At 35.3% G+C, this 115,343-nt stretch carries 109 protein-coding genes and 1 riboswitch (2 of these 110 cut by a window edge); of the genes, 54 read left to right on the top strand and 55 right to left on the bottom strand.

Annotation, left to right across the window (positions count from 1 at the left end; genetic code table 11):
• From J2Y60_RS00975 to J2Y60_RS00955, 5 genes are all read left to right on the top strand, one after another.
• A protein-coding gene (locus J2Y60_RS00975; RefSeq protein WP_309912638.1) for a Gfo/Idh/MocA family oxidoreductase crosses the window boundary here: on the top strand, nt 1–657 show its 3' portion. 489 nt of this gene lie to the left of the window's left edge; 657 of the gene's 1,146 nt are visible here — the last part of the coding sequence; its start codon lies beyond the left edge, outside the window; its stop codon occupies nt 655–657.
• Nucleotides 658–808: 151 nt separating this feature from the next.
• The gene (locus tag J2Y60_RS00970; protein WP_309912640.1) at nt 809–1,171 is read left to right on the top strand and encodes a four helix bundle protein; all 363 of its coding nucleotides are present in this window, start codon (nt 809–811) and stop codon (nt 1,169–1,171) included.
• A 30-nt stretch (nt 1,172–1,201) separates the two neighbouring features.
• Complete coding sequence (locus J2Y60_RS00965) at nt 1,202–2,254, top strand: sugar phosphate isomerase/epimerase (protein ID WP_309912641.1); 1,053 nt, start codon at nt 1,202–1,204, stop codon at nt 2,252–2,254.
• A gap of 91 nt (nt 2,255–2,345) precedes the next feature.
• Complete coding sequence (gene tnpA, locus J2Y60_RS00960) at nt 2,346–2,771, top strand: IS200/IS605 family transposase (RefSeq protein WP_309912643.1); 426 nt, start codon at nt 2,346–2,348, stop codon at nt 2,769–2,771.
• Between the two features lie 57 nt (nt 2,772–2,828).
• A complete protein-coding gene (locus J2Y60_RS00955) occupies nt 2,829–3,263 on the top strand; it encodes a hypothetical protein (RefSeq protein WP_309912645.1) in 435 nt (144 codons plus the stop codon).
• Here J2Y60_RS00955 and J2Y60_RS00950 read toward each other — a convergent pair.
• The 7 genes from J2Y60_RS00950 to J2Y60_RS00920 all read right to left on the bottom strand — a co-directional run bounded on the left by J2Y60_RS00950 (nt 3,238) and on the right by J2Y60_RS00920 (nt 10,974).
• Nucleotides 3,238–3,996, bottom strand: coding sequence for a glycosyltransferase family 2 protein (locus J2Y60_RS00950; protein ID WP_309912647.1), 759 nt, complete (start codon nt 3,994–3,996; stop codon nt 3,238–3,240). The genes J2Y60_RS00955 and J2Y60_RS00950 overlap by 26 nt on opposite strands.
• Nucleotides 3,993–5,255, bottom strand: coding sequence for a glycosyltransferase family 4 protein (locus J2Y60_RS00945; protein WP_309912649.1), 1,263 nt, complete (start codon nt 5,253–5,255; stop codon nt 3,993–3,995). The genes J2Y60_RS00950 and J2Y60_RS00945 overlap by 4 nt, the downstream gene beginning before the upstream one ends.
• Before the next feature lies 1 nt (nt 5,256).
• Nucleotides 5,257–6,063, bottom strand: a complete 807-nt coding sequence (locus J2Y60_RS00940) for an FkbM family methyltransferase (protein WP_309912652.1) — start codon at nt 6,061–6,063, stop codon at nt 5,257–5,259.
• Between the two features lie 175 nt (nt 6,064–6,238).
• A complete protein-coding gene (locus J2Y60_RS00935; protein WP_309912654.1) occupies nt 6,239–7,450 on the bottom strand; it encodes a glycosyltransferase in 1,212 nt (403 codons plus the stop codon).
• A gap of 124 nt (nt 7,451–7,574) precedes the next feature.
• Nucleotides 7,575–9,077, bottom strand: a complete 1,503-nt coding sequence (locus tag J2Y60_RS00930; RefSeq protein ID WP_309912656.1) for an oligosaccharide flippase family protein — start codon at nt 9,075–9,077, stop codon at nt 7,575–7,577.
• 22 nt (nt 9,078–9,099) lie between these two features.
• A complete protein-coding gene (locus J2Y60_RS00925) occupies nt 9,100–10,044 on the bottom strand; it encodes a glycosyltransferase family 2 protein (protein WP_309912658.1) in 945 nt (314 codons plus the stop codon).
• A gap of 9 nt (nt 10,045–10,053) precedes the next feature.
• The gene (locus J2Y60_RS00920) at nt 10,054–10,974 is read right to left on the bottom strand and encodes an FkbM family methyltransferase (protein ID WP_309912660.1); all 921 of its coding nucleotides are present in this window, start codon (nt 10,972–10,974) and stop codon (nt 10,054–10,056) included.
• Between the two features lie 304 nt (nt 10,975–11,278).
• Between J2Y60_RS00920 and J2Y60_RS00915 the strand changes: the two genes are divergently transcribed.
• Genes J2Y60_RS00915 through J2Y60_RS00905 form a run of 3 tightly spaced genes read left to right on the top strand, consistent with a single transcriptional unit; the run spans nt 11,279 to nt 15,642 of the window.
• The gene (locus J2Y60_RS00915) at nt 11,279–12,529 is read left to right on the top strand and encodes a gliding motility-associated C-terminal domain-containing protein (RefSeq protein ID WP_309912662.1); all 1,251 of its coding nucleotides are present in this window, start codon (nt 11,279–11,281) and stop codon (nt 12,527–12,529) included.
• Between the two features lie 45 nt (nt 12,530–12,574).
• Nucleotides 12,575–13,891, top strand: a complete 1,317-nt coding sequence (locus J2Y60_RS00910) for a hypothetical protein (protein WP_309912664.1) — start codon at nt 12,575–12,577, stop codon at nt 13,889–13,891.
• On the top strand, nt 13,888–15,642 hold the full coding sequence (locus J2Y60_RS00905) for an OmpA family protein (RefSeq protein WP_309912666.1): 1,755 nt from the start codon (nt 13,888–13,890) through the stop codon (nt 15,640–15,642). Before J2Y60_RS00910 ends, J2Y60_RS00905 begins: the two co-directional genes overlap by 4 nt.
• A gap of 84 nt (nt 15,643–15,726) precedes the next feature.
• On the opposite strand, the gene J2Y60_RS00900 is transcribed toward J2Y60_RS00905, so the two are convergent.
• The 5 genes from J2Y60_RS00900 to J2Y60_RS00880 all read right to left on the bottom strand — a co-directional run bounded on the left by J2Y60_RS00900 (nt 15,727) and on the right by J2Y60_RS00880 (nt 20,885).
• On the bottom strand, nt 15,727–16,185 hold the full coding sequence (locus J2Y60_RS00900; protein ID WP_309912667.1) for a hypothetical protein: 459 nt from the start codon (nt 16,183–16,185) through the stop codon (nt 15,727–15,729).
• A gap of 205 nt (nt 16,186–16,390) precedes the next feature.
• The gene (locus J2Y60_RS00895; protein ID WP_309912669.1) at nt 16,391–17,938 is read right to left on the bottom strand and encodes a hypothetical protein; all 1,548 of its coding nucleotides are present in this window, start codon (nt 17,936–17,938) and stop codon (nt 16,391–16,393) included.
• Between the two features lie 150 nt (nt 17,939–18,088).
• Entirely contained in the window at nt 18,089–18,847 is a 759-nt protein-coding gene (locus J2Y60_RS00890; protein WP_309912671.1) for a C4-type zinc ribbon domain-containing protein, read from the bottom strand.
• Nucleotides 18,848–18,979: 132 nt separating this feature from the next.
• Nucleotides 18,980–20,077, bottom strand: coding sequence for a Nif3-like dinuclear metal center hexameric protein (locus J2Y60_RS00885; protein ID WP_309912672.1), 1,098 nt, complete (start codon nt 20,075–20,077; stop codon nt 18,980–18,982).
• Nucleotides 20,078–20,165: 88 nt separating this feature from the next.
• On the bottom strand, nt 20,166–20,885 hold the full coding sequence (locus tag J2Y60_RS00880) for a head GIN domain-containing protein (RefSeq protein WP_309912674.1): 720 nt from the start codon (nt 20,883–20,885) through the stop codon (nt 20,166–20,168).
• Between the two features lie 492 nt (nt 20,886–21,377).
• On the opposite strand from J2Y60_RS00880, the gene J2Y60_RS00875 reads away from it, so the two are divergent.
• Together J2Y60_RS00875 and J2Y60_RS00870 are read left to right on the top strand one after the other, a co-directional pair.
• Complete coding sequence (locus J2Y60_RS00875; protein ID WP_309912676.1) at nt 21,378–21,545, top strand: hypothetical protein; 168 nt, start codon at nt 21,378–21,380, stop codon at nt 21,543–21,545.
• A 56-nt stretch (nt 21,546–21,601) separates the two neighbouring features.
• The gene (locus tag J2Y60_RS00870) at nt 21,602–22,039 is read left to right on the top strand and encodes an NUDIX hydrolase (protein WP_309912677.1); all 438 of its coding nucleotides are present in this window, start codon (nt 21,602–21,604) and stop codon (nt 22,037–22,039) included.
• A gap of 30 nt (nt 22,040–22,069) precedes the next feature.
• Here J2Y60_RS00870 and J2Y60_RS00865 read toward each other — a convergent pair whose 3' ends face one another.
• The 10 genes from J2Y60_RS00865 to J2Y60_RS00820 all read right to left on the bottom strand — a co-directional run bounded on the left by J2Y60_RS00865 (nt 22,070) and on the right by J2Y60_RS00820 (nt 33,864).
• The gene (locus tag J2Y60_RS00865; protein ID WP_309912679.1) at nt 22,070–22,579 is read right to left on the bottom strand and encodes a YdeI/OmpD-associated family protein; all 510 of its coding nucleotides are present in this window, start codon (nt 22,577–22,579) and stop codon (nt 22,070–22,072) included.
• A 152-nt stretch (nt 22,580–22,731) separates the two neighbouring features.
• A complete protein-coding gene (locus J2Y60_RS00860; protein WP_309912681.1) occupies nt 22,732–25,749 on the bottom strand; it encodes an AsmA-like C-terminal region-containing protein in 3,018 nt (1,005 codons plus the stop codon).
• A 215-nt stretch (nt 25,750–25,964) separates the two neighbouring features.
• Complete coding sequence (gene lpcA / locus J2Y60_RS00855; protein WP_309912684.1) at nt 25,965–26,540, bottom strand: D-sedoheptulose 7-phosphate isomerase; 576 nt, start codon at nt 26,538–26,540, stop codon at nt 25,965–25,967.
• A 128-nt stretch (nt 26,541–26,668) separates the two neighbouring features.
• Nucleotides 26,669–27,448, bottom strand: coding sequence for a TPM domain-containing protein (locus J2Y60_RS00850; RefSeq protein WP_309912687.1), 780 nt, complete (start codon nt 27,446–27,448; stop codon nt 26,669–26,671).
• Nucleotides 27,449–27,494: 46 nt separating this feature from the next.
• Entirely contained in the window at nt 27,495–27,929 is a 435-nt protein-coding gene (locus tag J2Y60_RS00845; protein WP_309912689.1) for a TPM domain-containing protein, read from the bottom strand.
• A gap of 274 nt (nt 27,930–28,203) precedes the next feature.
• Nucleotides 28,204–28,791, bottom strand: a complete 588-nt coding sequence (locus J2Y60_RS00840) for a LemA family protein (RefSeq protein ID WP_309912691.1) — start codon at nt 28,789–28,791, stop codon at nt 28,204–28,206.
• Nucleotides 28,792–28,951: 160 nt separating this feature from the next.
• Nucleotides 28,952–30,355 carry a DASH family cryptochrome gene (locus tag J2Y60_RS00835; RefSeq protein WP_309912693.1) on the bottom strand — a complete coding sequence of 468 codons (1,404 nt, stop codon included), beginning with the start codon at nt 30,353–30,355 and terminating at the stop codon, nt 28,952–28,954.
• 382 nt (nt 30,356–30,737) lie between these two features.
• A complete protein-coding gene (locus J2Y60_RS00830) occupies nt 30,738–31,436 on the bottom strand; it encodes a hypothetical protein (RefSeq protein ID WP_309912695.1) in 699 nt (232 codons plus the stop codon).
• A 477-nt stretch (nt 31,437–31,913) separates the two neighbouring features.
• A complete protein-coding gene (locus J2Y60_RS00825; RefSeq protein ID WP_309912696.1) occupies nt 31,914–33,035 on the bottom strand; it encodes a TlpA disulfide reductase family protein in 1,122 nt (373 codons plus the stop codon).
• Between the two features lie 115 nt (nt 33,036–33,150).
• On the bottom strand, nt 33,151–33,864 hold the full coding sequence (locus J2Y60_RS00820) for a methyltransferase domain-containing protein (protein ID WP_309912698.1): 714 nt from the start codon (nt 33,862–33,864) through the stop codon (nt 33,151–33,153).
• Nucleotides 33,865–33,983: 119 nt separating this feature from the next.
• Between J2Y60_RS00820 and J2Y60_RS00815 the strand changes: the two genes are divergently transcribed.
• Nucleotides 33,984–34,772 (top strand): SDR family oxidoreductase, encoded by a 789-nt coding sequence (locus J2Y60_RS00815; RefSeq protein WP_309912701.1) that lies wholly within the window; start codon nt 33,984–33,986, stop codon nt 34,770–34,772.
• Between the two features lie 99 nt (nt 34,773–34,871).
• Here J2Y60_RS00815 and J2Y60_RS00810 read toward each other — a convergent pair whose 3' ends face one another.
• On the bottom strand, nt 34,872–36,500 hold the full coding sequence (locus tag J2Y60_RS00810) for an amidohydrolase family protein (RefSeq protein WP_309912703.1): 1,629 nt from the start codon (nt 36,498–36,500) through the stop codon (nt 34,872–34,874).
• A 123-nt stretch (nt 36,501–36,623) separates the two neighbouring features.
• Here J2Y60_RS00810 and J2Y60_RS00805 point away from each other — a divergent pair, with 123 nt between their 5' ends.
• The gene (locus J2Y60_RS00805; RefSeq protein ID WP_309912705.1) at nt 36,624–37,586 is read left to right on the top strand and encodes a hypothetical protein; all 963 of its coding nucleotides are present in this window, start codon (nt 36,624–36,626) and stop codon (nt 37,584–37,586) included.
• Between the two features lie 125 nt (nt 37,587–37,711).
• Here J2Y60_RS00805 and J2Y60_RS00800 read toward each other — a convergent pair whose 3' ends face one another.
• Nucleotides 37,712–38,215, bottom strand: a complete 504-nt coding sequence (locus J2Y60_RS00800; RefSeq protein ID WP_309912707.1) for a histidine phosphatase family protein — start codon at nt 38,213–38,215, stop codon at nt 37,712–37,714.
• A 16-nt stretch (nt 38,216–38,231) separates the two neighbouring features.
• Entirely contained in the window at nt 38,232–40,364 is a 2,133-nt protein-coding gene (dnaG, locus tag J2Y60_RS00795; RefSeq protein WP_309912709.1) for a DNA primase, read from the bottom strand.
• A gap of 62 nt (nt 40,365–40,426) precedes the next feature.
• Between dnaG and J2Y60_RS00790 the strand changes: the two genes are divergently transcribed.
• The 3 genes from J2Y60_RS00790 (at nt 40,427) to metX (ending at nt 43,453) form a co-directional block, all read left to right on the top strand.
• Nucleotides 40,427–41,599, top strand: a complete 1,173-nt coding sequence (locus tag J2Y60_RS00790) for an aminotransferase class V-fold PLP-dependent enzyme (protein ID WP_309912711.1) — start codon at nt 40,427–40,429, stop codon at nt 41,597–41,599.
• Between the two features lie 225 nt (nt 41,600–41,824).
• A riboswitch (SAM riboswitch) is annotated at nt 41,825–41,953 on the top strand.
• A 112-nt stretch (nt 41,954–42,065) separates the two neighbouring features.
• Complete coding sequence (locus J2Y60_RS00785; protein WP_309912714.1) at nt 42,066–42,323, top strand: hypothetical protein; 258 nt, start codon at nt 42,066–42,068, stop codon at nt 42,321–42,323.
• A gap of 17 nt (nt 42,324–42,340) precedes the next feature.
• A complete protein-coding gene (gene metX, locus J2Y60_RS00780; protein ID WP_309912717.1) occupies nt 42,341–43,453 on the top strand; it encodes a homoserine O-acetyltransferase in 1,113 nt (370 codons plus the stop codon).
• A 107-nt stretch (nt 43,454–43,560) separates the two neighbouring features.
• On the opposite strand, the gene J2Y60_RS00775 is transcribed toward metX, so the two are convergent.
• Nucleotides 43,561–44,217, bottom strand: a complete 657-nt coding sequence (locus tag J2Y60_RS00775; protein WP_309912720.1) for a phosphatase PAP2 family protein — start codon at nt 44,215–44,217, stop codon at nt 43,561–43,563.
• A gap of 115 nt (nt 44,218–44,332) precedes the next feature.
• On the opposite strand from J2Y60_RS00775, the gene J2Y60_RS00770 reads away from it, so the two are divergent.
• From J2Y60_RS00770 to J2Y60_RS00705, 14 genes are all read left to right on the top strand, one after another.
• Nucleotides 44,333–44,962, top strand: a complete 630-nt coding sequence (locus J2Y60_RS00770) for a DUF177 domain-containing protein (RefSeq protein WP_309912722.1) — start codon at nt 44,333–44,335, stop codon at nt 44,960–44,962.
• 72 nt (nt 44,963–45,034) lie between these two features.
• On the top strand, nt 45,035–45,229 hold the full coding sequence (gene rpmF / locus J2Y60_RS00765; RefSeq protein ID WP_309912724.1) for a 50S ribosomal protein L32: 195 nt from the start codon (nt 45,035–45,037) through the stop codon (nt 45,227–45,229).
• A 173-nt stretch (nt 45,230–45,402) separates the two neighbouring features.
• Nucleotides 45,403–46,341 carry a phosphate acyltransferase PlsX gene (gene plsX, locus J2Y60_RS00760; RefSeq protein WP_309912726.1) on the top strand — a complete coding sequence of 313 codons (939 nt, stop codon included), beginning with the start codon at nt 45,403–45,405 and terminating at the stop codon, nt 46,339–46,341.
• A gap of 80 nt (nt 46,342–46,421) precedes the next feature.
• The gene (locus J2Y60_RS00755) at nt 46,422–47,411 is read left to right on the top strand and encodes a beta-ketoacyl-ACP synthase III (RefSeq protein ID WP_309912728.1); all 990 of its coding nucleotides are present in this window, start codon (nt 46,422–46,424) and stop codon (nt 47,409–47,411) included.
• Between the two features lie 185 nt (nt 47,412–47,596).
• Nucleotides 47,597–48,160: an elongation factor P gene (gene efp / locus J2Y60_RS00750; protein WP_309912730.1), complete on the top strand. Its 564-nt coding sequence runs from the start codon at nt 47,597–47,599 to the stop codon at nt 48,158–48,160.
• Between the two features lie 19 nt (nt 48,161–48,179).
• The gene (accB, locus tag J2Y60_RS00745) at nt 48,180–48,659 is read left to right on the top strand and encodes an acetyl-CoA carboxylase biotin carboxyl carrier protein (protein WP_309912733.1); all 480 of its coding nucleotides are present in this window, start codon (nt 48,180–48,182) and stop codon (nt 48,657–48,659) included.
• A 78-nt stretch (nt 48,660–48,737) separates the two neighbouring features.
• Entirely contained in the window at nt 48,738–50,081 is a 1,344-nt protein-coding gene (gene accC / locus J2Y60_RS00740) for an acetyl-CoA carboxylase biotin carboxylase subunit (RefSeq protein WP_309912735.1), read from the top strand.
• A gap of 167 nt (nt 50,082–50,248) precedes the next feature.
• Nucleotides 50,249–52,759 carry a TonB-dependent receptor plug domain-containing protein gene (locus J2Y60_RS00735; RefSeq protein ID WP_309912738.1) on the top strand — a complete coding sequence of 837 codons (2,511 nt, stop codon included), beginning with the start codon at nt 50,249–50,251 and terminating at the stop codon, nt 52,757–52,759.
• A gap of 113 nt (nt 52,760–52,872) precedes the next feature.
• On the top strand, nt 52,873–53,232 hold the full coding sequence (locus J2Y60_RS00730) for a hypothetical protein (protein ID WP_309912740.1): 360 nt from the start codon (nt 52,873–52,875) through the stop codon (nt 53,230–53,232).
• Between the two features lie 108 nt (nt 53,233–53,340).
• Nucleotides 53,341–54,420 carry a F0F1 ATP synthase subunit A gene (gene atpB, locus J2Y60_RS00725; RefSeq protein WP_309958939.1) on the top strand — a complete coding sequence of 360 codons (1,080 nt, stop codon included), beginning with the start codon at nt 53,341–53,343 and terminating at the stop codon, nt 54,418–54,420.
• A gap of 52 nt (nt 54,421–54,472) precedes the next feature.
• Complete coding sequence (atpE, locus tag J2Y60_RS00720; RefSeq protein ID WP_184129022.1) at nt 54,473–54,718, top strand: ATP synthase F0 subunit C; 246 nt, start codon at nt 54,473–54,475, stop codon at nt 54,716–54,718.
• A gap of 227 nt (nt 54,719–54,945) precedes the next feature.
• Entirely contained in the window at nt 54,946–55,440 is a 495-nt protein-coding gene (atpF, locus tag J2Y60_RS00715) for a F0F1 ATP synthase subunit B (RefSeq protein ID WP_309912744.1), read from the top strand.
• Between the two features lie 82 nt (nt 55,441–55,522).
• The gene (gene atpH / locus J2Y60_RS00710; RefSeq protein WP_309912746.1) at nt 55,523–56,062 is read left to right on the top strand and encodes an ATP synthase F1 subunit delta; all 540 of its coding nucleotides are present in this window, start codon (nt 55,523–55,525) and stop codon (nt 56,060–56,062) included.
• An 88-nt stretch (nt 56,063–56,150) separates the two neighbouring features.
• The gene (locus J2Y60_RS00705; RefSeq protein WP_309912747.1) at nt 56,151–57,224 is read left to right on the top strand and encodes a CHC2 zinc finger domain-containing protein; all 1,074 of its coding nucleotides are present in this window, start codon (nt 56,151–56,153) and stop codon (nt 57,222–57,224) included.
• An 80-nt stretch (nt 57,225–57,304) separates the two neighbouring features.
• Here J2Y60_RS00705 and gyrB read toward each other — a convergent pair whose 3' ends face one another.
• Nucleotides 57,305–59,272, bottom strand: coding sequence for a DNA topoisomerase (ATP-hydrolyzing) subunit B (gene gyrB / locus J2Y60_RS00700; protein WP_309912749.1), 1,968 nt, complete (start codon nt 59,270–59,272; stop codon nt 57,305–57,307).
• A gap of 346 nt (nt 59,273–59,618) precedes the next feature.
• Nucleotides 59,619–61,139: a bifunctional phosphoribosylaminoimidazolecarboxamide formyltransferase/IMP cyclohydrolase gene (gene purH / locus J2Y60_RS00695; protein WP_309912751.1), complete on the bottom strand. Its 1,521-nt coding sequence runs from the start codon at nt 61,137–61,139 to the stop codon at nt 59,619–59,621.
• 226 nt (nt 61,140–61,365) lie between these two features.
• On the opposite strand from purH, the gene J2Y60_RS00690 reads away from it, so the two are divergent.
• The gene (locus tag J2Y60_RS00690; RefSeq protein ID WP_309912753.1) at nt 61,366–61,671 is read left to right on the top strand and encodes a hypothetical protein; all 306 of its coding nucleotides are present in this window, start codon (nt 61,366–61,368) and stop codon (nt 61,669–61,671) included.
• Between the two features lie 24 nt (nt 61,672–61,695).
• The gene (locus tag J2Y60_RS00685) at nt 61,696–61,947 is read left to right on the top strand and encodes a hypothetical protein (protein ID WP_309912755.1); all 252 of its coding nucleotides are present in this window, start codon (nt 61,696–61,698) and stop codon (nt 61,945–61,947) included.
• A 57-nt stretch (nt 61,948–62,004) separates the two neighbouring features.
• On the opposite strand, the gene J2Y60_RS00680 is transcribed toward J2Y60_RS00685, so the two are convergent.
• The 3 genes from J2Y60_RS00680 to J2Y60_RS00670 form a co-directional block, all read right to left on the bottom strand.
• Nucleotides 62,005–63,801, bottom strand: coding sequence for a D-alanine--D-alanine ligase (locus tag J2Y60_RS00680; RefSeq protein WP_309912757.1), 1,797 nt, complete (start codon nt 63,799–63,801; stop codon nt 62,005–62,007).
• A gap of 187 nt (nt 63,802–63,988) precedes the next feature.
• A complete protein-coding gene (locus J2Y60_RS00675) occupies nt 63,989–64,240 on the bottom strand; it encodes a NifU family protein (protein ID WP_309912759.1) in 252 nt (83 codons plus the stop codon).
• Between the two features lie 75 nt (nt 64,241–64,315).
• Nucleotides 64,316–65,419 carry an Mrp/NBP35 family ATP-binding protein gene (locus J2Y60_RS00670; RefSeq protein ID WP_309912761.1) on the bottom strand — a complete coding sequence of 368 codons (1,104 nt, stop codon included), beginning with the start codon at nt 65,417–65,419 and terminating at the stop codon, nt 64,316–64,318.
• Nucleotides 65,420–65,921: 502 nt separating this feature from the next.
• On the opposite strand from J2Y60_RS00670, the gene J2Y60_RS00665 reads away from it, so the two are divergent.
• The 4 genes from J2Y60_RS00665 to J2Y60_RS00650 all read left to right on the top strand — a co-directional run bounded on the left by J2Y60_RS00665 (nt 65,922) and on the right by J2Y60_RS00650 (nt 69,869).
• Complete coding sequence (locus tag J2Y60_RS00665; RefSeq protein WP_309994514.1) at nt 65,922–66,842, top strand: histidine kinase; 921 nt, start codon at nt 65,922–65,924, stop codon at nt 66,840–66,842.
• A 137-nt stretch (nt 66,843–66,979) separates the two neighbouring features.
• Nucleotides 66,980–67,876, top strand: coding sequence for a histidine kinase (locus J2Y60_RS00660; protein ID WP_309912765.1), 897 nt, complete (start codon nt 66,980–66,982; stop codon nt 67,874–67,876).
• Nucleotides 67,877–68,408: 532 nt separating this feature from the next.
• Entirely contained in the window at nt 68,409–69,152 is a 744-nt protein-coding gene (locus J2Y60_RS00655) for a LytTR family DNA-binding domain-containing protein (RefSeq protein WP_309912767.1), read from the top strand.
• Between the two features lie 90 nt (nt 69,153–69,242).
• A complete protein-coding gene (locus J2Y60_RS00650) occupies nt 69,243–69,869 on the top strand; it encodes a uridine kinase (RefSeq protein WP_309912769.1) in 627 nt (208 codons plus the stop codon).
• Between the two features lie 223 nt (nt 69,870–70,092).
• Here the strand turns inward: J2Y60_RS00650 and J2Y60_RS00645 are convergent, their stop codons facing one another.
• The gene (locus tag J2Y60_RS00645) at nt 70,093–70,584 is read right to left on the bottom strand and encodes a gamma carbonic anhydrase family protein (RefSeq protein ID WP_309912771.1); all 492 of its coding nucleotides are present in this window, start codon (nt 70,582–70,584) and stop codon (nt 70,093–70,095) included.
• A gap of 147 nt (nt 70,585–70,731) precedes the next feature.
• Between J2Y60_RS00645 and J2Y60_RS00640 the strand changes: the two genes are divergently transcribed.
• Together J2Y60_RS00640 and J2Y60_RS00635 are read left to right on the top strand one after the other, a co-directional pair.
• Nucleotides 70,732–72,552: a family 16 glycoside hydrolase gene (locus tag J2Y60_RS00640; RefSeq protein WP_309912773.1), complete on the top strand. Its 1,821-nt coding sequence runs from the start codon at nt 70,732–70,734 to the stop codon at nt 72,550–72,552.
• 40 nt (nt 72,553–72,592) lie between these two features.
• The gene (locus J2Y60_RS00635) at nt 72,593–74,575 is read left to right on the top strand and encodes a c-type cytochrome (RefSeq protein WP_309912775.1); all 1,983 of its coding nucleotides are present in this window, start codon (nt 72,593–72,595) and stop codon (nt 74,573–74,575) included.
• Nucleotides 74,576–74,709: 134 nt separating this feature from the next.
• Here the strand turns inward: J2Y60_RS00635 and J2Y60_RS00630 are convergent, their stop codons facing one another.
• From J2Y60_RS00630 to J2Y60_RS00615, 4 genes are all read right to left on the bottom strand, one after another.
• Entirely contained in the window at nt 74,710–75,888 is a 1,179-nt protein-coding gene (locus J2Y60_RS00630) for a hypothetical protein (protein WP_309912777.1), read from the bottom strand.
• A gap of 75 nt (nt 75,889–75,963) precedes the next feature.
• Complete coding sequence (locus J2Y60_RS00625; RefSeq protein WP_309912780.1) at nt 75,964–76,752, bottom strand: DUF3298 domain-containing protein; 789 nt, start codon at nt 76,750–76,752, stop codon at nt 75,964–75,966.
• Between the two features lie 126 nt (nt 76,753–76,878).
• A complete protein-coding gene (locus tag J2Y60_RS00620; RefSeq protein WP_309912782.1) occupies nt 76,879–77,490 on the bottom strand; it encodes a methyltransferase domain-containing protein in 612 nt (203 codons plus the stop codon).
• A 59-nt stretch (nt 77,491–77,549) separates the two neighbouring features.
• Entirely contained in the window at nt 77,550–78,503 is a 954-nt protein-coding gene (locus J2Y60_RS00615) for a hypothetical protein (RefSeq protein ID WP_309912784.1), read from the bottom strand.
• Between the two features lie 490 nt (nt 78,504–78,993).
• Here J2Y60_RS00615 and nadB point away from each other — a divergent pair, with 490 nt between their 5' ends.
• The gene (gene nadB / locus J2Y60_RS00610) at nt 78,994–80,577 is read left to right on the top strand and encodes an L-aspartate oxidase (protein WP_309912786.1); all 1,584 of its coding nucleotides are present in this window, start codon (nt 78,994–78,996) and stop codon (nt 80,575–80,577) included.
• Nucleotides 80,578–80,705: 128 nt separating this feature from the next.
• Here the strand turns inward: nadB and J2Y60_RS00605 are convergent, their stop codons facing one another.
• The 3 genes from J2Y60_RS00605 to J2Y60_RS00595 form a co-directional block, all read right to left on the bottom strand.
• The gene (locus J2Y60_RS00605) at nt 80,706–81,947 is read right to left on the bottom strand and encodes a nucleoside transporter C-terminal domain-containing protein (protein WP_309912788.1); all 1,242 of its coding nucleotides are present in this window, start codon (nt 81,945–81,947) and stop codon (nt 80,706–80,708) included.
• A 158-nt stretch (nt 81,948–82,105) separates the two neighbouring features.
• Nucleotides 82,106–82,648, bottom strand: a complete 543-nt coding sequence (locus tag J2Y60_RS00600) for a YfiT family bacillithiol transferase (protein WP_309912790.1) — start codon at nt 82,646–82,648, stop codon at nt 82,106–82,108.
• A gap of 510 nt (nt 82,649–83,158) precedes the next feature.
• Nucleotides 83,159–83,284 (bottom strand): hypothetical protein, encoded by a 126-nt coding sequence (locus J2Y60_RS00595; protein WP_309912792.1) that lies wholly within the window; start codon nt 83,282–83,284, stop codon nt 83,159–83,161.
• 53 nt (nt 83,285–83,337) lie between these two features.
• Between J2Y60_RS00595 and J2Y60_RS00590 the strand changes: the two genes are divergently transcribed.
• The 7 genes from J2Y60_RS00590 (at nt 83,338) to J2Y60_RS00560 (ending at nt 93,609) form a co-directional block, all read left to right on the top strand.
• Nucleotides 83,338–86,517, top strand: coding sequence for a SusC/RagA family TonB-linked outer membrane protein (locus J2Y60_RS00590; protein ID WP_309912794.1), 3,180 nt, complete (start codon nt 83,338–83,340; stop codon nt 86,515–86,517).
• Between the two features lie 90 nt (nt 86,518–86,607).
• Nucleotides 86,608–88,077, top strand: a complete 1,470-nt coding sequence (locus J2Y60_RS00585) for a SusD/RagB family nutrient-binding outer membrane lipoprotein (protein ID WP_309912796.1) — start codon at nt 86,608–86,610, stop codon at nt 88,075–88,077.
• Nucleotides 88,078–88,119: 42 nt separating this feature from the next.
• A complete protein-coding gene (locus J2Y60_RS00580) occupies nt 88,120–88,602 on the top strand; it encodes a hypothetical protein (protein ID WP_309912799.1) in 483 nt (160 codons plus the stop codon).
• Nucleotides 88,603–89,037: 435 nt separating this feature from the next.
• Complete coding sequence (locus J2Y60_RS00575) at nt 89,038–90,210, top strand: aminotransferase class I/II-fold pyridoxal phosphate-dependent enzyme (RefSeq protein ID WP_309912802.1); 1,173 nt, start codon at nt 89,038–89,040, stop codon at nt 90,208–90,210.
• A gap of 66 nt (nt 90,211–90,276) precedes the next feature.
• Nucleotides 90,277–91,821: a flavin monoamine oxidase family protein gene (locus J2Y60_RS00570; protein WP_309912803.1), complete on the top strand. Its 1,545-nt coding sequence runs from the start codon at nt 90,277–90,279 to the stop codon at nt 91,819–91,821.
• 28 nt (nt 91,822–91,849) lie between these two features.
• Nucleotides 91,850–92,803: a hypothetical protein gene (locus tag J2Y60_RS00565; RefSeq protein WP_309912805.1), complete on the top strand. Its 954-nt coding sequence runs from the start codon at nt 91,850–91,852 to the stop codon at nt 92,801–92,803.
• 263 nt (nt 92,804–93,066) lie between these two features.
• The gene (locus J2Y60_RS00560; RefSeq protein ID WP_309912807.1) at nt 93,067–93,609 is read left to right on the top strand and encodes a DUF4136 domain-containing protein; all 543 of its coding nucleotides are present in this window, start codon (nt 93,067–93,069) and stop codon (nt 93,607–93,609) included.
• A 64-nt stretch (nt 93,610–93,673) separates the two neighbouring features.
• Here the strand turns inward: J2Y60_RS00560 and J2Y60_RS00555 are convergent, their stop codons facing one another.
• The 5 genes from J2Y60_RS00555 to J2Y60_RS00535 form a co-directional block, all read right to left on the bottom strand.
• The gene (locus J2Y60_RS00555; RefSeq protein WP_309912809.1) at nt 93,674–94,651 is read right to left on the bottom strand and encodes a GSCFA domain-containing protein; all 978 of its coding nucleotides are present in this window, start codon (nt 94,649–94,651) and stop codon (nt 93,674–93,676) included.
• A gap of 7 nt (nt 94,652–94,658) precedes the next feature.
• Nucleotides 94,659–95,522 (bottom strand): DUF4249 family protein, encoded by an 864-nt coding sequence (locus tag J2Y60_RS00550; RefSeq protein ID WP_309912811.1) that lies wholly within the window; start codon nt 95,520–95,522, stop codon nt 94,659–94,661.
• A gap of 59 nt (nt 95,523–95,581) precedes the next feature.
• On the bottom strand, nt 95,582–98,425 hold the full coding sequence (locus tag J2Y60_RS00545) for a TonB-dependent receptor (protein WP_309912813.1): 2,844 nt from the start codon (nt 98,423–98,425) through the stop codon (nt 95,582–95,584).
• A gap of 161 nt (nt 98,426–98,586) precedes the next feature.
• Nucleotides 98,587–99,300, bottom strand: coding sequence for a LytTR family DNA-binding domain-containing protein (locus J2Y60_RS00540; RefSeq protein WP_309912815.1), 714 nt, complete (start codon nt 99,298–99,300; stop codon nt 98,587–98,589).
• A 104-nt stretch (nt 99,301–99,404) separates the two neighbouring features.
• Nucleotides 99,405–100,457, bottom strand: a complete 1,053-nt coding sequence (locus tag J2Y60_RS00535) for a histidine kinase (protein WP_309912817.1) — start codon at nt 100,455–100,457, stop codon at nt 99,405–99,407.
• Between the two features lie 196 nt (nt 100,458–100,653).
• On the opposite strand from J2Y60_RS00535, the gene J2Y60_RS00530 reads away from it, so the two are divergent.
• The 3 genes from J2Y60_RS00530 to J2Y60_RS00520 all read left to right on the top strand — a co-directional run bounded on the left by J2Y60_RS00530 (nt 100,654) and on the right by J2Y60_RS00520 (nt 101,400).
• Complete coding sequence (locus J2Y60_RS00530) at nt 100,654–100,926, top strand: YHS domain-containing protein (protein ID WP_309912819.1); 273 nt, start codon at nt 100,654–100,656, stop codon at nt 100,924–100,926.
• A gap of 85 nt (nt 100,927–101,011) precedes the next feature.
• Nucleotides 101,012–101,170: a hypothetical protein gene (locus J2Y60_RS00525; protein WP_309912820.1), complete on the top strand. Its 159-nt coding sequence runs from the start codon at nt 101,012–101,014 to the stop codon at nt 101,168–101,170.
• A gap of 8 nt (nt 101,171–101,178) precedes the next feature.
• A complete protein-coding gene (locus tag J2Y60_RS00520) occupies nt 101,179–101,400 on the top strand; it encodes a hypothetical protein (RefSeq protein WP_309912822.1) in 222 nt (73 codons plus the stop codon).
• Between the two features lie 76 nt (nt 101,401–101,476).
• On the opposite strand, the gene J2Y60_RS00515 is transcribed toward J2Y60_RS00520, so the two are convergent.
• A complete protein-coding gene (locus J2Y60_RS00515) occupies nt 101,477–102,667 on the bottom strand; it encodes a Gfo/Idh/MocA family oxidoreductase (protein ID WP_309913113.1) in 1,191 nt (396 codons plus the stop codon).
• 260 nt (nt 102,668–102,927) lie between these two features.
• Here J2Y60_RS00515 and J2Y60_RS00510 point away from each other — a divergent pair, with 260 nt between their 5' ends.
• The 5 genes from J2Y60_RS00510 to J2Y60_RS00490 all read left to right on the top strand — a co-directional run bounded on the left by J2Y60_RS00510 (nt 102,928) and on the right by J2Y60_RS00490 (nt 106,446).
• A complete protein-coding gene (locus J2Y60_RS00510) occupies nt 102,928–104,145 on the top strand; it encodes an MFS transporter (protein WP_309912825.1) in 1,218 nt (405 codons plus the stop codon).
• A 218-nt stretch (nt 104,146–104,363) separates the two neighbouring features.
• On the top strand, nt 104,364–105,137 hold the full coding sequence (locus tag J2Y60_RS00505) for an alpha/beta hydrolase (RefSeq protein ID WP_309912827.1): 774 nt from the start codon (nt 104,364–104,366) through the stop codon (nt 105,135–105,137).
• A gap of 128 nt (nt 105,138–105,265) precedes the next feature.
• Nucleotides 105,266–105,745 (top strand): 2-C-methyl-D-erythritol 2,4-cyclodiphosphate synthase, encoded by a 480-nt coding sequence (gene ispF / locus J2Y60_RS00500; protein WP_309912829.1) that lies wholly within the window; start codon nt 105,266–105,268, stop codon nt 105,743–105,745.
• Nucleotides 105,746–105,833: 88 nt separating this feature from the next.
• Nucleotides 105,834–106,037, top strand: coding sequence for a hypothetical protein (locus J2Y60_RS00495; RefSeq protein WP_309912831.1), 204 nt, complete (start codon nt 105,834–105,836; stop codon nt 106,035–106,037).
• 4 nt (nt 106,038–106,041) lie between these two features.
• Entirely contained in the window at nt 106,042–106,446 is a 405-nt protein-coding gene (locus J2Y60_RS00490) for a putative toxin-antitoxin system toxin component, PIN family (RefSeq protein WP_309912833.1), read from the top strand.
• A 133-nt stretch (nt 106,447–106,579) separates the two neighbouring features.
• Here the strand turns inward: J2Y60_RS00490 and J2Y60_RS00485 are convergent, their stop codons facing one another.
• From J2Y60_RS00485 to J2Y60_RS00450, 8 genes are all read right to left on the bottom strand, one after another.
• Complete coding sequence (locus J2Y60_RS00485; protein WP_309912836.1) at nt 106,580–106,939, bottom strand: VOC family protein; 360 nt, start codon at nt 106,937–106,939, stop codon at nt 106,580–106,582.
• A gap of 172 nt (nt 106,940–107,111) precedes the next feature.
• Entirely contained in the window at nt 107,112–107,588 is a 477-nt protein-coding gene (locus tag J2Y60_RS00480; protein ID WP_309912838.1) for a hypothetical protein, read from the bottom strand.
• A 328-nt stretch (nt 107,589–107,916) separates the two neighbouring features.
• Nucleotides 107,917–108,339, bottom strand: a complete 423-nt coding sequence (locus tag J2Y60_RS00475) for a hypothetical protein (RefSeq protein ID WP_309912841.1) — start codon at nt 108,337–108,339, stop codon at nt 107,917–107,919.
• A gap of 5 nt (nt 108,340–108,344) precedes the next feature.
• Entirely contained in the window at nt 108,345–108,566 is a 222-nt protein-coding gene (locus J2Y60_RS00470; RefSeq protein ID WP_309912843.1) for a hypothetical protein, read from the bottom strand.
• 295 nt (nt 108,567–108,861) lie between these two features.
• Entirely contained in the window at nt 108,862–109,260 is a 399-nt protein-coding gene (locus J2Y60_RS00465; protein ID WP_309912846.1) for a hypothetical protein, read from the bottom strand.
• Nucleotides 109,261–109,358: 98 nt separating this feature from the next.
• Nucleotides 109,359–109,901 carry a GNAT family N-acetyltransferase gene (locus J2Y60_RS00460; RefSeq protein ID WP_309912849.1) on the bottom strand — a complete coding sequence of 181 codons (543 nt, stop codon included), beginning with the start codon at nt 109,899–109,901 and terminating at the stop codon, nt 109,359–109,361.
• Nucleotides 109,902–109,954: 53 nt separating this feature from the next.
• The gene (locus J2Y60_RS00455) at nt 109,955–112,024 is read right to left on the bottom strand and encodes a helix-hairpin-helix domain-containing protein (RefSeq protein WP_309912853.1); all 2,070 of its coding nucleotides are present in this window, start codon (nt 112,022–112,024) and stop codon (nt 109,955–109,957) included.
• A gap of 97 nt (nt 112,025–112,121) precedes the next feature.
• The gene (locus J2Y60_RS00450; protein ID WP_309912856.1) at nt 112,122–113,246 is read right to left on the bottom strand and encodes a hypothetical protein; all 1,125 of its coding nucleotides are present in this window, start codon (nt 113,244–113,246) and stop codon (nt 112,122–112,124) included.
• Nucleotides 113,247–113,577: 331 nt separating this feature from the next.
• On the opposite strand from J2Y60_RS00450, the gene J2Y60_RS00445 reads away from it, so the two are divergent.
• On the top strand, nt 113,578–113,970 hold the full coding sequence (locus J2Y60_RS00445) for a hypothetical protein (protein ID WP_309912858.1): 393 nt from the start codon (nt 113,578–113,580) through the stop codon (nt 113,968–113,970).
• 78 nt (nt 113,971–114,048) lie between these two features.
• On the opposite strand, the gene rnc is transcribed toward J2Y60_RS00445, so the two are convergent.
• Entirely contained in the window at nt 114,049–114,780 is a 732-nt protein-coding gene (gene rnc, locus J2Y60_RS00440; RefSeq protein ID WP_184128894.1) for a ribonuclease III, read from the bottom strand.
• A 132-nt stretch (nt 114,781–114,912) separates the two neighbouring features.
• On the bottom strand, nt 114,913–115,343 hold the end of the coding sequence (gene fabF / locus J2Y60_RS00435; RefSeq protein WP_309912862.1) for a beta-ketoacyl-ACP synthase II. The gene runs 820 nt beyond the window's last position; the window shows 431 of its 1,251 coding nt (coding positions 821–1,251); its start codon lies beyond the right edge, outside the window; the stop codon is at nt 114,913–114,915.

Below are 115,343 nucleotides of genomic sequence, written 5' to 3'. Positions count from 1 at the left end.
AACTGGCGTTTAGAACCAGATAAATCTGGAGATTCGCGTGCTATTGCCGATATTGGTTCGCACTTAATGGATATTATCGAGTATATCACAGGATTAAAAACAGTTGAAGTAATGGCTGATTTTAACACTATCCACAAAACTCGTAAGAAGCCATTGAAACCAGTAGAAACGTATTCAGGCAAAATGCTTCAACCAGAAGACTATGCTGATGTACCTATCACTACTGAAGACCATGCCAACGTATTATTGCGTTTTGACAACGGAAATCGTGGTTCAGTAACGGTATCACAAGTTTCAGCGGGACGCAAAAACCAATTGAAACTAGAAATTTCTGGTGGCAAGAAAACATTTGCTTTCAACTCAGAAGCACCAAACGAACTTTGGATTGGTAACCGTGATGGCTACAACCAATCATTAATGCGTGACCCTTCTTTAGCTTATCCAGAAGCAAGTGCTTTGATGACTTTCCCTGGTGGACACAATGAGGGTTTCCCTGATACTTCTAAGCAATTATTCAAGGAAGTATATGCTGCCATTGCGGAAGGCAAACAACCAGAAAAACCAAACTATCCTACTTTTGCCGATGGTTACAGAGAACTATTAATCTGCGAAAGAATCCTTGATAGCCACAGAAGCCAAAGCTGGGTGAAGGTATAGCGTTTAGTGATGTTATAAAGTTGTGAGTTAGTGAATGGTGAATAAAAATTCATTACGACGCTAATTCACAACTATAAAATTTATTGTTACTACACAATCAGACAATAGATAAGTGCAAAATAGTTTTACAAATAGAGAATTTGCAGAAACAATGTTCCAAAGAATAAAAAGCTTTGGACTTAGGTGTATTCCTGTTTGTGATGAATTATTTTTAAGGTCGTTGTCTGCCAAAAATATTGCACGACAATTAGCTCGCTCTTCTGCTTCATCTGTTGCTAATTATCGTGCTGTAAGAAGAGCAAGAAGTAACAGAGAGTTTTTTGCCAAATTAAGTATTGTCATTGAAGAACTGGATGAAAGTATTTTTTGGATAGAATATTCAATTGATGCTAATTTCTTTCAAGAAGTAAAATTGAAAAGTTTAATGGAAGAAGGAAATGAAATATTAAAAATTCTATCAAAATCTAGAAAAACAACAGGAGAACTATTGAGAAAAAAGAGTTCAGACTCATAACTCACTCATTCACAACTCACAATTAATTCCATGAAAACAATCAAAGGACCAGCTATATTTTTAGCTCAATTTTTAGATAATACAGAACCTTTTAATACCCTTGATTCTATCACTTCTTGGGTAGCTGATTTGGGATACAAAGGGGTACAAATTCCTACGTGGGATGCTCGTGCTATCGACCTTCAATTAGCAGCAGAGTCAAAAACGTATTGCGATGAACTAAAAGGAAAATTGGCTGATAAGGGTATCCAAATCACTGAACTTTCAACGCACTTACAAGGACAGTTAGTAGCAGTAAACCCTGCTTATGATGTAATGTTCGATGGGTTCGCTCCAGATTCAGTAAAAGGCAATCCGAAAGCTCGTACAGAATGGGCAGTTCAGCAATTGAAGTGGGCTGCAAAAGCGTCTCAAAACCTAGGTTTGAATGCGCATGCCACTTTCTCTGGTGCATTGATGTGGCATACGGTATATCCTTGGCCACAACGCCCTGCTGGTTTGGTTGATCAAGGCTTTACAGAATTAGGAAACCGTTGGTTACCAATTTTGAATGCTTTCGACGAAGCAGGTGTTGACCTTTGCTACGAAATCCACCCTGGTGAAGATTTACATGATGGCGTTACGTTCGAAATGTTCTTAGAAAAAGTAGGCAATCACAAACGTGCTAACTTGCTTTACGACCCATCTCACTTTGTATTACAATGTTTAGATTATTTACAATACATTGATTTCTATCACGAAAGAATCAAGATGTTCCATGTAAAAGATGCTGAGTTTAATCCAACAGGAAAACAAGGTGTTTATGGTGGCTATCAGTCATGGGTAAATCGTGCTGGTCGTTTCCGTTCTTTAGGCGATGGTCAGGTTGATTTTGGTTCTATTTTCTCTAAATTAACACAATACGGTTATGATGGCTGGGCAGTGTTAGAATGGGAATGTGCTATTAAAGACCCTGTTCAAGGTGCTACTGAAGGTGCTCCATTTATTGATTCACACATTATTCAGGCAACATCTAAAGTATTTGATGATTTTGCTGGTGGTGGTGCTGATGTGGAATTGAATAAGAAAATTTTGGGAATTTAATTCCTCTTTTCTATTAGCGGGCGACTTAAGTCGCCCGCTAATAGAAATTTGCCTTGCTAATAAAAGTATACACCCTCAATAAAAATATGCAATGACAGGAAATCTAATCTATATCTATGTCCATACTGTCTGGACAACAAAACACCGAGAGCCCTGTTTACACAAATCATTTCGGTACAAACTATTTGAGCATATCAGAAACCATGCTCATAATAAAAACATCCAACTTGAAATAATCAATGGAGTGGAAGACCATTTACACTGTCTTTTCAAGATGAAATCGACTCAAACAGTAGCTGAAATAATCAAAGTTTTAAAAGGAGAATCTTCCAAATGGGTAAATGAATCTGGATTTGTGAACAATCATTTTCAATGGCAAGATGGCTATGGTGTATTTTCTGTTAGTCCACAAAATGTAGGAAAAGTAAAACGATATATTTTTAATCAAGAAAATCATCATAAGGTTAAAAATATAGATGATGAATTCTTTGAAATGATTAATTTGCTGGCTGAATAAATATATTTCATTTCTATTAGCTGGCGACTTCAGTCGCCAGTAAAAAGTTTAAATTCTATGCGTCTTTTCCAATCCGAATCCGACATCGAAACCCTAATCGAAAAATTTAATACCTGTACCTTACCAGCAGATGCTTGGACGCATGAAGCCCATTTAGCAATGGGCGTGTGGTACTTGCGCCAATACAACCTTACACAGGCAATGTTATTGGTTCGTCAAAGGATTATTCTATTCAATAGTTCGGTGGGGGGACCTGTAAGTTTTGAGAGAGGTTATCATGAAACCCTTACTTGGTTTTGGCTCAAGACCGTTGATGCATTCTTAGATAGATTTGGTAGAGATAAATCCTTAATAGACACTTGCAATGCTTTTTTAAGTAGTGAGTATGCACTACGAGACAGAGCTTTGTTATTTTATCAAAAAGAAGAAGTATTATCCTTAGAAGCCAGAACATTTTTGGTAATGCCTACCAATACTTCCCTCCCTTTTTAATGATTAATTTTACACCACGGATAGTAATGAGAACATGAGCCCAAATAGCGCCCAATAATCCAAAATGTTTTTTGAGTACATCGTAGCGGTCTAATAAAGAACGTTTTAATTGTTTGTTGGAAATCCCTCCTACCAAATATTTGGCTACAACAGTATCTAAATACTGTATTTTTTTAGCTCTTTTTAAACATTCTATCTCCCAATCAACATCGGCGCTCAGGTTATTTTCTAAGTAAAATGGGGCTATGCTCCTACGGGTTATAAAAGCTTGATGACATACCAACATACCCAAATTCATATCTTGCCATTTAAGGTTTTTAGGCAAACGATGAGGTGTAATTTCTGAGCGTAACCCTTGAATATTCCCGTTCTCTTCTACAAAATAAGTATCTCCGTAAAATACATCTGCCTTAGTATCTTCCAAAGCCTGCATAAAAGTCGAAACCACTCGACTATCATTAATTTCATCACCCGCATTCATAAACCATACAAAATCGCCTGTGGCTAGTCGCAGACCTTTATTCATCGCATCGTACAAACCTTTATCAGGCTCAGACACCAAAAGATTTACTCTTTCTCCATAAGATTTTGCAATAGCCAAAGTAGCATCCTTAGATTTTCCGTCTATGATGATATACTCAAAATCTTGATTGGTTTGTGCTAAAATGCTTTCGATTGTCCTAGTTAGAAACTTCTCGGCATTATAAGTTATCGTGATAATACTTAGTTTCATTGTAATGATTCGTATAAAGCCTTGTATTGTTTGGCAACTACTTCTTCGGCATAATGCTCAACTACTTTCTGCCTTGCTTTTTCACAAATAGTGGCATAATCTGCTTGAAACAATGTCCAATAAATTCCTTGGGCAAGTTCTTCAGCAGATTTGAATGTTGCTAAATAGCCATTCTCTTGGTGAGTAATCATTTCTGGAATACCTCCTGTGGCAAAACCAACTACGGGCGTAGCACAAGCCATAGATTCCATGATGGTATTAGGCAAATTGTCTTCTAAGGACGAAACCACAAAAACCGATGCTGCTGAATACGCCAAAGCAATTGTAGATAAGTCTGATAGCTTACCCAACACATTTACTTTGAATGGAAGGTTGTCAAAATCGGATGCTTGGGCTTGTCCAAAAATAATTAATTCAATGGTATTTTTATCAACCGAATACTTCTCTTGCAGAATCTCTAATGCTTCTTTGAAATAGACAAATCCTTTTCGAACATCACTGATTTTTGCAGCAGCAAAAAGGATATATCGCTTATTGCTATCCAATTCAAAATGCGATTGTGCTACAGCTTTAGGTGAAGGCTTAAACAAATTGGTATCAATCGGATTGGGAATGGATATAATCTTTTTACCTTGTAATAAAGTACTTGTTCGTGCTATGTCTGCTAGCCAATCACTACAAGCAACGATGGTAATATTGGCATCTTGAAAAATCTTTTGTTTGGTTTGCCAAACTTGATGAGAGAGATCAGTTGGAGAAGGATTTTTGAGAAATTGAAAACAATTACCACAACTGTTTTCATAATTGTGACAGTCTCTTGAATAATGACAGCCTCCCGTAAAAACCCACATATCGTGTAAAGTCCAGACGATAGGCTTTTTAGTTTCAATAAGTTTTTGGATAGCACTTAGCGAAAGAAAACCAAAATTTATCCAATGCAAATGGATAATATCTGTCTCTTGAATCAACGAGTGTTGACTAATATCAACCCCAATCTTTGCCTGAGAGAAGATAAATCTTACTGCTTTTGATTTTTCGAACAAAGCAAACTGATAGCGGTCTAAAGCAAACCTAGCTAGGGCAACTTTCTTTAAAAACCAATTGGGGGCTATTGTTTCAACATTAGAGGCATTCCCTTTTTTGTCTTGTACAAGCATCTTTGATAATAAGCCATTGCCATTTAAGGCTTTGTTCAGGCGAGAGGCTGCGATAGATGCTCCGCCAAAAGTATCAAATGTGCTTAAAATCGTGATTTTCATATTATGGACGATAGCCAAAAATGTTTAATTGCAAATCCATTAAATCATTGCCTTTGTAACGATGATTGATGAGAGGTTGTGTGCGGTCTTGAGCAGAATTGATAAAGTATCTAAAACCATTGTTAGCCATGATATTCAATATTTCTCCTAATTCCTGTGCTTGTTCTGGGAATGCATGATATTCAATAAAGATATTTTTCACATGCTTTAGCGAATCTGCACAGTCTTTCAACACGGCTGTTTCTGCTCCTTCAATATCCATTTTCAGCATATCAACACTTGGTGTTGCATCAAGTACATCTTTCAAGCGAAAAGATGCAACTTTTACTTTCGCTCCTTCACCATAAATAGACGCACCATCCGAGCCTTCAGAAGCAAATTCAATTCCTTCGTTGTCAATCCAAACGGCTTTGTTAATTACTTCTATATCTGAAAATCCATTCTTATTGAGATTTGCCTGTAAGATTTGTGCAATTTTTGCATCTGCTTCAAAAGCCGTAATCTTCGCATCGGGATACTGTCTTTTGAAAAATGCACAGCTCGAACCAATATTCGCTCCGCAATCTAATATCACTGGCTTTGCAGAGGTAGTATTGAATTTATAAAACTGCTCAACAAAAATTTCTTGAAACTGGAAAAGGAAAGACATACAGTCGGGTACTTGAAATGTCATCCCTTGAAAAGTTATCTCACGCGCTTCATAGCGTTTTACATCTCCGTACTTTCTGAAAAGTTTAAGTAATTCTCGACTTTCAGGTGTTCTGAAAGCATGATATGGGCCTTTTAATATGTATTTTAAAACAAACATTTTAATATGGTCATCAGCGGTCGGCGTGGGGCTTTCAGCTTTTCTTTGATATTTTGTGTATAGTTTTTTACCCGCTGATTTTTAGAGATTTAAACCGCTAATTTTCGCTGATTAGTTAAAAGCAATTTATTAACTCAATAATTAATTCAACGACTTACACCTGATTGCTAACAGCTTAAGACCGACAGCTTTCAAACGCTCTTTGGTAATTTTTAATTACTACATGAATGTTGACTTCATCTCTGATAATTTGTCCAGAGTTTAGTCCCATTTGACGAGTTTTTGCTGGGTCTGACAAAAGTACGGCTAATTTTTCAAATAAATCATCTGCATTCCCATCGTCAAAAATATAGCCATTGTAGCCATCTCGTACTAATTTCTTTTCTGTTCCATCCGCTACGGCACAAACAATTGGTTTATCAAAACACATAGCATCGTTGATTGACAAACCGCCCATCCCAGCCAACACATACACTAAAGATGCATTAAAGTATTGTCCTAGTTCTGTCATTTTATACACACCGCCCGTAAAAACAACTTGCTTTTCGATGCCTAAAGTGATGGCTTGTTGTTTAAGATTTTCTTCTTCAGGACCAGTACCCACAATGACTAATTCAGCGGTAGGAAACAGTACTAAGAGTCTTTTGAAAACATCTATCAGCATATCAACCCTTTTCCACTTTACCAATCTACCCACATGCAACAATCGTAAAGGATTTTCTGGCAAAACCGTATTGATTCCTTCAATTTTAGCCTTGTCTGCTAAAATCAAATCGGTATCTGGAGAATTATAAATAACAAAAATCTTTTCTTTGGGTACTCCATAACTGCCAAATATTTCATAAGCCTCTTCGGTATAATCTACGTGAGCATCTACCAAATTAAAGGCTCTTTTGTATGAATATTTTAGCAAAGTATATTTTAATTTAAAAGCCAAACTGTTTGGTTTTAAATTAGTTTGCATCGTTTCAGAGGCTACTCCACCATTGGCATAATAATCCAGTGCTTCTTTAAATTTGGGGATATTAAATGGAATCTCCTTTAAAATCAACTTGATTCCCATGCTTCTTATTTTCCAAAGCAAGAATGGATTATACACAAAAGCCAGAATATACGGCCAAATCGTAACGATTACATCAGGACGTTCGGCTTCAATCGTTTCAATAAAGTTTTTGAAGAAAGGTTTTCCCCAAAGTGTTTTGTATTCTTCTAAGAAATGTACTTTGAATTCAATGCCATCTAAGGTTTGATGTACGCCAGAGCCAACGGTCTTTCCACCACTTTTAGGAGCAATCACAACGATTTCTTGTCCTTCAATACGATTCAAACGATTGAGTACCAAGTTATAATAATGTGGCAAGCCACCGAAAGTAAATAATATTTTCATTTTTATGGTTAGTGATTGGTGATTAGTACTTAGTGATTAGATGTGCTAACAATAAATCTATATTTAGGTTATCTGTTTTATATTTAAAACAAGACAGACAAAGTCCATTTTTAATCACTATTTACTAATTACCAATCACTTTACGAAACAAAGATTCTACTGTTCTATTTAAATCTTCTGAAATTCTAAAAAATAAAACTCCTCCGCCAAAAACAATCGTGATACAAATTGATTTGATGGCAATGTTTACAAAGCTCATCCAAATGTCCCCTTCAAAGCTCGGAATCAATAAAGTAATGCCGTAAGTAAGTAATCCCAACACAATGGTTTTGACGGTAGCCAAACTAAAAGGCTGTAATTGGAGCTTGTGTTTAATAAAGAAAAACTTCACCAAATTATACACTACTACAGAAACCAACATCGCCAAGGCCGCACCATTATAACTATAAATTGGGATAAAAATAAGGTTGACCAACAATAACACAATAAAGCGAATGATATAAAACCCAAAGTCGTATTTATAATAAGGAGAGTTTTTTAAAATTTCAGAATTGAGTCCCGTAGCCATATCGAAAACACTATATAAACCCACCATCAACACGACAAATTTTCCCTGACTATATGTTGCTGCATTGGGAATAATTTGAAAAACTTCATCGATATTCGTCCAAATACCAAGAAATAAAAAGCCTCCTACTATCAATAAGTTCAAGGCAGACTTTTGATAAATTTCTTCGATGTGTGCTAAATTATTATTCTTCCAAGATTCCGCTAAAAGGGGTTCACTGATAGAAGCAATAGCATTTCTGGGAATAGCTATTACCATACCGATGCTTGAGGCAATAAAGAAAATGGCTGTGCTATCTAATCCACCTTTATAGGCAGGAAGCATCAATTTTTCAATATTAGGTAAAATAGTTGCTGTTGCACCTCCCAAAATTGTCCATAAGCCATACATATACATTTCTTTAAAAATTGGTTTCTTCAAGAAACTAAAGTCGAAACGAAGATAAAGCTTACCTAAGATTTTGATATAAATTAATAGAAAACAGATATTCAAGCAATAGACCAACATAATTCCGTTAATCAATTGGTCGAAAGTAATGAACTTAAAACCAAAAAGTAAGGCTAAAATTGAATTAGAAGATTTTAGGAAAATTTCTCGGAGGATAGTCGGTACTACAATCCGCAAATGTACTTTACTGTAGGTTTCTAACGTAGAGGTATATAAAAGGAAAAAGGTGATAAAGGGCAAATACCAATAATATTGAATCAGCAAAGGCGAATTGTCCATATAAACAGACTGGAAGACACTCTTTACTCCTACATAAGCCATTAAAAACAAAACAAAGCCTACTAATGGAGCGAGCAGTAAATAGCCCAAAAAGCCATTATGTTGTTTATCAGGGTCAGAAAATCTACTAAAAAACCTTACTCCTACATGGGGCGTTCCTAAATTTGAAAAAGCAGCAAATACCTGTGGAAAACCAATCAAGGCAGTATATAGTCCTAATTGCTGAGGTGATAAAAATTTATTATAAAGAAACAAAACATTGACCGTTCCGATAATTACTCCGACGTAAGTAACGATTGAACTTTTGATGCTTTGACGTATGACGATGCCCATATAAAAGAATTAAACAACAAAATTATTTCGAGAACCCCCGTTTATACTTTTGTCTTGATGAATAGAGTTGAATAAACTTAATCTTCAAACCCAATCCGATAATGAGTATTTGCCAGCTTCTTTTCCAAGATTGCTGAGCAATTTGTGTTATAATGCTAGTTAACCATAGTGCTTGAAATTTCAACATGGCTTTAAAGAATCCCCAACGAACATTTTTAATCAAAGCCAAATACTGTCCGTAAAACTGCATTTTTTCAGAATAACTAAGCCCTGCTTTATTAATGCTTTTTGAACGATTTTCACGGGCATGAACAATACCAGCCTTTGGAACAAAGCCGATTTTATATTGATGAAAAAGCGTACGATTGACAAGGTCGACATCTTCGCCATACATAAAAAAATCAGGGTCGAATAATCCTATTTTCTTAAAGGCATCTACATTTAATAACCAAGCAGCTGCATTAATAAATGGAATCTCATAGATTTCCTGCTTTTTATCAAAAAAAGTATCTGAAGCCCATCGCCAGTTTTTAGACGTTGCCAAGTACATTCCAAAACCTTCATCCAAAGCTGTTTTAGTAGAGTTGTAATGTATAGGACTAATAATTCCATAGTCAGGATGTTGCTCTGCTACTTGTAACAAACGCTCAATACAGTCATTTTCAATCAGCCAAGCATCTTGGTTAAGTAAAAAAACAAATTCAGCATTTTGTGCGATGGCATACTCAATGCCCAGATTGTTAGCCCTCCCAAAACCAATGTTTTCAGTTAATTCAATCAGTTTTACATGAGGGAATTGTTTTTTAATTAATTCTTTTCCTTCTTGCTGAGGTGAATTGTTATCAACAACAATAATTTGTTGTTTAAAGGCACTATTATCAAAACTACTTAAACAGCGTTCAATCCATTCTATTCCATTATAATGAACGATAATGACCCATGTATTTTTATGAATGATAGCTCCCATCTTCCTAAACTACGCCTTCAACAAGCCTAAGTTTTTAGCAATCTCTGGGCGACAAATCAAATAGTTCGATTCGTCTGTAGCAATAATACTTTCTTGTAAAGTAGTTGTACCATCTTCGTCGATGCTGTAGAATAAATAATCACAACCCTTTAAAATTTCTTGAACTTGTTTACCCAACGCATCTGTAAAGATTTCGATTAATAACGTAGGTTGAAACTTTTGTAAATACTCACCCATCCCTCGTAAGGCTTCTGGCTCGTGCATTTCAACATCCACTTTCATCAAATCAATATTACTGATATTATTTGCTTCTATATAATCCTTTAGTGTTGTCGCCTTTACTTTTGCCTCAAAGCGAGTGTCTTTGTGCGTGGCATGACGAACATCAGAGAAATCTTTGTTCAACGTAGCACTATAGTTATTGGCTTCTGGAATATCATACAATGTAAGCTCTCCAGTAAAGTCGGAAACGGCCATCCATTCAGCCTTTACATCATAATTATTCAGCTTACAATTGGCCACATACTTTTCATGCGTTCTTTTCACGGGTTCAAAACCAAATACTTCTGCCTTTGGATTTACACTTTTTGTTAATAAAGAGTACATTCCCGTGTTAGCACCTACATCAAAAACAACCTTAGAGGTTTTTGATAGCTGTGTCCATAATCTTAAAGAATATCCTTCACGTCCAACGCCCAAGCCTACCCAAAATAAGCCATCTTCAATAATAAAGCCGTGAGTATTGTAATGATTGATGTAGAAAAATTTATCATTTTCTACTTTCACTTTAAACTTTCCATCAAAAAAAAGATGACGATATACAGATTTTGAAGGAATATAGACTGTTCTGATAAGCTCAAATAGTTGTCTTTTAAAAGGGATATGCTGATAAATTGTTTTCAGTACACTATTTTTGTTAATTTGTGTCATCTTTTAAGGTTCGTTATTGTATCTAAGGCAAAGTTACAGTTTTTAAGATAGCCCCAAAAATTTGATTTTACTTGACCCTAAATATTATATTAATTATTTGAGAAAACTTGATAGATGCATTAATCATCACAAAGAAAATATTTAAATATTTGTTCATCTACTTGATATAGCAGTATTCTATCTGAGATAATAATTATTTTAATAGTAAGTTAATTGCTCTTCTTTTTTAGTATGTTTATTTAGTAAAGTATTAAAAAATAGGATAAAATATAGCTCCCACAGAATCCGACTCATAAGCTTACTCATGAAAAAAGTTTTTTACATCTTATTCAGCTTAATTCTATTTTCCTATTCAATTATTGGTCAAGTTAATTTAAAAAGTGGACTAGTAGCTTGCTATCCCTTTAATAGTAATGCAAAAGACGAGTCTGGAAATGGAAATGATGGTACTATAAATGGTGCTACTCTAACAACAGATAGATTTGGAAATGCTAGGAGTGCTTATAACTTTAATGGGAGTAATCAATTTATTGAGGTTTCTGCCAATAAGTTTAAAAATAACAATTACAGTTTCTCTATTTGGACAAATCCTGACGAAATACCTTTTATAAATAACTATAGTTATCCTTTTTCTATTGGTGGACCAGGGGGAGATCAATCTTTAGACTTTAGTAATTCAGCTTATAATGCTACAGGATGGACTTTTGGAGGATATCTCATAGGCGATTCTCGAGTTCCCTTTTGTCACCAAGGATATCTACCTACAGTTCCAGCTTGGTTTCATATTGTAGGAGTGAGAGATAATAATACTATGTATTTGTATGTCAATGGTCAATTAGTAATGTCTGAAAATACAGGAGGATTCATGCCATCTTATGGTAACAATACTAAAGTTACCATCGGTTGTCGTTCATCGTTAGTACAGTTTTTTAAAGGGAAAGTTGACGATATTCATATTTACAACCGCCCACTTAATGCTGCCGAAGTAAAAGCTCTTTATAATGGCAATACACCGCCTATAATTACTATTACTAGCAATAGTGCTGCTCCTTGTGGAGGAGATAAAATAACTTTTACGGCAAATGGGGGTAGTACAACTTCTACATACTTGTGGAAGATAGATGATGTAACTCAATCATCAAAATCAAAGGCGCTAGATTATACTTCCCCTAAAAAAACGGGAGATTATCAAGTAAAAGTAGCTGTAGAAGTAACTGATGGAGAACCTTGTTTCCCTCAAAAGCCTTCAAAAAATGAACAAACTTTTATCATAAAAGAGTGTATATCATCTGATAAAATACTGATTCCGAATGCTTTTAGTCCCAATAGCGATGGCATTAACGATACTTGGGAGATATATGGAATTAAAAACAATGCTGATGTTATTGTAGAAATATATGACCGTTGGGGAGAATTAATTTTCTATTCTAAGGGATATTCTACTCCATGGGATGGTACTTATAAAAACAGCCCCCTTAGTGAAGGAACATATGCTTATGTGGTAAAATCAAGTAATGATTTAATATTTAAAGGTGCTATCTTACTAGTAAGATAGTTTTTATTGTACGTAATTATTGTAATATTTTTCTATTAATCACTAATGAAAATTTCTGAGAACGAGCCTTTTTTGAGTTCTTTTGAGCTTAAAACTTTTGGTATTTTTTTTATTGTACTTTCTGTCTTTTATACATTATTGATAACTCAATGGAATTACACACAAATATCAGATTTTAAAAACTATTATGATGAATCGCTTTTGTATCTAACAATGGGCAAGATGTCTAAACAGTTTCTTTTCTTTCAAGCTCCGGGCCATCCATTTCTGATAAGTAAGGTTTTTAGTATATTTGATTCATCCAACCCTTCTCTGATACAGTTCCTTAATCTTTGCCAATACCTTATTGCCATTGTTCTTACACACCTAAGCTTTAAAACGCAGTTGTCATGGATAAAATACCTTGGAACCATCAGTCTCTCCATCTGTGTATCCTACCTAAGCTTAATGGGCTTTTTAGCGGCAGAGTATAATTTTTTATTCTTTTTTGTGTTGGGTAATTTTCTATTAATCAAGTATTTGCAAAAAGGAAATTCTTTTGGTATTTTACCAATAACTTTTTTACTTTTATCAATTGCTTGTGTTTTTGGAATAGCTCAATTTGTTCGTCCACTGAGTTTTTATTATTTACTCTTTTTCGGAATAGGGGTAGCTTACTTAAAGTGGTTTAGTCCAAAAACGAAACTTTCAATGATACAAGCAACACTTTGGCAATATGTACTTGTCTTTATAGTATTCTTAATTGTTTCGATAGGTTTATATCACAATATATCGGGGAAATGGGCTTATCAACCTCCACAAAATGGTCTTTGGAGCATTTATGTAGGGTTTAATGCCAAAGCCAAAGGAAGCTATAATGCTGACGACATTACCCAATTCAAGAAAATTGCAGAACCGTTTGACTGGAATGGTGAAACTTTACGAACCATATTAAAACCAAAAGCTATTGAAAGAATCAAGGCTAATTGGCTAGAAAACATTCGTCAATCTCCACAGCGAGCAATGCGTTTATTAGTACCTTATTTTACCTCTTATTGGTTTTTTGCGAAAAGCGTTCCGCCTAATACAAATCCTATTTGGAATTTATTACTCAAAGCTATTTTTATGTTATCAACGCTTACTGTGTTAGTCAGTTATCTTAGTAATGGCATTTATCTTGTTAAACTGTTTAGAAAAAAGCAATTAAATTCAGTAGAAGTATTCGCATTTTGTGCTTTATTCAGTGCTTTTTTATATATTTTAATTCATGTTTTTTGTTTAGAAATCCAGCCCAGATATGCCGCACATTTGGTATTTTTAAATCTTTGGATTTTGCCCTTAAGCCTAGAAAGTTTCATACAACCAAACCAAAAATTTCAATGAATCGTCTTAACTCATTACTATTTTCTATGATGTTGTTACTGTGCAATATCTCTATGAATTTTGCCCAAGTACGCCGCTCATTAGGTCCTCCTGTAAACCATCCTACCTTTAATGAATATGCCCCTTCTATCAGCGCCAACAACAAAACAATGATTTTTGAAACCGACCGTGCTGGTGAGGGAAAATGGGAATTGTATTATACCACAAAAAATGAAAAAAACAGATGGACTCCCCCAAAGCCTATTGTTAATATCAACAAAATAGGGAAAGACAATGATTTGATTGGTGGGCCTTCTATTACCTATGATGGTAAGACTTTATATTTCTTTGCCTCTTTTGAAGGCGGTCAAGGCGATATGGACATATATTCTTCTTCATGGAATGGCACAGATTGGTCTGAACCAAAGCCTGTAAGTACTAATATCAATACCAAAGCTTATGAAGGTTTTCCTTCTGTTTCGTCTGATGGGAAATCAATGTATTTTATCCGTGACAATTTTTCTAAAAGAAAGGATAAGGCTTTGTGTTATACCATCTGGGTATCTAAAAAACAAGATGATGATACATGGGGTGTAGCCGAGAAACTCCCAGCACCCATCAATATGGATTGCGAGAAAGCTCCTAGAATAATGGCTGATAACCGTACATTGATTTTTAGCTCTGTTCGTAAAGAAGGCGTTGGTGGCTTTGACTTGTACCAATCTTTTCAAGAAGATGATGGTTCGTGGAGTACGCCTATCAACTTGGAATACATCAATACCGAGGAGGATGACCAATTTGCCTCTGTTTCTGCCGCTGGCGATTTAATGTATTATCATACAGCAGGTGATATTTACACCGTAACGATTCCTGATAAATACAGAAAATACAAGCTAGTAACGGTTGATGGAAAAGTGATAGATGCCATTACGAAACAGCCAATCGCTACCAAGTTGACTTCAAAGAGTTCTAATGTAAAAGAAAGGGCTATTAATACGGTGGTGGATGCCAACGGATTGTTCTCTATTATTTATCGTGTAGGAAGCAAATATGACATTACTACGTCTCCATTGGCTGATTATTTACCCTACCGTGGTAAAATGGATATGACTAATGCTAAAGAAACGGATAATATCGAGAAGAATATTGAGTTAATTCCAAAGAAATTAGTCTTTCAATTCCAATTATTAGACAAAGACACGAAGGCTATTCTGAAAGACCCGAAAGTAAAAGTAATGGATGCCGAAACGAAGCAACTATTAGAAGTAAAAGTAGATAAGGATATTGCTAGTGTTACTCTTGAAATTGGAAAGCCTTATAAATTTGCCGCCAATGCCTTAGGATATGCCTTTTTCTCTCGTGCATTCAAGCCTGATACAGTGGATGCTTTCCGCGATCGTTTGAAGAAAGTGCCGTTGGCAGTGTTGAAGAAAGATGTGGTAGTTCAATTACAGGATATTACTTTCGAAACTGGCAAGGCTGACTTAAAGCCTGAATCTGGTGAAGAATTAGATCGTTTGGTGACGTTATTGGATGGTAATAAAACTATTAAAGTAGAAATTTCGGCTCATACCGATGATGTTGGTAATGACGATACGAATTTGAAGCTTTCAGAAAAAAGAGCAAAGGCTGTAGTTGATTATCTAACAGCAAAAGGTATCAAGGCCGACCGTATGACCGCCAAAGGCTATGGAGAAACCCAACCGCTAGTGCCGAATGATACTGATGAAAATAAAGCAAAAAATAGAAGGGTACAATTTAAAATCAATTAATTGTTGTCGCTATTTATAAATAAAGTCCCTAGCATGTTTTATAACGCTAGGGACTTTGTTTTTATCAACCTGCCGACCTTAAAATTATTTATTGCCTCCTCCGAAATGATACCCTACTCCTAACCATGCCCTGAAAGTACCCGCTGTTCCGTCATAATTCACATAAGGGCTTAATTCAAAGTTAATGCTTACTTTTGGTGTCTTTTCAAAAGGATACGAACGCATTCCTATACTTCCAAAATAGCCTTTTACGACATCTTTATTATCGACAAGGGCTGCTACAATGCCTAAGTTTACCCCGCCACCAGCATAAATATTGGTGTTTTTAGTATAGCCAAGATTAACCATCAAAGCTGGTTCTGTATTCAAAGATGAAATAAATGAGTTCATCTGAAAACGGAAATCCATCCAAATAACTTTTGTAGGATTGGTAGCCACAGAAAGTTGATTACTAAAAGGATAATAGCTGATAGCTTGTGCACTAACTTTTTGAGCGAAAAATTGTAAAATAAAGATTATTAAAAATAGCTTTAATAGTTTCATGAATTCGATTGTTAGGTTCTGATTATTTATTCTGTTAGTATGTTTTATTTTTCTATTTATTTTCCCGCAGATATTGCAGATTAAAACCGCTGATTTTCGCAGATACGCATTATCAGTAAAAATCAGCGTAAAAAATCTGTGTAAATCAGCGGGTATAATCGTTACAACTAATGTTAACGAAACTCAACTCAAAACTCCCAACTCCTCAGTATCCTAATTCATTCAAAGCGGCTTTTGCTTTGTTATCTATAGAATTTTTGTACTCGTGTTTTTTATACGATATAGCTTTTTCAAAATAGCTTTTTGCCTTTACCTTCTCTCCTTTTGCCTGATAAATATAGCCCAGTTGCAAGGCTGAACTAGCGCCAAAAGATACGGTCTGCTGTTCAGATAATACAATAGTACGTTCATAAAAAGGAATTGCTTGCTGAATATTGTTTGATAACTGCAAAATTCTTCCTTTTCGGTAGTTAAATTCCATTCGGTCTTGAATTAATTCAAAATTACCCTCAGAATATTTTTCTAAAATTGCCAAAGCTTTATCGTAAAAACCACCATCACAAGCCAAACGAGCTTTCATCAGTATTTTCTGACTAATAGGTTTTTTAGGGTTATCTGCTAAATAATTTTCGGCAAATTTAGTAGCGGCTTTGTCTGCTTCTACAATGTTTTCTCCAGAAGCCTTCACTCGCTCTAAAAAAGCTCTTCCTTTCGCATCTTCATTATTCAGCCAATAACAAAGGAATATTTTATAGTAAGTATCTTTTACAAAGTTAAAGCCTTTGTATCGAGGCAAAAAATTTTGAAAGCCTTTTGATGATAATTGGTATTGTCCCTTTTGCAATAAAATATCGGCTTTAAGATATTCCAGAAAAGGAAATGCTACATATTCGTTTCCTTCTGGACAGTTTTCTAGGATATTATATGCTATCTCGCTTTTACCTTCTTTCATTAAAGTAGTAGCACCCAAAAACTGGAATAATAGATTATCTTGATGGTGATGGATAAACTGCTGGAACTCATTGAGTTTTTTTGAATTGAATTTTAAAATATAGGCATGTACAATATAATCAACCAACTGTGCTTCTGCACTAAAAATACTGTCTTTCTGGATAACATGTTGGATTTCACTTAACCCTAATTTTACATTCCCTTTTAGCCCAATTAGTTTAATAACCCACTGGTAATTTTCAGGAGTTGAGCCAATTAAAATATGCAATAAGCCTAATGATTTTTGATTGGGTAAGAAATCTGGAAATTCTTTAGCATTGGCTTCCAAAAGCTTGTAGGCTTTGATTATTTCCCAACTGCCTTTTGTTTCATGCCCGAATTTTAATTTCACAAAAGCGCTATGTAAGTGTATTTCTGCTTTTAGAAAACGTTGGTAGGGAGATTTTTTGTCTAGACTTTCGATAAAGTCCAATCGCTGGTCTTGATTATCAATGAATTTTTCATAGAGCGATTTATCTTCCGTAATCATTAATTCTACTAAATCTGCATAACTCTTCAAATAGGGATTTATTCCATTGACGGTCTTATCGTTTGCCAAAATACTTCTACCATTTGCAAGCTTCAATTTCAAAATTTCTGAATACGCCTTTTGCATAGAGGCATTCATATTGAAGTCTGAGGATTTACCTTGAAAAGAAAACAATAATATACTTATCCCAAAACACAGGTAAATGGTTCTGGAAATACGTTTAGCAAACCAATTGGAGAAAGTATCAGAGAGGTTCAAAGAGGTTTGTATCATTATAATAAGTTTATTATTGTACAAACGAAATTTATGCAATAATATTTAATGGCTTTGTCTGCTATTATACTCAATAATCATTAGTTAGTGAATATGAAAAAAGCCCATAACTACTATGTTACGGGCTTTTTAGATAGCAAACCTAAGGGCTTATTTTTTAGAAATGAAAACGATGTCTTCAACATCCGCCAAAATACGTCCGCAGTGTTCGCAAACAATTATTCTTTTCTTGTCTTTAATATCGGCCTGACGTTGTGGTGGTACTGCACTAAAACAACCTCCACAAGCACCACGTTTTACTAAAACAACCGCTAAACCATTTGGATAATTTCCACGTAATTTATCATAAGGGCGCAATAAACGTTCTTCAACGAATTTTACAGCCTTTTCACGGTTACTCATCAATTTTTGCTCGTCTTCTTCGCTTTCTGCAATCAACACACTTAGCTCTTTTCTTTTTGCATCAAGGTCTTTTTTACGAGTATTCAAACGAGTTTCTGTTTCAGAAACGTCATCTTTTTTATTCAAAATCTTGAATTCAAATTCACGTGTACGCTTATCCGCTAATTCCATTTCAAGTTGTTGCAATTCAATTTCTTTAGAGATTGCATCATACTCACGGTTGTTACGCACATTCATTTGTTGGTCTTTGTATTTATTTACCAACTTTTCAGCTTCTTTCTTTGCATTACGGTTTTTTGTAATGTCTTCTTCCAAAATAGCGATTTCTTTGTTGAATTTGCTAATACGGGTTTCAATACCAGCAACTTCATCTTCCAAATCACGTACTTCTTCGGGTAAATCGCCACGCATCTTTTTGATGCCATCCAAGGCTGAATCTATGTTTTGAAGCTTCAAAAGAGCTTCTAATTTCTGAGCAATGGTTGTTTCGGTTGCTACTGCTGCCATTGGTTATATTCGGTTTTATCTGTGTAACCGCTATCGGTATTAAGTTATTGTTGCAAAGAGACTAAATATCGTCGATTTTACGGAAAGATAATTAATCTATTCGGCCCAATAACAAATCACTGATAACTAAATTCAAAAATACTGTACAGGGTTTGTATTGACCTGACTTTTGAGAACCGCAAAATTACTAAATTTTTCAGACAAATACCTAACAATTAACTCCTTTGTATAAACTTCTGATTCATAATGTCCTATATCACAGATAATAATTTGATTTTCGGCATCAAAAAACTCGTGATATTTGTAATCTGCTGTAATAAACACGTCAGCGTCCTGTCTGATAGCATCTCTTAGTAAGAATCCACCCGCTCCTCCACAAAGCGCAATTTTCTTAATTGCTTTGCCTAATAATGGTGTATGACGCACCACTTTCAAATTCATTTTAGTTTTTAACATCGTCAAAAAATCAATTTCTGATAAACTTTCAGGCAACGTTGCAATAACGCCTGAGCCTACCTCTTGATTTTCGTTTTCTAAAATGCTTAAATAATAAGCTACTTCTTCATAAGGATGTGCTTTTTTTAAAGCTCTCAATATTTGAGACTCCTGAGGTGCATCAAAAATTACTTCTATCCTATTTTCTGATACTTCTTCAGCTTCATTCAAGGTTCCAATAAATGGGTCGGCACTGCCCGAAGGAGTAAATCTCCCTGTCCCTTCTGTCGAAAAGCTACAGTTTTTATATTCCCCTATTTGTCCTGCACCCGCAGTATGAATTGCCTCTAGTACTGCTTTGGTATTTTCGACAGGAACGAAGGTGACTAACTTCTTTAAAATTTGCTTTTTTGGCGAAAGGATTCTTACATTTTCTAAGCCCAACTTTTCAGCAATCATATAATTTACACCGCCTTTTACACTATCCAAATTGGTATGTGTAGCATAAATAGCAATGTCTTTTTTGATAGCCAGCATTACGGCACGTTCTACATAATTCTTTCCATTAAAACGTTTCAACCCTTTAAAAACAATAGGATGATGCGCTACGATAAGGTTGCAATCACGTTTAATGGCTTCATGGATGATATCTTCGGTACAATCGAGCGTAGCCAATATCCCTGTAACAGTAGTTTCGGGCGACCCTACAATTAAACCTGCATTATCATAGCTTTCTTGGTAGGCTAGCGGTGCGAGTTGCTCTAAATAATTGGTAATATCTTTGATGCTTGGCATGAGTCTGTGTTATTGAAATTGGATACAGCCTCAAAAATAGAAAAGGAGCAACAATATATTGCCCCTTTTTACAATTTAGGTTTAGAAATTAATCTCTTTCGACAGAACTCCCACCAGAAAGACTTCTTTCAAGCGTTGGAGTCCCTCGGTATCTTACATTACTTGCCCCTGAGGCTGTTACCCTCAAAAATCGGATTGCATTTACTTTTACTCTACTTGCGCCCGAAACATCAAGGGTTTGTTCACCTGTAATAAAATTGAAATTGTTTACCTGAGATGCCCCAGAAACCGAGCTGATAATTTTTTCGCCATATCCCTTCATAATCAATTGCGACGCTCCCGAAACATCAAAATTGAGGTTCTGAGCATCCAAGTCGGTTTCAAGTTTAGATGCTCCAGAGAGATAAATAGTTAGGTTTTTGACAGAAAATCCTTCAACGTAAGAATTGGATGCTCCATAAAAATCTACACTTCTCAACGTTGGCATCGTTATATTGATATTCATATTGTATCTGCGACTTCTATAATTTATATACTCAACATACAAAATACCGTTTCGAACGTATACATCTAAATCATTGAGGTCTTCTTCGTCACCAATGGCTTGTATTCCATAATGATTCCCTTGGGAAACATTTACATGAAATGCACTTCCCATCTTTAATTGATCAAAGTTTTTTAAATAAAAAAACTCTTGTTGTTCGCGATAAGCAGGCAGAGGGTCTTCTATGTGAATAAAACACGACGAAAGCGAAGTAAGCATAAATAGCGTTAAAGCAATTATTAAAGTTTTTTGCGAGGTTTTCATATAAATAAAGCGTTTAAGTTTTATGTTTGTTGAAGTATAGACAATAAGATATTCTTTAACCCCTATATAGCGCTAGATAATGATAATCTCTTCATAAAAGTAATGACGCCTAAAAATCTATATATTATTGCTGGATGTAATGGAGCTGGAAAAACGACTGCTTCATTCTATATTCTACCAAATGTGCTTGATTGTAAAGAATTTATTAACGCTGATGAAATTAAATTGCCAAAGAACTATATGTAATAATCCTCTGCTTTTTGGCAATTCAAATAAAATGCCTATTTTAGTTATAGAAAGATGAAAAGGTTTTATATTATTGTGGCGTAAGCAATTAGTGAAATTCCACTGTCTGAGCGAAGCGAGTTTGGAATTTCTTGACTTTCTTTTGTTACTTTTCTTGTGTCAAGACAAGAAAAGTAAGGACTTACAATAAGGAAAAAATGCTTTGTGGATATAAACAAAATATAATTTACAAATCTATTATTCAACATGGAAAAGTATAAAATCTTAGAATTACAAAATAGAATTGTTGAAGGCTTAAAAGTATCAGCTTCTAAAATGATTGAAGCTAAGAAGAAAAACAATGGAAATTTGGTAATTTTTAATGATAACAAAATTAAAATTATCAATGCTAAGAAAGTTAAGATATACAAATAATCATCCGTTTCATCTTTGATGATTATTTGTAAATTTAGTCGATAAAGAAATACCCTATGAAAGTACGCCCAAGTGTTGCGATTGTTGAAAATGAAAAAGTATTATTAATGCGTTATCGCTATGGTGATACAGATGTGTTTAATTTACCGGGTGGAAATGTAGACCCAGGAGAAACCCTCACAGATACCCTTATTAGGGAGTTACAAGAAGAATTAGGCATACAAATAGCGGTAGCAGAAATGTTGGTAGCAGGCGAAGTGATATTACCTCAGCAAAAAACGGATGTGCTTCATTGTGTCTTCAAGGCTACTATTATTGATGGTACGCCTATTTTAAATCCTAAGGAAACCTCTTCTTTAGAAGTTGTTTGGCAACCAATTGCCTCCTTAAAAAACTTAGCGATGTACCCGAATGTAGCGGAGGATTTACAGATTATTTTAGAAGGAAATAAAGTAGTACAATACCTTGGTAGAATAGACCAAGAATGGTATTAGAGGCTTGATTTTCATTAAACCATATCTCCATTACTTTCCTAAATCACGGAAATGTCTCAACATTTGCCCATAATCCATGCCCATTGATAGGCTCTGGACTGTCATTGAAATGCGCTTTGTTTTGGTTTCAATAGTCTTGGCTGATTCTATCCATTTACTATAATAAAACTGATGACTTTTGGGCATGGCATGAAAAGCTTTTGAGGCTTTTTCGTCATCTTCTAGGCAAAGCAATAGCTCCGCATTGATCGTCAGTTCACTTTTATCTTCTTCTAAACTTACTTGAACTGTCGCTCCTTCAGTCTTTCGAATGCCCTTTCTAATGGTTGCATTAATTGGCAAAATAAAGTCACCCTCGCCCATTGGAATAAGTGCTGTCAATTTTATTGAAAAATTATCTATTTTCCCTTTTACTCTAAAGCTCACACGAGTATCAGCCTTGATTTGCTGAGCAATATCAGCAGGAATTTCAAAGTATGTCCAGCCTGTTTTCTCTCCTTTTTTGTCAAATTTTTGAAGCAATGCTGTGAAAGTAATCATTTTATTGAGTGATTTTTCTGAGTGATTGGTGATTAGACATAAGTATCAGTTGTGAATTGCGAGTGTTGAATTGTGAGTTGTCATTTGTCCTTGCCTAAAATAGGTTGCCTTGTTTAAGTAAAATTCTAATCACCAATCACTAATCACTTAAACTAAACAGTATCTTTCTTCGCTGGCTTTATTTTGTTGAAAAGTCCATTTAATACACTTTTCTTTTGTTCCTCCAATAATTTTTTTGCCCTATCTGCTGCTAGTTTTTTGATACTATCAGCCGTAGCTTTGGCTTTGGCCTCCATGACATCTTTGTCTAAAATTACCTGCGACGGCAAACCATCTTTTTTGACATTTAGTTTTTCTAAGAGTTTATCTTTCTCCTCATTAATTTGTGCTTGTAAAGTAGCTTTTGCCACATCTTTTAATGAGTTAGCTGTGCTACTTCCATTGAAACCAAAAACTGGGTTTTTAAGGTTTCCACTCAATTGTAAATCGAATTTTACTCTGTCAGCTCCTTGTAAACTTTTGCCAGTCCATTTCTGAAATACATTCCCAAAAGCCTCTCCAATTTTACCTGAAGGCACATCCATCTGTAAATTATAATCCATTGAACCCGTCAGACCATGACGACCGCTAGCTGTTATTTTATAATCGTCAAACTTAATATCAAATGGCTTTACGGCAAACGTACCATCCTTTATTTCAAACTGCATCAACAAATTACTCAGCTTACTATTTTTCAAGTTCGCAATTTTGGTAGTTTCAATCAATTTTTGAACCAATGGATTACTCTCGGATATTGTTGCTTGTAATACTTTCATCAAACCATCTCCACTCAAAGTATTCAATTTAGGCATCATATCTTGCCCTAATTCTCCTCCAATTTGCATTTTAGAGGTTACATTACCAATTAAGTATTGAGCGACAGGCATCAAGTATTTTACAATATTCAAATGTTGATAAGCCTGCGCAATCTCTACGTTTTCAAGGTTCAATGCAAAGTCAAATAATGGATGCGCTAAATTTGAGGTATTATACGTACCACTAGTAGTAAATTTTCCACCCAACGATTGAAAAGCTACATTTTGCATTTTTACAGCACCATTCCCTACAACCAAAGCCCCTTTAATATTTTGCATTTTCATCAAACTGTACTGGGCTTCACCAATATCAGAATCTAGTACTAATTCAATGTTTTTAGGTATTTCAACTACTTGTAAAGGAGCAGACGTTCCAGCAGTACCTGCGGCAGGCTTAGGACTGTCAGTCATCCATTCATTTACATTGAACTTCTGCGATTTTACATTCATTTTCCCTTTTACAGTACCATTGTTTAAGGCATAGTCCATGTAATTGGTAAATGTCCCATCAGCAACAAAATCACTTGTTCCCAAAAAGCCCTTCGCATTAGTCACTTTGATAGCCGTTGGGGTAAAACTCATGTCAGCTGAAGTAACTTTTACACCTTGTGGATATTCTTTTGATACAAATTCAAACCCTTGCATCGTAGCCTTTCCAGAAGTTGGCAAACTAGCATAACGTTTGGCTTTCACGTCCGACATTTTCCCTTTGGTTTCAATATCTGCATCGATTTTGCCTTTCAAAGTCATATCCGTTAAAGGATATATTTTCGTAATCTTCGTTAAATCTATTTTACCTTTGGCTTTAATATCCCAATTATAATTCTCGAAATTTTCTATCACACCATTAGCCGTAAAAGGTTCTCCATCTAATACCATCTTCAATTCAGTAATGGCCAAACGAGTAGATGCTAAAGCGGCGTTAGTATTAACTAAATTAGCTTTTACATTCAAGTCTTGAATAGGTTCTGGGAATTTATCAGACTTTATGTAGCCATTTACCAAACTCATTACTGCATTTACTTGTGGAAAAGCTTTGGTAAGGGTATCATAAGTACCTTTGGCCTTTAAATCCATGTTATATAAACCACGCATGGTCAAGCCTTTCATTGGGAATATCTGCCCTATTTGTTGTAAATCTATTTTAGCTACTACGTCAGCATCTACTTTAGATTTCCCTAAACCTTCTATCAAAGCACGAGCAGTAATTGGATTTTTACCCAAATTCAGGTTAAACTTTTTAATATCTAATACTGAATTATTGAGGTCGTTGGTAGTATTGCTTGCCTTAAAGTCAAGGTTAATTCCTGTAACTGCAGTAGGTAAATCGGGATATTGAAACATGGCATTTTCTACCAATAAATTGAAGGCATAGGTAGGGAACGAAGTAGCATTCATCGTTCCTTTTACAAAACCATCGAATTTCATATTACCATCAGCATTCACCTCTTTAAACTTGTCAGTATAGATATTGGGCACCAATGAGAGTAAATTTTTAAAGGTGTTTTCTGGTGAGCCATAGGTGATGTCTAATACAATATTTGAGGTGTCAGGCATGGCTACTGACCCATCAAAATTGAGGGTAAAATCATTGACTTTCCAAGTATTTTTCGTGAATGTATACTTATTTTTAGCTTGGTCGATATTAATCTTCATATCTGCCGATAACGTTTTTTCATGCAAATACTCCGTTCCTCCGTAGCTAATTGAGGCTTTTTCTATTTGAGTATTAGTCGTCAAATCATAGATTTCTGAACCGATATTTCCCGAACCTTCATGAGAGATATTTTTGAGCGATACAAGTGTATTTTTTAGTCTATCGTCATAAGTAATTTGTCCGTCTGTCAATTTCCACGACTCAATTCCTATATTAAAATTACTCTTAGTTTTTGTCTCTTCCTGCTGAACCTGTAGCGAGTCCGTTTTGTAGATATTATAATTGGCAGAGCCGTCGGGTAATACCTTAATCAGAATTTTGGGACTATCAATAGCGATAGAATTAATCGCTACTTTGTCGCCAGAAATAATCGATTTTAAATCTGCTGCTAATGAAAACTCTTTTGCTTGAATCAACGTATCACTTGAAAATGGCGAGTAGCCTACTACTCCGAAGTCTTTTAGGGAAATCGTTAAAGCAGGGAAATGCTTGAAAAAAGATAAGTCGAAATCGTTATAATAAACTTTTGCCTTTACTTTTTTCTGAATTTCTTCATTGACTTTCGCTTGGATAGTATCCTTAAAAAAGAAAGGAACAGCAAAAAGAATTACTGCAAATAAAGTAATAATCGATAAGAGAATAATTAAGACTTTTTTCATAGTGAAAGATTTTTAGACACAAGACAGAAGATTCAAGACATTTTAATTATAAGCAAGAATTCAACAGAAAAGACAATTTAGGAAGATTTATAATCTATATAAAACTTATTAAGCAATAATATTTAAACTCTTTTTGCAAAGAATTTATTCTTTAAGGTTTACTAAGATTTTTTTCTTGTATCTAGTCTAGCGTCTAGTTTCTTGCTTCTAGTATTCTAACCAATCACCAACTTTTCAATCAATAAAATCAAAATATGAATTACTTTGATATGTACTTCTTGAATGCGGTCGGCGTAGCCGAAATGTGGTACTCTGATTTCAACATCAGCTTGACCATCTAATTTTCCTCCGTCTTTCCCAGTTAGTAATACAATTTTCATGCCTTTGGCTTTGGCGGCTTCTACGGCTTTAATAATATTAGCAGAGTTCCCACTTGTAGAAATTCCAAGTAAAACATCCCCTTTAATGCCTAAACCTTCTACAAAACGAGAAAAAATAAAATCGAATCCATAATCGTTGCCCACGCAAGAAATATGAGCAACATCTGAAATAGCAATCGCTGCTAATGAACGGCGATCATTACGATAACGCCCCGACAATTCTTCGGCAAAGTGCATGGCATCACAATGTGAACCACCATTTCCACAAGAAATCACTTTATTTCCTGAACGAATGGCTTCTGCCATTATTTCGGCAGCCTGCTGAATATCAGCAAGATTCTTTTGATTTGCAATAAAACTTTGAAGTACTATTTGTGCTTCATTGAGTTCTTGGGCAATAATATCAATCACGAATTTTCTATTTTTATTTTACTAATCTTTCAAAATTACGAAACATTACTTGAAACTTCTTGTACTAGTCTACTAAATAGAAAAGGCCTCGCCGAAACGAAGCCTTTTGAATACATTTTTATTTTTTCTTAATAGTCTCCGCCAGCACCACCACCGCCAAAATCACCACCACCAAAACCACCGAAGTCGAAGCCACCTCCGCCACTATTATCAGAGTGTCCTCCGCCAAAACCACCTCCAGTAAAAATAATTGGGCCACCCCAACCTCCACTGTTGAAGCCTCCGCCACCACCTCCGCCTCGTCTATTACGAGCTACGATGATAAGAACTACGATGACTAAGACAAAAACTATCGCTAAAAAACCAAAAGGACTTCCATCATCATCTTTGGGGTCGGCTTTGTATTCACCAGAAGCCCTTTTCATCATTTCGGTCGTAGCCTCATCCAAGCCTTGATACCATAAGCCAGCCTTGAAATTTGGAGATAGTATTTTATTGATAATTCTTTTGGAAATAGCATCTGTAATAGTCGCTTCTATGCCACGACCCGTCACGATTCTGATTTTACGGGTATCAGTAGCCCATAACAGCACCAGACCATTGTTTTTATCTTTCTGTCCTACGCCCCAATCTTTGGCAATTTTCATGGCAAAATCATAAGGGTCAGATTCTCCAGTATTTTTTACAATGACAATAGTTAGCTGTGTAGAGGTGGAATCGGCATACCCTCTAAGTTTTTGTTCTAATGATTCGCGTTCGGTACTACTCAAAATACTTACGTAGTCATTAACCAATCTTTGTGGGCTTGGTTTAGCGGGTATATCCTGAGCGTGCAAGCCAACATGTACAGACAATAGTGATAAACTAAAGAACGTACAAAGTATATAAATTGACAGTTTCTTAAACATCTTCATAAAAAAATCCCTTCCCTCTCCAGAAAAGGTTTGGGCTTATTTATCCAAACGAAATTTCGTCTGGTAATTCATTCGTGTCGTCTTTCTGATAAGGAAAATAATGTTTTAATTGCTCGCCAGCCAAGTGGATAGCCTTGGTAAATCCTTCGGTAAAAAGTCCTTGTAAGAAATGGCTTCTTAACAGTTCTTTTGTCGATTCCCAGAAGTCGTCAGGCACAACCTCATCAATCCCTTTATCGCCAATAACAGCAAATTTTCGATCTTCAATCGATAGGTAAAAAAGTACTCCATTGCGTTGGGCAGTCTTATCCATGCCAATAGCATGAAATACTTCGGCTGCTCTGTCTAACACATTAGGATTAGGACAATTCTTTTCGATATGTAATCGAATTTCACCAGAACTATTCAATTCTGCTGCCTGAATGGCCTTCACTATCTGTTCTTTTTGTACTTCATTAAAAAAGTTCTGAGGCATGATATTTAGTTAGTGAATGAGTGATTGAGTGAGTTGTGAATTAGTGAATGATTGAGAGGTTTACCACTGGAGTGATGAATTGGTGATTGTTTTTAATTAGTCATTGAGTGAACTAATGATTTTTATAAATATTAATTCACAATTCACTAACTCACAACTCACTAACTGAAAAATCACTAATTCGCTCAATCACTAACTCACTAAATAGCACAAGGCGAAAAGCGAAGATTGATATTGCTTCCTGCTTTTCGCCTTGTATTATTTCATCGAAAAACTATTTACTAAAATCAACCGTTGGCATCTTTGATGCACCTGCGTCAGCTTCGAAATAGCCTTTTGTTGTAAATCCAGAGAAGCTTGCAATTAAGCTATTCGGGAAAGTAACAATTTTATTGTTATAGCCTTTTACAGTATCATTAAAACGATCACGTTCCTCCTTGATACGGTTTTCTGTACCTTCTAATTGCGACTGTAATTCAGAGAAATTTTCAGTGGCTTTCAATTCAGGGTATTTCTCTGCTACAACCATTAAACGAGATAACGAGCCTGACAATTGGCTTTGAGCCTCTTGATATTTCTTCATATTTTCAGGTGTTAAATCCTTCGCATCTAATTTAATTTGTGTAGCACTTGCCCGTGCGTTAATAACATCGGTTAGTGTTTCTTTTTCAAATTTTGCTACCCCTTTTACTGTATTTACCAAAGTTGGAATCAAATCTGCACGACGTTGATAAGCAGTTTGAACTTTCGCCCAAGACGCTTCAACCTCCTGATTTTCTGTCGCCATGCCGTTTCTGACACCAATACCCCAGAATAACAATAATGCAGCAACGCCTAATCCAATAAGAAGTCCTTTTGACATAGTTTTAATTAATTAATTAATGTGAATATGTAATGTAATATAGAAGCAAAATAATTATGCCATTGCGTATTACTGTTTCAAATGTAGATATTTTTTTAACGCTTAAACTACTTCTATGCTGAATATTTGATTTTTGAATGTGAACGGTTAAAATATCATTTCATTTATTTTTGATACTCCACTTTCTTATATCAATCATTGCCTTTGGATAGTCAGTTCCTACTTGTACTGAAAACTTTCTTTGTTCTTCCTGTGTCAACAAAGCTACTGAATGTACTTTTTCAGCAGGAATATTTGCTAAAACAGGTAACCAAAACTTTACATATTCGCCCTTTTCGTCGTAGTTGTGGGCTTGTTTCAGGATATTAAAATAGCGGTTTTCTCTTGGGTCATTGCCGACGCCTGCCACATACAGCCAATTGCCCCAATTAGAACAAACATCATAATCTATCAACTGACTTTCAAACCATGCTGCTCCCCAACGCCAATCTATTTGTAAATCTTTGACCAGAAAACTCGCCACATTCTGTCGTCCTCTGTTCGACATATAACCCGTTGCCAATAGTTCTTTCATATTGGCATCAATCAACGGAATACCCGTTTCCCCCATCCGCCATTTTTCAAAAACACGCTTATCTTTTTTCCAAACTACGGCTTTGCCCTGAATGCCTTTTTCAAAAAAGATTTTATTGCCATATTTCAAAGCCACAAACCGGAAGTAATCTCGCCAGAGTAATTCAAAAATCAACCAATACGTAGAATCATTTTGAGTTCGCTCCATCTCATACTTTTTTACTTGCTCATAAATATATCTCGGCGAAATACATCCATTAGCTAACCAAAGCGAAAATTTAGAAGAATAATCTAAACCCAACATTCCATTTCGAGTTTCTTTATAAGTTTTCAGTAAGTCTTTTTGCCAAAAATATTCCTCTAATCTTTTAAGAGCCTCATCTTCCCCTCCTTTGTATGAATGTTGACTTGTTCTTGGGAAATTAAGCTTTGGCAATACACCAACCTCTACGTTTTCAGGAAAAGTAAGCTGTTTGGGAATCGGAAATGTACTTCTAACTTTAGTTGATTTTTCTACTTGATTTCTAAATTGTGTGAAAATATTGGGCAAATTTTCAATTTCCATCGGCAAATCATCTAAATGATAGAACGTGGACTGCCAGAAAAATTTCATTTTGATACCTTCTTTTTTCAAAGCTATTTCTACCAAAGTATCGGTATCGGTTTCCTCTGAAGTCACTTCTTCCGAAACGAATACTTTATCAATCAATAATTCTTTTGCCAATGTTGGAATAATTTCTTCGGGATGCCCCACTCGGATAATTAAGTTTGAGCCTATACTTTGGAGGTTTTTACGAAGGTTTTCGATAGATTCAAAAAGAAATTGAGTACGCAAATTACCCGTTTTCGGAAAGCCCATTGCCAGTTCTTGAAAAATACTAGGGTCAAGTACATAAAGCGGAAATACTTGAGAAGTTTGTTGCGAGGCCTTGAACAAAGCCTCGTGATCGTGAACACGTAAATCATTACGAAACCAAAGGAGTATTTTCATTGAAAACTTCGATTGAGAATTGAAATTGTTTTTAACTAACCCCGAAAACAACATCCTGTAATTGTATATTCGTAGGTAAATTGTAACAACTAATAATCGGGCTTAAGGTTTAGAAAAGAGTGAAAGCTAACTGGTCTTAGGCTCTCCTAAGACCTACAATAAATAAGGAGAGTATTGACATAATTTGAGATTCTAGAGGGATGTCTTATGTCATCGAAGATATATTATTTTGTGATTCCAGAATCATAAAGCGAGCGAAACGCTCTTTACCATTTTAGGTTGTAGGAAAAGCTTTCGACTAGTTAGGGGCGAACAAAAAGTACCATTCTGTCCGCCTTAGGATGGGGAATATTATTCTATTAGTCAATAATTTATAAAGTTTCTACTTTCCCGTAAAGTCTATTTTCTGTTGTTCTGAGCGAGGAATATGTCGAATGATACTTTCAATAATATATTCTTTTGTTACATAGGTGTTTACAGACGGGTCATATTTTTGAGTAACTTTTAACTCTACCTCTAATCTATCGCCTTTTGAAAATGATTGTCCATTATCTATCAATTCCATAAACGTTGTATCTTTTATTTTAGCAGATATTTTATTCCCCCGATGGTAAAATTCCCATTTTAAGTTAGCTTCAAATGATATTTTTATAATACTTAATAATGCAACTTCATGGGTAATTTTTGTTTCAGAGTCAATTTCTTCATGTAAAATACTCATTTGGGGAAAGTCATATTTTTCAACTTTAACCAACGTGTTCTCATTACTATCTGTTATCTCAAACGCATCTATCGATGGGTCATTTTGTAAGGTTTCAAAGTTTTGAGCTACAGCTTCATTTGCAAGAGGGCTATTTTTATAAACTTCATAAGTTAGATTTTGAACAATTATTACGTTTCCATTATTAGTAGTAATTGTAACTTTTTCACCATCTGATTCTGCTTTATGCTCTTTGTTTTCTTTAAGTAGCTTTTTGAGTTCTAAAAATTCTTTTAATGTTGTAATTATTGCTCCAAGTGTAAACATTTCAGGGGTAAAAAGGTGCTTTAATGCTTCTACAATAGTTTCAATAATTTCCAAAGAAACAAGAAAACTGCCTTTTTCAAGTGCTTTTATTTTTATCTCAATCTTTTTATCTGATTGGGATATTTTGTTTATTTCTTGTATTAAGGTTGTTATGTGTAATAGACTGTTAATAAAAATATTAGCATCAATTTGATGGTATTGCCCATCCTATCTTATTTTGAATCCGTTATCAATTGCTGAGGTTGGTGTTGTATTTGTCATATCTTTATCTTTTTCGGTTAAAGTCCAAAACTACAAACTCTATACTAAAAAACGAATATGATTAAGTAAATTTGTCGAATTTAGTCCCCTTATTGTTGCTTGTTCACCTGTTTGGAGCAGGATATTACGCTATATTAAACTGTGTTCTGCAACATAATATTTCAAAAACACAAGACATTTTATGGTTTGTTACGTTGTGGACTCAACTTACCACTAAAAGTTACATTCTAAGTATGCCAGATACAATCCGAAGTATTCTCCTACAACAAGTCATATTCTTCTAGAGAGAATCTTCTTCAAATACTTTAATTCAAAATCACTTTCTTCGTCTCGTGTATATACTATTACACCTCTGTCATTAATTAAAAACACTTTAGGTATCATATTATCACCATTGTAGGTGGCATTCAGTTTTTTATCATTAAAAATTTGAGCCCAATCCATTTTATACTTTTTAACAGCATTAGTAAACAAAGAATAGTCACTATCTTTTGAAACCGAAATAATTTCTAGTTTATCGCTTGAATATTTGTCTTTTAGCTCTTTTAATGTTGGTATTTCTTTAATGCAAGGTCCACACCAAGAAGCCCAAAACACCACTAAAACGTATTTACCTTTTAGTGATGCTAATTCAATTGTTTTTCCATAAATATCTTTTGTTTTAAAATCAGGTGCTTTAGCTCCTTTTGAAAGAGACATCACCTTTAGCGTTTTCATAATTTCTTTGCCTTCAAAACTATTTTTAAAGCTTTCAGAAAAGGTGGTGTTGAATATACTTTTCAAACTATCCAATTCAAACCCTGCTTTCATTAGTGTAGCAAATTGCCATAAGGAGTAATATAAATTGCCATTCTTTTTAATAAACTCCATCCGTTTATTATTCAATATTTCGCCTTTTGTTGCAGCTAATCTAATCAATGAATCAGAAGTACCCATTTTATCCCCATTACGTTTTAAAAATGTTGTAAAGTCATTTTGTTCATTTGCCACAAACAAATCCATTTTGCTTTCACCCATCTGTTTAATATCAAATGCGTTGGTTAGTTTTGTGGTAAGCAACGGGTTTTCAGTAGAATCGTTATTGCTTAAAAAAGTGATTGACGAAGGCTTACTATTTACCCAGAACTCTTTATAAAAACTACTATTTTCTTTTAAATACGTTATCGTTATGGTCGCGTATTTTGAATAAAAAGCCCCTGTTATGTTAGTTCTTCCGTATTTAAAAGACGGTTTAGTTATTGAAGCTATACCTTTCCCACCATTATAAGAAATTGATATTTTTTCGGTATCTAAATGTAGGGGAAATTGTATATAGACTGAGAAATGCTTTTGAGCATCTACTTTATAAAAAAATAGCGTAGTAAGCATTAAAACAATTAGGTGTTTTTTCATATTTATTTATGTGACTATCAATGGTGAGATGTAAATATGGGAAAAGTTTTTTTTGATTTTTATTTTTTAAGAAAACTTAACATTTTGAAGTAGAATTAAAACTTGAGATTCCTCCTTAGTCACAAAACAAGACCACTTCCCAACGAAAAGCCCATTTCCACTTGATTGAATATCGTGTATAGCCTGCTTGCTGAATGATGGTTGCTAAATCTGATTTTCGGAAGGCTCGCCAAACTGACAATTTAGCGTCGTTTTTTACCAAGTATGATTTTAAGAATAGTTTGGTAATCCATGCGATAGAATGATAAGCAAACCAATGGCGATGAATATCGTTAATCACAATGGCTAGGCGACTTTGTTGTTTGAGTTGCTTAAATAGTTTTATCAAACTCTCGTTATCAAAATGATGACAAAACAGCGTCATCGTAACAATATCAAAGGAATGTTGCTGGAACTCTTCTGAAAAAATATTCTGATATAAGTACTGAATTTCGGGGAATTGAGTTGTCCTTTTTTTAGCAAATTCAATCATAAAATCATTGGCATCAATCCCTATCAATTCAGCTTTTACCTGTTTCTTTTTTGCCCATTTTGCTATTACCATCAGCATATCGCCTCCACCACACCCCAAATCTGCTATTTTATAGGTAGGTTGTTGAGTAGTCAAATTGTTGAAGACAGTCTCAAGTCCACTAATCGTTACTTGATTACCCCCTAAATATTTATTGATGATAGCCAATTCTTCCAAATTCTGACGGAGGGCATCATTATCTAAATCTAAGTCGTCAATCAGTTCTTTTTCTGTACTTCTAAATGATAAATCTGGCATATCTTTGTTCGTAAATATTACTTTAAGGTTTATGAGTTAAATGTTTATAAGGTTATAACACATAGAAGTATACATCAATTAAAGTAAAAATAGCTTAATATATTTTATTTTCTCCAATCATGAATTTAGATTTAACCCATAAAAATGCCATTGTTTGTGGCAGTACCCAAGGACTTGGTCGTGCTTCGGCCATCGAACTTGCACTGTTAGGTGCTAATGTAACTTTAGTAGCCCGTAACGAGACTACACTCAAGGAAACTCTTCAAAGCCTAGATAGTTCAAAAGGACAGCAACATTCTTATTTCGTAGCTGATTTTTCTAAACCTGATGAAGTAAAAGCGGGTATCGAAAAACACCTTGAAGCCAATCCAGTAGTTCATATATTGGTGAACAATACAGGAGGCCCAGCAGGTGGCGCTATCATAGATGCCAAGATTGAGGAATTTACACAAGCTTTTTCCAATCATTTAATTTGTAATCATATTTTGGTGCAAGCCTGTGTTCCAAGCATGAAATCAGCAGGTTTTGGTAGAATTATCAATGTCATTTCTACTTCGGTAAAACAACCCATCAATGGTTTAGGTGTATCCAATACTACTCGTGGAGCGGTAGCTTCATGGTCAAAAACCTTGGCAAATGAATTGGGACAATTTGGTATTACCGTGAATAATGTATTGCCAGGTTATACTAAAACGGCACGTTTAGATTTTGTAGTAAACTCACGAGCCAATTCAGCAGGATTAGAAAAAGAAGCGATGGAAAAGGTTTTTCAAGCAGATATTCCAGCAGGCAGATTTGGTGAGGCAGAAGAATTTGGTGCAGCCGTAGCATTTTTATGCAGTCCAGCGGCAGCTTATATCAATGGCGTTAACTTGCCTGTAGATGGCGGGCGATTGAGCTGCATGTAAAGATGGGTTATTTTTGATAATATAATTCTCACCTTTACTATTAGCCGGCGACTTAAGTCACCGGCTAATAGTAAAGGTGAGAACTTTAAAGTGCTATCTCTATTCCTTACTTCCCTGTACTTTCGCCCCTGATTTCTTCTCTAATCCCGGTTGAAAAATCTCGAAGTTTTCTTTCTTTTTAGCATCTGCTACAATCTTACGTACATCTTCCAACAGTTTTTTAGCATCATAAATTACGCCATCTTTAATAGTATATTTTACACCTCCCACTCGAATTACTTCATTTTTATCTGTCAACTTAATAGCTCCTGTTCCGTAAAGGTTCTTTAGGTTTTTTAGCGGATTTTCTTCTAAAATCACCATATCTGCCAATTTACCTACTTCAATACTTCCTATTTTATCAGCCATTCCCAATGCCTCAGCACCTTTTAAACTTGCTGCACGAATTACTTCCAAAGGATGAAAACCTGCTTCTCTTAATAATTCTAGTTCTCGGATATAAGCAAAGCCATATAGCTGGAAAATAAAGCCTGAATCAGACCCAGCCGTTACTCTCCCTCCTCTGTTTTTATATTCATTGATAAATGCCATCCAAAGTTTATAATTTTCTTTCCACTGCACTTCTTGCTCTGTGCCCCATTCTTGCCAGTATGAACCATGAGAAATACGCGAAGGCTGATAAAAACGCCATAATTGAGGCATCGTATATTCTTCATGCCATTCGGCTCTGCGTGCTAACATCAATTCACGATTGGCTTCGTAAATATTAAAAGTAGGGTCGATGGTAAAATCTAGTTTTAGCAATTCATCCATTACTTCATTCCATCGTTTTGACCCCGGCTTGGCTGCTTGTTTCCATAGTTTACCTGCCTCTTCAAAACGATTTTGTTCATTACTATAATTATAATCTGCTGGATAATCTTGGATAGTCTGGCTTTCAAAAAGTGCCTCAGGCAAACCATACCAGTGTTCCATAGAAGTTAGTCCCGCTCTGGCAGAATTCAAAACATTCCAACGAGCCACATCCACTTGTGCATGATGATATGCCGAACGTAAGCCTAATTCTTTATTTCTTTTAATGGCCACTTCTATTACTTCTGGTCTTGCTCCGAAAAACTTTATACCATCAGCTCCTTTTTTGGCATTTTCTTCTACCCAAGCTTTGGCTTGTTCTGCGGTTGAAATGGTTTCCTTGGCTCCCATTCCAAAAGCTGTATATGCCAAAATTCTAGGTGCAGTAATTTCATTTTTTAAAGATTTTGCCTTTTGATCTAACACCCAGTCTAAACCATTCCCAGCCGAAGGGTCACGGATGGTAGTAATGCCATGTCCCAACCATAGTTTATAAACATATTCAGCAGGTGTTCCTTGCGACTTTCCACCTATATGTCCGTGCATATCTACAAAACCTGGCAACATATACATACCAGTACAGTCTAATTCTTTATCCCCATCATTCAGTTTTGGGCGACTCTTAGGGTCTATCGGAACACCCGGATACCCAACTACTTTGATTTCAACGATTTTATTTTTCTCGACTACTATATCACAAGGGCCTTGCATCGGAGAACCTGTACCATTGATAAGGTTTACACCACGGATAATCATCCGATTGTATTGACCTTCGCCTTCTGCTCTCGGTGGTGCTTTTTCTATTTGGGAATGAGCCTGAAAGGCAGTTAATATTAAAACCGAGGAGGCGATAAAGTAATGTAAATATTTTTTCATTTTAATTAATAATTGAAGAATGTTGAATGAAATGGGAAGAAGTAATTATTCTTTTTCCAAGATACGGAATTTATCTAAAATGTGTAAATTGAAGCTCATATCAATCTTTGAAATTTCTATTTTATGAATCACTTCATCAGAAATAACTTTTTAGCCATCTGTGTTACCTTGGCAGTTGTATATGCTTTTGCCAACGGTGCTACTATTTATCAACAAGCGCCTAAAAAGCCCGACGTTAATTTGCTTTCAATGCCTACGGCTTCTGATAAAGTTTTTGCCGATTATTGGTATAAAAACAAAGCGGAAATCAATAGTTATGCTTTGCAAAAAGATAATAATGGACAAAGTTCTGTTGGGGAAAGCATCATGATTTTTGTAACAGAAAATTTTAGAACGGATAAACAAGTAAAACTAGATGCGGATAATAAATCAGAGGCTACTAGTGTACTAAAGGTAAATCTTACAGAAAAATTTCTGACAGGTATTGCTGATTATTCATTAATGACTTCTGTTTTTTCAGCCATTGATACAAAGGCATTTCCACACGCATTGAAAGTAGCTACTTCTTTGCAAGACTGGAACGGAATGGCTTATTTGCAATTGAATAACAAGAATAGAGCTTATCAAATAGAAGGGAAAAGCTATACTGAAAAAGAAGTACAAGAAGATTTTGAATTAAAAAGAACTTGGCTAGAAGATGAAATTTGGAATAACATCCGCCTTTCGCCTGAAACTTTACCTAATGGTGATATTGAGATGATTCCAAGTTTTAGTTATTCACAATTAACTCATCAATTACCAACAGTATTGTCGGCTAAAGCTGCATTAAAAGATTATACAGGAACAGATTTTACGGAGAAAAAGCTAAAGGTATTTTCTATTACTTACCCAGAAAAATCTCGTTCAGTGGAAGTAGTTTTTCAAGAAGCTTTTCCATATAAAATTATGGGGTGGACGGAACATAATGTTAATCAAGGAAAAACTTGGACAACTAAAGCTATTTTAAAGAAAACACTTCTAAGCGATTATTGGACAAAGCATAGTCCAAAAGATGTAGCATTAAGAGATAGTTTATCGTTGCACTAAGGATTGAGTAAATGAATAATAGTTTTCAAGTATAAAAACGATTGTTCTAATTCTTTCTATTAGCTAGCAACTTAAGTCGCCAGCTAATAGAAAAATGATATATATATTTACAGCTTCTTCAACCATTATATATTATACCCCAAAATACTCTCAGGCGAATCATAGAATATCAAATCTCCTGATTTTTTCCCTACTTCTGCCCAAGCTAAATTTTCTATTTTCATCCCTACAACTGCACATGTAGGCATCGAGCCAATATCAGCATGCGTGAGGTATTCTGCGAAATAACTGATACTTGGGTTATGACCAACCAATATTACAGCATTTATATTTTCAGGAATGGCATTTACTGCATCCAAGTAGTGTTTAGGCGAGCTTTCATACAAATCACTTAATACATGTATCTTTTCGTCAGCAATACCCAATTGTTCAGAAAGTACTTTAGCCGTCATTTGTGTACGCTCGGCATTAGAAGTAATGATTAAATCAATGGGATTGATTTTGGTTGATAAATTTCTGCCCATTCTGGCGGCATCAATCATGCCACTTGAGGTCAGTGGACGGATTAAATCAGGGCTAACTGACTCTGAGGCTTTGGCATGGCGAACCAAATATAATGTCTTTGTCATTGTCTTTGTTTTGTTTCTATCTTCCAACTACGGTTCCTAATTCTTTGGATATTTGCTTTTCAATTTCTTTGGCTTTCATAAATAAACCCAATAAATGAGTCTGCTCATCGGCATCAGAAGTTTTGGCAAGCTGTTGCATCAAGTCTTTCATCTGTTGGTCGTTGAAAGCCTTCTTTAATCGTAAAATATTCTGATAAGCCAAATCTGCTAACTTATCGTCTTCGGTAGGAACAATAATTTCATATTTCAACCAAGCCTCAGAAGCTGAATAACGTTCAGTAACAAGGTTGATGGCTTCTTGTTGAATAGTTGGATTGCTGTGACTAATAAAAAATTTAGTATCCAATACGACTCCCTGCATAAATCTTTCTCGGCACATTGTCAGAATATCGTGATAGATAGGCGTACCAAAATTCATTCCATCAATCTCTGATAAAATATACTGCATCAATGTAACGCCTGGTGCTACCCCTGGGTCAACTTCCTTAATGCCATGACTAATCAACAAGCGTACACATTCTTTTTCTTGTAAAGCAATGCCTGTAAGCACCTTTGGGGGACTAACAGGAATATTAGGCTGTATATTTTGTACATTTGTTGTACGATTATTCGGTATAAAATCTGTTGGAAAACCCGAAAACTCATCTTCTTCTGAAAAGCTTGGTAAATCATCAAAATTTACATTGGGTTCAGGTTTACTAAGGGTTACTCCTGACGGTAAATCGTTTTGTAATCGCTGACGATTGGCATCTCTTTGGTTATCCTTTTCCCGTTGTTTGCTTCTTTCTAAAGAAATCTTATTGCTTTCGGCAATTAAAATCCCTTCATCAATCTGCATCAAATTAGCTGTTTTCTGAAAAAATACTGATCTTTTAATAGAGTCAGGAATTTTAGAAATACTAGCCACCATGTCTTTTATCAACTCGGCTCTTTTGAAAGGGTCACTTCCAGCTTCTTTGAGTGATAATTCTGCTTTAAAAGTAATAAAATCGCTAGCGGTTTTTTGTATATACTCTACAAAAGCATCCGAACCGATTTTCTGAACGTAACTATCAGGGTCTTCGCCTTCTGGAAAAACAACCAACTTTACGTTAAGTCCTTCTTCCAAAATCATGTCCATTCCTCGCAACGAAGCCTTAATTCCAGCGGGGTCACCGTCATACAAAACTGTAATATTCTGTGAAAAACGAGCAATCAAACGAATTTGTTCTATCGTCAAAGATGTTCCAGACGATGCCACTACGTTTTCAATACCTGCTTGATGCAAAGAAATAACATCGGTATAACCTTCTACCAAATAACAAACGTCTTTGGTACGAATAGCATTTTTGGCTTGGTAAATTCCGTAAAGTACATTCGATTTATGATAAACCTCTGTTTCGGGCGAGTTTAAATATTTTGCCTGCGTTTTATCATTTTTCAAGATTCTTGCACCAAAAGCAATTACTTTTCCTGATACGTTGTGGATAGGGAAAGTTACTCTATTTCTAAAACGGTCAAAGGTTTTCTGATTTTGCTGAACAGTCTCGTTCTCATTGCCCTTCAAAATCGTCAAGCCAGCCTTTACTAAAATGTCTACATTATATCCATTCCTGACAGCTTCTTTTGTAAAAGCATCCCAATTATCTAGGCTATAACCCAATTCAAACGTACGAATCGTTTTATCTGAGAATCCTCTTTCTTTAAAATATGGATAGGCTATATTTTTCCCTTCTTCGTGCTGAAAAAGGTTATCTTGATAATAGTTCTTAGCATAATTCAGCGCAATCAGTAAACTTTCACGTTCATTCTGTGCTAATTGTTGTTCGTCTGAAAGCTGTGTTTCTTGGATTTCAATGCCATACTTTTTGGCTAAATGCCGCAAAGCTTCGCCATAGCCCAGTCCTTCAATATCCATGATAAAACGGATAGCATCTCCAGCTTTTCCACAACCAAAACACTTATAAATACCCTTAGCAGGCGATACTGAAAACGACGGTGATTTTTCGCCATGAAATGGACAACAAGCCCAAAGGTTTGCTCCTTTCTTCTTCAAAGAAACATAATCACCTATTACATCGGCAATATCAGCACTTTGTCGGATTCGTTCTATGGTTGATTCATCTATACGCATACTCAAAATTACACCTTTTTGTGTTGTACAAATCATTTATAGCTTAAAATCGTCAAGAATATGTATTTTTGAAAACCTTTCAATATAACATCAACAAAATGAGTTTATCCTGTCAAAAACATCTTTTTAGCCTTGAAGAAGGTATTCATTATATCAATTGTGCCACCATGGCACCCAATCTTAAATCGGTAGAAGAAGCTGGTATTCAAGGAATTTTGCGAAAAACGCAACCTCAAAACATTACTTCACAAAGCTTTTTTGAAACAACTGAACCTGTTAAAAATGCGTATGCCAAACTGATTAACTGTCCCGACCCTGAGCGTATTGTGTTACTACCCTCGTCGTCCTACGGCATGGCAATTGTAGCTAAAAACTTGTATAGAAAGCCAAATATACGAGCAGGACAAGAAATTGTAATGGTCAGCGAAGAATTCCCTTCAGACGTATATGCTTGGGAAGAGGTTTGTATCAATTTAGGTTTAAAAATGAGGGTAGTTCATCCTCCAGCATCCTTAGAAAATAGGGGTAAAATATGGAATGAAAAATTGTTGGAAGCCATCACTAGCAACACTTGTTTAGTAGTAGTATCACCTACACATTGGGCTGATGGCACTTCTTTTAATACCGAAATCATTGGTCAACACTGCCGTTCGGTAGGTGCATTGTTGGTATTGGATGGCACACAGTCTATCGGAGCGATGCCTTTTGATGTACAAAAAGTACAGCCCGATGCCATCATCAATCCCGGATATAAATGGCTTTTAGGCCCTTATTCAGCAGGTGTAGCCTATTTCGGAGCTTTTTTCGATGAGGGCAATCCCTTGGAACGTAACTGGATAAATCGGGTGGGTTCTGAGGATTTTAAAAATTTGATTAATTACCAAACTCAGTATAGAGCCAAAGCGGATAGATACAACATGGGTGAAAGAAGTAACTTTATTTTAAACCCCATGCTCACTGCGGCGATAGAACAAATCAATGTTTGGGGAGTAAATGCTATCAATAACTATTGTGATGAATTGTTGAAAGAACCTTTGGACATTTTACAAGCACATGGCTACTGGGTAGAAGAAAAACCTTACAGAAGTAGCCATTTAGTAGGTGTCAGGATTCCTGAGCATATAGATTACCAAAAAATTCAAGCTGCCTTACAAGAACGCAAAGTTTTTGTTTCGTTCCGAGGGCAATCTATCAGGCTTGCACCACATCTTTATAATGATATGAACGATATCGATGTACTAATGGACGGTTTGTTGAAAGGTATTCAGTAATGGTAAGTTCTTATTTTTGACCTTTGATAAGATAATTACAACCTTTTTTCTCTTAGCGGGCGACTTAAGTCGCCCGCTAAGAGAAAAATATATAACCTATTTTTTTCCACGGAAAGAAGATTCTTTGGGGAGAATGCCTAAAAAATTTGCTTTTTCAAGCTTTCACGATTTACTTTGCATCATCAAGTCAATTTTCCTCTGAGGTTTCGACCTCCACAGGTAATTGATTTATAAAGAAGAAGGGAGAGAATAGGCTCTATGAACTTCTGGCAACCTACCGCTCGTAAAGGCAAGGTGCTAATTCCTACCTAAAAATTGTATAGTCATTTGGCTAGTTTTTAGGAAATATAAACCAATTACGAAGTACTCTCCCAGTCATTTTTTCATGCTGTAAAGTATTCGTCAGGTTTACGATTTATTTTCGTTTATCGTCATGATTTTATCGTGACCAAATTTGTCAGCTATTATGTCAAAATTAATTAAAATCACAACGGGCAATTACCTCATTGTTCATGGCTTCGACGCCAACAATAAGGAAATTATTGAAGAAGTAACTGTGGCTCAGAAGATGGTAAAGGTGGTAGCTATCAACCGCATACAGTCTATTTCTGAAAAATATATTTTGGTGACGGGTTCGCATGGACGATTGATGTACTGGGAATATGAAGAAAGTTTCGAGGATTTACAAAAGCAATTATCTTATCATTCGCTTTTGATTGCGTAAATAAAGGTTTCACTCAAATGAGTATTGGTGCTCAAGTCTTTTATACATTGAATAATCTTTTTAAATATAATCAAGCCTTTGAACTAGAGGCAGGAGGTGTTTTACCAGAAGTAACATTAGCTTATCAATCATTAGGTAAGATAAACGCTGATTGCTCTAATGTAATTTGGGTTTGTCATGCTTTTACGGGTAGTCATGATGTAGAAGATTGGTGGCAAGGGTTAGTAGGCAGAGGTAAGCTATTCGACCCTGACAAACATTTTATCATTTGCGTGAATGTATTAGGGTCACATTATGGCAGTACTGGCCCTCTTTCTATCAATCCAGCTACTGGCGAACCCTATTTTCATACTTTTCCTTTTATTACTATACGCGATATTGTAAATTCTTTTGATTTACTCCGCGAGCATCTCGGAATCACTCGAATCAAAACGTGTATTGGCGGTTCTTTGGGTGGTCAACAAAGTGTAGAATGGGCTATTTCTCAGCCAAATTTGATTGAAAACCTGATTCTGATTGCTACTAATGCACAACATTCACCTTGGGGGATTGCGTTTAATGAATCGCAAAGAATGTCAATTGAAGTAGACCCAACTTGGAAAGAAAGTCACCCACAAGCAGGTATCGAGGGCATGAAAGCTGCCAGAGCTACCGCCTTGATTTCGTATAGAAATTATGAAACCTATGGTGTAACACAAGCCCGTAAAGATGAATCTTTGGGCAAAGTGCATCGTGCTATGAGCTACCAACGCTATCAAGGAGAAAAGTTAGCCCAGCGTTTTAATGCTTTTTCATATTATGTACTTTCACAGGTGATGGATTCGCAGGATGTGGGTCGTGGCAGAGGCGGAGCTATTCAGGCATTATCACAGATTAAGGCTAAAACATTGGTAATGGGCATCAAATCAGATGCGCTGTTCCCGATTAATGAACAAGCCTTTTTGGCAAAACATATCCCTGGTGCTACTTTCCAAGCCTTAGATTCTCTATACGGTCACGATGGTTTTCTGATAGAAAGTCAATTAATTACTAAGGCTATTAAACTATGGCAGAAGTTTGTGAAACTAGATGTTAACCCGATGTATGATTTCTTTAAGAAATTGGAAAGGAAGAATTTGATAGAACAATAGAGTTGTGAATGATGAGTTGTGAGTTAGTGAGTACATTATTATTAGTCTTACATCTAGCGTCTAATGTCCACTGTTGTACTCACAATTTATCACTCACTAACTCACAACTAGGATTTCTTAGGAGGAATCAGCCTTTTTCTATGCCAATCTTTGGGATTATTCTCAAGCATTTTATTTATCAATATATAGACTACCATACTACTAACCGTCCCTACGACAGAGCCCGCCAAAACATCTTCAGGGAAATGTTGGAAAAGATAACATCTTGAATAACCTGCCAAACAAGCTAATAATAAAAAGAGCACAGACCACTTTTTGTTGATAAGAAAGATAGTAAGCAACGTAAAAACGGCAAAAGCAGTAGTGGTATGCCCAGAAGGAAAACTGAGGTGAATATTAATTTTTACGCCATCAACAAAATACCATTTTATATGCTTATCTGCAAAAAAAGCCATGGGACGGAGATTATCAAAACTAAGTTTTAATAAAAATGAAACTAGAGAGCTTAAACCCAAAGAAGCCGTAAGTATCAGAGCTTTATCATAACTAATAAATAAATAACATAGGATTATAGCCACAAAAAACCATCCTTCACCCAATTGTGTAGCCATTACAAAAAAGGAGTCAGCCCACAATGCATTATATCGGTTAATCAATACCATTTGGTCAAATTTATTGGTACTAAGCACCCATACAAGCCCTATAAGCCATACAACGATATATAAGCCAAAGTATAAAGGATTGTTTTTTATAATCTGTTTCATGGAACAAAGGTCGTTATCCAAAAGATATTTGGCAATAAGTACTGGTAATATTTTGTTCAATACTTGTCATTGTAAAAAATAGTCCCTAATTTTGCAGTCTTTTCGATGAAACCAAGTGAATAAGAGCATATTAAATACATTTAAGATTGACATCTTCCGCCTTGAAAACAAGCATTATGTGCATGAATTTGAGGGAGGTGATGACTTTTTTGTGGCATTAGAGCAAGATTTAATCGAAAAAGGGAATTTCAAAGCAACCGTTACTTTAGATAAATCGGAAGTAATGATTCAATTATTGTATCATATTGTAGGTTCTGTAGAACTCACTTGTGACCGTAGTTTGGATACTTTCGACTTCCCTGTGGATATTACCCAGAAAATGATTTTAAAGTTTTCTGATCATACCGAAGAGATTACAGATGAGTTAATGTTGATTGATAGAAATACACAGTATATCAACGTAGCTCAAGATATTTATGAATTCATTGGTTTACAGATTCCAATGAAAAAGCTTCATCCCCGTTTTCAAGTTGAAGAGCAAACATTTTTATCAAGTTTGGATGATGATGATTTAGACGAAGACTTTGAAGATTTAGTGTGGGAAGATGATGACGAGGGAGAAATTGTTTATTCTACTTCAACCGGAGATTCAGATGATGATGACGACGATGAAGAAAAAACAAACGATGATGAACCCGAAATAGACCCACGCTGGGCTATTTTAAAGAAATTGAATAATAATTAATAATTTGGCCACCATACTGGCAAATTACGTTTTTAGATAAATAAAGAATAACAAAATTAAAGAAATAAGCAAATGGCACATCCTAAACGCAGACACTCGACAACTCGTAGAGATAAAAGACGTTCACACGATTTTGGAACTCCAAAAACAATCACTACAGATCCAACAACTGGAGAAATTCACTTACGTCACCGTGCTCACGTATTTGAAGGAAACTTATTTTACAAAGGTAAAATGATTGTAGAAGGTTATGCTGTTCAAGCATAATTAATTGATTTTGGGAATTGTCTATCTCTTAATGTGCTGAATATCAACATTCAAACGAAGAATTGACAAAAAACTATCAGTTTTCAAAACTATTTTCAAACAAAAACGCTGTTTCACACTTCATAAAATGTTATTTTTGTCATTCCGTTAGTGAATAACCAAATAATAATTGAATGAAGATAGGGATTGATGCAATGGGTGGAGATTTCGCCCCAAAAGCTATCGTTGAAGGAATAGTATTGGCAGCTCAAGAATTACCTGCTGGTGTAACCATCGTTTTGATTGGTCAGACGGCAGCAATTCAGCAGATAATTGATAACCAAAATTTTACGGGTTCTAACATTGAAATTGTGGAAGCAAATGAAACAATAGAAATGGGTGAACATCCTGTAAGAGCATTACAGTCTAAACCCAATTCCAGTATCGGAGTTGGGTTTAAACTTTTAAAGACAGGAGCAATTGATGTCTTTGCTTCTGCGGGCAACACAGGTGCAATGATGGTAGGTTCGTTGTTTTCTATCAAAACGATAGAAGGCATTCAACGCCCTCCTATTGCTGGTTTTGCACCACAGATAGACGGCAATTTGGCCGTAATTCTTGATATTGGTGCCAATGCTGATGTTAAACCTGAGATGTTAGCTCAGTTTGGTCTTTTAGGTTCTATTTATGCTAAAGCAACGATGGGGATTGAATCGCCCAGAGTAGCTTTGATGAACATTGGTGAAGAACCCGAAAAAGGTTCGGTTATCGTTCAGCAAGCCTATAAGTTACTCCAAGAAGAAAGAAAAATAAACTTCATTGGTAACATTGAAGGCAAAGACTTTTTCAAGGCAAAAGCCGATGTTATTGTAACAGATGGTTTTACAGGTAATATTCTCTTGAAAATGGGAGAATCTCTATACGGAATTTTGTCTGAAAGAGGAATTAAAGACGACTTCATAGACCAAACAAATTATGAAGCCGTTGGGGGTAGTCCGATTATTGGCGTCAACGGAAACGTTGTTATAGCACATGGTTCTTCGTCGGCACTTGCCACCAAAAATATGGTTCATCTTTGTCATCGCATTGTTGAATCTAAGCTAACTGAAAAAATAAAAAAAGCGTTTGCTTAAAGTAATAAGAATGAGCGAATAAAGATGTTGGATAATCTACGTTGATTTTCAAATATTATTCGAGCATTTCCCATATAACCATGACCAAAATCACTGCAGCAATTACCGGAGTACAAGGTTATGTACCCGAAGATATATTGACCAACGCTGACCTTGCAAAATTTGTTGATACCACTGATGAATGGATAGTAAGCCGAACGGGCATTAAAACACGTCATATTCTACGTGGAGAAGGAAAAGGTACATCTGTAATGGCAATAGAGGCAGTTAAGGGTTTATTAGCCAAAACAAACACTAAGCCAGAGGAAATTGATTTATTAATTTGTGCTACTATCTCTCCTGATCATTTTTTCCCAGCTACTGCCAATATTATTTGTGAGGCAGTAGGCATCCCTCATGTTGGGTCTTATGACCTAGCAGCCGCTTGTTCTGGCTTTTTAAACGCCCTTGTTACTGGTGCTATGTTTATTGAAGCTGGTAGATACAAGAAAGTAGTAGTAGTGGGTGCAGACAAGATGTCTTCAATTGTTGATTATACTGACAGAACTACTTGTGTACTATTTGGCGATGGTTCGGGTGCTGTTTTATTAGAAGCTAATACTGAGGGCTTGGGTATTCAAGATTTCATATTGAAGTCTGATGGTTCGGGTGCGAATCACTTAATCCAAAAAGCTGGAGGAAGTGCTTACCCTCCTACTCACGAAACAATTGACCAACGTCAGCATTATATTCATCAAGAAGGACCAGCTGTATTTAAATTTGCCGTAACCAGAATGGCCGATGTTTCAGCTGAAATTATGGAACGTAACCAGCTTACTGGGGAAGATGTAGCTTTCTTAGTACCTCACCAAGCGAACAAAAGAATTATTGATGCTACGGCAAACCGTATGGGAATAGGTCCTGACAAAGTGATGTTGACTATCCAAAAATATGGTAATACCACAGCCGCTACTATTCCTTTGTGTTTGTGGGATTATGAATCGCAATTAAAAAAAGGAGATAATTTAATTCTAGCAGCATTTGGCGGAGGATTTACTTGGGGAAGTATCTATCTGAAATGGGCATATTAAGCCTAAACTGACAACAATATCCCTCGCAAAATTTCTAGTATTTATTTATTTCACTATTTATCAATAAAAGATTAATTTTGCGGATACTTTATTCATATTAACAAAATTTATTTAAAATAATAATAGCGATATTACTGGATGATTATTTAATACTACTAATCATTATTGTAATATCAATAACAAAAATGGCAACTACTGCAGACATCAAAAACGGTTTAGTAATTAAATTCAATAATGATTTATTTTCAATTATTGAATTCTTGCACGTGAAACCAGGTAAAGGACCTGCTTTTGTAAGGACAAAATTAAAGTCATTGACTTCTGGTAAAGTGATTGATAATACCTTCAACTCAGGCGTAAATATCTACCCCGTACGTGTTGAACGTAGAGTATTCCAATATCTTTATGCTGAAGAGTTTGGTTATACTTTTATGGATAATATCACTTTCGAGCAAATCACGCTTAATAAAGAGATGGTTGAAGCGGCTGACTTGATGAAAGAAGGCCAGGAAGTTGAGATTTTAATTAATGCCGAAACTGAATTGCCTATTTCTTGCGAAATGCCTCCATTTGTTGAGTTAACAGTCACTTATACTGAACCTGGCATAAAAGGTGATACAGCTAACTCGCCGAAAAAACCAGCTACTGTAGAAACTGGAGCAACTATTATTGTACCATTATTCATCCAAACAGACGAAAAAATTAAAGTCGATACTCGTACATACGAGTACGCTGAAAGAGTAAAGTAATCCCTATAACAGTCCTAACATGGAAAATAAAGAAATTCAGAAACTCCTTGATTTTATTGCACAATCAACGCTTGATGAAGTAAACATTGAAACTTCGGAGTTAAAATTATCTGTTAAACGTTATGGTGCAGCACCAGTAATTCAGCAAGTAGCAGCTCCACAAGTAGCCGTTGCTGCTCCAGCGGTGGCTCCTGCAACATCAGCGGCTGCTCCTGCGGCACCAGCTACTCCAGCGGCAGCTCCAGTAGTTCATGCTAATAGAGTTACTATCAAATCACCAATGATTGGAACGTTCTATCGTTCTGCTAGCCCAGATTCACCAGTTTTTGTTGAAATTGGTAAAGAAATTACAAAGGGTAAAACTGTTTGTATCATTGAAGCAATGAAATTATTCAACGAAATTGAATCTGAAATTTCAGGTAAAGTAGTTGAAATCTTGGTTGAAAATGCAACGCCAGTTGAATTTGACCAACCATTATTTGTTGTAGAACTGGCTTAATTTGAAGATAGAATAATTTGCTAAACCTTTAGTTATCAAATTATAAATTCTCAAGTTTTCAAATGCTCAAATTGAATCATGTTTAAAAAAATATTAATTGCCAACCGAGGTGAGATTGCTCTTCGCATCATCAGGACTTGTAAAGAAATGGGCATTAAAACGGTGGCTGTTTATTCAACTGCCGATCGTGAGAGCCTTCATGTAAAATTTGCTGATGAAGCCGTTTGTATAGGCCCACCACCAAGTCGTCAATCTTATTTAAATATTCCTGCTATTATTTCTGCTGCCGAAGTTACTGGTGCAGATGCGATACATCCAGGATATGGTTTTTTATCTGAAAATGCTGAGTTTTCAAGGATTTGTGCTGAATATGGTATCAAATTTATTGGGGCTACCGCCGATCAAATCAATTCGATGGGTGATAAAGCAACAGCTAAAGATACTATGAAAAAATCAGGGGTTCCTGTAATTCCTGGTTCTGATGGATTAATTGATACGGTAGAAGAAGCAAAAGCTTTAGCGAAAGACATCAAATACCCAGTTATCATCAAAGCTACTGCTGGTGGTGGTGGCCGTGGTATGAGAATCATCCGCAAAGAAGAAGAATTTGATAAGTTGTGGACAGATGCTAAAACTGAATCAGCTGCTGCATTTGGAAACGATGGTCTTTACATGGAGAAATATGTAGAAGAACCACGCCATATCGAAATCCAAATTGTTGGAGACCAATTCGGTACGGTTTGTCACTTATCAGAACGTGATTGCTCTATCCAACGTCGTCACCAAAAATTGTGTGAAGAAACGCCTTCACCAGCCCTTACACCAGAGTTAAGAGCTCGTATGGGTGAAGCAGCTATCAAAGGTGCTGCTGCTATTGGTTATGAAGGTGCTGGAACGATTGAGTTTCTTGTTGACAAAAACGGAGACTTCTACTTCATGGAAATGAATACGCGTATCCAAGTAGAACACCCGATTACTGAAGAAGTTACTGATTTTGACTTAATCAAAGAACAAATAAAAGTAGCTGCGGGCGAACCTATTTCAGGGCAAAACTATTTCCCTAAATTATTTGCTTTAGAATGCCGTATTAATGCTGAAGACCCTAAAAATGGCTTCCGTCCGTCTCCAGGGAAAATCACGAACCTTCACCTTCCGGGTGGTCGTGGTGTGAGAATCGACAGCCACGTGTATTCTGGCTATACTATTCCACCAAACTACGATTCAATGATTGCGAAAGTAATCGTATCGGGACAAACCCGTGAAGAAGTTTTACTTCGTATGAAACGTGCTTTACAAGAATTTGTGATTGAAGGAATTAAAACTACTATTCCCTTCCATATTAAATTAATGGATGACGAACGTTTTAAATCTGGAAACTTTACTACTGCCTTCATGGATGGTTTCGACCTTACAACGCTGTAGTGTTAAAGGAATATAAATAAAAAGATGACCTCAGTTTTGATTAATTGGGGTCATCTTTTTTTTGTACCCCATTAAACCCCACCTATCACAAAATAATTGTGTTTGTAAACACCAACTAAGATATTTGAATCGTTTAAAAGGTATTACAACAAAACCCACCTAAACGCATGAATCGCAAGCTATTTACTTTTTTATCTATCACCCTCTTTATCACCTCTGCCTTTACTTTTATGGAAGATGGAGACGATTTTATTGAAAAATTAGTCGCCAAATTCGAGAAATTCCATCATGAAAATCCACAAGAAAAAGTTTATTTACAGCTCGATAAACCTTATTATCTAGCAGGTGAAACTATTTGGTTCAAAGGCTATTTGTTTGATGCTACTTATCATAGAATAGATTCTGTCAGCAGAGTACTATACGTTGACTTAATAGATGAATCAAAAGGCAAAATTATTGCACAACGCACTTTAAAATCTGATGGTTCAACATTTGGTGATATTCTCATTCCTGATTCTTTAGCAGAAGGGAGTTATCAAATCAGGGCTTATACCAATTATATGAGAAATTTCTCAGAAGAGTTTTTTTTCAGACAAGAAATAAAAATTTGGGAAGGTACTTCAAAAAATAAACTCACCGAAACCGCAGGAAACAAATTACAAGAAGTTGCTGATTTACAATTTTTTCCAGAAGGTGGAAATTTAGTAGTGGGTCTTCAAACGAGAGTAGGTTTCAAAGCTGTAAATATTGCAGGTAAAGGAGTGGAACACGAAGGGTTTGTATTGAGTAGTACTCAAGACACTGCCGCAGCCTTCAATTCTGAACATTTAGGAATGGGATATTTTAATTTTACCCCTGAAAATCTAGAGACCTATACCGCATACGTCAAACAAAAAGATGGCACATTCAAGTCTTTTGTTTTACCTACAGCCTATCAGCAAGGCTATACAATGGCGATTGATAATGTATCGAACAAAGAAAAGATAAAAGTTTTCATTTCTAATAGTACACCCATTCCTGCCGATAAAGCCAAGGACATTGTCATTATAGCACAACAAAGAGGACAAATTTGTTTTGTAGCGAAGGGTTCTGAAAAACTAAAATCTTTTGGGGTAAGTATTCCTAAAGATAAAATTCCTGACGATGGTATCATACAAATTACGATGTTTGATTCAAAAGGCGAACCAAGATGCGAACGTCTCGTTTTTGTACAGCAAGACAAACAGATAAATTTAAAAGTTAGCACAGATAAGGCAGTCTATAAAAACAGGGAAAAAGTAACGCTGAATTTGGAAGCAACTGATAAAGCAGGGAAACCCTTAAAAGGTGATTTTTCTGTGGCCGTAACTGATGCTGGGCAAGTAATTCCTGATGCTTTTCAAGGTAATTTATTAACTTATTTATTATTGACTTCAGATATTGCTGAGAAAAAAACAGGCGAATACTATGCAAGTTTAAAAGGTAATATAGAGCAACCTGCCTATTATTTTGAATCTAATAATGAAAATGCCTCTAGACATTTAGATATATTAATGCTAACGCAGGGCTGGAGACGATTTGTTTGGAAAGATATTATTGACAATAAAAAACCTAGCTTTCAGCATATTTTAGAAACAGGGTTGAGTGTAACAGGAAAAGCCTTACGTCCCAATGGTAAACCTGCGAATAATGTAAGCCTGACATTGATGTTGAAAACGCAAAATGAAAATCCTCAGATTTTAATGAGTAGTGCAGATTCTTTAGGGAACTATGCTTTTTACGGCATTGATTTTAATGATAGTACTCAAGTTTTTATACAAGGCATGAAAGATAAAGGAAGCAAGAACCTTCAGGTATCTATTGACCCACAACCAAGTGCGCCCAAAGTACAGATTATAAGAACCCCTTTTAATCCTATAGAATTTGATGCCAAAGAACTTTCGGATTTCCTAAAAAAAGCGAAAGATGCTATTGAACTAGAGAAAAAATTAAAGCTTAACAAAGTTCAGATGCTGGATGAGGTAGTGGTGAGAGCTAAAAAAGAGACCACTCCAGATTCTCGTAAAATTTATGGTAGGGCTAGTAATACGATAAAAGTAGATAATATTTTATGTGCTGGCGCTACCAACGTATTACAAATGTTACAAGGTAGAGTACCAGGGGTACAGATTTCGCCTGATGGAAGTGGTGGATATAAGGTAATCATCAGAGGGGTAGGCACCATTAACGGAAGCACTGACCCACTGGTTGTATTAGATGGTATGGCAACATCCGTTGATATTCTTACGGGTATTAATCCTTGTGATGTTGATGAAATTGATATATTAAAAGGGGCAGATGCCGCTATTTTTGGTTCGCGAGCTAGTAACGGCGTAATTTCTATTTTGACTAAAAGAGGTGGAGCAAACTACGATTATTCAAAAGACCCTGCCTTGGGTGTTGCTCTTCAAAAGCGTTTTGGATATCATGTAGCTCGCGAATTCTATGCTCCTAAATACGATGTTGATAAACCAGAAAATGTTCGTCCAGATTTTCGCTCTACACTCCATTGGGCTCCTAATGTTCAAACAGATTCAACAGGGAAAGCTACCTTAACCTACTGGAACACAGATGCAAAAACAAGTATCAACATTGTAGTAGAAGGAACAGCATTTAGTGGAGGCATTGGTATCGCTAAAAATACTTATCAAGTAAAATAAGGATTAGCTCAAAAAATAAAAAAGCTACTTAACGTATTTCGTTGAGTAGCTTTTTTTATGATTCTCCTTTTCTGAAAGTTAGTCTTTGCCTACCTTTGCAAAAATTATTGATTATGCTTAGAATCATTATCCTAACGATTGTCTTGGGTTTGGTATTTTATTTTTCACCACAAATAGGACTTTCCCAATATCTTCATTCTTATAAATGGATAATATTGGCTTTCTTTTTTGCGGTTTCTTACCTGAATCATCTGTTGGCACAAATGGGGTTTGCTAACAATCGCGAGCACTTTGTACAATTCTATTTAGGTGGTATTGTAGCAAGGTTAATTCTAAGCCTGATTTTCGTTGGGGTAATTGCTTATATGGGTACAAAGGACATCTATATCTTTATTACCAATTTTTTTGTACTCTATTTATGTTACACAGGGTTTGAAATTTACGGATTGTATCGTAACTTGCGACACTTTTAGAGGTGAATCAATTAGTTTTATTTATAAAGCATTGATTATCACCAACCAAGAGTAAAGATTATTATTAAGAATATTCAAAAAACAACCATATACTTCCAAGAAGCCGTGATGAAGAAAGTGTATTTTTCAAATATTTTAGCTTTTTTATTTTTGTTCTCTTCAGTAACTTTTGCTCAGCATGAGCATAGTGCTGATACAACAGCTACGCCTACTACTGAAACTAGCACAGAAGCCGTAGAAGGCAAGCATGAAGAAAGCCATGGCGAAGCGAAATTCGAGCCAGGTAAACTTATCCTTGAGCACATCGGTGACGAACACGAATGGCACTTTGCTACTATTGGACATTCGCACGTTTCACTTCCATTGCCATGTATCGTTTTTACAAAAGATGGCTTGAAAGTATTCTCTTCAAGTAAGTTCAAAAACGAACACCATGAAGCTGTTTCTTATGAAGGACTTAAATTAGAACATCACCATATTGTTGCTGAAGATGGTTCTGCGGTTTATGATTTTTCAATCACTAAAAACGTAGCTTCTTTGTTATTAAGTGCTGTGCTGTTATTGACTATTTTCTTCTCAGTAGCAAAAGGATACAAAGAACGTGAAGGAAAAGCACCGAAAGGATTGCAGTCGTTATTAGAACCAATCATCATTTTTGTTCGTGACGAAATTGCAAAAAATAACATTGGCGAAAAACATTACAGACGCTTTACGCCATACTTATTAACATTGTTTTTCTTCATCTGGATTAACAACCTTTTAGGATTATTACCAGGTGGTGCAAACTTAACAGGTAACATCGCAGTAACGTTAGTATTAGCATTAATTGCCTTTTTTGTAACTAACCTTAACGGAAAAAGTACTTATTGGGGACACATATTTGCGATGCCAGGCGTACCGAAATGGTTATTAATTTTATTAACACCCGTAGAAGTTATCGGTTTGTTCATGAAACCGTTCTCTTTAATGGTTCGTCTTTTTGCTAACATCAGTGCAGGACACATCATTTTATTGAGCTTAATTTCATTAATTTTTATCTTTGAAAGTATCGCAATTAGTCCAATCATCGTTGGTTTCTCTATTTTCATGAACCTTATCGAATTATTGGTAGCTTTGTTGCAAGCATATATCTTCACCATGTTGACATCAACTTACATTGGTTCAGCCGTTGAAGAGCACCATCATTAATATTTATTCAAAACGTTTTTCAAATTAATTTAACAAATAAACAATTACAATTATGTCACTTTTGTCAATCTTAGGAGAAGTTTCTTTAGGTTTAGGTCTTGCTGGTTTAGGTGCTGGTGTTGCAGCTATCGGTGCTGGTTTAGGTATTGGTCGTATCGGTGGTTCTGCAATGGAAGCTATCGCTCGTCAACCTGAAGCTTCTGGAAAAATCCAAGGTGCTATGTTGATCGTTGCAGCATTCGTTGAAGCCGTAGCTCTTTTCGCAGCGGTAATCTGTTTGTTGGTAACGTTGAAGTAATTCAAAACCAACTGATTAGTGTTCATATCTGAAAAAATTAGTTTTTTGGTAATTGAATCCTATTCAAAAGCAAAATTTGAAAATCAGCAAGTAAAGCATTAGGCTATTGCTGATTTTCATCTTAAAAAAATATCAAATGTGCACTATACATTCTCTAAGTCAGAAAGTTAGTTTACGTTTTTAGAAAGCATTCATAGAAATTTTCACATACAAAATCACAGACAACGATGGATTTAATTACCCCTGGTCTTGGTCTAATAGTTTGGCAATTAGTAATTTTTGGTCTTTTGTTTTTCTTGTTATCAAAATTTGCTTGGAAACCAATCATGGCATCTTTACAAGAAAGAGAACAATCAATTGAAGATGCTCTTTCTTTAGCAGCAAAAACTCGTCAAGAAATGGCGGAATTGAAAGCTGGTAATGAAAAACTAATCGCAGAAGCACGTGCTGAACGTGACAGAGTTTTAAAAGAAGCTAAAGACGCTAGCGAAGCAATGATTGTACAAGCTAGAGCTGAAGCTCAGAAAGTTGGTGCAGAAGAAATCGAGAAAGCTCGTGCTGCCTTCAACCAAGAAAAAGTAAGTGCTGTGGCTTCATTAAGAAAAGAAGCTGCTACTTTATCACTTGAAATCGCAGAAAAAGTATTGCGTACTCAGTTAGCTGACCGTGCTGCTCAAGAAGCTTTGGTAAATACTTTGTTAGCTGATGCTAAATTAAACTAATATCGATTAGTTGATATTACGATTTGAATAAAGAATGAGGATACTTATTATCTAAATTCAACATCAAAAATCCAAAATTAAAATGTCCCAGCAAACCGTTGCATTCAGATATGCCAAATCTTTGCTTGATTTGGCGATAGAAAAAAACGTTGAAGCTCAGGTATATGAAGACATGAAACTCTTCAACCAAGTCTGCGACGAAAACCATCAGTTTTACTTACTGTTGAAAAACCCTATCGTATCTCACTATCATAAATTGACGATACTTAGAAAACTTTTCAAAGGTAAGGTAGACGATTCTACGATGTCTATTTTTGAAATTATTACTCAAAAAAATCGTGAGTCAGTATTAAAACTAATTGCTGAAGATTACCTTGTTCAATATGAATTATACAAAGGTATTCAGAAGGCTTATGTTACTACAGCTACTCCACTGACAGAAGCACAAAAAGCTGAATTCCAGCAGGTTGTTGCCAATACCACTGGAAAGAAAGTAGAAATCATTGAGAAAATTGAAGAAGATTTAATTGGTGGATATATCCTTCAAGTAAACGATCGTCAGATTGATACTTCTGTAAAAGCAAGACTTAATGACTTGAAAATGAGATTTAGTAATAACTAATCGTCATTGATAAATATCTCAACAACAACCCGTTAGAACTTATTCTTACGGGTTTTTTGTTGTAAAACATATATCATATCCTCTCCTGATGAACATTTTAGACGAGCTCAACCAAGTATCTATCCTACAAATTGCAGAAGATTTGGGACTTGACGTTAAGCGACAGCGGATGATTTGCCCATTTCATGAAGATGATACGCCATCGTTGGTGCTATATCCACATACCAATAGCTTTTATTGTTTTGGTTGTGCCAAAACTGGAAACAGCATTAGTTTGTATTCAGAAATCAAGAAAATGGATATAAAATCTACTATTCAGGAAATGGCAGTAGAATATATCCCAGGTTTTGAAAAGCATCCGACATACACCAAGAAAAAACTACCTACTAGCAATTTGTTTGATGTTGCCGCCATCAGACGAGTACAAGAAAAAGAAAAGCCAACTGAAGAAATACATTCTCAGATTTATGAAGCCTTTCGTAATTTTTGTTTACAACAGCCATCAAATGAATTGTCTCAATCAGCACTTGCATATTTAAAGCAACGTGGCTTTACAGATAAGACCATTAAAGACTTTAATGTATTTGTCATTAAAGATTATACTGAAGTAACTTGGTATTTAAAACAACATTTCGCAACCCTCGACTTACAAGAATCAGGGCTATATAATACCAAAAACAACCTCATTTTTTACGCTCATTCATTAATCATTCCTTATTATCGCGAAGATCGAATTGTTTATTTACAAGGCCGTGTGATTAATAAACCTATCGATGGTACCAATCGCTATTGTTTCTTGAATAACAAGCCTTTAACACTATTTAATGCCGATGTTTTAAAGAAGACTAGAACTGGAGAAACCGTATATGTTACCGAAGGGGCTTTCGACTGTATGCGTTTAGTTCAGGAAGGGAAAACGGCTGTGAGTTTAGGAACAGCCAATATCTTCAAAAAAGAATGGGCAAAATTATTTAATCGAGTCAATGTGGTTTTTTATTTAGATAACGACAAAGCGGGCCATAAGGCAGCAGAGGAACTAGAAAAGATTTTTACGCATTTTAATATCTCTTGTACTCGCAAGAATCTTCCAGATGAATATAAAGATGTAAATGACTATTATACAGGGAAATTGGGGAGTAATGAGCAGTTGGGAATGTTTTAAATTGAATTTCCTATTATAAAACAAAAACCGAGATTCCTTAAGAAGAGAATCTCGGTTTTATATTTTCTAGCAAAAATTAACTACACATCAATCTTCGCATATTTTGCATTTTTCTCAATAAACTCTCTACGTGGTGGTACTTCGTCACCCATCAACATTGAGAATAAATGATCGGCTTCTACTGCTGATTCTATCGTTACTTGTTTCAAAGTACGTGTATCTGGATTCATCGTAGTTTCCCACAATTGTTCAGCGTTCATCTCTCCAAGACCTTTGTAACGTTGTACTCCTACTGAATCTTCTTTACCATTACCAGCAATGCGTTTGATAGCTTGCTCACGTTGTGTTTCTGTCCAGCAATATTCCATTTGCTGTCCTTTCTTCACTTGGTACAATGGTGGCTGTGCAATATAAATATAACCTTTATCAAGTAAATCTTTCATATAACGGAAGAAGAAAGTCAAAATCAAGGTTCTGATGTGAGAACCATCGACATCGGCATCCGTCATGATGATTACTTTGTGGTAACGTAACTTTTCAGTATTCAATGCTCTTTCGTCGCCATCTTTACCGAAACTTACACCCAATGCAGTAATCATATTCTTGATTTCTTCACTTTCGTAAATCTTATATTCTTGGGCTTTTTCTACGTTCAAGATTTTACCTCTCAATGGTAAAATAGCTTGAAATGCACGGTTACGACCTTGTTTAGCTGTACCCCCTGCTGAGTCCCCTTCTACTAAATACAATTCACAAATGTGTGGGTCATTGTCAGAACAGTCAGCTAGTTTACCTGGCAAAGAGTTACCACCCAATACAGTTTTACGCTGAACCATCTCGCGAGCCTTACGAGCCGCATGACGAGCCTGAGCTGCCAATACAACTTTAGCCACAATCTGGCGAGCCTCTTTAGGATGTTCTTCTAACCACGACTCTAACATATCAGACATAGCCGCCGAAACTGCTCCTGATACCTCACCATTCCCTAATTTGGTTTTGGTTTGTCCTTCAAACTGAGGTTCTGCTACTTTTACAGAGATAACAGCAGTTAAACCCTCACGGAAGTCATCACCAACAATATCAATTTTTAGTTTATCTAAAGCACCCGATTTGTCAGCATAGTTTTTCAACGTACGTGTTAAAGCACCACGGAAACCTGCCACGTGAGTACCCCCTTCAATGGTATTGATGTTGTTTACATACGACACTACGTTTTCAGTATATGAAGTATTGTACATCATCGCTACTTGCACAGGAACACCATTTTTGTCTCCTTCCATGTAGATAGGTGCTTCAATGATTTTATCACGGCTTGCATCCAAATACAATACAAATTCACTTAAACCACCTTCTGAGAAGAATAAATCGCTTTTAGGAGTACCATTTTCATCTAAATCACGAAGGTCAGTTAAACTAATTTGAATACCTGCATTCAAGAACGACAATTCACGCAAACGACCTGCTACTGTTTCGTATTTATATTCAGTTACTGTGAATATAGTAGCATCAGGCTTGAATGTAACGGTTGTACCTGTACGGTCTGTTTCACCTACTTCTTTTACAGGGTATTGCGGAACACCAATTTTATATTCTTGTTGGAAGATTTTTCCGTCACGATTTACGGTTACTTTTAAGTCTGTTGAAAGAGCATTCACACATGAAACCCCAACACCGTGTAAACCACCAGATACTTTATAAGTGTCTTTATCAAATTTACCACCTGCGTGAAGAACCGTCATTACAACCTCTAAAGCAGATTTTTTTTCTTTAGTGTGCATTCCTGTAGGAATACCACGACCATTATCTTCAACAGTGATAGAATTATCAGTGTTGATGGTTACTTTAATCGAATCGCAATGACCTGCTAAGGCTTCATCTATCGAGTTATCAACAACTTCCCAAATTAAGTGGTGGAGACCTTTAAATCCAGTGTCACCAATGTACATGGATGGACGTTTTCTTACTGCCTCAAGGCCTTCAAGCACCTGAATGTTATCGGCATCATAATTAGCTCTACTATTTTCTTCTAGTTCCTGATATTCTGACATATTTTATTTGATTTTGGAAGGTTGATTTTGAATGTCTTCAATATTTTATATACTAAACGACAAAACCTCACTTCCATTTTCATTTATATTTTTTGAAGCTTTTTGTAATGTGGTGTTTAATCTACCCAATTTGCTTTATTTCCAATTAAAAAGTAAAAATACAAAAAACCTATCAAATCATCTAACGTTTGTTGATTTTTGCATAGAATTTGGGCTAAAAAACAGGCTTTTTTACAGAATTGATGAAATGAAATTTTAGTATAGATTTTATAAAGCAAAATAATGTAAAAAACCTCGCCCAAAAGATGAGCGAGGTCTTATAAAAATTATATTAAAGAGCTGGTTTTTAGTGCTTAAAGTGTCTAACACCTGTCATCACCATTGCCAAGTCGTTAGCATCGCAATAAGCTATTGAATCTTTGTCTTTAATCGACCCACCTGGCTGAACTACCGCAGTAATACCTGCTTTATGAGCAATCTCAACACAGTCTGGGAACGGGAAGAATGCATCAGAAGCCATTACTGAACCTTGTAAGTCAAAACCAAACTCAGCAGCTTTATCAATGGCTTGTTTTAAAGCATCTACTCTTGATGTTTGACCAACACCCGAAGCCAAAAGTTGACCTTCTTTAGCTAAAATAATGGTATTAGATTTAGTATGCTTACAGATTTTCAAAGCAAATTCCAACGCACGTAATTCTGAATCTGTAGGTGCTTTTGTCGTTACTGTTTTGAAATCAGCAACGGTTTCAGTAGCTAAATCTTTATCTTGTTCCAATACCCCATTCAATAATGTTTTGAACATCATTGTTGAATTTTGTACAGGTTTACGTTTTAACAAAATACGGTTTTTCTTAGACTTCAATATTGTCAAAGCTTCTTCAGTAAAATCTGGAGCAATCAAAATCTCGAAGAACAATGAATTCATTTCTTCAGCAGATGCTTTATCAACAGTTCCGTTGGTAGCCAATACTCCACCAAATGCAGAGATAGTATCACAAGAAAAAGCATTCAAATATGCCTGATGAACCGTTTCAGCAGAAGCTACACCACAAGCATTCGTATGTTTGATGATGACAAAGGATGTCTCTTTGAATTCATCTAACAAAGTAATACAAGCATCTACGTCGACAAGGTTATTGTATGATAATTCTTTACCATGCAATTTATCAAACAAGGCATCTATATCACCATAAAACGTAGCTGATTGGTGTGGGTTTTCGCCATAACGAAGCGTACTTTGTGGTAAAGATTTGAAATCATAAATATCATTAGTATTACCATTAAAATAAGCATGAATGGCAGTATCATAATGAGAAGATGTACCGAAAGCCAACATTGCAAAACGTTTACGATCTAACAAATCTGTACTACAGTTTTTGGCTTGTAAAATCGAAAGTACTTCTGCGTATTGAGTGCGAGACGAAACAATCAATACATCATTGAAGTTTTTAGCAGCACCACGAATTAGTGAAATACCACCGATATCAATCTTTTCGATAATATCATCTTCAGATGCACCACTTGCAACTGTTTCTTCAAAAGGGTATAAATCAACAATCACTAAATCGATTGAAGGAATTTCGTATTGTGCCGCTGTAGCTACGTCACCTTCATGGTCACGACGGTAAAGAATACCACCGAAAACTTTTGGGTGAAGGGTTTTTACTCTTCCTCCAAAAATAGAAGGATAACTTGTTAGGTCTTCTACTGCTGTCACAGGAATACCTAATTCTTCAATAAAAGTTTGCGTACCACCTGTCGAGTATAATTTTACTCCATTTTGATGAAGTAATTCGACAATCGGAGCGAGTCCGTCTTTGTAATAAACCGAAATAAGAGCTGATTGTATTTTTTTGGAAGACATGATTTTGGGATTCTGAGCAATAGGAATCTACCCATTAACTCAAAGATTGTTCAAACGAAGGTACAAAATTAATATATTTTGTATTTTTCATAGTATTTTCCTTGAATTTTATCAGAATACAATGATTATTTTTAGATTATTTTCTTTCTAATAGCATAAAAACATTCCTTACACCAACTTTGTAAAAATAAATTACCTATATATCTTAAACATAAAAACCTAAATAATGCCAACAATGCACCAGGAACACATTGCCCATAAAGGAAGTTTATTGATTTTCTTTTTGTTAATAAGCTTTAATATAATCTTGGGACAAAGCTCATCTAGTAATGATACTCCTCCAAAATTACAAATGAAGGACAGAAAGAATATTTGGGATAAACTACGAATACCAACCTTCAATTCTGATACTACTTGTACTATTTCTGTTTTCTCATTTAAAGTAACAGCACAAGGAACTATTGATACCGTTTTTGTCAAAGGAGCTTGCCCAGAAAGAGTAAAAGATGCTTTAGTCAATCATATAAAATAGACAAGTGGGTATTGGGCTCCTAGAATGGTAGCTGGAAAACCTGTTGAAAGCAAACTATTTATTTTACCTTATCTGTTAGAAGGAACTTTTGGTGTAAATGAAGTGGGTCGGAAATTATTAGAGCGTGTTTCACACGAATTTTTAGATTTCATGGAGTTACTTTTTGATAATCAGAAAGTTGATTATGGTAGAAATCGTACGAAAGGTGGCAAATTATTTATTGAAACAGAAACCAGTTATTTATTACCATATGGAGTTAGCTTTACAAGGAGGTAAAGTAACTCATAAAATAAAAGTTAGAGTAACAAACTCTAACTTTTATTTCTAGGTATTTTACAAATAAACAGGTAAATCAATTGCAATATCGGTTGTACAAATAGATGTCAAATCAACTATTTCATGCAATTGCTCTCTACTAATTGCTTCCACTGTTCCTACTAGTTTTCCAGTATAATGCAATGTGATTTTTTCGGCACTTTTTCTAGTGTCTACAATCAATGGGTGAATTGAGCCATCTAACGCTTTATTAATATCTTCAGCAAATTCTTTAAACATCAAATTGGTTGGTAACAAGTATAGTTCTTCGCTAAGGTGGTTTTCTCCTGTCACAAAAACTGGTACTGGATAATATTCTGTTGAAGCCGACAAGGTAGCATATACTTTTCTGGCTTTTACAAAACTTTCCTCTTGCTCTTCTGCAGAGAATCCACCGAAAATAATCGCTACTTTTTGTCTATCCTCCATCTCTTCAAGGCGCTTAGCTATCGCAGTATCGAGCTTTGTTAACAATTGCTGAAACTTAAATGTATTTTTCCCTGTACGCATTCTTTCGCGAATTGACTGGCGAATAAAATACGTAATAGAATCAGTTACGTTCAACCCGATTTCGGCCATTTGCTTAAAGATAATAGACGTAGGCGACATCCCTGGAATAGTGTTTGGGTCGTGCAAAATAACTTTCCCTTCAGGCGTAACAAAACCATCGATACGCGTACAAACACCAAACTTTAATGAATCAAAAGCCTTTTTCACATCAGCTTGTACTTGCTGGTTATTCTCTAAAGAAGTTGTTATCGGTATTTTTTTACGAGTAGCTGACGATTGATATTTGGCTTTAAAGTCAAATACCTCCACATTGGCTACGATTTCAGTCGGTGGTAAAGCTACAGACTCACAGTCTGGATTTTGAATTACGCCACAGCTAAACTCCTGCCCTTTTACAAAACCTTCAATCAAAACGGCATCCTCGGAATTCATCGAAATCAGGGCTACATTTTCCTGTGAGTTTTCAAAATGTGAAGTAATTTTTTCTAAGAGCTCAGCAGGGTGATATACAACTTCCCCATTCATCGAAACGGGCAATCCGATTCCTTCATCTAAATTCGCCATCGTCTGCACGAATGCAGTATGTTCCACACTATTCCATTCCTCTAAAGACACTTCTCTGATAAACAAACATTGTTTAACGGCTTTTACAAAGTCATCCACTGAATCTTTTTTCACAAAAGCTACTCCGATTGATGAACCTTGATGTGGAGCTTTAACTACAAATGGTAAACCTACTGATTCTTTTACTTCTTCAAACAATGCTATAGCATCTTTGCTGTCAAAATATTCACGGCTGATACTTGTCGTTTTTTTATCTAGTCCGACAGATAAGCGAATTAAATCATTCTGTGCAATTTTATCAATTCCTATTGATGAACCCATCAAACTTGGTCCTGAATATGGAACACCATACCACTCTAATAATCCTTGGATACTTCCGTCTTCACAAGCAGGCCCATGCATGGCGATAAAAACAAAATCAAATTTCTTTGAAAACTGTTCTGGACTAATTCGCTCGCCAACTTTTGAAATTATTTCGTTCAATTCTTCATCCGATAATTGCCCTAAAGATTCAACATAAATACTGTAATCTCCTTGATATGATTTTGGTGGATAGAAATCCCGAATCGAAGCAGAATAGACTAAATCAGGATTTAGTAAAATAAAATTCCCCAAACCATCCACAAATACAGGAATTGGTTCAAAAAGAGTTTTATCAATATTTTCCATTGCGGTTTTACCTCCAGCAAAACTGATTTCACGCTCACGGGCAGGACCGCCAAAGAAGATGCCTATTTTCATAAAGGGAATTAATTTTTGATGTTGATATGGATGAAAACGATATAGTAGTTTAATCAAACGGTTTCTTCTAAAAACTAAAAGTTGATAACTGAATTGCGATAGCTTCTACTACAAGCAAAGGTAAGAAAAAACCCTTGTAGCATTACATGCTACAAGGGTTTTTGATTTATCGAGAATTTATATTGAATCACATATTTATGGCTTCCACCTTAGTAATTTCGGGTACTTCACGCAAAATTGTTTCTTCAATTCCTCCGCGAAATGTCATGGCAGACATCGAACAAGAACTACAGGCACCTATTAATTCAAGACGAAGCGTATGACCATCAACAATTTCAAGGACACGTACATTTCCTCCATCTGCTTCGAGATACGGACGGATTTTATCTAAGGCTTTTTCTATTTTTTCCTGTAAAGGAGATTCGACTGTTGTTTCCATAAAATATATCACACAAATTAAGAATACTTCATTTGCGTTTTAATGGTAATAATTATCTCAAATATACAAGAAAAACTACACTTTTACTTGTACTGGAGTAGTCTTTTCTTTTGTTGCATTTCTGATAGCCACTTGCTGAGCCAACAATTCTGCTGATTGCTTAAAAGCAGTGGCAATAATGCTGTCATTCATCACAGCTGGTTTACCTGCATCGCCTGCTTCTCTAATACTTTGTACTAAAGGAATTTCTCCTAATAATGCTGTTTCGTATTTAATAGCTAGGTTCTTACCGCCGTCTTTTCCGAAAATATAATATTTATTATCTGGTAATTCTTCTGGAGTAAAATAAGCCATATTTTCTATAACGCCCAATACTGGCACATTAATTTGTGGCTGACGGAAAAACATCAGTCCTTTAGTAGCATCAGCCAAGGCTACCTTTTGTGGCGTTGTTACGATTACCGCACCGGTTACTGGTACAAGTTGCACCAATGAAAGGTGAATATCAGAAGTTCCCGGAGGAAGGTCAATTAATAAATAATCTAACTCGCCCCAATATGTATCACTAAAAAACTGACGCAATGCTTGCGTAGCCATTGGTCCACGCCAAGGTACTGGATTATCCTGAGGAGCCAAAAAGCCCATCGAAATCATTTTGATGCCATATTGCATAATTGGCTGAATCATGTTTTTACCATTAATCTGACTCACCAACGGTTGCATATCTTCTGCACCAAACATTACGGGAATAGAAGGCCCTGAAATATCAGCATCAATAATACCAACTTTAGCTCCTGAAAGTTTAAGCGCCATCGCCAAGTTGGCTGTTACTGTAGATTTTCCCACTCCTCCTTTTCCAGAAGCAATCGCAATAATATTTTTGACATTAGGCAACAATGCTGTTCCCATTCTTGAAGAAGTGACATCGGCTGTCATATCAATTACTACACTTAGATTTTCATCTACATGCTCATGGATAGCCTCAACGCATTCTCTACGAATTCTTTCCTTTAATGGGCAGGCAGGAGTTGTTAATACTACTGTAAAACGAACTTCACCAATACCTAATTCAATGTCTTTAATCATATTGAGCGTAACCAAATCTTTCTTTAAATCTGGTTCTTGTACCGTTGATAACGCCCTAATGATGTCTTCTTTTTTTATTTTTAAATCGCCCATTCTTATGTGTTAAAGGTTACGATTTTTCAAAAAATCAATCCATTTAACTTTTGAAAATCCTTTGTTAAATCATGTAAACACTTCTAATAAAACTGAACGACAAAGATACATGAGAAGTTCGGAATTGGGAGATGTGAAATTAAAAAAGGTGAGTTCATTATAAAATAGTTGTCTGCAAATCCCTCCCTTTTTTGTAATTAAGCTACTTTCTATGACAGGTTATCTATTCATCAAAACTATCAGTTTAATGAATAATATACCCTAAAAAGATTTTTTGAAATACCATTTTCAAACTGACATAAAGCTGATTCAGCATTACAATATACCAGTTCATGCAAAAATAGCCCAATCAAAGCCTATTCCTAGGTAAATTTGAAATGAAAAGGAGAGTAATTGAATGAGAAAAACAAGTAGCCATATTATTTTTTGGATAGCTTATGCTTTCTACTTTTTTTTATCTGGATTTATTACCATCCCTCAAAAATTTGCTCAGTCACACAACATGATTCAAAATGTTGTTATCTCAGTCTCAGAAATAATTATTTGCTTTTACTTACTGATTCACCGTATTCTTCCCTTTACCCTACCAACAAAAAGATATAGGATACTGTTTTTTTTATTAATTACGTTAGCTACATTATCTTCTTTGGGGAATGCATTTTTTGTTTATCTTTATAGTCACTTCATCACTAATAACACATTTAGTTTTTATAAATCCTGTACAGTTGGTTTAAATAACGTTTACTTATCAATACATTTTGCCTTAGCTTATTGGTTTGCTACTAATTTCGTTCAGAATGTAAGAGAACAAAGCAAAGCTGAATTACAAAAAAGTATCCTTGAAAAATCTATTTTAGAAGCTGAGCTTTCATCACTTAAGAATCAAATCAATCCTCATTTTTTTTATAATTCTTTGAATTTTCTGTATGCTCAGGCACTACCAGTGTCAAGAAGGCTCTCGGATTCGGTGATGTTGTTATCTGAAATGATGCGCTATACCATCAAAGAAAACGATGCTGAAGGCAAAGTACCCTTAGAACAAGAAGTAAAATATATACAAAACTATTTTGCCATTCAACAAATGCAGTTTGGCGAAAACCTTCAGCTACAGATAGACATCATTGGAAATATTAATTATAGGCGCATTCATCCATTAACACTAAGTCCATTTATAGAAAATGCTCTAAAAAATGGTGATTTAAGTAGTGCAGAACAGCCCATAAAAGTGCTAATAGAAACACAGGAAAATGATTTATTTTTAACCATCATCTATTTAAGGAAAAAAGGAATAAAGGAAAGTGAAGTATATGATGATTTGATAGAAATACGAAGGAAACTTTACATTGTGTATTTTAATAATCATGTCGTCAAATTTGAACATTCTGAAAATATTCATAAAATCTTCCTGAAATTAAGTTTATGAATTCCATTAAAATAAAGTACCACTACTACTATTGGATATTAGATTTTTTGTTTCATAGCATTATTCATTATTCAAATTTCGATACAAAAATTAACTTAGTTAGTTTCGGAATTATCCTTTATAATATTCTGCTTAAAATGGCAACTTTTTACCTATCGTTAAAGGTGATTTTCCCTTTTTTGTTAGACAAGAAAAAGCCTATACTGCTAAGTATCATCATTTTTTTATCCATTTTTTCAATTGCAAACCTAGGTGTATGGATTGACAAAACATTAATGCCTATCACTGAAGCAAACATTCAGGCAACTCCCTTTTGGAGCATTAATGTGATGGTGAGGTCTTGGTATTTAATGATTATGATTCCTACGGCATTTGTATATTGGTATGCTGAAAAAACAATTATTCAAGAAAAAAAACAGCAAGAAATAGCCAAACAAACAAGTGAACTCGAAAAAATTATCGTGAGGTCAGAACTTTCGAGTATCAAGAATCAAATAAATCCAGAATTTCTATTCAATACGCTAAACTTTTTCTATTTCCAAGCAAAGACCCATTCCAGTAATCTTTCAAGGGCTATAACCTTGCTTTCTGAGATGATGAGCTACACCCTCCATGATAATTATCAAGTAGAAAAAGTGCCTTTAGCGTCTGAACTAAAGCATATTCAAAACTATATCGAGATTCAACAACTACGTTATGATAATAGGTTACAAATAATTTTAACCATCCTTGGCGATATTTCGGACAAACAAATCATGCCTTTAATTCTGATTACCTTCGTTGAAAATGCATTTAAGCATGGAGAGTTGAATAACCCACTGAAGCCTCTAAAAATTACAGTAAATATTGAAAAAGATGAATTGCAGTTTATGATTCATAATTATAAACGTCAAGGACCAATAGAAATTCAATCAGGAAAAATAGGACTTGAAAACACTAAAAAAAGACTTCAATTAGGCTATGCTGGATGTCATCAATTAGCTATCATCGACGACCCTCATTTTTATCAAGTAAACCTTTTTATTAAGATGTAACCAAGATATTCAGTACCCTATAAAACACAAAAGGCACATCATAGAGACGAGCCTTTCATTTCATTGATTAGATGAAAACTAGGTGAATATAATAGGCAGACCATCTACTAGAATGACGTTTACGCATAGAACTTATAAGTTCAAATTTTATTCTTATCGTTTGATTGTAAAAATTATTTACACCAACTCCTCTTAAAAAATGACGAACTACTTCTTTTCAAGGGTAAACTCAATTATCAGCATTTAACAGTTTTTTATACTCATTATCAAACACTACAATCTAGATTACAATCTGTAATTTTGCGTTGAAAAACGTATAAAGTGGCTTAAATAGCTTTAAAAAAACCAACATAATACTTTGTAAAAAAACTCAATAATATATAGTAGAAATAATTTTCACAGAATGTTTTCACATTGTCTTATGCGCTGTGAAAACTTAAAATAATTATCCAAAAATTGAATAACCATCCAACGGAATTCATCCTTTATTAACTTCAAAGATGAATTTTTACACCCTTGAATGAGCACCACTATGAGTATAAATTGTTTAATAATTGATGATGAGCAAGCTGCAATTGATATTCTAACAAGTTATATCAAAAACATTCCTTCTTTAAATCTTGTGGCAACGAGTATTGACCCACTAGAAGCGCTTGATATTGTCAATACTCAGAAAATAGATTTAGTTTTTATTGATATTCAAATGCCTGAGCTTTCAGGAATTAGTTTTATAAAACTTGTAAAAGGCAAATGCAAGTTTATTCTTACTACTGCTTACAGACAATACGCCATCGAAGGTTTTGACAATAATGCTATTGATTATCTGATAAAACCCATCTCCTTTGAACGTTTTTTACAGGCTTTACAAAAAGTTCAGATTCCACAGTCGTCGGGCAGTCAGCCTCAGGAAAACACAAGCAACTCACTTAATCCAGACAATTTTATTTTTGTAAAAACTGACAACCGAATCCAAAGAATAAATCTTTCGGAAATACTTTTTATTGAAGGCTTGGGAAATTATGTTACGATTCATACAGAAAAAGGAAAGTTTGTAACCCTATTGAACGTTAAAGACCTTGAAGAATCTTTGCCTTCTGAAAGTTTTGCACGTGTACATCGTTCTTATATTATTTCCTTGAGTAAAATAGAATTTATAGAAGGAAATCAGATTTATTTAGACAAAGACCTCAATATTCCTCTGGGCGATACTTACAAAAATCAGGTATGGGCCATCCTTGATGGTAAAATTATTACAGGGAAAAGACCTCCTTTTTAAGATTGAAAAAGAAAAGAGTCAGAATTAAAATACAAGTTGTAACAATCTTTCCGACCTTTGCTAAAATTTTTCAACGACTTTAATCATTTTATGAGACCAGACCAACGACCATTTATCGTAGGCATCACCGGAGGCAGCGCTTCGGGTAAAACATTATTTCTCAATCAATTACTTCATTCTTTTTCAAAAGATGAAATTTGCTTGATTTCACAAGATAATTATTACAAAAACAGACACGAGCAAGTTATCGATAAACATGGCTATATCAATTTTGATGAACCCGAATCATTAGATTTACATCAATATGCGCTTGATGTGGAAACAATTCGTTCTGGTCAGGCTTTCCAACGGAAAGAATACACCTTTAATAATCCTGACATCATTCCTGAAATAATCACTTTTCATCCAAAGCCAATCATCGTAGTGGAGGGCTTATTTGTTTTTTACTTCAAAGAAATTGCCGATTTGCTAGATTTAAAAATCTTTGTGGACGCAAAAAGTAAAATCAGGCTAGATAGAAGAATCAGACGTGATGCGGCTGAAAGAGGATATGGCGAAAAAGAGGAAGTAATGTACCGTTGGGATAATCATGTTGAGCCAGCTTTCAAAAAATATGTAAAGCCCTATCGTAAAACATCTGATATTGTTATTCCAAACAATACTCATTTTGAAAAAGGTCTTGAAATTTTGGTGGGGTATTTAAGAAGTAAAATATAGACCCTTTTTAAAGAGGCAAAATGGCTAGTGTTGTAAAAAGCATTAGCCATTTTTTTATAACTTACTAGTCTTTCTTAAGACTAGTCAAGCACAGCATTTATTATATCATGAACGAACAAATCAATAACATAAAAGACAAACTTGAACAACTAAAACAGTTGGACAAGAATTATACAACCAGTCACTGGGTAACAGCTCACTGCTTAAATCTCAAATCTAATAACTATCCTATCAAAGGAAACTCTCCAGCCTGATGCCTCTTTGCCATTTCTACATAATGCAACGCACTTAAAGGTAGTTTTTGTGCTTGTTCAGGAGAAATTTGTTTAACTACTTTTGCAGGAATACCCACTACTAAAGAATAATCTGGTATTTCCATTCCCTCTGGTACCAATGCATTTGCCCCAATGATACAATATTTACCAATCTTAGCTTTATTTAATACGGTAGCTCGCATCCCTATGAGGGAAAAATCGCCAATTGTTGCCCCGTGAACGATAGCTCCGTGTCCTATTGTCACATCGTTTCCAATAATCGTTGGGTCGCCTAAGTCAGCATGCAACACCGCAGTATCTTGAATATTTGAGCGGTCTCCGATATAAATTGCTTCTACATCTGCCCTAATGACAGCACCGTACCACACTGAAACATCTTTGCCAAAAGTAACCTGCCCCATTACAGAAGTATTGGCAGCAAAAAATGGTTTATTTTCCATAAAATTTCGATTAAAGTCGTTAAAACAAAGTTAAGCAAATCGTAAGCAATGAGTATAAGCAGAAACAAAATCTATTTAATAAAGGATAAAACTATAGTTTTTGCGTGCTATATTTAGCCTCTTTTTTACAAACATTATCCTAAAAAAATGTCCAATTTACAAATTATGAAGAAAGCTTGGCTTGTTTCAGCATTGTGTTTTCCGATGCTTGCAACTGCTCAGCAAAGTGTTTCCTTAGACGATATGTCTTATTGGAAATCATCTGACAAAACGAACTGGCAAATTGCTGGAGATGTCACAGCAGACATATTAAAACCTGAAACAATGGTATTGGCGCCGGGGAAAGGCGTACTCGCTAATTTACCAAATGCACAAAATCGTTCTAATTTACAATCAGTAGCAGAATTTGCAGACGTAGATGTATCATTCGATTTTATGATGGCTGTACATTCTAACTCAGGGTTCTACTTGATGGGAAGATACGAAGTGCAATTATTAGATAGCTGGGGAGTGAAAAACCCATCAACAGGCGACTGTGGAGGTATCTATAAGCGTCGTCGCTATGAAAATGGCAAAGAAGTGCTTTATGATGGACACGCTCCTCGCTTAAATGCTTGCCTTGCCCCTGGACTTTGGCAACATATCGATATTTCTTTCCAAGCTCCTCGTTTTGATGCTGCTGGGAAAAAAATTGCTAATGCTAAAGTAATTTCAATTAAACTTAATGGCATTGCTATCCAAGAAAATGTAGAACTGACAGGCCCAACTGGCGGTCCAATTTCTGAAACTGAAGCGCCAACTGGTCCATTCATGATTCAAGGAGACCACGGTCCAGTAGCTTTCCGTAATTTAAAAGTTTCTAATTTTGGCGGAAAGCCAGCAGAGCTTTCAAATATTTCATATAAAGTATTTTATGGAAATTTCAGAGAGCCTAAAGATTTCTTGAGTAAAAAACCAGATGTTACAGGTACACTAGACAAGCTTACTTGGGAAGTAGGTACTAAAACCAACGATTTTGCTCAGATTTTCAATGCTACTTTAAAAGTTCCTGAGGCTGGAAAACACCAATTTACATTCCAAGCTGGTGGTAAATATTATGTAAATGTAAACGGGAAAGAGTTGCTTGACGACGCATGGACGACTTCTCGTGATAAACGTAGTGCATCAATGGATTTACCTGCTGGTAATGTCCCTGTTGAAATTACAGTTTATAAAACAGATGGTTGGGTTTCTCCGATTCTAGGAATGGAAGTACAAGGGCCAAATTTCCGTGCTGTTCCTTTTCATTCTTTAGGGTCAGTGTTAGCGGGTACTCCATCAGACCCTATCTTATTAGATGCTGCAGAACCTACTTTGTTGCGCTCTTTCTCAGACATCAACAGAAATACTCCTAATGCTAAACGTATCGTTCATGCCATCAATGTAGGTAACCCTGCCAAATTGCATTATACGTACGATTTAGATAATGGTGCTATCGCACAAATCTGGAAAGGTGATTTCTTAAATACTTCGCCCATGTGGGATGACCGTGGTGATGGTTCGTCACGCCCAAGAGGACCAATCTTGAGTTTAGGTGATATTCCTCTTATCGTTTCTGGAGATTCAAAAGCAAGTGATGCACTGGGCACAAATGCAGGTTTCCGTACGTTGGGTTATGATTTAGATGCTGACAATCTACCTACTTTCCGTTATCAAATCTATAGTACAGAAGTAGAAGACCAAATCAGAGTAATCGACGGGAAATACCTTACGCGTTCGCTAACGCTTAAAAATCCAGAGGCAAACAATGCTTTAATGTGTCGTTTGGCTGTAGGAAAAAGTATCACAAAATTAACGGATGATACGTATGAGGTAAATGGCAAAAGCTATTACATCAAAGCATCAAATGCTACTATCGAAAAATCTGGGAATGATACAATATTGTTAGTACCAGTAAAAGACAAAGTACAATATTCTGTAATGTGGTAAAATCCCTCAACCTTATGAGGTTTTAAATCTGAAAAATCAAATGAATATCAAAAATATAACACAGTCGTTCAGCCATTCCCTTACCAAAATAGGTTTAGCTTTGGCAATGACTACTGGAGCTTTCGCGCAGGATGGTCCAACTGAAAATGATTATTATAAAATTGCCAAACTTCCTATTCCAGAAGGAATCGTCTTAGAAGTAGGTGGTTTGGTTACTTTACCAAACGGTGATTTAGCAGCCTCTACTCGTCGTGGAGATGTATATATTATCGAAAACCCAAATTCAAGCTCGCCAGTGTTTCGCAAGTTTGCCAGTGGTTTGCATGAGATTCTAGGGCTTGCTTACAAAAACGGAAATCTTTATTGCGCACAAAGAGGCGAATTGACAAAACTAGTTGATAAAAACGGAGATGGTAAAGCAGACCGTTATGAAACTGTTTACTCATGGCCAATCTCTGGACATTATCATGAATACTCTTTTGGCCCTAAAATTGGCCCAGACGGAGCATTTTATGTAACTGGAAACGTTGGTTTTGGAAATTCTGACTGGTGGGCAGGGAAATCGTTTGTACCTTGGAGAGGCTGGACAATGAAAATTACTGAAGATGGTAAAATGACTCCTTATGCAGCGGGTATGCGTTCTCCTTGCGGAATAGGGATGATTGACGGTCAATTCTTCTACGGAGATAACCAAGGAGACTGGATGGGTTCTGGTTTTATCTCACAAGTTGAAGAAGGAGACTTTATGGGTCACCCAGCTTCATTGGCTTGGGCTGCTCGTCCAGAATCACCGGTAAAAATGCGTGCTGAAATGATTTATGCTAAGGTTGACCCAAGGGATAATCCGAAAGTTAAACCTGAATATGTGAAGAATGAGCCGATGACTACGATTTACGAAATGGGCAAAACTACTTATCCAAACATGGGCATTAAGTCGCCAGCAGTTTGGTTACCACACGGTGTATTGGGAGTTTCTACATCAGAAATTATTCAAGATGACACACAAGGAGGATTTGGACCATTTGCAGGTCAAGTTTTTGTGGGTGACGAAGGGATGTCTAAAATTGCACGTGTATTCTTAGAAAAAGTAAATGGTAAATTCCAAGGTGCTTCATTTGATTTCAGAAGTGGTTTCCGTTCAGGTGTATTAAGAATGGCTTGGGGAACAGATAAGGCCATGTTCGTAGGTGGAACAAACCGTGGTTGGGGTTCTACAGGGAAAGAAGCTTTCGGTTTAGAAAGATTAGTATTCTCTGGAAAAATGCCTTTCGAAATGAAAGCTGTGAGAGCGATGCCAGACGGTTTCGAGATTGAATTCACTTTGCCAGTTGACAAGAAAACGGCTGAAAATGTAAACAATTATGATGTATCTAGCTATACATACAAATACCACCCTGTGTATGGTAGCCCAATTGTTGACAGAAAAGATAATGCTGTAAGAGGAGCAAAAGCAAGTGAAGATGGTTTGAAAGTAAGAATAGTAGTGGATAATTTACGTGAAGGTTATATTCATGACATTAAGCCAGAAGGCGTACTTTCAGCAACTTCACATTTGAATTTATTACACGGGTCGGCATACTATACATTGAACAGCATTCCTCAAGGTGCAAAAGCTAATATTACGTTGGTAACACCAAAAACACGTGAACAACGCGAGCGAATCGATATGGGGGCTAAAGTAAATACGCCAGACAACCAAATGAAAGAAGCAATGCCAACGGCTGCTGGCGAAAAAGCTAAAGCAAAAATGACATCAAGCGTAATTTCAGATGCAGAGGCGATGAAATTATTGAGCAAAAGTACTTGTTTGGCTTGCCATAAAGTGAATGAGCGTGCTGTTGGGCCTTCATATCAAGAAATCTCAAAAAGAAAATATTCGGCTGCTCAAATCGAAGCATTGATTTATGAACCAAAGCCTTCAAACTGGCCAGAGTTTGCAACACCAATGCCACCGATGGCTCACTTACCAAAAGGCGATGTTAAGAAAATAGCTGCTTGGATTAGTGCGATGGGTAAAAAGTAAAGAGCTTTTTTATATTGAAAAAACTCCAACGGAGTCGGAAATTGATTTTTTCGACTCTGTTGGAGCTTTTTGGTATTTACTTATTATTAGGTTTCTTGTAGAGATAAGTTTAAAGGAAAAATATCTATCCCTATTTATTCTGATACTATAAACCAAGGAATATCAAATCGACCTTTCATAAAATAAATATTTACGTTGTCATTTTTGCCAAGTTGATTGTATAATTCTTCAGGAACCGTTACTTCATTAATTTCCTTTTGGTATCCCCAAGATGTCAGTTCTAAGTGATAAGTTGTTGCTTTCCCTGAATTAATTCTTTTACTCAAGACAGTTGCATTAAAGTTTTCGGGTACCGATTGGTCATATATGCAATTCAAAGCAATTACTGCCCCATAAGAATAGCCGAATAGAAAAATTGAAAACCCCAAAAGTCTCAAATAGTCTTTTACTTTGTTAAACTTAAATTCCTTATTTCCAATTGTTAGAATTGCGATGTAAGCTAAAGCTATTAGGATAGTTGGTATCCAGACATTTGAATAGTCAAAAATATTATAATCAAGCAAGGCCCTTATACAAAGACCCATACTCGGAGCAAATATTGCCAAAAAAGCTGTTGGATAAGCACTATCTTTCTTGTCATCAGTTCTAATTAAGCCTTTAAAATATCTTATTATACATACACAAATAACTGGAAAAATAATTGAAGCAGTCATTGCATATTCATAAGGATTGGCTAAAAAAATAGTCCAAGCTCCAATTATTCCTCCTATCCAATTTAGGTATTTTGCAGTCTTATGAGCTTTTATCAACTGCTCTTCTCTCTGTTCTATAGTCCATCCAAACTCTTCATTATTTAATATTTCTTCCTTTTCTTGCTTAGATTCAACAACATTAAGGTCTGAGTAGTTTTTTGATAACCATACTACAATTTCATTCGTATTTTCAAAATATTTACTGACTTTGAGTTGCTTTTTATGCTCATTATTTGATTCTATAATGATGTATTTATCAGTAATTCTATATCCCATAATTTCATCAAACATCAACTCTCTATTTGAAAATGTACTAACAATAAAAACTTGTTCCTTATCAATCACTAACTTACTTTTCTTTGTTTCTATTATACCTACTATCATCAAGGCAATCATTATTAATGAAATTGAGATAATAAACCAATAAGCAGTGGAATTCATATCTTCATTCATTGACGGGATAAAAGACATCATTAAAGCCCAAGAAAACAATACAATTAGTAATGTAGCACTTACATACATAAAAATTGCCCACCCTTTAGCTATTTTATATTCTCTCATAGTGTGTTTTATTTGATTTTTTGCTGTGCTTATAGATTAGTATTTGGTTATGTATTATTTATGGGGGATAAATATTTATTGCCTAAATTCGGCTTTTATATATTTAAAAAGCTTAGTCTTATCTATGGTAGCTCGTTGCATACCATAGGCATAACTGGCTATTTCATAGTCGTCAAAATTGAAATTTATTGTCTTTTCGTTAAAATTAAAGTCAAAGTCATAAAATTCATCTGCTTTTATATACTCGTCTTTAAAAGTTGAATTAATCAGTTTTAGTAGCGAGTCACTTTCATTTTTAGATTGAAATATAAAATAGTCATAAAATTTGATTTGTTTTTTTCTCTTAATATCATAATTAAAAGAAAAGTAGTCCGATTTTGGATGCGGTGCACCCGCTCGATAAACTTCAATATATAATAAATAACTTAATACATGTTTGTCCTTATAAAGCTCTACTGGGCTAACTATAAACTCACTGCCTATTGCTGTTTTAAGTAGTGGTTCATCTTTCAGCATTTTATCTACACTAATTACAAATTGATTTTTCTTATCGGTGATTATCGTATTTAAAAGTTTGTCGGCAGAAAATAATTGTTTGCCTTTTGTTTTTGGCAAAATAATTTCAATTGTCAATAAATGGAGTTTGTCATATATAAAAGTTGTGTCAAGAATTATATCACGTGTAATAATGAACTTTGGCTCATTTGTGGAGGTTTGATTTAATTCGGTTATAAGTGAACTATCAGATTTATATATACTATCAATAGACAGAATATGTTTGTTTTTACTCGTGGATATTTGGTCACTTTGTTGTCTACAAGCGTTGAGTAATAATATTACCCAAAGTAAAAGTATGTGTTTCATTATATTGTGCCTAACACTCTAATATGCAAATTTTATATCATTACAATATCTCCAATTTACCCATTCCAAAAAGAAACCAAAAACATCACATTCTCTAATTACAAAAAACTTATTAAACGGTAAATTTCATGGTATAATACAATTATGTTGCTCTCTAAGAACAGTGAGAAAATTTGTAATGGTTTTCATTCGTATTGAGTTTTTTCTTTTCCTAAAACAAAAAATCTTCACATTATTCCCTTTATGAACAGTTTCTCGAAGTACAAAATCGTACTTTTCTACCAATTCAATTAACGCACTTTCTAAAAACAATAGTTTTAAACAGCCTTCGTGTATTTCACCTAAATAGGTGGCTAATTGCTCCTCAATAAAAAGCAATCCTTCTTCTTTTAATACTTCATAACTATCTTTAATCATTTCAGTAGGAAACGAAAATTCGTGAAGACTATTAATAATTAATACTTTGTCGAAGCTATTTTTAGGGAGCAAGCTTGAATGTTCTGTGCCAATGACAGGGATAAATTTCCCCTTAATTGGCTTTTTCATCATTTTTTCATAGAACAGAATTCCTTCGTTTATTTCCTCCTCATTGCATAAATCTGCATCAATATCCTGTAGATAAAACGTTAAATTATCCACTTGTGAGGCAAAGTAGATTTCCCACACACCTCCACTAGCCCCAATAGAAGCAATGGTTTCTCCACTTTTAAATTGGTATGTTTTTAAAGATTTTTCCATAAAAAAGCCCTTTGCGATGAAAGGGCTATCCATATTAATACGATATTTTATTGGCTACTTTATTTAATTTCAAAACTTCCTCCTCCTATCTTATATCCTTCACAATATACTTCTGTCGTATAATGCCCAACTCGGTATTTAGCCATACCGCCTCGGGCATACACAAGCTCTACTCCTTGCCCATTATTCTGATACAAAATATCTTTCTTAACTGTATAACTGGTTTGTTTGCCTGCCAACTCAAAATTTCCAGAACCTGCATTACTGTCGTATAAAACGGCTCCATCAGGGTCTAACACTCTTACATATATAGATTTCACATCTTGTTTAGCAATCAGATTAGGTTGTAATTGAAACACTATCTTGATTTTATCAACCTTCGATACTCTATAAACACCGCTATCTCTTTCTTTATTTTTTCTTGAAATAGCAATCACTTTTACCGATTGAGTCTGTAGGGCTGATGCCAAACTTACTTTTGCCGTAAGGGCTTGGTTTCTTTTGGTATAAGCTTCTAGCGAATCACTCAGTCCTTGCTTTTCTATTCTCAAAGTAATGTTCTCTGTAAATAACAAGGCATTTTCACCAGATAGACTCCTATTCTTTTCTGCTAGTTTGCTATTTTCCTTTTTGAATTTACCGATTTCAGTGTCCTTCTTGGCTAATAAACTTACATAATCCTTAATCTTACTTTCAAAGTGGGCAACCGATACATTATTTGCTTTCCGTAATAGCATTCTATCATTTTCTAATTGCTTTTTTGTAGCTTCCAAATCTTCAACCTTCCCTCCTAGTGATTTTATTTGAGCAATTTTGGCATCTAACTGAATACCTATAGAATCTAATCGAATACTTGTTGCAGATAATTCTTTTGCTTTTTGATGTATAATTACGTCCTGATTCTTCTTAAAATTGTTAGCATCAAACAACAAATAGGCAAGAATCCCCACTATAATAGCTAAAAAACCCGTCACCGCTTTCCAAATGCTACTACCTTTTGTTGTCTCTTCCATAAATAATTTAAATTTTGGCAAGCACTAGTCTATGGCTAACCTAATAATTTCATTGAGTTTCCGAATTTAATAATTCCGACTGGTTTAGAGAAATTTTTAACTGGAAAGTTCTCAGTCAAAAAGCCTTTAATTATACCATTTAAGCTACTTTGGCTGCTAAAACATGCATGAATATCATATATTTATCTATGCTTTTTATCCTGATTTACCGAATTAAAGCTTAAAACTTTAGCACCTAATTACATTGTTCTATGCAAAATTGATGCCCACTTTTTACAAAAATATGTATTCTATCTTAGAAACTACTGTTCACTGCCTAAACATTTCCCTTACTATATATAAAGATTAGTCCCTTACCTAAAAGCATTGTTTTATATAAATTCCAACTCAAAGTATAAATAAAGAAGTTTTTAAAATAACTTTGTTTATTCATGACATTAAAAATTTACATTAACTTATAAAATGCGGGCGGCAAGCCGTTTTCATCATTATGCCCCAATACGACTTTCTAGTTATCGGCTCAGGCATCGCAGGGCTTTCATATACAGCAAAAATTGCTGCCTATTTTGAGGAAAAAGGAAAAGATATTAAGATTGCTATCCTCACTAAAACCATAGAAGAAGAAAGCAATACAAAATATGCACAGGGAGGTATCGCTACTGTTTGGAAAGATGATGATTCTTTTGAAAAACATATCAATGATACGATGATTGCGGGCGATTTTATGTCGAATAAAAGGGCTGTCGAAATTGTGGTAACTGAGGCTCCTGAACGCTTAAAAGAGCTAATTTCTTATGGGACAAATTTTGACAAGAAAAATGATGGCTCTTATGATTTAGTAAAAGAAGGCGGACATTCTGACCAACGAATTTTACATCATAAAGACTCTACTGGTAACGAAATTGAAAGGGCTTTATTAGAGAAAGTAAAGTCTTTTAAAAGTGTTGATTTCTTTACACATTATTTTGCTATCGACCTTATAACGCAACACCATTTAGGCGAAAAAGTAACGAAGGATACCCCTGACAAAAAATGCTTTGGGGCTTATATTTTTAATACCCTTACTGGTAAAACTGAAACCTTTCTGGCTAAAACTACGCTGTTGGCCACTGGTGGTATCGGACAGGTTTATCAAAGTACTACCAACCCTACCATTGCAACGGGTGATGGCATTGCGATGGCATATCGTGCAAAAGCCTTTGTAGAAGGCATGGAGTTTATCCAATTTCACCCTACCTCATTGTATCAACCTGGTAAAAAGCCTTCGTTTTTGATTTCAGAAGCTGTACGTGGTCATGGTGGTATTTTAAAGAATATTGACGAAACTACTTTCATGGAAAAGTATGATGACCGTTTGTCATTAGCACCACGTGATATTGTAGCCCGAGCGATTGACTCTGAAATGAAAAAAAATGGTGTTGACCATGTATATCTAGATACTCGTCATCTTGAAAAAGAGGATTTCAAACACCATTTTCCTATGATTTATGATTATTGTAAAGATAACCTTGGCTTAGACATTACGGGTGATGACATGATTCCTGTAGTACCTGCACAACATTATCTCTGCGGCGGGATTAAAGTAAACGAACATTCACAGACGAACATTAATTTCCTTTTTGCGGCTGGTGAATGTTCTTCTACAGGACTGCACGGTGCTAACCGATTAGCCTCAAATTCGTTACTCGAAGCCATTGTATATGCACATCGTGCTTTCTTGAAATCAATCGAAACCTTTGAACAAAATGTACTTCCAACGAATATTCCTGATTGGAATGATGAAGGGACAACTCATCCAGAAGAATTAGTATTGGTAACGGAAATGGCACGCGAACTGGAATCAATTATGAGTAACTACGTGGGTATTGTAAGAACAGACCGACGTTTGAAAAGAGCCTATGACCGTCTGGAGCTAATTTATATTGAACACGAAGAACTGTACAGACAATCTAAAATATCTGTTCAAATCAATGAATTGAGGAATATGATTAATGTAGCTTACTTAGTCATTAAAGATGCCAGAGCCAGAAAAGAAAACAGAGGTTTGCATTACAATCTTGATAATATTAAGTAAATAAAAAAGAATGCTCAAATTCTTTCTATTAGGTGGCGACTTAAGTCACCACCTAATAGAAACGGGACATAAAAAAACCTGACGTTTGATTAAACGTCAGGTTTTTTTATGAAATCTTATCAATATTATTATAGCAATAATCCCGCTAAAGTAGCTGATAAATAACTAGCCAATGTACCGCAAATTAATGCTTTAAAACCTAATTTGGCTAAGTCTGTACGGCGTTCAGGAGCTAATTCGCCAATACCACCAATTTGAATTGCTACCGAACTGAAATTAGCAAAACCACATAATGCAAAACTGGTAATAGCCAGTGTCTTTGCATCTAGTGTTGATTTAATTTTAACTAAATCTAGGTAAGCTACAAATTCGTTTACAACCATCTTAGTACCCATCAAAGCACCTGCTACTTGTGTATCTTTACTAGGTACACCCATTGCCCATGCAAAAACAGAGAATACATTTCCTAGGATAAAGTTCATGCTTAAGTTAGGCATTCCGAAAACGTAGAAGCCAATGTGCCATAAAATCGAATCTATCAAAGCAATTAAAGCAATAAAACCAATCAACATTGCAATTACATTAAAACCTACTTTAAGTCCTTCAGAAGCACCCGAAGCAATAGCATCTACTAAGTTTGAGTGTACTTTCTTGATTTCTAGCTGAACAAAACCTTGTGTTTCTGATTGCTCAGTTTCTGGATATACAATTTTAGAAATCACCAAAGCCCCCGGAGCAGCCATGATACTTGCAGCTAATAAATACGATGCCGGTACGCCTAATTTAATATAAGTAGCCATTACGCCACCAGCAATACAAGCAAAGCTACCCGTCATAGAAGCTAATAATTCAGATTTGGTCATACCTTTTAAATAAGGCTTAATCATAATCTGCGCCTCTACTTGACCCACAAACGCAGAGGCTGCATTTGAAAGGGCTTCTGCTCCACTTACTCCCATCAGCCAGTGCATACCTTTAGCCAATACAGCAATGACTCTTTGCATAATTCCAAGATGGTAAAGAATATTCACCAAAACGGCTACAAATACAATTGTTGGAATTACTTTAAAAAAGAAGACAAAATCATGCCCCGGCCCAAAAGCTTTTGTCATCAATTCTGGTTGAACCAAAGAGCTAAATACAAACTCTGCTCCTTTATCAGCTTTTTCTAAGAGCTGATTTACCATCTCTCCTAACTTTGTAAAGAGCTTTTTCCCAATATCAGTTCGTAAAATAAAAACGGCCAACCCAAACTGTAAAGCTAAACCAACCCCAACTGTTCGGTAATTAATTGCTTTTCTATTATTTGACATCAAATAGGCTATTCCTAAAATTAATACTATTCCAATAAGTCCTGTGAAACGTTCCATGTACAAAGGGTTAATACCAAATCTTTAAAGTGGTTGTTGAATGAAAGGTTAAAGATAAGAGAAAAAAGATGAAAGGCGATAAATGCTGAAAACTAAAACAACCACATAGCTATTTTTTGTATTTTAACAAGATTCACCTTCTCGCTTTTTTTATAAAACTATATTTCCATTCGTTTTCTTAGTTCGGTAATATGGGCGGTATGATGCCTCCCATGCCATGAATACATACCTGTAACTGTACGAAGACTATTGGCGTGCATGGTGGCTGGATGAATAAATGTTCTTTCAAGTTGTTCTGCCGTCAGCGACTTCAACATCATAATCCATCGCTTGTGCAATACCTCTAAGAGTGTCAATGACCATTCAATAGGACCATTTTTACCATCTTCTAATTCCGCCCAAAATTGTTCTTCGTAAGGCCTGATAGTAGGAGTATCTTCGGTAAGTGCCAATTTAAAACGACAATAGGCATTCATGTGCGAATCTGCTACATGATTAATCACTTGGCGGATGGTCCAGCCTTCTGGGCGATAGGGTAATTCTAGCTGTTCTTCAGTTAAGCCTTCTACTGATTTTTTAAGTAAGGTAGGTAGTTCAGAGATATCATCAATCCAAGATTTCAATAAATCATCTGTAATTTCATCGGGCTTACTAAATATTCCAATCGGGTAACGCAATTGTTCTAAGGATAGATTTTCCATAAATATTGTTTTTGTTATTGTATTCGAAATACAATATAATCGAAAATTCGATTAGTTAAATAAACAATATATATCTTCTTAATAATTAAGTAGTTTACACTAACACATCTCACCATGAATAAAAGGATATTTATACCATCAATCAAAAAATAAGAATTATCATTTTATTAAATAAATTTTTAACTCCTCTTAGAAACATTATATTTATTATAAAATTTTAAATAATAAAATATTTTTTTGACATTGTATTTGAAAAATTCATGGAATTATGTTTGGTATTTTAAATAAATCCATTATAATCGTACTTAGAAATAAATAAAAAGCGAAATAAAAAATGGTTATTTAGCATTTCTATAAAACTCTTTGAATTTTACATTAAGTATAATTTCTCATACATAAAACCAGCAAACTAAAAGAATACCATTTCCCGACTTCCAAAAGTCAAAATAACTAATTCCTTTATTTAATAGAGTACTTTCCAAAAACAACGCTTCAACTTATACAATTTTATTAAATCACAATTCCCCACTTTCCTTTACAAAGTGGTGTGGCTGTTCCTATTGATTTAAAAATCTTAACTACCAATTTACCATTGCCTTTGATGTCAAAATCTCTGGCCTGATATGCTATTGCCATTATTGAATCACGATTGCATTATTAGATTACCAACCATATAACAACTAATATTTATGAACAAAACTTTACTCTTCTTATGGGGAATACTGTTGGTTTCGTCCACAGTCTTTTCTCAAAAACAAAGTGTGACAGGTACGGTCACTTCTTCTGAAGATGGAGCTCCAATGCCCGGAGTAACCGTATTAATCAAAGGAACTACAAGTGGTACAAATACAAGTAGTGAAGGTAAATTTAGCATAGCGTGTCAATCTAAAGATGTATTGGTTTTTACTTTCGTAGGTATGACACCTTATGAAGTTCCCGTGGGTTCGCAGACATCCATCTCTGTAAAAATGAAACCTGATATTATGCAACTCAGCGAAGTGGTTGTTACAGCTCTAGGTGTTCAGCGAGACAAAAAAGCACTGGGTTTCTCACAACAACAACTTAAAGGTGAGAGTGTTACAGAAGCAAGGTCTTCAAACGTAGCAAATGGACTTTCTGGTAAAATAGCAGGGTTCAGGGTAAATACTAGCTCAGGGCCAGGGGCTGCTGCTACTATCCAGATTCGTGGTTCTTCATCCGTTTCTGGTAATAACCAACCTTTAGTCGTTATTGATGGCGTACCTATTCAACAATCTTTCGACAAACAATTTGGTTCTGGATTATCAGAAGTAAATCCTGATAACATCAAAGATATTGCGGTTTTAAAAGGGCCAAATGCGGCAGCACTTTATGGCTCTAGAGCAGCCAATGGGGTTATTTTGATTACTACCAAAAATGGTAGTGGGATGAAAGGAATCGGGGTTGAAGTAAACTCGAATTTTGTAGCAGAAAGACCTTTTATTTCACCCAATTTTCAAAATACTTATGGGGGTGGTAACGGCTATCGTACTTGGTATAATGATGGGTGGAGTGGTTCTATCACAGACCCTACAGAGATTGCTCAATACAGAGCTGCCTATGGTCCAAATGCTCCATTAAGTGGTACTGAAGGTACAGACGAAAGCTGGGGTGCGCCAATGGATGGTCGTTTGGTGCGTCAATGGTGGACAGGCAAAGATGTTGCACCGCTTACACCCCAACCTAATAATTACCAAGAATTCTGGCAAACTGGTACGGCTTTTACAAACAATGTGGCTGTTTCAGGGGGTAATGAAAAAGGTAATTTCCGCTTATCATTAGGTCATCTTGACCAAAAAGGAATTATGTATTTCAATGATTTTCACCGTAATAACTTCAAATTCAACTCTGGGTACAACTTTACAAACAAATTTAATGTAACACTATCTGCCGAATACATTAAGTCTTGGGCTGATAACCGTAGTTATGCATCTGGACAGGAATTTATCTGGTCGCATAGACATGTTTCGTGGGACCAACTACGTGACTGGCAGTCGTACACTGGTACACATATTCAGCGTGCCGTTGCAGGAAAACTACCTGATAGCGACCCACCAAACTGGCAACATACTTTCTTTACTAACCCATATTATACTCAAGAAAAACTGCCTTATTCTAATGACAAAGATCGCTTAGTAGGTAACATCGCCTTCAACTACAAAATATTGCCTTCGTTGAGTGTAATGCTAAGAACAGGAACTGATGTTTGGTCTGATACCCGTATTAACATTGTCAATTTTGAAAGAGTAAGAAATGGAAACCGTACACCGGGTCGTTTCTCAGAAGAAGTACTCCGCAGACAAGAAACTAACACAGATGCGATACTAACGTATAACACAAACGTTAATAAAGACTTCTCTATTAATGCTCAAGTTGGAGGAATCGTAAGAACAAACTATTATAAAAGGAATTACCTGTATGTAGGTGAATTAGTAATTGATGGATTGTATAATGCTGGGAATGCCGTACCAAGTCAAAACACCATTGCTTCGACTATCACCAAAAGTGAAGTACAAAGTGCCTTTGGTTCTGTTAATTTAGGGTTTAGGAATGCCATTTTCTTAGATTTAACCGCTCGTAACGATTGGTCATCTACACTTCCTGCCAATAATAGGTCATACTTTTACCCGTCAGCTTCCTTGAGTGCTGTGTTTACAGACTTGATAGAAGGAATAAAAGGCGATGTACTTTCATTCGGTAAGGCTCGTTTCAGTTTAGCGCAGGTAGGTAACGATGCAGACCCTTATCAGCTTTCTCAAACCTATCGTGCTGGTACTTCATGGAACGGAGCGACGCCTGAATTTGCAGAAAACACTACTATTTCTAACTCAACCCTTAAGCCTGAAATTACTACTGGACTTGAAGCTGGTTTAGACCTCCGCATGTTTAAAGGCAAATTAAATTTAGACCTTACCTATTATGAACAAAAAACCAAGAACCAAATTCTTGGTGTAGAAATCTCAAAAGCTTCGGGCTACAATACTCGTATTTTGAATGCTGGTCAAATCACCAACTCTGGTATTGAAATTACCCTTTCGGGTACTCCATTGAAACTCTCGAATGGTTTTGGTTGGGACGTAAGCTTCAATTTTGCTCGTAACAGAAACAAAGTGGTTGAATTAGCAGAAGGCTTGACTACCTATGTTCTAAATGAGCGTCGTGGTTTAACGTCCGAAGCTAGGGTTGGACAGCCTTACGGAACATTATATGGCTATGGTTTTGAGAGAGCTCCAGACGGACAATTACTGATGGTTAATGGTTTGCCACAGCTTTCAACAACGCAAAAAATATTAGGTAATATTCAGCCTGATTGGATAGGTGGTTTCACTAACACATTTTCTTATAAAAACTTCTCTTTAACTACGCTGATTGATGTACGTATGGGGGGGGATATTTTCGATGAAGGAACGGCTAATGCACGTTGGACGGGTCAGTATGCAGAAACAGCCATTGGTCGTGAAGAAGGCGTAATTGGCAAGGGCGTTATGGTAGTATCTACTAATCCAGATGGAACAAAGGTATATGCACCCAACGACATCATCGTGAGTGCCAACCAATACTATGGCTATAACAACCCACGTCGTTATCATGAAGCCGCTATTTTTGACGGTAGCTATGTAAAACTTCGTGAGGTATCATTCGGCTATAAGCTCCCTACAGCCCTTGTTAAAAAGCTTGGATTCCAATCAGCAAAAATTTCAGCAGTTGGTCGTAACGTGTTGATGATATTCAAAAATCACCCACATCAAGACCCAGAAATTGATGCCAATGGTGGTAACAAGCAAGGCTTTGGTTACGGAGAATTACCTTCAACAAGAAGTTTAGGCGCTAACTTATCTTTTAGCTTCTAAACACAACCTGACGATAAACTTTAATCATTCTGAGAGTTGTATTCAAACTAATTTACAAAGCTCAGATTCATTTAAAAAGATTATTATAACATGAGAAAATATAGCAAAATATACCTGCTGGCTGCCTGCATTATTTTAGGGTCAGGGTCTTGCACAAGTACTTTCGACAAAATGAATGTTGACCCCAACAATCCCTCGTCGATTACCCCTCAGTTTCTTTTACCAACAGGTATTGAAAGTTCTATCGACCGCTACTGGGGACATAGAACCCGTTTTGAAAGAATAAACTTGGATGGTGCTGCGCTGTGGATACAACATCTTACAAGAAATATTTATTCAAACGAAGGTGACAACTACGGTATTTCGCAAGCATTGCCATTAAACAACTGGAAAGGCTTTTTTAATGACGCACAATCAAACTTCAACAGAATCATGGTTATTTCTGGAGAAAAAGGGACTGCTCCGAACGCCAACTATGAAGGGATTGCTTTGGTAATGCGTACTTGGACATTCTCTATCATCACTGATATGTGGGGCGCTATTCCTTATAGCGAGGCATTAAAAGGTACAGCAACAGACCCTGTATATACGCCTGCTTACGATTCTATGGAAAAAGTGTATGCAGGAATGCTTGAAGATTTGAAAGTAGCCAATGAAAAATTGAATGTAGCTGGCCCAGCGGTTTCTGGTGATATTCTTTATAGTGGTAATATATTGAAATGGAAAAAATTTGCTAACTCATTACGTTTGCGTTTAGCAAACCGTCAGGCCGCTAAAAAATCGGTTGAGTCAAGAGCAATCATGCGTGAAATTTTATCAGATGCTACAAAATACCCAATCTTCACTAGCAACGATGATAATGCTTCCTTGAAATGTACTACTATTTTACCAAGTAATAACGAGTGGAATCAGGTACTTATCCAAGATGGTAGAACCGACTGGAATTTAAGTAAAACGCTGGTTGATAAAATGAATGGTGTAAGTGATGCTAGAATTAAAGTATTCGGTAACCCTAATAAATCAGGTAAATATGAAGGGCATGCCAACGGCTTGCCAGATGCTATCGCTACTACTTATCTTGAAAGTAGTTCAACCATCGGAACATTTTTTACGGCTGCGGCTTCGCCCGAAGTAATCATGACGTATGCTGAATTGCAATTTATTTTGGCGGAGGCTAGCATTGATGGTGATATTACTGGTGATGCCCAATCTTATTTTGAAAAAGGTATTACGGCCTCATTCTCACAATTTGGTATTACAGGCGCTAGCGATTTAATTACAAAGTTGGGTACAGCAACACGTGAAAAAATATTGGACCAAAAGTGGATTTCTTTATTCGGACAAGGTATTGAAGCTTGGACGGAGTATCGCAGAACGGGGTATCCTGTTATGCCATCGCCTGACCCTAGAGCTGTTTTTGAAAATAATGCAATCATTCCAACAAGATTACCTTATCCTGGTTCTGAATATTCGTTGAATGCTAAAAATGTGGCAGAAGGTGAAAAATTAAACGGCGGACCAAATGATATGAAAACTAAACTTTGGTGGGCAGAAAAATAAGGCAAAATCAGTAGTTGAATTAAACATTAAATTAGAACAATCATGAAACACATAGATAAATTACCCCCAATTATTCTAATAGCTCTTTTTGCATTGTTAACGATGGTATCATGTAAAAACGTAGACGACCCTTTTGTACCAAGAGTAGTATCACCTGTTTTAGTAGCTATTGATGGAACCGCTCCTGGAGATTTTGCTACCGAGCCAACTATTAGCTATACAAAAACTGGAAACGTGGTTTTATCCGCAAGAATCCTTGAATTAGACAAGACGAATCTTTTGGATTATAAAAAAGGAATTGACTCGCTTCCTGTAGCCAATACTAAAATCACTATCACTTTGCGTAATACTGGCGCTGTGGTGGCTGAGCTAACAACGGATGCTAAGGGCAAAATAAGTGTGGAGAAAACTTGGCTAGCCCTAGGACTTTCTGCACCAGTATCTGGGAACAGCATTCCTCTCAATTGGAGTGGTAGTTATAAAGGTCAGTCCTTTACACGCCTATCAAGAGCATCCGTTAAATAACAAAACGTATCAAGAAAGTCTATAGGTTGAAGTCGTGAATATTATTTTTGTACAACATTTTTTATATAAATGAGTGTTTCCCTCTATTTAAATAAAAACTTATTTTATGTACTTTTGCAAAGTAATTTAAATAATTAGTAATTTTATCACCGAAAAAAGAAGTGTTTTTAAATATATTATCATTTATCAATACATTTTTAAACGAAAAAATTACACAAATCAATTTTGATTTTAAAAACTTTAAATTACCTTTAAATAAAAATAGTACAACAATCATACTTCATCAACTTATATAAATCAATTTCCGAATTCTACGGGGTTAATCACCCCGTAGGAGTTCAGATAATTTTCTTGTAGCGTTTTAATTGAGTATTGTAATAAGCTTTATTAACTTCATCATTAAATCAACTCATTCACTCTTAAACGTTGTGTGAAATGTCATCAAATCTGAATCGCCGTAACTGGCTTAAAAAAAGTCTTTTTGCAACCGCTGGTTTAAGTACAGCCAGTGCATTCATCCAAAAAGCTGCTGCTAGCCCTGTAGTTAGACAAGAACTACAATATAGCCTTCTCCCTGAGTTTTTACTAGAACAAGAATATTCTAATATACCTGTACCTGCCAAAACGCTTGTTAGACTAAGTGCTAACGAAAACCCTTGGGGGCCATCAGAAAAAACTAGACAAGCATTAATAGGTGCCATCGGTGATTCAAACCGATATGCTTTCAAACTTCGTGGTGATTTAATCAAAGCGATCGCCGAAAAAGAAGGTGTTCCTGAAAATTATATTTTATTAGGTGCTGGTTCTTCAGAGTTACTTACTGCTTCTTTAGTTGCTTATGGGCAAAAAGGAAAGATTCTGGTAGGTGACCCATGCTATATTTCTGGCAATGAAGAAAGAGTACCAATGGAAAAAGTACCCTTGACCAAAGATTATCAATACGATTTAGATGCTACGGCTGCCAGAATTAATGGTTCTCAAAGCTTGGTATACGTTACCAATCCTAATAATCCAATTGGCGCGGTACTCCCTTCTGAATCATTTAGTGCTTTCATTGATAAGGTTTCAGACAAAATCACTGTTCTTTCAGACGAAGCCTATATCGATTATGCCAAAGACCCTAAAACAGCTTCAATGATTCCAGCGGTGAAAGCAGGTAAAAATGTTTTAGTGTTGCGTACGATGTCTAAGCTATATGCTTTTGCAGGTTTACGTTGTGGATATGCGATTGCTAAACCTGAGATTCTGAAAATGATTCAACCATACTGCTCTGGTGGTTTTGATATGTCTGTTCCTTCTTTTGCCGCAGCTATTGCAGCATTTAAAGATACAGAATTTCAACAATTGACTTTAAAGAATACTGAAGAGTCAAAACAGTACTTGTATTCATTCTTAACCAAAGCTGGATATACATACATACCGTCATCTGCCAATTTCGTGATTTTCCCACTAAAAATGAAAGGCTCTGATATGCTATCAAAAATGGCAGCAGAAGGTGTCATGCTTAGAAAATGGGAATTTGATCGTCAACATTGGTGCAGAGTTTCAATCGGAACTATGGACGAAATGAAGGCATTTGCCGACGCCTTTACCAAGGTTATTTCTTAGTTCTGTAATTCCTTGTGAAAATGCGTGTTTGTTTAATTCTCACAAGGAATTACTAATTTGCGACAGATGACAAGAAGAGATTTTATCGAAAAAACTGGCTCTGCCAGTTACCTAACCATGCTCGGCTTCGGCTTAATACCTGAAGCCAATGCAAAACCACTTAATTTACAGCGAAATAAGGCTAATAAAAAGATTGTTATTTTAGGGGCTGGTTTAGCTGGAATGTCAAGTGCTTATGAATTAATAAAATTAGGATATGATGTCACCATTTTAGAAGCAAGAAGTCGCCCGGGGGGAAGAGTTTGGACAGTAAGAGGGGAAACAACAGAAACTGAGATTGGTGGCACTACACAAGTTTGCAAGTTTGATAAAGGTCTTTATTATAATGGTGGAGCGGCCAGAATTCCACATAATCATACGCTTTCTTTACACTATTGCCGTGAATTTAATATCCCCTTGGAGATATTCATGAACGTAAATGAAGGAGCTTATTATTATTCAGAAGGAACTGGTAAATTATCAAACAAACCCATTAAAATAAGAGAAATTCATGCTGACGTGCGTGGATATACTTATGAATTGTTATCAAAGTCAATTGATAAAAAAGCACTCGACGAAGAAGTAACCAAAGAAGACCTTGAAAAATTAAGTGCATACTTAAAAGAAGAGGGCGATTTGGATATTATGAAAAAGTACAAAGGTTCTGAACGTCATGGATATAAACGTCAAGGTGGATACGGAGAACAAACTCCTGAATTAGCCTCACCACATTTATTGCATGACATTATTGAATCGGGGCTATTTCATCCTGCTTTTTCAAATATTGGTGAATATACTTTCAATCAACAACCCGTCATGTTACAACCTGTTGGTGGAATGGATGCTTTACCTTATGCTTTTGCCAAACGATTAGAAGGTAAAATTCAATTTCAGGCTGAGGTGCAAGAAATAAGAAAAACCTCGCCTGGTGTTAAAATTATTTACAAAGACAAAACGGGTACTGTTAAAGAAATATTAGGCGATTACTGTATTTGTACCATCCCTTTGCCTGTTTTAAAAGGTATTACGTCTGATTTATCATCGGATATTCGTAGAGCGGCTGATTTTGTGCCTTATATGAATACTGGTAAAATCGGATTACAATTTAAAAGAAGATTCTGGGAGGAAGACGATAACATATTCGGAGGGATTTCTAAAACCAATATGGATATCACACAAATTTTTTATCCTTCATATAATTTTATGGGTAAAAAAGGAGTGTTAAAAGGTTATTACAACTTTCACGATAGGGCGTTAAGAATGGGCAACCTAAGCTTAGCCGATAGAGAGAAAGCAGCCTTAGAACAAGGTGGAAAAATTCATCCACAGTATAAAACTGAATTTGAAAACTCATTTTCATTAGCTTGGCAAAAAATTAATTATTCAAAGGGAGGATGGGCAGAATACAGTGAATCAGCGAGAAAACGCTTCTACCCTGCCCTCATTAAACCAGATGATGAAATTTATTTAGCAGGGGAACATACCTCTCACCTTACAGCTTGGATGGCTGGTGCTTTAGAGTCAGCAAATTCGGTAGTAACACAAATTCATAAACGAGTAAATGGAGCTTAGGCTTTGTCTCGTAAAACTAGCTTTCAGCATGAAGAAAATTATATATTTTATAACCTTACTTTGCTTTTCAACTAGCATTTTCGCACAAGAAGGCGAAAAAATGGGTATTAAACTAAGCGAATTTGAAGCAGTAAAGAAAATTGCTATCAAAAACTTGGACAAAGATACTTATGTAAAAGATGGTAATTTTATCTTAGACAACAGTACTTCTCCATATGTTTTTAAGTTCTCGGATGGTTTAGAAAGAAGAATTTACTTGTACAAAGTATTAGAAGTAGCTGGCATGAAAGAAATTGCCAATTTAATGATTTTTACAACGCCTAAAGACGGAAAGAAAATCAGTTTAGTAGTTCCTAATCCATTAGCAGAAAAAGAAACGTGGGGTAAATATATTGATGATCTGAAAGATGGAGAAAAATCAGTTTCAGGCTTTTCATCATGCGTTGCGTTCGTTTTAGCTAAAGAGTTCTCGGGCGTTGCTGGAGAAAAAGGCAAAGAAGAAGACAAATATGAATACTGCTTTCCTGCGGAAGCAAAAGTAACGATGGCTAATGGAGAAATAAAAAACATTAGTGAAGTGAAAGTTGGCGATTTTGTAACATCATATAATGCCAACAAAAAGATAGCAGAGCCTACGATTGTTGAAAAAGTGGATATTCACGAGAACAACGAATTTGACATTGTAAAGGTATTGTTAGTAGATCCAAGTGAGATGATTACGGCATCAGTTTCAGTAAAGTATCGATTAAAGGAACTTGAAGCGACGGGCAATCACCCTATTTTTACTGAAAATGGCAAAACAACAATTGCTGATTTAAAGGTGGGTCAAAGTGTATTTGTTTACGAAAATGAAACTAGAAAGTTCAAGAAGTTTAACGTATTTATTACCAAAGCTGGAACTAGAAAAGTAAACAAAGTTTATAATTTAATTACAGAGAAAAATAGTTATCTGGTAAACTCAGTAGTAGTTTTAAAGAAATAAAAATATTTAATTTTTTGAGATTGTTTTTGGATATTTCCGTAAATCCTTTCTCCTTTGGGGAAGGGATTTATTTTTTTTATAACACCCTCAGAATAAAATACTTACAAAAGTATCAGTGAAAATTATAGAATTATTAAAGCTAAAATTTGTGATTAAAATTCAATTAGTTAAAAAAAAAGTAAATAAAGTTATATTTTTAATATTTTTTCTACTACATTTGTAAAGGCTTAAACGCCAATATCCAAAAACAATCTTAAAAATTAATGAAACGCATAGTTGTTACAACATTCATTGTTGGACTTCTTGCTACTTCATGCACTCGGGAAGTAATACAAGTGAAAGCTAATAACGACTTTCATGCAATAAATACCGAAAATCGTTCTTTTGCGATAGTTCAAGAAGTGAGTCGCCCACAGGAATCAAAGTCATCGTTAAACGAAATGGTGATTAAGGAAGAGATAGAGAAGCAGATGGAAATACGAGGCTATACAGAGAGCGATAATGCAGATGTTTTAGTTTCTTATGCTATTTATGATAAAAATCTCAGTATGCAAGATGTTAAAGTATCTATAAATACTTCTTTACAGCACGAAACACTTGATGTATATCGAAAAAGCTTGAATAATGGCACATTAATCATTACGATGATTGACAAAAACTCAAACAAAGTATTTTGGATGGGCTATGCTTCTAAAATTTTGAAATCAAACAAATCTTTAGCTAATAGAGATTTAAAAAATATTACCAGAGCAATTTTTGATAATTATAGAGTAACCGCCAACAATTATTTGGCAAAAAACAATTAACTATCCTCTTATACAATACCATTTAACAATGAAGCTCTGAAAACCTCGATTCTATCGAGGTTTTTTATTTTTGGGCTATTCGCTCTTTCACCAATTCAATCTCGTCTGACACATCAACTGTCGAGCTTATTCGGCTTAAATCTGACAATAGATTGTTTAGAAATTTCTGATGGGCATCTGATTGTTCATTGAAGGGACGATGTGACAGCCTTTTTTTTATTTGAGTCCATTCTGCTACGAATGCTTTTAATTCTTCATCAAAATAAGTGTCTGTGAATTTTTCAAAAATATACTGCTCCGCTACTTCATTAGGGTGAATTAAATCTGCTTTATAGAAGCGATAATCACGCAAATCGTCCATCATTATTTCATAAGAAGGGAAGTATTCAACATCGCTATAATCTGTCGTTAGATAATGACATGCTGCACGTAGGATAGATTTTGAAACCTGATTTTCGGGAATACCGTCTTTTGTATGCCTCACTGGCGAAACCGTGAGGACGATTCTCAAATTCGGATTCGTTTCTTTCAATTGCTTATAAAGTATGGCAAAACTTTTACATATATCTTTTACGCTTAGTAAGTCTTTTTCAAAATATTTACTTGGCATTTTATGGCAATTAGCTACATAAGCAGGATATTCCAAGAGCTTGTAGATAAAAGCTGTTCCGAAGGTAATAATCAGGAAATCTGTATGAAGTAATTGAGTAGATAAGCCTTTAAGATGTTTGTCGATATTATCCCTAAGCACATCCTTAGATTGAGCAAAGAATTGTGAATGAAAATCGTAATGAAACCAAGTTTTTTGATGCTCGACAAACAAGCGTTCGTCGGCAAATTGATAATCTGGAGAGAGGATTTTAAAAATCGAAAGAGGGTTAAATAATGTCCCCAGTGGATTCACTTCGATTTTGATCTTATTATTTTTCAACTGATTCCCAACCACATCAGCAAAGCAAGAGCCTAGCGTGATTAATTGGGAATCAATTGTAATTTTATTTTGTACAACTGGAATAGTAAATATTGTCCTAAATTCAGCCATCTATAGCTTATTTTTGTTTTACTGTAAATGCCAATGTGTCTGCATTTACTCCAGTAAAGATACCTAGTCCATTTGTAATGGTAGTAGGTGGCGTACTAATATTTTGTGAAGTACTTCCTGTGCTATTGTACAAAGCGGCATAATCTGGGTTTACTTTCAATAATACAAGATTGTGTTTACCAAAATATTGGAATTGCTGAGAACGCAACTGTGTTGAAGTTCCTTGTATAGGCTGACTTCTGAAACGTCTTGTTAAATCATTGAAATTAGTTGTAGTTGGCAAGGTAATAATCAACACAGGATTAGCTTCAATGTTATCTACTACCACAAAATGGTAATCGCTATTTGGATTACTCCATGATAAATTAACATCTTCATTACCATCAACAAAACCTCCACCAAAACCTCCGCCAGATGATAAGTTCAATTTTGTTCTTGCGATAGATGTAATATCCGTTTTGAAACCAACAGGTTTTGTAGGGATAATTGTACTCGCAGTTACAGCATTACCATTATATGTGAATGACAAATTGTAAGTAACTCCTACCTTTAATTTCACAGTTGAATCAGATTTGTACACACCCGCACCATTAGAAGTTAACGAATAAGTATTGGTGCCATCCGAAATTTTGATATTTAATCCATTGATTGGAGCTTCCGTATTTGAGGTATCTTCATTATAAGCAATTTCTTTTTTCACCGATAAAGAAATTGGCTTGCCTGCTACTAAATACGCTTCAACAACGGGTCTTGCACCACCTTCGATAAAGTTAGAATCTTTATCACAAGCCACAATCCCTAACAATGAAGCAAAGATTATGATGGCCAAAAGGTTATTTTTTGATGATATAAATTTGATATATGATTTCATTTGTCGTTTTTAATTTAGCCTCTTTGTCTACAAAATCTATGAGCCAAAGAAAATCTTATTTACTTAAACTTATAGCTAAAAGTAAGATTCGGAGTAAAGCCCAAATAGTTTACATCAGTGATAGACAAGTATTTGTTACCTGTAGTTTCGTCTGTAATAGTCTGGTATTTTTTGTACCAAACGTTTGTTCTTCCATAAACGTTAAACACTGAAAGACCAATACTACCATGTCCAAAATTATACGTAGCCGATACATCTAAACGGTGCGATGCAGGTAAGCGATTACCATTAGTGATAGATGGGTCTGTAAAGTCTTTTTCTGTTCCGTCAAGTAATTTTACTGTATATCCTCCTACAATTGAAGTATAAGGTTTTCCTGAGGCATAAATCCAAGTAGCGGCTAAATCCCAACGTCCCAATTTATAAATATTGACAGACTTAAATTCATGTCTTACGTCAAAGTTTGAAGGGAATGAGTTAGCAGAAAACTGTGCAATGTATTTATCCGAATGAGCAAAAGTATAACCTACCCAACCAGTATAATCACCGAATTTCTTCTGAACCAAAAAGTCAATACCTTTTACTTTACCAGTACCATTAAAGAAAGTTTCGTTAGCAATTAAACCACGACCAATCTGTGGAGCAAAACGAAGTGTATAACGTGTATCATTCTGAATATCTTTATAATATCCTTCAACATCAAATAGATAATCATTCAATTCATAACTCAATCCAAATATATAATGTGTTGAAGAGGTAACAGGCAAGTAAGAATCATTAGCCAATACCCAGAAATTACGGCTACCATTAGAAATATCTTCTCTTTCAACTTGCTTCGCAAATTGATAATAAATACCCCAAGCTCCTTTGAATTTCAAACGGTCGTTTACTGCATAAGTACCTGATAATCTTGGTTCAAAATAGTTTTTACGAGTAACATCAAAATAGTTTGCTCTGATACCTCCTTTTAAAACAAGTTTGTTATCAAATAATTTTAATTGGTCTTGCAAGTACGCTGTTAACAAACTTCCTTTATCATTTTTAGCAATAATAACTGTCGTATCATTTTGGCTATTTGAATATTGAATATTCAGCCTTGTAGCTTGGATACCAAAAGCCAACTGATTGCTCTTAGAAGTATTGTATTCAATATCAGTTTTAGCAGAAAAGTCTTTTAAGTCATTACTTTCAATAGAGCCAAATTTAACGGTAGTTGTTTCATTATTTCTTACAAAGGTATTTTCACTTGTGTTATCTCTTCCACTGAAGAAGTTAGAATAACTAATCAACGTGTTTGTATAGAATTTATCACTCCATTTTTTAGACCATTTCAAACTTGTACCTGTATTACCCCATTTAGAAAGGTCGGTGTTGTTAAATCCGCCACCTCCACCAAATGGTAGGCCTAAATTCTGAGAGTTATCTAAATAATCATCGCCATTATAGATACTCAAACTTATATTTTCATTCTCTGATGGTTTGAAAGTTACTTTACCATTTAAGTCATAAAAATATGATGTGGCTGTTTGTGCACTTTGCGACCTTCTGAAACCTCCGCCAAAACCTCCGCCTTGAGTACTAGTAGTACTTGAGTTGAAGGTATTAAAGATTTTATTATATAAAGGACCTGCCCATGAACGACGACCTGCTACTGAGAAAGTTATCTTTTTATCTTTAGTAACTGGCCCTTCCGCCCATACATTCGCACTGATTAAGCTTAAATCTCCACCAAAATTAAATTCTCTTTTATTACCATCTTTACTGGTAATTTCTACCACAGATGAAATTCTTCCTCCAAATTTGGCATCAAAACCACCTTTATAAAGCTGAACGTCTTTGATTGGATTTGAGTTGAAAGCCGAGAAGAACCCGTAAAGGTGATCTACATAATAAACGGTAAATCCATCATAAAGCACAAGGTTTTGGTCGGGCGTACCACCACGCACATACAAACCAGAAGAAGACTGGTTGGCAGCACTAATCCCTGGCATTAGCTGGAAAGAACGGAAAATATCTTTTTCCCCAACGTTTGGTAATTTAGCGATGTTACGGGGAGTCATTTTAAACATACCGATAGTTTCGGCAGCTTTCAACACCTCTGTTTTTTCACCTTTTACTACCACTTCATCTAATTCAGTATTATCAGGCTCCATTTCGATGGTAATACCACTAATAGGCGCATCTGGAACGAGTTTAATTGTAGTAGTTACATAACCAATATAACTCAAAATTAACGTAGTCGTATCTGTGGGAACTTTCAAGAGTGTAAAATAACCATCCACGTTGGTTTGTGTACCCGTTTTCTTACTCTTAATCATGATATTCACGAAAGGAAGCGGCTCTGCAGAACGTGCATCAAGGATTTTACCCGTGAAGGTAAAGTCAAATTTAGTAGCTGGTTTTAATGCTGCCTGACGACGAGTTGTTTGTGGAATAGCTTCAATCGCAGGACGATTAACAGAAAGCTGAGGAGTAGTACCGTTTGTACTTGGAGCCGTGATGCCAGCATCAGCAATAGCGGGTGCAGGCACTGCCGAGTTACCACCATAGTAAGTACCACTGTTATAGCTACTCTTTACATACACCTTCTGTGTTTTAGGAACAATATGCACTATTTGGTTATCATCCACATAGAATTTCAGGCCCGATCCTTTTAAAAGTCCTCTCATTCCAGTTTCTAATGTCATATTATCAAACCAGTAACTTGCATATAAACCTTTAATTTTAGTGGGGTCATAAATAAATTTAGCGCCTGATTTTGCTTCTAAGTCTGCTAGAATTTCAGCTAAGGGGCGATTATTATAGAATTCATCTTTGATAGTAATCCCAGTAGTTGTTGTAACCTGCGAAAATACCTTCACTGAGAATAGTACTAAAGTGGTTAATAGAAAAAGTTTTTTCATGAAATACAGTTGGTTAATCCGAAGTACAAAGTTAGGGCAATCTTCTCATAAATTGCCACATACTTAAGAATACATCAAATAGACCTCTATTATTGTGGAATAGTTGCGTTAAAAATTGTTAAAAGCCTATGATTTGATATAAAATCGAGAAATGTGTATACTTATTGACCTATGATTTTGAAAAAGCCTTCAGAATAACTTTCGCTGATTGGAATTTGAGCATTGCCAATTTTAATCTTTAAATTTCTGATAGATTCTATTTTATCAAGCGAAACAATAAAAGATTTGTGTACTCTAAAACAATCGGGAGTAGGCAATTTCTCCTCGATGGCTTTCATCGTCATTCTTGTTACGATGGGCTTGGTAGAAGTAGAAATATAGATTTTAATATAGTCTTTTAATCCTTCAATATAAGTAATTTCTGATACCCTGATTTTTACCAGCGAATAATCTGCATTCACAAAAATGGCAGAGATTTTATCTTCATGAATTTCTTCTGAAACCTGAGGTTTGTTTTTTAAAGTATATAGTTCAAAAGCTTTATTAACAGCTTTTAGGAATCGCTCAAAATCAATAGGCTTTAGGAGGTAATCTACCACATCTAACTCAAATCCCTCTAATGCATACTGTTTATAAGCCGTTACAAAAATCACCATCGGCTTATTTTTGAGGCTATGCAAAAACTGCACACCAGTGATGCCTGGCATTTGTATATCCAAGAATATCAAGTCTATTTCTTCATTTTGCACAACTTCGATGGCATCAAAAGCATTTTTACAACGTTTTACCAATTTCAAAAATGGTACTTTGTTGATATTATCCTCAAGTAAATCAAGGGCTAGATTTTCATCATCTACGGCAATACAATTAAGCATAAGCAATTTTATTTATTACAAGATTTATCCTAAAATAGGATAAAATCATGTCTTATCTAACATCAAAGATACTCTTTTTGTTGATTGAACATTACAAAAACTAATTAAGCCTCGTCATCTTTACGGATAATGATGAGCTTTATTTTGTAATAATCGGCCTCGTCTTTAATAATTAATTGATGATTCTCTGGGTAAAGTAATTCTAATCTTCGTTTTACATTAGTCAATCCAATACCCGAAGCATCATCCTTTTTTTCCTGAAATTGACGATTCACCTTATTACTTACTTCAAATGTCAGGCTGTTTTTTTCTGTAGTCAATACAATATCAATGGTTGGATTGATAATCATACCCACCCCATGTTTAAATGAGTTCTCTACAAATGGAATCAATAACATGGGTTCAATCGTTTGGTTTTTATCTAATTCCCCCACCTGAAAATTAATAGCAATATCGTCTCCAAAGCGTAATTGCTGTAGTTCAATATAAGCTCTGAGGTATTGATATTCCCTTTCTAAGGTCACCATGGCATCATCAGATTCATACAGCATATAGCGCATCAAATCTGATAGTTTTACGACTACAGGTTCTACTTTTTCTGGTTTTCTTCTTGAGAGTGAAACAATACTATTTAATACATTAAAAATAAAATGCGGGCTAATTTGAGAGCGTAAGAAGGATAGTTCAGACTTTAGTCTTTCGTTTTCTTGTTCTTTTTTAGACTTTTCGTCTTCCATGCTATCTGATACAATCCGATATGACGTACTGATCGCTAGAAAGAAAAGCAATTGAAAGGTAAAACCCGTTTTGGGCATTGTCCGTGCATTAAAGAAGGTATTTTTAATAATTCCGTTTAGAAAAAATACCGCAACTATCAAACAAACAATAGAAAGCAAATACCATCCAATGCCTTTAACTTTTAAAATCTTGGGAATCAAAAAATTGCTATTCAGGTAAAAAAATGGAATATTCAATAAGGTAAAGACTGCAAAGAAAATAGTAATCGATACCCTGGGTGGTGGCGGCGGACGGTGAATAATTACTCGAGGGGGTTCAGCATTTTGTGCTTGGAGTATAAACGGTAATGCCAACATAAAAGCCCAAAAAGCAATATGAAGAAATATAATCTGATATTTTGATAAATTATTTTTTGTCATTTTAGACATTTATTTATTAGCAATTACTCCTTAAAAAAAGCCTTATAAAAGAGAGACTTAGACAAATTTAATTAAAGATAAACTGTTAAAAAATATAATGGTATATTCCGTAAATTTGTGCAGACCATTCACCTCATAAAAGCGACCATTGAAAATTAGATATGCTTTTTAGTAAAAACCATAATCAAATACAGGAATGAAGAAATTAATCATCACCGCAGTTGCTTTTTTAGCATTTGTCCATATCGGCTATTCTCAAGAAAAACCAGCAAAAGCTGTTAAGGGACACATCAGCAAAATAAAAAAAGAGGTAGTGTTAGAAGAGGGCAAAGACCCTATTTGTAAAATGCACGTAGAAAAAGATGCCAAACATACTTCTACTTATCAGGGCAAAAAAGTAAGTTTTTGTAGTGTAGTTTGTAAAGAAATGTTTGATAAGAATCCCGAAAAATATGCTGTTAAACATTAAGAGCAATAATATTCGTGTTAGTAATTTTGTTATATTTGTTTAACATCTCTTTTGTATAGTTTCTGACCTTAGTACTACTTAATCTATGAACAAAAAATTAAAAGTAATGATGCTTGAGGCTGAAAAGAAAGTATATGAGCAAGTCTTAAATAGCCAGCAAGTCTTTCTTAAGGCAGCCGAAATAGACGAATTACTTGACTTAATCTTAGAAATTAATAAACAGTTAGCTGAACTCAAAAAATAATATTTGTTATGAAGCCTCTTGAAAAACTCAGCGCTATTTTCTTAAAGATAGATAATGCTCGAAATCCTTCGGAAATTGAAGCTTTAGGTAATGAAGTTGATATAATATTGAAAGAAAATAATGAGCAACCAATAGAAGGAGTTGCTGATTTATTATTAGAACGAGCTAAATTATTGAAACAAAAAATAACATTGATGAGTCATGACTTTGAGGCAAAATTGGTTCAATAAATGAATTCTGATTAAAAACATCCTCTAAAAAATAAATATTTATTTTTTAGAGGATGTTTTTTGTTATCCAACAAAACTAAACTTCCATTTTAGTCCAAACAGCTCCTGCTGCATTCGATTTCAAAACGGTATCAATAAACACCATTCCACGCAAACCTTCTTCAATACCCATAAAATCATGGATTTCTGGGTCGTATCCCGATGAACTAGCAGATTCTCCTTTTAAACCACCTGTTGCATTTTTCTGAGCCTCTTCTCCCCATCTTGCTCTCAGTGCATAGCTAAAGTTTCTATAAATATTTGCAAATGTTTCGATGTATCCTTCTGGGTGTCCTGCTGGTTGACGAGTATGTGCCTGAGCCGCTTTTGAAAGATTACCCACACCAGTACGAATAATTCTTGAACCATTTTCTTGATTTGTCAAAATCAACGTATTAGGGTCCATTTGTTTCCATTTCAAACCACCGAACTCTCCATATATTCTAATGTTCAAATCGTTCTCTTCACCATTACAAATTTGCGAGTTGTGCAAAATTCCTTTCGCGCCGTTATCAAAACGTAAAAGCATATTAGCATCATCATCAAGCTGGCGACCTTCCACAAAAATCGTTAAGTCAGCACAAATCTCTGTGATTTTTAAGCCTGTAATATATTCAGCTAAGTTTTCAGCATGCGTACCAATGTCTCCTACTCCGCCTGCGGCACCACTTCTAGCAGGGTCAGTTCTCCAAGCAGCCTGTTTTTGACCAGTAGCTTCAACTAATTGTGCCAACCATCCCTGTGGATACTCTACGATTACCTTACGGATTTTACCAATTGCTCCCGCTTTGATTAATTCACGAGCTTCTTTAACCATTGGATAACCCGAATAGTTATGCGTCAACGCATAAATCAATCCTGATTCTTCAATAATATCTTTTAATAAATAGGCTTCTTTTGAATTTAAGGTAGCTGGTTTATCAGATACCACATGAAAACCATTTTCTAATGCCATCTTGGCCGCAGGAAAATGAACATGGTTTGGAGTAACAATAGAAACGAAGTCCATTCTTTCTCCTTCGGGAAGTGCTTTTTCAGCCAAAATCATTTCTTCAAATGAACCATAAACACGGTCTGGAGAGAGATAAAGAGCCTCACCTGTCGCTTTTGATTTAGCTGGGTCAGAACTAAATGCTCCGCAAACCAATTCAATTTCGCCATCCAATGCCGCACCACGGCGGTGAACAGCTCCGATGAAAGCTTCTAAGCTTCCACCAATCATACCCATTCTAACTTTTCTTGCCATTTTTCGTATCAATCAGTCGGTAAGTAATTATTTATGAATTTTATTATCACAAATTTACCGCATAGTATTTTAATTAAATCCTTTCTTGTGATAAAGTAAGTACAAAATTTCATAAAAATACTGATAAGAACTTACAGAGAATCTCGAAAAAAATTCGTTTTTTTGATAGATTTTTCTCTGATGATATTTCACAAAACCAAGATTTCTAATTTATTTAACACTTTTTTAATCCCTAATCAACTATGTCTCAAATCGTTAACCGCGACAAGCTTTTCCTAGGAAGTTGTTTTGCCTTAATAACCACTGCAATGGCTTTCGGTATCCGCGCCGGTGTTCTTACTCAACTTGGTGCAGAATTTCAACTTTCATCACAAGAACTAGGTTACGTAAATCAAATGGCTTTTTTGGGCTTTCCAATCGCTATGATTATTGGTGGTCCTTTATATAATGCACTTGGCCCTAAAAAAATCATCTGGGTAGCCTTCTTTACCCACGTACTTGGTCTGGTTATGACTATTTTTTCTGGTGGATTCTGGACTTTATTAATCTCAACATTCTTTGTTGGATTTGGTAACGGAACCGTTGAAGCCGCTTGTAATCCGATGATTTCTGACATGTATGAAGGGAATGAAAAAACCAAAATGTTGAATCGTTTTCACATGTGGTTTCCTGGAGGTATCGTAATCGGAAGTCTTCTTTCTCAATTCATGACTTCTGCTAACATGGGTTGGCAATTACAAATTGGAGCTATTTTGATTCCAGCTGTAGGTTATGCATTCTTGTTCTTCGGACAGTCATTTCCTGCTAGTGTAGAGGAAGGTGCGGCATCTACAGGTGAAAACCTAAAATCTATGTTATCGCCTTTATACCTTTTCATGTTAGCTTGTATGGCTTTAACAGCTATTTCTGAGTTCGGCCCTGAGCAATGGATTGGTCCAGTACTTGGTAAAGCTGGTGCAAGTCCAATGATTATCTTGGCGTTAGTAACAGGCTTAATGGCAGTAGGTCGTTATTTTGCTGGCCCTATTGTTCACTCAATCAATCCGACAGGTGTATTATTAGCGTCGGCAATCTTCACAACTATTGGTGTAATCCTATTGAGCCAAGCAACAGGTGGAATGGTTTACGTATCTGCTGTAATTTTTGCGGTAGGCGTATGTTATTTCTGGCCAACAATGATTGGCTTTGTAGCTGAAAACTTACCTAGAACTGGAGCATTCGGTCTTTCAATTATGGGTGGTATGGGAATGTTTTCTACTTCTATTTTCCAACCAATTATTGGTTCTTGGATAGATGACGAAAAAGTAAAAGCTGCTGAAGCTGGACTTACTGGCGACATTGCTGAATTAACTGCCGGACAGGCAACACTTGTTAACATGACGATTTTTCCTGCTATCTTGATTTTTGCATTCATAGGCTTGTATTTCTATATGCGTAAACGTACTCCTGCATATAAATAAAAAGTTTTATCGTTATATCAAAGAAAAACCCCACAAATACTTGTTATTCTGTGGGGTTTTTCTTTGTCATTTTCCCGACTTTTACAAAACAATAAAAGGTTAATATTTATGCATTCATAAATTTGAAACTAATGCTAAAAATCGGAAAAAGGTTACTCATTGTCTATCTCACTATTTTTGTCATCTCACAAATATTGTCTTCTTGCTTTAACTTCAAAATGAGTCAAAAAGCAATAGATGCATCTTTCTCGGGTTTGAAGAACAAACCAATACAACATCAAATTGATGTACAAGGAATAAAAATGAATTATGCTGAAATTGGGAGTGATAGCCTACCAGTAGCTTTTTTTGTACATGGTTCTCCGGGTTCATGGACAGCCTTTATTGATTTCATGAAAGACACTTCTTTGTTGAAAAAAGTAAAAATGGTTTCGGTAGATAGAATTGGTTTTGGAGATTCAGATTTAGGAGAAGGTGAAAAATCTTTACAAAGACAAGTAGCATTATTAAAACCGATTGTAGCACATGAAAAGCGTTTTGGAAAAAAAATCATCCTAATTGGGCATTCCTTGGGTGGTCCAGTAATTGCCCGAATGGCGATGGATTATCCTGAATTGATTGATAATCTGATCATTGTAGCAGGTTCTATCTCGCCAGACTTGGAACCTAATGAGAAATGGTTTAGGATTCCGATGACATTTAAACCCATTAGTATTTTAATTCCTGCATCTTTTCGTGCTTCTAACGATGAAATCTTATATTTGAAACCAGAATTAGAAAAGATGTTACCTTTGTGGAAAAATATTCGGCAACCTGTTATCGTAATTCAGGGTGGAAAAGATATGTTGGTCAATCCACAGAACGCTGATTTTGCTGAGAAAATGTTGGTCAATTCTGCTAAAGTAGAGATTGTTAGGATAGATACCATGAATCATTTTGTGCCTTGGTCGCATCCATTTTTAATTAAGAATGCCATTTTAAAAGATTTGTAAAAACAGCTTTGAGCAGTGAGATTTGAGCTATTAGTTTCACTGATGTCATGACTTGAAGTCATGACATCAGTTGTGCATAACAAAGTCTAAAGCTCATCTCTCAAAGCTTATAGCTCAAAACTAAAAATATGAAATTAAGAGTAGGACAAGGCTATGATGTGCATCGCCTTGAAGAAGGAAGAGATTTTTGGTTAGGTGGTATCATCATTCCACATACGCACGGTGCTGTGGGGCATTCGGATGCTGATATTGTTTGTCATGTAATTTGTGATGCTTTATTGGGGGCTGCCAATATGCGAAATATAGGTTATCATTTTTCTGACAAAGACCCTCAATATAAAGGGGTTGATTCTAAAGTTTTAGTAAAAAGAGTCCTAGAAATGATTCGTGAAGCAGGTTGGGAAGTAAACAATCTTGATGTAACGGTGATTTTACAAGAGCCCAAACTGAATCCACATATTCCAGCCATGAAAACCTGCTTAGCAGCAGTAATGAATATACCAGAAGAAGATTTAGCTATCAAGGCTACAACCTCTGAACACATTGGCTTTGTAGGGCGTGGTGAAGGCATTGCAGCACAATGTGTGGCTTTGATTTGTAAGGAATAGATTGAATTGAAACTATTAAACAGAATAAAATGCTGCCATAGACAACTATTTGTAAAAAAGTTTTATTTTTAATAAAAATTAATTTACGATGACAGAATCAACAATTAAGCCTCCACTTTCAAATGTTCAATTAGAGCTATTAAAACTCTATGCAACAGGTGTATCCGATGAAACATTATTAGAATTAAAGAGGACAATGGCAAAGTTTTTCTTGGATAAAGTGCGTCAATCAGCCGATAAAATTTGGGAAGATAAGGGATACACAGATGCTCAAATGCAAGCAGTAGATTAGCAGTATGAAGGTCGTATTAGATACAAATGTAATATTAAGAGCTATCTCAAGTAAATCTGAATATGCTATGCTGATTGATGAATTGTATATACAAAGCTACTCAGCATTGGTAAGTACAGAAATTCTATTGGAATATGAGGAAAAAATAACGCAATTTTTCAATAAGGATGTCGCTAAAAACTTCCTTGACTTCTTAATAATCTTACCAAATGTGGAAAAAGTTGAAGTCTTCTTTCAACTTAATATCATTCAGTCTGACGCTGATGATAATAAATTTGTTGATTGCGCTTTTGTTGGAAATGCCCATTATATTGTAACTGACGACAAACATTTTAATATCCTAAAAAAGCTTGACTTCCCTAAAATACCTGTAATTACTGCGGAAAATTTTAAGCAATTATTAGCTTAAACAATTATTACTCTCTCTATTTCAAATATTAAGCAAAGCTTGACTTTAGCTATCAAGAGTATTCACCATGTAATAATACCCTTATTACTTCGTGATTTGTATTCTTTCTTACTCCTTGCAAACCAGCAAAACATTAATAAATACGCTGCCCAAAAGTCAACAAATTATTATCTGGGTCAAGGATTGAAAACTCTTTTTGTCCCCAAGGTTTTAATGCTAAATGCCCTGCTGGATGGATGCTTGTTTTAGTGTCTAAAAACGTTTGGTACAATTGGTCAATATCATCTGTTCTAATATATACCTGACCATAGTTTTCTTTGGGATCAATTTCCTTAAACTCAAAAAAGTGTATTTGAATATTGTCTTTTTGTACCATCAAGTAGCCCTCAAAATCAGCACTACCAAATTCTTGAAAGCCTAATTGATTTACATAAAAATCTCGTGTAATTGCTTTATTACGCATGGGGAGTTTTGGATTGATTTCTATAAGCATATTTTTAATTGTTGAATATTTGCATTTGCAGACAGAGTCTGCATTTTATTTATCGTTCCAAGTCAAAAAAGACTTGGAAAAGCGAGGGAAGCTACAGGCTATTTATTGTTACACATAGCGGAAAGAATTAGAACAGCGAGGGATACTCTTATCATCTTCTTTTTATATATTTTCAGTATTTTTTTGCTTTCGCTCTTTTTCTATGCTGCTTGTTTTTATTTGAATCTACGATTGTCGTAATACTATCGTTCTCAATAATTGCATGAAGCGTTCCGTCTGGATTTACAATTGCTTTGGTATTACCATTACCAATAATAATGGTTTGCGTTCCATCAGGATTCTCGATTGTTTTAATAGTCCCGTTGCCAATAACTGTGGGTTGTCTCCTTTGTGGTTTCGTTATTGTTTTAGTAATAGCGTTGTCGTTGTCAATAAGCGTAGAATGCGTTCCATCAGGATTCACGATTGTCTTGATAGTACCTTCGCCAACAACTTGTGAATGCGTTCCATTAGGATTCACAATTATTTTAGCACCACCGTTATCAATAAGTATTGAATGCGTACCGTCTGGATTTACGATAACCTTGTGAGTTTGTGAATATCCTTCAAATGCAAATACCCCAAACAAAATGATTAATATTTTTTTCATAGTCGTTTTTATTGTAAAACTTAAGCATTAAAACTAAGGCAAACACATCAATACGTGAATACTTTATAACCACTTTTTCCTTGCCATTATATACGTCTCCACGAATAATTTAAACTATCTTAACAAATTTCGAGCGGGACGCTCTTCTATGTTTTGGTCTTTGGAGAGCCTAAGACCAGTTGGAGGCGAGGGTTATTGATTATTAACAAACTATAAATACATTTTTCCTTTCAAATACAGAGCTATCGGTTGTCCAATATATGTGCAAAAAGCGTTTTGGGTTGTCGCTACGACCAGACGGAGATTTCCACTATCTAGTCACTTAGCCTCAAGCCTCACCAAAAATTTTATTTAAAAAAATATCTTTATTTTCTAATCCCATTGAAAAAAAGTATCTGTAAATAAATGTTGCTCTACTTCCATCAGTAAAAAATATTTGAACAGTTGGAAAAAAAAATATATACCAATGAACAATTTTTAATTTAATAGTCAAAATATCTATTCTCTTATAATATTTTTTACTAAAAAACAAATTATCTACTTCTAAAATATCGTTGTTTTGAGAAATTTGATAAAATGTTGAAATCAAAATCATATTTATTGAAAGATATAAACAAATAATAACCAAAAGTATCTGAGCATTCAAAATAAACAGTATAGTACCAAAAATTACAATTAAAATAGCACCTAGTAAATAACCTACACTACTAAATGTTGTAGTTAGGCTTAATATTTGTTTTTTATTAATCATCTTTTTTAATTATCTTCTTTTTTAGATATTTTTAAACCCATGCTAGCATTAACATCACCTACAAGACCAGCTCCCCCTGCAAGTCCTAAATTAAAAAATGCTAATCTATGAGTCACAGTTGTTGTTGCTTCAGGAATGTTTTTATCCGCTTCTCTTGAATAAAATATACCAAACGGTCCAAAAACAGAACCTCCTCCTGATACCTCTGTTTTGTCACCTACTAACATACCTGTGTTATTAGTTTGTTCTGTTTTGAAGCCTGTTGATAGCGAAACAGGAACAGATAGACTTAACTTTCTTCTCCATTTGAAATCGTAGGAACGCTACACTTAACCTTCCTACAACCTATTTTTAATATATTCATTATTAGCAAATTACACAAACTTTTACTTTCAAATACAAAGCTATCGGTTGTTTAATTTTGTACAAAAATCGTTTTTAATCCATTATACCATGTTGCGTTCTAAGAAAGCAAGACACAATGACGTTGAATAATCCTAGGACAAACAAGGAGTTGCGTACTTACCAATTTATATTTAGATGTTCATCAGAAAAATTTTTCGGTTCACGATTCATTACTTTTAAATCATCTAAAATTTGGGATGCACTAAATCTAATTATATCAATTTCTCGATTTGCCCCTATGAGCTTTTTACTCCATTGAGATTCATAAAGTTTTACCACAAGATTTCTTAATTTATCAAGTTCAACTATATTATCATCAGTAATTCCAAAGTTACTATTAAGAGATGATAGAAAGTCTTTTGTAAATAATACTTCTATTCTACCTTCTATACTTTCACTAAAACAGCCTAAATCATCTTCATCATACTTAGATAAATCTGATGCTAATATCATGAGTATTAAAAGAATTTCTTCAAAGTGAAATTTTTCAATTTTACTGTTTTTATCGTTTTTCATTTCAAGTTATCTTTTAAAAACATTAGGAGCATCAGAAACCCTTCTGATATTATCACCGTATGTACTTATTTTTCCTTGGCTTAATTTCCATTCGTTTATTACTTATCCCTAAACTGAACATACAAATAATTATCAATCACCTGCCCATTTTTGATGGATGCTTTTGGTTGGATGCTTTCTAATTGATAACCTGCTTTTTCTAATACTCGCATTGAGGCTTTGTTGTATTCAAATATGCCAGCCCAAATTCTGATGATTTCTGGGAAGTTTTTAAACACATAATCTGTCATCGCTTTTACCGCTTCAGGCATTATCCCTTTGCCCCAATAGGCTTCCCCTAACCAATATCCTATTTCAGCGCTGATACGATAAATATCATTACCCAAAATAATACCAATCCCTCCTACTACCTTTCCTTCAATGACAATCGCTAAAGAATTAATAGGCTTATCTATCTTTTTGTTTGCATCTATCCACCAAACTGCATCATCATGCGTATAAGGATGTGGAAAGGAATCACGCACATTATTAAATATCTTGATATTATTAGCATGACTCACTAATGATGCTTCGTCCCCATCTTGAAAAGGACGTAATGAAAAAGCTTTGCTTTGGTAAATGTATTTTCCCTCTTCGTTCATACAGAATATTTAATAAAAAGTTCATCCCTCAAAGCTCAATGCTTATCGCTATTTTAAAAATGCAACCTCAACTGTACTTTTACTTCTGAGCGATGTGATGCTAAAATTTCTTCTAATCCTGAGCCAAAAGTAGCATCATCTCCTAACAAATCTGTCCTCGCCCAACGAACCCATGCATCTACATTTCGACTGACTTTGTACTTTGCCAAGAGATAATGTCGAAAACCATGTTGATAATAAGCTGGAAAAGAAAAAGCATAGAGAACATCCTGCTCATAAAAATACTGTCGATTATCATAATCATCTGTATTGAAATAGGCAATTCTACCAGATAATGATAACCGCCCTAAATCAGCATTTACATCCTGTGCAATCGCAAAGCCCTTTGTCAAGCTTTGTCCTTCAAACTGAAAAGTGCTGAAAGATGCCCTCGTCTGAAACTCCCATATTTTAGATGCCCTATAGTTTATATTCGCCAGCAATGCCCTTTTACTTCTTTCTCTTACTACGGTAATTTCTCTGGTTTTTTCTTTGCCTTTATCCAGATAGGTTTCTGTAATTTTGGTATTCTCTTCTTTGTTCTCTTGTCTGAATTGTAAATAGGCTTGTAGTTTTTTAGAAGGCTGAAAAGTGATTCTTCCTAAATAATCAAAACCCGTAGTCGGTTGTTTATCGACGAGGTATCTATACCAAGGAAAGTAAAAATAATCGAAATAAGCCGAGGCCGACCACTTTTTATTAAATGAATGCTTTATCCCTGAATAGATTCCTCGTTCATTGATATTGCGGGAATTTTCGGAAAAACCATTACCATAAAAACTATGAAAATCTTTATCATAATTTCTTAATAAAACCGATATATCAGTCCGATTACTTAGGCTTGCTAAAACACCCGTTACAGCACCAATACCACCACTCGTCGAGCGAGCGGCCTCTCCAAAAAAATTATAATTCTGATAATTATAACTCCAATGAAGACCAGTCAAAAGATTATCTTGTCCCGAAAACTCATATTGATTATACACCTTATCGGCTTTTATCAATGGTAAACTAAAATTGGTTTTTAATAAAGTAATCCCAGCTTGAAAAGTATTTGTTTTGTTATTGAAGGTAATATCTCCTCCAAAGTTTTCTTCCATCAACGACCTTTTATCAGCAATTTCAGAAGCGGTTCTATGCAAACCTGCTGTTTGTAATGAAGTAACATAATTGGCATTTGTATTTTTATCTAAAGCCAAATTCGCATCCCGATTTACTCGGGAATAAAAACCTGTCATTTCAAAAGCTTTGAATTGATAAGTAGCCGCACCTCCTCTAAAAAAATTGCTTTCCATAACCGATGTATAAGGACGAACGCCTAAATGATTTCTACGAGTAGTAAGTACCGTTTCTGAGCCCTTCCCTAAATAGAAGCCAGCAGCAGCAATCAATCCTTGACCAAACTGTAATTGATAGTCGCCTAGGTTAATATTTTTCCAATGCCCTTTATTTTGAATTTGAAAGTGAAAGGAAGTAAAATCGGTCAACTGACTTTCGCCTTCATCTTTTTCGGCAGTAAAGCCAGCACTAAAATTCTTTGGCAATGAGATTTTATAACGAGCATATAATTTCATGGGCGAGCCTTCATACCTTACCTTACTCCGAGAATCAGGCTCAGTAAAGCCTTTCTTCGTTTCTACGTATTGAGTGTATCTAAGCAATAAGTACTGATTGGCTTTTTGCCAACTATCTTGAAAGTCTTTAATCGATAGTCCATCGGCTTTTACTGTAACGAATGGTATGAATTTATAAATAGTCGCTAAATCAAAATCAGGAATGGCTTGTAATTCATAAATAGATAGGAATTTTCCTGCTTTATCACGGTAGTTAAAGAAGGAATTCAGTTGTTTTTCAGAAAGTATATACAAAGAAGCGAGCTCAGGGCGAGAAACGGTATTTAAATCCAGTGGATTCAGATAATTCTGGTAAAGAGATTCAAACAAGTCTTCAGAAATACCATCAACGGGATTTCCCATGATTTCCTGAATAAGGTTTCGTATATTATTTTCTTTAGTAGAATAATCCTGAGCGTTTACATGAGCATAATAAAGAATGCTCATGAACAGGAGTAGATATTTTTTCATAATAAATTGTTAAAGTGCAGTACAAAAAAATGATGCTTTGAGTAATTATTCTCAAAAGCATCATCTAAAGGACTTTATACCAACAATTTAATTATTTTTAATGAAATTTTCTAGCAACTACTTCTAAAAAATCATTAGCTTCTTCAGCAACCGAAATCCAATTGTATTTAGGCGCTAAATATTTATTCATATAATTTTTAGCATCCGAAAGATTGCTACAAGCATCTATTTTATCAATGGCATTGCTATATGCGTTGATGTCACCATCAAACAATTTACCAATAAAAACGAATTTCTGATTGAGGCTTACCCCATCCGCAATGCTTTTAATAGGACGATTGAAAGCTAAATCAGCCAAAGGTGTTCCCCCTGCTACGTTATCTCTCTTCAATAAATCATTAACCGTTGGCAAATCTCCAACGAAAGTATCATTCAGGCGATCTAAGCCCGGCAATTTCATCTCCGCAGGCGTTCCTTTTCTATCTATTTCAGCTTGAATTTTATCAACAGTTGGTAACGGAGCGTTTTCATCATCTAACTCATCTTCAATGTCAAAAAAAGATTGTGCTACCTTTTTAACAGGAGCTTCTTCTACGGGTCTCGCTGAAGCTTTTATAAAATCTTCTTTTTTGAAAGATACTTTAGCTGCTAACGTTTCAAGGTACTTATCAACATTTTCAAACGCTACGTTGTCGCTAATTTCTTTTAGCCAATTTAAAGCAACAGTTACATATACTTTATCATCATTGCCCATTTTTTCGGTCATTGATTTAGCAATGTGGCTGTTAATCTTGGTATATTTTGCGAGTTGTGCTAAACGTTCTTTGGTAAGTGTAAATTCTGGAGAATCTCTTACAAAATCATCAAAGTATTTACTTGGATCAAGTAATAAAATAATGGTTTTCACAACAGCTTTCGATAACATCGGTTCAAAATGCTCTCGTTTCACCATGATATTTTGTGAAGCCGTATTCATGAAAGTCTTCAAGGTAGCTTTAACGTCGTCACTATCAAAATTAAAGTAAGGACTTTTAAAGGCTTCTGTATCAGCTTTCCATTTCTCAAACAAATCGCTTACAACAAACATATTTACTTGCGCAACATTGCTAAGTTTTAAAATTTGTTGTCCATTGATTGTGGCAGTTCTATTAAAAAAGTCATCACAAACTTGGTTAGCATATTTTTGTCCATAATTTTCGATTGCCGAAAAGTCTAACTTCATGATTTCTTAGAGGGTCTTTTTAAATCTATTTGAGATACCGTAATAAAATAATACTACTTATTAGCAAAGTTAATGTATTAATGAATCAGAAAGAAGGGAGATTACATGAATCAAAATAAATCGTTACTAATAAGCATTTTAGCTAAATAATCGCAAAAATTGAACCAAAGATTTACAATACCTATCAATAGGTGAATTAATTATACTATTGAAAATGGTTCATCAGTACACCCACTCTTGGTAACGATTATGTAAATTGCAATAATTCGTTCACATATTACGCTTGTTTGATATAGAAAATTGTATTTTAAATAGCTAAATAACTGAAATTATGGAATTAATTAAACCCTTGCTAAAAGGAATACTATATGTGGTATTAGGAATGATTGTTTTAATTTTATCATTCTTATTTATTTTACCAATGTTTACAGGACACAAAGCAAAATTTGAGATTAATCCCATTAATGGACAATATGTATTTGAGCATACTTTCCCTGAAGATCGTAATTACAATTATATTTCTGTAACAATTGAAGGGGAAATAAGTGAAGACACTGACATTTTAATGGGATATACTGGAGGTGTTAATGTAATTAAACTTTCTAAAAGTACTGATATTGATACAGTTTACCGAAATGATTATTATGCCAATGAAGTTAAATTAACCTTTAAATTCAACAAAAAATGTAGAGGAAACTTAAAAGGTACAGTATGGGTTAAGTAGTATTATTCCGTAAGAAGCCAATAAAAAAAGCCCGAAGAAATAAATTCTCTCGGGCTTTTTTCTTGAAATAATTTATTATTAACTAATTTCTAGCTTTTCGCAAGCCTTCATGGCGGCTGTCTGCTCGGCTTTCTTTTTGGAATATCCCTGCCCTATCGAAAAGGCTTCTTCATTCACAAAAATGGTCGCTGTAAATTCTTTATTATGTTTTGAACCCTCTTCGATGATTTCAAACCTAATAGGTTTGCCTTCGCGCTGAGCCCATTCTATGACTATTGATTTAAAATTAGGGTTATTTTGTACAACAGTCTCAATATCAAAATGCTGCGTAAGTATTTTTTTGATAATAAACGACCTTGTAAAACGAAAACCCTTGTCTAAATAAATGGCTCCGATTAAAGCTTCTAATGCATCGCCATACATTGATGTTCTGGTAAGTACGGTTTTACGGTTACCATCATATTCAACAAGCCTATCTAGACCAATTTTTCTAGCTACTACATTCAAAGATTCACGACTAACCATTCTCGAACGAATTTCGGTTAAAAAACCTTCGTCTTTAAAAGGGAATTTTTTAAACAAATATTCTGCTGTAATCATCCCTAATACTGAGTCTCCTAAAAATTCAAGTCTTTCATTAGAATCCTTGTAACCTTTAGCGATTGTTTCTTTGGATACCGAAGAGTGCATAAAAGCTAATCGATACAGCATTAAATTCGAGGGATTCTCCCCGATAATATGTTCTACTGCATTTTTTAACTTCTTGTCTTTAGGATCACTTGAAAAAAAATCAATAATTGGTGATAGCATATTTCTAAAATGATAATTGATAGTTAAAACCTAATAGCTAAAGCTGATTGAATGAGATTGCAACATTAATAAAAAAATTTGACTTCGCCTTAACTACTATCAATTATCCCCTATTCCCCTATCAACTAAAAACTATATTTTTTTGAATATAACCGTAGCATTATGACCTCCAAAGCCAAATCCATTACTTAAAACAACATCTATTTTTCTTTCTTGAGCTTTATTCAAAGTCAAATTTAAACGATTGTCAACTTCTGGATCTTCCGTAAAATGGTTAATCGTTGGAGGTACAAGTTGATGCTGTATTGCTAAGATTGAAGCCACCGCTTCGATAGCACCTGCTCCACCTAATAAGTGACCAGTCATAGATTTTGTCGAGCTTATGTTCATTTTATAAGCATGCTCTCCAAATAAATCTACAATTGCTTTCAACTCTTGTGGGTCACCAAGAGGGGTAGATGTACCATGTGTATTGATATAATCTACTTCTTCTGGTTGGATTCCAGCATCATCAAGGGCATCTTTCATCGAAAGTAATGCGCCATAACCATCTGGGTGTGGTG

Source organism: Arcicella sp. BE140 (genome assembly GCF_031456255.1).
In the GTDB taxonomy this organism is placed as follows: domain Bacteria; phylum Bacteroidota; class Bacteroidia; order Cytophagales; family Spirosomataceae; genus Arcicella; species Arcicella aquatica.
Note: the sequence above shows the minus strand (reverse complement) of the source record. Positions and strands in the feature narration are given on the sequence as shown.

Coding starts and splice junctions, on each gene's coding strand:
- J2Y60_RS00850 (WP_309912687.1), bottom strand. CDS start 27,448: ATGTTTAAGAAACTGTCAATTTATATACTTTGTACGTTCTTTAGTTTA.
- J2Y60_RS00900 (WP_309912667.1), bottom strand. CDS start 16,185: ATGAAACTATTAAAGCTATTTTTAATAATCTTTATTTTACAATTTTTC.
- J2Y60_RS00800 (WP_309912707.1), bottom strand. CDS start 38,215: ATGACAAAGACATTATATTTGGTTCGCCATGCCAAAGCCTCAGAGTCA.
- J2Y60_RS00465 (WP_309912846.1), bottom strand. CDS start 109,260: ATGAAAAACGATAAAAACAGTAAAATTGAAAAATTTCACTTTGAAGAA.
- J2Y60_RS00665 (WP_309994514.1), top strand. CDS start 65,922: ATGATTCAAAATGTTGTTATCTCAGTCTCAGAAATAATTATTTGCTTT.
- atpE (WP_184129022.1), top strand. CDS start 54,473: ATGTCACTTTTGTCAATCTTAGGAGAAGTTTCTTTAGGTTTAGGTCTT.
- J2Y60_RS00925 (WP_309912658.1), bottom strand. CDS start 10,044: ATGGGAGCTATCATTCATAAAAATACATGGGTCATTATCGTTCATTAT.
- J2Y60_RS00860 (WP_309912681.1), bottom strand. CDS start 25,749: ATGAAAAAAGTCTTAATTATTCTCTTATCGATTATTACTTTATTTGCA.
- J2Y60_RS00485 (WP_309912836.1), bottom strand. CDS start 106,939: ATGCTTATAGAAATCAATCCAAAACTCCCCATGCGTAATAAAGCAATT.
- J2Y60_RS00810 (WP_309912703.1), bottom strand. CDS start 36,500: ATGAAAAAATATTTACATTACTTTATCGCCTCCTCGGTTTTAATATTA.
- efp (WP_309912730.1), top strand. CDS start 47,597: ATGGCAACTACTGCAGACATCAAAAACGGTTTAGTAATTAAATTCAAT.
- J2Y60_RS00580 (WP_309912799.1), top strand. CDS start 88,120: ATGAAACACATAGATAAATTACCCCCAATTATTCTAATAGCTCTTTTT.
- J2Y60_RS00730 (WP_309912740.1), top strand. CDS start 52,873: ATGCTTAGAATCATTATCCTAACGATTGTCTTGGGTTTGGTATTTTAT.
- J2Y60_RS00535 (WP_309912817.1), bottom strand. CDS start 100,457: ATGACAAAAAATAATTTATCAAAATATCAGATTATATTTCTTCATATT.
- dnaG (WP_309912709.1), bottom strand. CDS start 40,364: ATGATTTGTACAACACAAAAAGGTGTAATTTTGAGTATGCGTATAGAT.
- J2Y60_RS00905 (WP_309912666.1), top strand. CDS start 13,888: ATGAATCGTCTTAACTCATTACTATTTTCTATGATGTTGTTACTGTGC.
- accC (WP_309912735.1), top strand. CDS start 48,738: ATGTTTAAAAAAATATTAATTGCCAACCGAGGTGAGATTGCTCTTCGC.
- J2Y60_RS00670 (WP_309912761.1), bottom strand. CDS start 65,419: ATGGGCGATTTAAAAATAAAAAAAGAAGACATCATTAGGGCGTTATCA.
- J2Y60_RS00675 (WP_309912759.1), bottom strand. CDS start 64,240: ATGGAAACAACAGTCGAATCTCCTTTACAGGAAAAAATAGAAAAAGCC.
- J2Y60_RS00625 (WP_309912780.1), bottom strand. CDS start 76,752: ATGAAACACATACTTTTACTTTGGGTAATATTATTACTCAACGCTTGT.
- J2Y60_RS00880 (WP_309912674.1), bottom strand. CDS start 20,885: ATGAAAACCTCGCAAAAAACTTTAATAATTGCTTTAACGCTATTTATG.
- J2Y60_RS00550 (WP_309912811.1), bottom strand. CDS start 95,522: ATGAAATCATATATCAAATTTATATCATCAAAAAATAACCTTTTGGCC.
- J2Y60_RS00540 (WP_309912815.1), bottom strand. CDS start 99,300: ATGCTTAATTGTATTGCCGTAGATGATGAAAATCTAGCCCTTGATTTA.
- J2Y60_RS00445 (WP_309912858.1), top strand. CDS start 113,578: ATGGAATTAATTAAACCCTTGCTAAAAGGAATACTATATGTGGTATTA.
- J2Y60_RS00515 (WP_309913113.1), bottom strand. CDS start 102,667: ATGGGTATGATTGGTGGAAGCTTAGAAGCTTTCATCGGAGCTGTTCAC.
- J2Y60_RS00570 (WP_309912803.1), top strand. CDS start 90,277: ATGACAAGAAGAGATTTTATCGAAAAAACTGGCTCTGCCAGTTACCTA.
- J2Y60_RS00790 (WP_309912711.1), top strand. CDS start 40,427: ATGAGTTTATCCTGTCAAAAACATCTTTTTAGCCTTGAAGAAGGTATT.
- J2Y60_RS00680 (WP_309912757.1), bottom strand. CDS start 63,801: ATGAAAATAGGCATCTTCTTTGGCGGTCCTGCCCGTGAGCGTGAAATC.
- J2Y60_RS00945 (WP_309912649.1), bottom strand. CDS start 5,255: ATGAAAATCACGATTTTAAGCACATTTGATACTTTTGGCGGAGCATCT.
- J2Y60_RS00705 (WP_309912747.1), top strand. CDS start 56,151: ATGAACATTTTAGACGAGCTCAACCAAGTATCTATCCTACAAATTGCA.
- purH (WP_309912751.1), bottom strand. CDS start 61,139: ATGTCTTCCAAAAAAATACAATCAGCTCTTATTTCGGTTTATTACAAA.
- J2Y60_RS00955 (WP_309912645.1), top strand. CDS start 2,829: ATGCGTCTTTTCCAATCCGAATCCGACATCGAAACCCTAATCGAAAAA.
- J2Y60_RS00935 (WP_309912654.1), bottom strand. CDS start 7,450: ATGAAAATATTATTTACTTTCGGTGGCTTGCCACATTATTATAACTTG.
- J2Y60_RS00480 (WP_309912838.1), bottom strand. CDS start 107,588: ATGAAAAAAATATTAATCATTTTGTTTGGGGTATTTGCATTTGAAGGA.
- gyrB (WP_309912749.1), bottom strand. CDS start 59,272: ATGTCAGAATATCAGGAACTAGAAGAAAATAGTAGAGCTAATTATGAT.
- J2Y60_RS00635 (WP_309912775.1), top strand. CDS start 72,593: ATGAATATCAAAAATATAACACAGTCGTTCAGCCATTCCCTTACCAAA.
- J2Y60_RS00645 (WP_309912771.1), bottom strand. CDS start 70,584: ATGGAAAATAAACCATTTTTTGCTGCCAATACTTCTGTAATGGGGCAG.
- J2Y60_RS00930 (WP_309912656.1), bottom strand. CDS start 9,077: ATGGGCATCGTCATACGTCAAAGCATCAAAAGTTCAATCGTTACTTAC.
- J2Y60_RS00870 (WP_309912677.1), top strand. CDS start 21,602: ATGAAAGTACGCCCAAGTGTTGCGATTGTTGAAAATGAAAAAGTATTA.
- accB (WP_309912733.1), top strand. CDS start 48,180: ATGGAAAATAAAGAAATTCAGAAACTCCTTGATTTTATTGCACAATCA.
- J2Y60_RS00595 (WP_309912792.1), bottom strand. CDS start 83,284: ATGGCAATAGCATATCAGGCCAGAGATTTTGACATCAAAGGCAATGGT.
- J2Y60_RS00600 (WP_309912790.1), bottom strand. CDS start 82,648: ATGGAAAATCTATCCTTAGAACAATTGCGTTACCCGATTGGAATATTT.
- metX (WP_309912717.1), top strand. CDS start 42,341: ATGAGTATTGGTGCTCAAGTCTTTTATACATTGAATAATCTTTTTAAA.
- J2Y60_RS00970 (WP_309912640.1), top strand. CDS start 809: ATGTTCCAAAGAATAAAAAGCTTTGGACTTAGGTGTATTCCTGTTTGT.
- J2Y60_RS00950 (WP_309912647.1), bottom strand. CDS start 3,996: ATGAAACTAAGTATTATCACGATAACTTATAATGCCGAGAAGTTTCTA.
- J2Y60_RS00910 (WP_309912664.1), top strand. CDS start 12,575: ATGAAAATTTCTGAGAACGAGCCTTTTTTGAGTTCTTTTGAGCTTAAA.
- tnpA (WP_309912643.1), top strand. CDS start 2,346: ATGACAGGAAATCTAATCTATATCTATGTCCATACTGTCTGGACAACA.
- J2Y60_RS00475 (WP_309912841.1), bottom strand. CDS start 108,339: ATGATTAATAAAAAACAAATATTAAGCCTAACTACAACATTTAGTAGT.
- plsX (WP_309912726.1), top strand. CDS start 45,403: ATGAAGATAGGGATTGATGCAATGGGTGGAGATTTCGCCCCAAAAGCT.
- J2Y60_RS00915 (WP_309912662.1), top strand. CDS start 11,279: ATGAAAAAAGTTTTTTACATCTTATTCAGCTTAATTCTATTTTCCTAT.
- J2Y60_RS00470 (WP_309912843.1), bottom strand. CDS start 108,566: ATGTTAGTAGGTGACAAAACAGAGGTATCAGGAGGAGGTTCTGTTTTT.
- J2Y60_RS00575 (WP_309912802.1), top strand. CDS start 89,038: ATGTCATCAAATCTGAATCGCCGTAACTGGCTTAAAAAAAGTCTTTTT.
- J2Y60_RS00735 (WP_309912738.1), top strand. CDS start 50,249: ATGAATCGCAAGCTATTTACTTTTTTATCTATCACCCTCTTTATCACC.
- atpB (WP_309958939.1), top strand. CDS start 53,341: ATGAAGAAAGTGTATTTTTCAAATATTTTAGCTTTTTTATTTTTGTTC.
- J2Y60_RS00525 (WP_309912820.1), top strand. CDS start 101,012: ATGAACAAAAAATTAAAAGTAATGATGCTTGAGGCTGAAAAGAAAGTA.
- J2Y60_RS00690 (WP_309912753.1), top strand. CDS start 61,366: ATGCCAACAATGCACCAGGAACACATTGCCCATAAAGGAAGTTTATTG.
- atpF (WP_309912744.1), top strand. CDS start 54,946: ATGGATTTAATTACCCCTGGTCTTGGTCTAATAGTTTGGCAATTAGTA.
- J2Y60_RS00495 (WP_309912831.1), top strand. CDS start 105,834: ATGACAGAATCAACAATTAAGCCTCCACTTTCAAATGTTCAATTAGAG.
- J2Y60_RS00510 (WP_309912825.1), top strand. CDS start 102,928: ATGTCTCAAATCGTTAACCGCGACAAGCTTTTCCTAGGAAGTTGTTTT.
- J2Y60_RS00660 (WP_309912765.1), top strand. CDS start 66,980: ATGGCAACTTTTTACCTATCGTTAAAGGTGATTTTCCCTTTTTTGTTA.
- J2Y60_RS00885 (WP_309912672.1), bottom strand. CDS start 20,077: ATGCCAAGCATCAAAGATATTACCAATTATTTAGAGCAACTCGCACCG.
- atpH (WP_309912746.1), top strand. CDS start 55,523: ATGTCCCAGCAAACCGTTGCATTCAGATATGCCAAATCTTTGCTTGAT.
- J2Y60_RS00590 (WP_309912794.1), top strand. CDS start 83,338: ATGAACAAAACTTTACTCTTCTTATGGGGAATACTGTTGGTTTCGTCC.
- J2Y60_RS00775 (WP_309912720.1), bottom strand. CDS start 44,217: ATGAAACAGATTATAAAAAACAATCCTTTATACTTTGGCTTATATATC.
- J2Y60_RS00460 (WP_309912849.1), bottom strand. CDS start 109,901: ATGAACGAAGAGGGAAAATACATTTACCAAAGCAAAGCTTTTTCATTA.
- J2Y60_RS00920 (WP_309912660.1), bottom strand. CDS start 10,974: ATGACACAAATTAACAAAAATAGTGTACTGAAAACAATTTATCAGCAT.
- J2Y60_RS00450 (WP_309912856.1), bottom strand. CDS start 113,246: ATGAAGTTAGACTTTTCGGCAATCGAAAATTATGGACAAAAATATGCT.
- rnc (WP_184128894.1), bottom strand. CDS start 114,780: ATGCTATCACCAATTATTGATTTTTTTTCAAGTGATCCTAAAGACAAG.
- J2Y60_RS00545 (WP_309912813.1), bottom strand. CDS start 98,425: ATGAAAAAACTTTTTCTATTAACCACTTTAGTACTATTCTCAGTGAAG.
- ispF (WP_309912829.1), top strand. CDS start 105,266: ATGAAATTAAGAGTAGGACAAGGCTATGATGTGCATCGCCTTGAAGAA.
- J2Y60_RS00560 (WP_309912807.1), top strand. CDS start 93,067: ATGAAACGCATAGTTGTTACAACATTCATTGTTGGACTTCTTGCTACT.
- J2Y60_RS00505 (WP_309912827.1), top strand. CDS start 104,364: ATGAGTCAAAAAGCAATAGATGCATCTTTCTCGGGTTTGAAGAACAAA.
- J2Y60_RS00815 (WP_309912701.1), top strand. CDS start 33,984: ATGAATTTAGATTTAACCCATAAAAATGCCATTGTTTGTGGCAGTACC.
- rpmF (WP_309912724.1), top strand. CDS start 45,035: ATGGCACATCCTAAACGCAGACACTCGACAACTCGTAGAGATAAAAGA.
- J2Y60_RS00755 (WP_309912728.1), top strand. CDS start 46,422: ATGACCAAAATCACTGCAGCAATTACCGGAGTACAAGGTTATGTACCC.
- J2Y60_RS00620 (WP_309912782.1), bottom strand. CDS start 77,490: ATGGAAAAATCTTTAAAAACATACCAATTTAAAAGTGGAGAAACCATT.
- J2Y60_RS00615 (WP_309912784.1), bottom strand. CDS start 78,503: ATGGAAGAGACAACAAAAGGTAGTAGCATTTGGAAAGCGGTGACGGGT.
- J2Y60_RS00875 (WP_309912676.1), top strand. CDS start 21,378: ATGGAAAAGTATAAAATCTTAGAATTACAAAATAGAATTGTTGAAGGC.
- J2Y60_RS00640 (WP_309912773.1), top strand. CDS start 70,732: ATGTCCAATTTACAAATTATGAAGAAAGCTTGGCTTGTTTCAGCATTG.
- J2Y60_RS00825 (WP_309912696.1), bottom strand. CDS start 33,035: ATGAAAAAACACCTAATTGTTTTAATGCTTACTACGCTATTTTTTTAT.
- J2Y60_RS00455 (WP_309912853.1), bottom strand. CDS start 112,024: ATGAAAAAATATCTACTCCTGTTCATGAGCATTCTTTATTATGCTCAT.
- nadB (WP_309912786.1), top strand. CDS start 78,994: ATGCCCCAATACGACTTTCTAGTTATCGGCTCAGGCATCGCAGGGCTT.
- J2Y60_RS00630 (WP_309912777.1), bottom strand. CDS start 75,888: ATGAGAGAATATAAAATAGCTAAAGGGTGGGCAATTTTTATGTATGTA.
- J2Y60_RS00820 (WP_309912698.1), bottom strand. CDS start 33,864: ATGCCAGATTTATCATTTAGAAGTACAGAAAAAGAACTGATTGACGAC.
- J2Y60_RS00940 (WP_309912652.1), bottom strand. CDS start 6,063: ATGTTTGTTTTAAAATACATATTAAAAGGCCCATATCATGCTTTCAGA.
- J2Y60_RS00890 (WP_309912671.1), bottom strand. CDS start 18,847: ATGGCAGCAGTAGCAACCGAAACAACCATTGCTCAGAAATTAGAAGCT.
- J2Y60_RS00965 (WP_309912641.1), top strand. CDS start 1,202: ATGAAAACAATCAAAGGACCAGCTATATTTTTAGCTCAATTTTTAGAT.
- J2Y60_RS00585 (WP_309912796.1), top strand. CDS start 86,608: ATGAGAAAATATAGCAAAATATACCTGCTGGCTGCCTGCATTATTTTA.
- J2Y60_RS00685 (WP_309912755.1), top strand. CDS start 61,696: ATGGTAGCTGGAAAACCTGTTGAAAGCAAACTATTTATTTTACCTTAT.
- J2Y60_RS00655 (WP_309912767.1), top strand. CDS start 68,409: ATGAGTATAAATTGTTTAATAATTGATGATGAGCAAGCTGCAATTGAT.
- J2Y60_RS00895 (WP_309912669.1), bottom strand. CDS start 17,938: ATGATACAAACCTCTTTGAACCTCTCTGATACTTTCTCCAATTGGTTT.
- J2Y60_RS00840 (WP_309912691.1), bottom strand. CDS start 28,791: ATGTCAAAAGGACTTCTTATTGGATTAGGCGTTGCTGCATTATTGTTA.
- J2Y60_RS00565 (WP_309912805.1), top strand. CDS start 91,850: ATGAAGAAAATTATATATTTTATAACCTTACTTTGCTTTTCAACTAGC.
- J2Y60_RS00605 (WP_309912788.1), bottom strand. CDS start 81,947: ATGGAACGTTTCACAGGACTTATTGGAATAGTATTAATTTTAGGAATA.
- J2Y60_RS00835 (WP_309912693.1), bottom strand. CDS start 30,355: ATGAAAATACTCCTTTGGTTTCGTAATGATTTACGTGTTCACGATCAC.
- J2Y60_RS00490 (WP_309912833.1), top strand. CDS start 106,042: ATGAAGGTCGTATTAGATACAAATGTAATATTAAGAGCTATCTCAAGT.
- J2Y60_RS00520 (WP_309912822.1), top strand. CDS start 101,179: ATGAAGCCTCTTGAAAAACTCAGCGCTATTTTCTTAAAGATAGATAAT.
- J2Y60_RS00805 (WP_309912705.1), top strand. CDS start 36,624: ATGAATCACTTCATCAGAAATAACTTTTTAGCCATCTGTGTTACCTTG.
- J2Y60_RS00865 (WP_309912679.1), bottom strand. CDS start 22,579: ATGATTACTTTCACAGCATTGCTTCAAAAATTTGACAAAAAAGGAGAG.
- J2Y60_RS00785 (WP_309912714.1), top strand. CDS start 42,066: ATGTCAAAATTAATTAAAATCACAACGGGCAATTACCTCATTGTTCAT.
- J2Y60_RS00555 (WP_309912809.1), bottom strand. CDS start 94,651: ATGGCTGAATTTAGGACAATATTTACTATTCCAGTTGTACAAAATAAA.
- J2Y60_RS00845 (WP_309912689.1), bottom strand. CDS start 27,929: ATGCCTCAGAACTTTTTTAATGAAGTACAAAAAGAACAGATAGTGAAG.
- J2Y60_RS00650 (WP_309912769.1), top strand. CDS start 69,243: ATGAGACCAGACCAACGACCATTTATCGTAGGCATCACCGGAGGCAGC.
- J2Y60_RS00530 (WP_309912819.1), top strand. CDS start 100,654: ATGAAGAAATTAATCATCACCGCAGTTGCTTTTTTAGCATTTGTCCAT.